Raw genomic sequence first — 115,343 nt, 5'->3', positions numbered from 1 at the left:
GCGGGAGAAGGCCAGGTCGAGGCGGGTGAGGAAGCCGGAGCGGAACATGTCCTCGAGCTCGGAGCGGTAGTAGAAGTTCTGGGCGGCGTGCTGGTCGCCGAAGAACAGCCAGTTGCGCCCGGTCGCGCCGGTGGCCCGGCGTTCGTGCAGGAACCCACGGAAAGGAGCGATACCGGTGCCAGGCCCCACCATGATCATCGGGGCGTTCGGGTCCAGCGGCGGGCGGAAATGCGGTGCCCGCTGCAGGAAGATCGGGACCTCGGCGCCAGCCCGGTCGGCGAGGAAGGTCGAGCACACGCCGCCGCGCCGGGCGGAGTCGCCGACCGGATCGCCGTAGCGGACGACGCCAACGGTCAGCTGCACTTCGTCGGGGGTGGTCAGCGGGCTCGACGAGATCGAATACTGGCGTGGTTGCAGCTTTTTCAGTGCGCCGAGCCAGTCGACCAGGTCGGTGCGCACCGGGAAGTCGCGCAACACGTCCACGGCCTGGCGGTCCCACAGGTAGTTGGCGAGCTCGTTGCGGTTGTCGCGGCGCAGCAGCTTGGCCAGCTGCGGGTGCGGGTTGCGCTCGGCGATGAAGCCGAGCAGATCCTGGCTCACCTTGGTGATGTCGTAGTGCGTGCGCAGCGCCTCGGTGAGGGTGAGCTCGCGATCGTCCAGCTCGATCACCCGGCGGCCGTCCAGGCCGGTGGCGGTGAGCCATTCCTCGACCAGCTCGGTGCCGTTGGCGGGCAGCACACCCAGCGAATCGCCGACCTCATAGCTGGCGTCCAGGTCGTGCAGGTCGAAGCCGAAGCGCCGCACCTCTTTCGGCGAGCCGGGCGCGCTGAGCGTTTCATTGCGCATCAGGGTCGCCCGGACCGGCGACTGGCGGGTGAAAGGGGCCGGGGCGGCGCGCTGGACGCGGCTCGGCGCGGCGGTGAGCGGACGGTCGAGCACGATCGCTCCACCGCGACCCGATGGCATGGCCAGGGAGGGGCCGGAACCCTGGTCCGGCGCAGCACCGTTCGGGACCGGGGCCGCGCCACCTCCGATCGGGTCCGACGGCCCGGCGTCGCCTGCGGGCGAGCCGCCCAGTGCGGCGAGCACGTCGTCGAGCCACTGCTCGGCGGCATCGGTGAAGTCGGGTTCGCTGTCGACCCGCGGCACCAGCTGCTTGGCGCCGCGCTCGGCGAACAGGCGGTCGAGTTTGCGGCCGTGTCCGCAGAAGTCGTCGTAGGAGGAGTCGCCGAGGGCGAAGACCGCGTAGCGGACGCCGTTGAGGCGCACGATGCTGTCTTCGAGCCTGGTCCAGAAGTCGGCGCCGTTGTCGGGCGGGCCGCCGTCGCCGAAGGTGCTGGTGACGATGAGGATGTCGCCGGTGAGCGCCGACAGCTCACAGGAGTCCATGTCGAGCAGCGACGGCAGGAAGCCTGCCGCGGACAGTCGCGCGGCGACGGTGGCAGCGAGCTCCTCGGCGTTGCCGGTCTGGGAGGCCCACAGCACCGTCACCGGGACGGCGGCCTGGGCATCGACGCCCGCGACCTCGGTCGGGGCACCGGCGGTGCGCGAGTACATGCCTGCCAGCAGCCCGTCGACCCACAGTCGTGACTGCGCCGACAGCGGCGCGCTCGCGGGCAGCACCGGCTGCCCGGTCACCGGCAGTGATTGCAGCGCGGCGAGGTACCCGCCGAGGTAGATGCGCTCGGTCTCGCTGAGTGTCGGCGAGGTGCCGGCGTCGAGGCCCAGAATCCCGGCCAGGGGGTGGGCGGCGGGTTGCGCAGGCTGCCGCACCGGTTGCGCGGGTGCCTGCTCGGGTGCGGCGGCGGGGCCGACCCGGCGCAGCGCCACCGCGCACGCCTTGAACTCCGGCTGCAGTGAGGCGGGATCCACCGCGTCGTTGGTGACCGCGTTGATAGTCAGATATTCGCCCTGTTCGTCGTTCCAGTGGAAAGGAGCAAAGCAATCACCGGGCCGCACCCGATCGCTGATCTGCACCGGCAGCACGGCACGGCCACGACGCGAGGCGATTTCGAGCTGGTCGCCGGGCTTCAGGTCGAGCCGTCGCGCGTCCTCGGGGTGCACCTCGACGAACGGCGCGCCGTTGAGCTTGGTCAGCTTGGCGACCTTGCCGGTCTTGGTCATCGTGTGCCACTGGTGCTGCAGGCGGCCGGTATTGAGCAGGAACGGGTAGTCGTCGTCGGGCAGTTCGGCGGCGGGCAGGTGCGGGCGGGCGAAGAACACCGCGCGCCTGCTCGGGGTGGCGAACGCGAGTCGAGGGGTGGTGCCGTCGGCCTCGACGTGCAGCGGCTGGTTGGTGCCGTCGTTGACGTAGCGGATCGGGTTGCGCGGGGAATCGCTGTCGCGGCACGGCCACTGCATCGGGCCCTCGCGCAGCCGCTCGTAGCTCATGCCGCTCAGGTCGTAGCCGGTCGCCGGGTTGGTGAACTGCCGCAGTTCGGCGAACACCTCGGCGCTCGAGGCGAAGTCGAAACCGGGGAAGCCCATGGCCGTGGCGACCTGCGCGATCAGCAACCAGTCCGGCCGCGCGTCGCCGATCGGATCGACCGACTGCTGCAGCAGGGTGACATTGCGTTCCGAATTCACCATCACCGCGTCGGCTTCGGCCCACAGCGTGGCGGGCAGCAGCAGATCGGCGTAGGCGTTGGTGGCGGTCTCGGTGTAGGCGTCCTGCACCACGACCAGCTCGGCCGCCTCCAGTCCCGCGATCACCGTCTTGCGATTGGCCACGGTGGCGACGGGATTGGTGCAGATGATCCAGGCGGCCTTGATCTCGCCGTCGGCGAGTCCGCGGAACATGTCGATGGTGCCGGGGCCCGCCTCGGTCCGCAGGGAACCCGCGGGCAGGTCCCACGCGGTTTCGACGAAGGTCCGGTCGGCGGGGGAGAGGAGGCTGCGCTGGCCGGGCAGGCCAGGTCCCATGTAGCCCATCTCGCGCCCGCCCATGGCGTTGGGCTGGCCGGTCAGCGAGAACGGGCCGCTGCCGGGGCGGCAGATCGCGCCGGTCGCCAGGTGCAGGTTCACCAGCGCGTTGGTATTCCAGGTGCCGTGGGTGGACTGGTTGAGTCCCATCGTCCACAGCGACATCCACTCGCCCGCCTCGGCGATCATCATCGCCGCGGTGCGGATGTCGGCCTCGGCCAGGCCGGTGAGCTCGGCGACCCTGGCGGGCGGGTAGTCGGCGAGGAATTCGGGCATCGCCTCCCAGCCCTCGGTGTGCTCGGCGATGAAGGCGGTGTCGATCGCGCCGTCGGCGACGAGCAGGTGCAGCAGGCCGTTGAGCAGCGCGAGGTCGGTGCCCGGCGCGATCTGCAGGAACAGGTCGGCGCGGGCCGCGGTCTCGGTGCGGCGCGGGTCGACCACGATCAGCTTGGCGCCCGCCTTGAGCCGGTCGGCCATCCGCAGGTAGAGGATCGGGTGGCAGTCGGCCATGTTCGCGCCGGAGACGAAGAACAGGTCGGCGTGCTCGAAGTCGTCGTAGGAGCCGGGCGGGCCGTCGGCGCCGAGCGACTGCTTGTAGCCGGTACCCGCGCTGGCCATGCACAGCCGCGAATTGGCCTCGATGTGCTTGGTCCGCAGGTAGCCCTTGGCCAGTTTGGTCGCCAGGTACTGGGCTTCGAGGGACATCTGCCCGGAGACGTAGAGGGCGATCGCGTCGGGCCCGTGCTCGTCGAGGATCGCGCGCAGCCGCGTCGCCGTCTCGTGGACGGCCTCGTCGACCGGCAGCGGAACGGGGACCTGACCGCGCTCGGGGCGGTGGTAGGCGGACTCCATCCGGCCGGGGGCCGCCATCATCTCGGCGTGCGTCGCGCCCTTGGTGCACAGCCTGCCCACGTTCGCCGGATGCAGCTTGTCGCCGCTGACCTTCGCGATCAACCGCGCGCCCGACTGATCAGTCTTGGTCTGAACGGTGATGCCGCAGCCGACGCCGCAGTACGAGCACTGTGTACGCACAGCGCCCGTGTCGCGGATGTCAGCTTCCCCTGTCATGTCTCCGATCATCCGCATCTGTCGTTGCGCTCGATTTACCGAACGTTATCTCCAGATGACAATCGACCTCACACGCCAAAATTTTCACTGTGAGGTCGAGTCCGGAATATCGGCCCTGATCAGGGCATGTGCCGACGGGAAAGGGCCTGCCGCGCGCTGTCCCGGAGTGACCGGTTTCACCCCGGGATCGAGGGGATCTCAGCCCAGTTTGTAGCCGCGATGCAGCGCCACCACACCACCGGTGAGGTCACGCCACTGCACCGAGTCCCAGCCTGCGTCGGCGATGCGCCGGGCCAGCCTGCGCTGGTTCGGCCACGCGCGGATCGATTCGGCGAGGTATACGTACGCGTCGGGGTTGGAGCTGACTGCTCGCGCCACCCGCGGCAGCGCCTTCATCAGGTACTCCATGTAGACGGTGCGGAACGGCCCGAACACCGGGGTGGAGAACTCGCAGACCACCACACGCCCGCCGGGCTTGGTCACTCGCAGCATCTCGCGCAGCGCCAGATCGATGTCGGCGACATTGCGCAGGCCGAAGGAGATGGTCACCGCGTCGAAGGAATTGTCGGCGAACGGCAGCGCCATCGCGTCACCGGCCACCATCGGCACCTGCCGGAACCGGCCCGCGGCGAGCATGCCCTGGGAGAAGTCGGTGGCCACGCACCAGGCGCCCGACTTGCCGAGCTCCACGGTCGAGACCCCGGTGCCCGCCGCCAGGTCGAGCACCCGCTCACCCGGACGCAGCCCGAGCGCGCGCCGCGTCGCCCACCGCCAGTATCGATCCTGGCCAGCGGAGATGACCGTGTTGGTGAGGTCGTAGCGCTTCGCCACACCGTCGAACATCGACGCGACCTCGTGGGGTTGCTTGTCCAGCGAAGCCCGAATCGGTTCCCGCTGCTCTGTTGTCGCCACGAATCGAGCTTATCGGCCGCGGCCTGCTATGCCGAGCGCGGCAAGCGGTCGCGCATGCCGGTGACATCGGCGTAGTGCGTCATCAGCTCGGTGCAGATGGCGGGCCAGGTGCGGTGCAGCACCGACTTGCGCGCCGCCGTCGCGAACCGGGCGCGCTGGCTCGGATCGCGCAGCGCCGACACCGCGCTGGGCAGCAGTTCGGCGAACCGGTCGACCGGCAGCAGATACCCGTTACGGCAGTGCGCGATCAGATCGCGCGGTCCGCCCGCATCGGGACCGATCACCGGCACACCGGAGGACAACGCCTCCTGCACACCCTGGCAGAACGTCTCGTGCTCGCCCGGGTGCACCATCACATCCAGGCTCGCGTAATGCGTGGCCAGCTCGCTGCCGCCGAGTTCACCGGTGAACACCGCGTCCGGCATCAGTCGGCCCAGCCGTGCCCGCTCCGGCCCGTCGCCCACCACGACCAGCTGGATCGAGGGGTCACCGGCCAGCGCGGCCAGTCGTTCGACGTGCTTCTCCGGCGCGAGCCTGCCGACGAAACCGACAACGAGCCGGTCCCGCGAGCCCAGCCAGCTCGCCCGCAGTTCGGCGCTGCGCGCGGCCGGGTTGAACCGGTCGATGTCGACGCCGCGGCCCCAGCGATGCACCCGCGGAATACAGTGGTCGGCCAGGTCCTGCGCGGCCGCGGAGGAGGGCGCCAGTGTGCGCGTCGCGCCTTCGTGGATCCGGCGCGTCCACGCCCAGGCCGCCCGCGCTGCCAGCCCGAGACCGTAGCTCTTGGCGAAGCCGGCCACATCGGTCTGATACACCGCGATCGAGGGCAGATCGAGCCGGGTCGCGGCAGCCAGCCCACCGGCGCCGAGCAGGAACGGCGAGGCCAGGTGCACCACGTCCGGATCGAAGGCGGCGATCGCGGCGGTGATCCCCGGCTGCGGCAGGCCGACCGGCAGCGAACTGACCCTCGGCACCATCATCGCGGGGACCCGGTGCACCGGGAAACGGCCGTGGAAGCGCGGGGCGGGCGGCACGCCACGCAGGGTGTCGGGCGCCACGATCATCGCGTCGTGCCCGTGCTGGTCCAGGTGGTCCAGCACCCGCAACACGGAGTTGACGACGCCGTTCATGTTCGGCAGGAAAGACTCCGAGACGATGGCTACGCGCACTCTCTCAGGGTGACCGCCACACCGCGCGGCACACCCACACCGACGTGAAGCCGGGACGAACAGCAGGCGAAGTTACGCCTCGCGCTGCTTCCGCCGAACCAGCCACAGCGCGGGCAACGCCAGTGCCCAGACCACCACGATCACCGACGCCGCCGGAATGATCGCCACCCGCGCATCGCGCCCGGCGACCCGGACCAGATCGGGGTCGCGCGTGCTGTACTCCACATTGATCCGCTGACCCGCGGTCAGATTGGTCGGATATAGGATGCCGACCTTCGGATTGTGGGTCACGCTGTCGGGCGTCACGTACATCACCGCCGAGCGCAACCGGCCCGCCGAGAGGACCTCGCCCGAGGTGACGCCACGATGATTCTCGATCTCGTAATCGTTGCGCCAGGCCGCGAGAACCAGCAGCACCATCAGCACGCTGATCACCGTCGCGGTACCGAGCACCCCGGTTGTCACCCGTCGCAGGCGCTTCGTCCGCCTCTCCGACTGGCTGGTTTCCGACACGCCGCCACCCTATAGGGCACAGGGCGCGTAGCGCTCCGTAGCCTGCGCATGGCCGCAGCGAATGCGGAGGTTACGCCTAGTCGTCTGCTGCGCTAGCGTGTGCGCCCATGTCCCGAAAATTCAGCTTCACCGTGCCCTACACCGTCCCGGTCGAAGAGCTTCACCGGGCACTCGTCGACGATGCGGTCTGGCAGGAGCGCTTCTCCGCCGCCGACACCGCGACCGTCGAACTGTCCCATCCCGACGGGCCGGGTTCGATTCGCCTGCAGATGACGGAAACCCCCGGTCGGGACAAGGTCCCCGGTCTGGTGCGCAAGGTTCTCAAGAGCGATCTGGTGCTCTCACGCACCGACAACTGGCAGCCGCTGCAGGGTGAGGTCGCCAAGGGCAGCTTCACCGGCAACACCGGCGGAATCACCACCGAGATGTCGGGCACCTACGAACTGCGCCCCACCGCCGAGGGCAGCGAGATCGAGGTCGTCGGCACCGTCACCGTGAAGGTGCCGCTGGTCGGCGGCGCGATCGAGCCGCTCGCCGAGCAGCTGCACCAGCGCGTCCTCAACAGCGAACGCAAGTTCCTCGAGGGCTGGTTCGCCAAGAACTGACACCCGCGGCGGTGCCGTCGACCGGGCGGCACCGCACCCGACGGGTGCTCAGCTGAATGGTTGTAGGTCGTCGGCGCGTAGCGATGCGCGTCCCGCTGCCCGCCAGGCGCGGGCGGTGATGTCGAGATCCTCGTCGGTCACCAGATTGCCCATCACCCGGACGGCCGTGCGCTGCAAATACTTCGAGCGCATCACCGGCGGCCCGCCGAGCGGGACCATCTTCGGGTGGGTGGCCAGGCCCGCGAGCCTGCGCGCCACCGAGAACGTGCGGCCGTACCGGTCACGCAGCAGCTGCGGCCACACCCGGCTCAGATCGGCCTCGTCAAGCAGCCCGGCGAGCAGGTGCCCGCCTTCCAGCCCGTAGTCGATGCCTTCACCGTTGAGCGGATTCACACAACCCGCGGCGTCGCCGACGAGCACCCAGTTCGGTCCGGCCACCCCCGACACCGCACCGCCCATCGGCAGCAGCGCCGACGCGACGGCACGCAGCTCGCCCTCGAGCTCCCATTCCTCGCGGCGCAGCCGGGTGTAGTGCTCGATCAGCGGCTTGAGCGCGATGTGCGAAGGCCGCTGTTCGGTCGCCAGCGAACCGACGCCGATGTTCACCTCGCCGTTGCCGAGCGGGAAGATCCAGCCGTAGCCGGGTACCAGCTCGTCGGCCGCGTTGCGCAGCTCCAGGTGCGAGGAGATCCACTGGTCGTCGCTGCGTCCCGACTTGATGTAGGCGCGCGCCGCGGTCCCGTAGGCGAAGCGCCGATGCCAGGTGCGGCCCAACTGTTTTCCGATGGGGGAGCGCACGCCGTCGGCCACGACGAGCACCCGGCAGCGCACCGAGTGGGTGGCATCGCCGATCCGGACCGTCACGCCGGTGACCCGCTCGCCTTCGCGCAGCACCTCGGTGACCTTCGCGCCGTCGACCATCGCGGCACCGGACTTGATCGCGGTCTCGCGCAGCTTGTCGTCGAGTTCGGTTCGGGGAACGGCGCTTCCGTACGTCGGGAACGACCCGCCCGGCCACGGCAGCAACGCCTCCCTGCCGAAACCGGCCATCCGCAGGCCGTGGTTCACCGTGTGCGCGCGCAGCCACTCGCCGAGGCCGAGGTGCTCGAGCTCGGCGGTCGCGCGCGGTGTCAGCCCGTCGCCACAGGTTTTGTCCCGCGGGAAGACAGCGGAATCGAGCAGCAGCACATCGCGTCCGGCGCGGGCGGCCCAGGCCGCCGACGCCGAACCGGCGGGCCCTGCACCGACGACCAGCACCTCGACGGCGGCAGGAAGGGCAGCGCGGTCGGCGGGGGTGAGATCCGGTGAACCCATGGCTCAATACTGGCACCCCAGGGCGCTGTGCGAGAGTGTCGGGTACACCGGGAATAGTCACTGTGTGACGGTGTTCATCGGCGTGGGCGCCGGAACACGCTAGGTTGCTACCCGTCGGGGTCGGACGCATCGCTGGGAGAAGATAATGAGCACATCGGCTGTGAGCGACGAGAGCACCGTGGTTGCCGGGGTAGATCTCGTCGATCCCGAACTCGCCGCCACCGTGCGCGACGGCCTGGCCGCGGTCGAGAAACTGCTCGTCGACGAACTCTCCGACGGCGAGGAATTCCTCCAGGAAGCCGCACTGCACCTGGCCAGGGCCGGCGGCAAGCGGTTCCGTCCGCTGTTCACCGTGCTGACCGGTCAGCTCGGCCCCAATCCCACCGACCCGGCGCTGGTCACCGCGGGCACCGTCGTGGAGCTGGTGCACCTGGCGACGCTGTACCACGACGACGTGATGGACGAGGCAACGCAGCGCCGCGGCGCGGTCAGCGTCAACGCGCGCTGGGGCAACAACATCGCGATCCTGGCAGGCGACTACCTGTTCGCGCACGCCTCCCGGCTCACCTCGACGCTCGGCCCCGACGCGGTCCGGATCATCGCCGAGACCTTCGCCGAGCTGGTCACCGGCCAGATGCGGGAAACCATGGGCGCCAAGCAGTCCCAGGATCCGGTCGAGCACTACCTACGCGTGGTCTGGGAAAAGACCGGCTCGCTCATCGCCGCAGCGGGCCGTTTCGGCGGCACCTTCTCCGGTGCGGGGACCGAGCATGTCGAGCGGCTGGCCCGCCTCGGTGATGCCGTCGGCACCGCCTTCCAGATCTCCGACGACATCATCGACATCTCCTCCTCGGCCGAACAGTCCGGCAAGACGCCAGGCACCGACCTGCGCGAGGGCGTGCACACCCTGCCCGTCCTCTACGCCCTGCGCGAGTCCGGCGCCGACGGCGACCGCCTGCGCACCCTGCTGGCACGCCCCCTGGAAACCGACGCCGAGGTCGACGAGGCACTCGAACTCCTGCGCCGCTCGCCCGGCATGGCCAAGGCCAAGGTCAAGCTCGGGGAGTACGCCGACCTTGCCGACGCCGAACTGGCCGCCCTCCCCGCTGGCCCGGCCAACGACGCCCTCAGCCGTCTGGTCCGCTACACCATCGAACGCGTCGGCTGACCAGGAACTATCCCGGCACCACACACGTTTTTCGATCATGCCCAATGGGATCAAAACATTCGGTTTGATGGTCGGGCTGTCGGCGTTGATCGTCGCCATCGGGGCGATGTTCCGCAGCCCGACGATCCTGATCATCTCGATCGTGCTGGCCGTCGGCATGAACGCCTACGCGTACTTCAACAGCGACAAACTGGCGCTGAAGGCGATGCACGCGCAACCGGTCAGCGAACTGGAAGCGCCGGTCATGTACCGGATCGTGCGCGAGCTCGCGACCACGGCCCGCCAGCCGATGCCGCGGCTCTACATCAGCCCGACCAACGCGCCCAACGCGTTCGCGACCGGTCGCAATCCCCGGCACGCGGCGGTGTGCTGCACCAGCGGCATCCTGCAGCTGCTCGACGCGCGGGAGTTACGCGCGGTTCTCGGCCACGAGCTGTCGCACGTCTACAACCGCGACATCCTGATCTCGTCGGTGGCAGGCGCGATGGCCTCGATCATCACCGGACTGGCGAACATGGCCTTCTTCGCCAGCTCGTTCGGTAGCAGGGACGGTCAGGGACCGAACGTCATCGCGGTGCTGCTCGTCTCGCTGCTCGGCCCGATCGCCGCGGGCCTGATCAAGATGGCGGTCTCGCGATCGCGCGAATTCCAGGCCGATCAGTCCGGCGCCGAACTCACCGGTGACCCGCTGGCCCTGGCCTCTGCCCTGCGCAAGATCGAACGCGGCGTCCAGGTGGCCCCGCTGCCGCCCGATCCCAAGCTCACCAGCGAATCGCACCTGATGATCGCCAACCCGTTCCGCGCTGGCGACCGCATCGCCCGCTGGTACTCGACGCACCCGCCGATGGACGAGCGCATCAAGCGGCTGGAGGAAATGGCAGGCGGAGACCACCGCTTCTGACGTCACCACCACGTTTTCGGCCGCCTCGCCGCCGAGCAGCGAGACGGAACGCCGAAGGCGCAGTATCGCTGCTCGGCGGCGAAGTCACGAGGCCGATAACCGCTGCGCCAGCCGCTAGCGATAATTGACGAACTGCAGGGCGATGCCGAAGTCCTCGCCCTTGAGCAGGGAGATCACGGCCTGCAGGTCGTCGCGCTTCTTGCTGCTGACCCGCAGCTCCTCGCCCTGGATCTGCGCCTTCACGCCCTTGGGGCCCTCGTCGCGGATCTTCTTGGAGATCTTCTTCGCCTTCTCGGTATCGATGCCCTGCACCAGCGTGCCGGTGATCTTGAACACCTTGCCCGAAGCCTGCGGCTCGCCCGCGTCGAACGCCTTCAGCGAGATGTCACGGCGGATCAGCTTCTCCTTGAACACGTCGAGCGCGGCCTTGACCCGCTCCTCGGCGTTCGCGGTCAGCACGATGGCTTCCTCGCCCGACCACGCGATCGACGCGTCGGTGCCCTTGAAGTCGTAGCGGGAGTTCAGCTCCTTCTCCGCCTGGTGCAGCGCGTTGTCGACCTCCTGGCGATCGACCTTGCTCACCACGTCGAATGACGAATCAGCCACACTGCGCTCCTGTCCCTCACGGTCTGACAATGGGTGCGCCGACAGGTGTGCCGGCCACCGAGACAGTTGTACCCGCATGCCTGGTCCGACCGCGCTCGCAGGGTCGTTGTGCAGGCGGTTTGCATTGGGGGTGTGGGTTCGTTGTAAGCTCTCAGCGCACCGGAAACGGCGCACAAGGCAGATTGCCCGAGCGGCCAATGGGAGCAGACTGTAAATCTGTCGGTGAAAGCCTACGTAGGTTCGAATCCTACATCTGCCACATCGAACCCCGTCGATCATCAGATCGGCGGGGTTCTTTGGTTTGGTGAAGCAACCCGCTGATCACCCGAGAACATGGGTAACTCCCGCGCCACCTCCGGCCCGAGCGGCCACGTGGTGAGCCCGAGAACAAGCAGCTGACCTACCGGACGACCCGCTGAAGTCGCGGGGAGGCGGGGGAGTTGGGGAGTTACCCATGTTCTCGGGCGATCAGTGGGTTGACTAGCGAAAAACCAGGTCCTAGCTGGCGATTTGGTAGTGCTGGCGGGTAGTGTGTAATCTCGTTCAGGACGCCGGAGCACGGGGTCGCGCTGATCGGCCCGCCGATACAGACTCTGTGCCACGTAGTCATGCCCCCTTAGCTCAGTCGGCAGAGCGTTTCCATGGTAAGGAAAAGGTCAACGGTTCGATTCCGTTAGGGGGCTCGCCGGATTGCCGGTGGTGACCGACTTTCCCGCCGGCCCACCGTAAAAGGTCCGCCGTGGCGGTGTAGCTCAGTCGGTAGAGCAAACGACTCATAATCGTTGTGTCGCCGGTTCAAGTCCGGCCATCGCTACCAATAACGACTCAGCCCAGACCGGAAAGAAGGCATATCGTGGCCGCGAAGTCCACCGATGTCCGGCCAAAGATCACCTTGGCCTGCGAAGAGTGCAAGCACCGCAACTACATCACCAAAAAGAACCGGCGCAACGACCCGGACCGCCTCGAGCTGAAGAAGTTCTGCCCGAACTGCGGAACCCACCGGGCGCACCGCGAGTCGCGCTGATTCACCAGAACATTTGCCGAAGGCCGGACGAAAGTCCGGCCTTTGTGCTTTTCCGGGGTCGATACAGTACCCCTCGGGGGTGGTGTCTACACCCCCGGACGGCTTGTGAGCGGTCTACGTGTGAGTAAGGTCCACGTGGTGACACTGAACACCGGAACTGACGAAGCGGTCACCGCCGCAGCCGCCGAACCGTTCGATCCCGCCGCACACGCGGCCGCGATGGTCGGCCACCACTACCGTGTCGACGACTTCTACGAGGTCGGCCGCGAGAAGGTGCGCGAATACGCCCGTGCCGTGCAGGACTACCACCCGGTGCACTGGGAGGAAGACATCGCGCGCGAGTACGGCCACCAGAGCCTGCTCGCCCCGCTCACCTTCATCTCGCTGGTCGGCATCCTGGCCCAGCGCAAGCTGTTCGAGCGGATCGTCACCGGCTACGACCTGAGCCAGATCATGCAGACCGACCAGATCCTGGAGTTCCACCGCCCGATCCGGGTTGGCGACCAGCTGACCTGTGATGTGTACCTGCATTCCTTCCGGCAGGCCTTCGGCGGCGACATCATCGTCACCAAGAACATCGTCACCGCCCAGGACGACGAGCTGGTGCTCACCACCTACACCACGCTGATCGGCCGCAGCGGCGCCGATATCGATCCGGCGATGTCGGACGCGGTCCGCAACATCCTCATGCACGGCCTCGAGGAGCCCGACCATCACGCGCCGGCCGAGCTCCCCGCCGAGCTCACCCCCGATCCGGTCACCAGGCAGCCGGAGCCTGCCGTCCCCACGCACGCCCTGTCCTTCGGCAGCGTGGCCGCCGGCGATGAACTGCCGCCGCGCACCGTCCGGCTCACCCGTGGCGATCTGGTGAACTACGCGGGCGTGTCCGGCGACGCCAACCCGATCCACTGGAGCGACGAGATCGTGAAGATGGTCGGCCTGGACGACGTGGTCGCGCACGGCATGCTCACGATGGGCCTCGGCGGCGGTTTCGTCACCTCGTGGCTCGGTGATCCCGGTGCGGTGAAGGAGTACAACGTCCGGTTCACCAGCCCGGTCTTCGTCGGGGCCGAGTCCCCGGCCGAGGTCGAGTTCACCGGTAAGGTGAAGTCGGTCGATCCGGAGGCAAGGACCGCGGTCGTCGCCATCACGGCGAAGTCGGCGGGCAAGAAGATCTTCGGGCGGGCCACGGCAACCGTTCAGCTGTCCTGACCTGGTCGGCTGTACCGGATTGGCGAATACCGCACGCGGTAACGTACACTCGGGACTCTGGGGTCACCGGCTGCTGCGCGCTGATCTTCCCGGGGAGTAGATCCCCATGGAAGCGGCGCGCATGTTGTGTGACACCAGAACTCGATAATCGAATATCGACTGTGGTTGGACAACACAGCTCAGGCTGGTCCAACCGAAGGGGCGTAGCTCAATTGGCAGAGCAGCGGTCTCCAAAACCGCAGGTTGCAGGTTCAAGTCCTGTCGCCCCTGCCCTGAATGCCAGCGACGAGGAAGGATCGACGTGAGCGACGAGCGGGAAACTCGCGCCGAAGACGGCGACGACACCGCCGCTGCCACTCGGCCGAGCGGCAAGCGGACAGCTCGCCGTGCGCGCACGTCGGATGCTCCGGCGGACACCGGTTCGGTGGCCACGCTGGACCGGCCTTCCTTGCGCAAGGCAGACAAGACTGCCGGGAAGGCCAAATCGGGCAACCCGTTCAAGCGGCTGCTCAAGTTCCTGCGAGAGGTCGTCGCGGAACTGCGCAAGGTGATCTGGCCGAACCGGAAGCAGATGGTCACCTATACGGCCGTCGTTCTGGTGTTCGTGGTCTTCATGGTCGCGTTCATCTACGGGATCGATATTGCGTTCATCACGGGTGTCGACTGGCTGTTCGGCTGATCGCCGACACCCCACGCCGGTAGCCGATCGCGGGCCGGAACGGCGGAGTGTGCCTCCGCGCACCTGACCCGGCCCAGACGATGTACGTGACGACACAGGAAGCGAGTGCCGAAGTGAGCACCCCGGAGAACGAAACAAACGCCGAGTTCCCGGTTGACGACACTGTCGAGGCGGAGACCGCCGCCGACGAGGTCGAGGCCACCACCGAGCTCGCAGACGCCGACGCGGCCGAGGAGGCCGTCGTCGAGGCCGTCGCCACCGAGGAAGACCCCGAAGCCGACCCCGTCGAGTCGATGAAGGCCAAGCTGCGCCGCGTCCCCGGCGACTGGTACGTCGTGCACTCCTACGCCGGCTACGAGAACAAGGTCAAGACCAACCTCGAGACCCGCGTGCAGAACCTCGGCCTCGAGGACTACATCTTCCAGGTCGAGGTGCCGACCGAAGAGGTCACCGAGATCAAGAACGGGCAGAAGAAGAACGTCAACCGCAAGGTGCTGCCCGGCTACATCCTGGTCCGGATGGAACTGAACAACGAGTCGTGGGGCGCGGTGCGCAACACCCCCGGCGTCACCGGTTTCGTCGGTATGACCGGCGGTGGCCCCGGCGCCAAGCCGACCCCGCTGACCATCAACGAGGTCGTGAAGTTCCTGGTCCCGGCCGGTGCGCAGGCTCAGAAGAAGGCGGCGGCCGCCGCTGCCGCGTCCGGTGCGGACACCGGTGCCGCTGCCGCGGGCAAGCCGGTCATCGAGGTCGACTTCGAGGTCGGCGAGTCGGTCACCGTCATGGACGGCCCGTTCGCGACGCTGCCCGCCAGCATCAGCGAGGTCAACGCCGAGCAGCAGAAGCTCAAGGTGCTCGTCTCGATCTTCGGTCGCGAGACCCCGGTCGAGCTGAACTTCACCCAGGTCTCCAAGATCTAGCTCGAACCAGCTTCGCAACGGCACCGCCTCGGCGGTGCCGTTGTCGTTGGTCGACCCTCCCGGCTGTGGCCGCCGCGGCGCGGTTCGGTAGAGTGTGACAGTTCGTGTGTAGACCCGCGCCAGGCGTTTCTCGTCCGGTGTGACAGTCGTGCGCGAATGCCGGGCTTGGACCCGGCGTGGGAGCGATCCCGCAACAGGCTTACGGCAACCGTAAGGAACCGAAACCCAAGGAAGAAAGATGCCCCCCAAGAAGAAGAAGCTCGCCGGGATCATCAAGCTGCAGATCCAGGCCGGTGCCGCGAACCCGGCTCCTCCGGTCGGCCCCGCGCTCGGTCAGCACGGCGTCAACATCATGGAGTTCTGCAAGGCGTACAACGCCGCGACCGAGTCGCAGCGTGGCAACGTCATCCCGGTCGAGATCTCGGTGTACGAGGACCGGACGTTCGACTTCAAGCTGAAGACCCCGCCCGCCGCGCGTCTGCTGCTCAAGGCCGCCGGTGTGCAGAAGGGCTCGGCCGAGCCGCACAAGACCAAGGTCGCCAAGGTCACCATGGACCAGGTCCGGGAGATCGCCAAGACCAAGGCCGAGGATCTCAACGCCACCGATCTCGATCAGGCCGTGAAGATCATCGCCGGTACCGCCCGCTCGATGGGTATCACCGTCGAAGGCTGAGCGAATCTCGCTCTCTGTGGGAGGGCCGGCCAGGCCCGGAAACCACACCTGAACTCGCAACTTTAAGGACAGAGAAACATGGCAAAGCGAAGCAAGGCGTATCTCGCCGCTGCTGAGAAGGTCGATCGCGACAAGCTGTACTCCCCGCTGAGCGCCGCGCGCCTGGCGAAGGAGACCGCCACCACCAAGACCGACGCGACCGTCGAGGTCGCCGTCCGTCTCGGCGTGGATCCCCGTAAGGCCGACCAGATGGTCCGCGGCACCGTCAACCTGCCGCACGGCACCGGTAAGACCGCCCGCGTCATCGTGTTCGCCGCAGGCGAGAAGGCCGCCGAGGCCGAGGCCGCCGGTGCCGACGCCGTTGGCGCCGAGGACCTGATCGAGCGGATCCAGGGCGGCTGGCTGGACTTCGACGCCGCGATCGCCACCCCGGACCAGATGGCCAAGGTCGGCCGCATCGCGCGTGTCCTCGGCCCGCGTGGTCTGATGCCGAACCCGAAGACGGGCACCGTCACCAACGATGTGACCAAGGCCGTCAACGACATCAAGGGCGGCAAGATCAACTTCCGCGTCGACAAGCAGGCCAACCTGCACTTCGTCATCGGCAAGGCGTCCTTCGACGACGCCAAGCTGGTGGAGAACTACGGCGCCGCGCTGGACGAGATCCTGCGTGTGAAGCCGTCGACCGCCAAGGGCCGCTACGTCAAGAAGATCACGGTTTCGACCAACACCGGACCGGGCATCCCGGTGGACCCGAACCGTACCCGCAACCTCCTCGACGAGGATGCGTGAGCTTCTCCTGACAGGTAGCTCCTGATCGACCACGAGGGTGGGAACGCACTGCGTTCCCACCCTCGCGGTTTTTCGAGCGCCTACTTCGGGTCGGCGTGCTCGGTGTCGCGCCAGCCGAGCAGCACGGACTCGCCGCGCTGGGGTTTCCACGGCAGGAATATCGCCACGATCACCGCGCACACCAGTACCGCGCCGGCGGCGACGAGGGAGGCGGCGTGCGCACCCTGCAGAGTCGCCGACTTCATCGCGACGATCAGGTTCTCGCGCTGGGTCTCCAAGAACGGGGCGAGTTCGCGTTTGCGCAGCTCGAGCACGCTGAGCGGACTCGCCTTGACCAGTTCCTTCTCCCGGTCGTTCATGATGCCGACCGGAATCGCGTCGATCCTGGCGCCGATCCTGCTGGTGTAGTACGAGGCCACGATCGACCCGAGGACGGCGACGCCGAGGGTGCCGCCGATCTCCCTGGTGGTGTCGTTGACCGCCGATCCGGCACCCGCCTCGTCCAGCGGCAGCGAGGACATGATCGATTCCGTCGCTGGCCCTTGCACGATGCCGAGGCCGAGGGCCATGAACACCATCGACGGCAGCACCCCGATCAGATAGCTGCTGTCGACCGTGACCTGCCCACCCAGATAGAGCCCGAGTCCGGTGAGCAGCAGGCCGATCACCAGCACGGCGGTGGTGCCGACGCGCTGTGCCAGCAGCGTGGCGACCGGCGCGCCGATCGCGACCGAGAACGCGAACGGCAGAGACGCGATACCGAATTCGAGTGGCGTGTATTCCCGCACGCCCTGGAAATACTGGGTGATCAGGAACAGGAATCCGAACATCGAGAAATACCCGATCGCAATTGCCAAGGCGGGCAACGAGAATCGGCGATTGCGGAATAGGCGCATGTCGAGAATCGGTGCGGCGGTACGCAATTCCCAGACCACGAAGGCGGCGAGCAAGACGGCGCCGAGTGTCGCGGTGCACAGCGTGGTGAGCGAGAGCCACCCGTTGTGCGGTGCCTCGATGATCGCCCACACCACCAGCGTGATGCCCGCGATCGACAGGAAGATGCCGGGCAGATCCAGCTTGCCGACCTGGTCGGCGCGCGATTCCGGTACCCAGATCAGCGTCGCGACCAGCGCGGCCAGCGCCACCGGCACATTGATCCAGAACACCGAGTGCCAGCTGAAGTGCTCGAGCAGCCAGCCACCCGAGATCGGGCCGATGGCGATGGCGAAACCGGCCATCGCGGTCCAGGCGGCGATGGCGAGCGCGCGTTCGCGCTTGTCGGTGAAGATGTTGATGATCAGGGCCAGGGTGGCGGGGAAGACGGCGGCGGCGAAGACGCCCATCGCCGCGCGGGCCGCGATGACCTGGGTCATAGATTCGGCCAGCGCGCCGCCGACCGACATCACGGCGATGCCGATGAGGCCGACGATCATGATCCGCCTGCGGCCGTAGCGGTCGCCGAGATTGCCCGCCGCGAGCAGCAGGCCGGCGAAGGTGAGGGTGTAGGCGTCGACGACCCATTGCAGGCCGGAGACGCCGGTCTGTAGCTGGACGCCGATGGAGGGGAGTGCGACGTTGACGATGGTGTTGTCGAGGACGACCAGCAGTTCGGCCAGGCAGATCACGACGAGTGCGAGGAATCGTTGTGAACGCCGGTCCAGCAGCGGTGGTGGAGCGACTATGGAGGTTGCCATAGCTGAGGAGTGAACCAGGTTACTGTCACCTTGCGTAACACCTTCTCGGTGCGATTGCTCCCACATTGCAGAACCGAAGTGACCTGCACCACAGAGGATTCGGTCGAATCGGGCGGGCGTCGACCCGTTTTGGCAGATGGGGGTAGGTGCCGGTACAGTGGACTCCGGTCATCGACATGTTCGATGGCTACCCATTCGTTCTACCGAAGACCGTTGGTCGTCGATGCCGCTTGCGTGGTGTCGATCGAAGGTCCGGCGACATTGCCGGCGGCCCACGCAGGGAGAGCTGAGGCCGATACTTTCGCGCCCCGGTACGCCTTGCGTCCGGGGCGTTAGTTTTGTCGCCGGCCCCTGAATTCGGTAGTGCGCGTTCACGAACCGACATCAGAGAGGAGGCGAAGTATGGCGAAGCCTGAAAAGGTCACCGCTGTCGCGGAGATCGCGGAGCAGTTCAAGAACTCCACGGCCACTGTTGTCACGGAATACCGTGGTCTTTCGGTCGGCAAGCTCACCGAGCTGCGTCGTGCGCTCGGCGCCGAGGCCACGTACTCCGTCGCCAAGAACACCCTGGTCAAGCTCGCGGCCGCGGAAGCGGGCGTCGAGGGCCTGGACGACTTGTTCGTCGGACCGACCGCCATCACCTTCATCCAGGGTGAGCCGGTCAACGCCGCGAAGGCGCTCAAGACCTTCGCCAAGGACAACAAGGCGCTCGTCATCAAGGGCGGCTACATGGACGGCGCTGCGCTGTCCGTGTCCGAGGTCGAGAAGATCGCCGACCTGGAGACCCGCGAGGTCCTGCTGGCCAAGCTGGCCGGTGCGATGAAGGGCAACATGTCCAAGGCTGCCGGGCTGTTCTCGGCTCCCGCAGGTCAGGTGGCCCGTCTGGCCGCAGCGCTGCAGGAGAAGAAGCAGGCCGAAGGCGCTGCCGAGTAATACCCCCGCACGGGTATTACGCCCGCGCGCACAAGACATTCACCACCGAAAGGAACAATCATGGCCAAGCTGTCCACCGAAGAGCTGCTCGAGGTTTTCTCGGAGATGACCCTCCTGGAGCTGTCCGGCTTCGTGAAGGCGTTCGAGGAGAAGTTCGAGGTCACCGCCGCTGCCCCCGTCGCCGTTGCCGCTGTCGGTGGCGCCGCTGCTCCGGCCGAGGCCGCTGAGGAGCAGGACGAGTTCGACGTCATCCTCGAGGGTGCGGGCGACAAGAAGATCCAGGTCATCAAGGTGGTCCGTGAGATCGTCTCGGGCCTGGGCCTGAAGGAAGCCAAGGACCTGGTCGAGGGTGCCCCGAAGCCGATCCTGGAGAAGGTCTCGAAGGAGGCTGCCGAGGCTGCCAAGGCCAAGCTGGAAGAGGCCGGCGCCAAGGTTGCCGTCAAGTAATTCGGCGCTTCGCGTTCGCGAACGGGCGGTCCCTTCCGGGGGCCGCCCGTTTGTTATTTGTCTGGACATGGGATGGTGATACGCGCTGTATCAACCGCGTGGGTTACTCTTCAGTCATATGAGGGTGTGCCCTGTCTCACTGATGGGATACAGTGACCGGACCCACAGTGTCGTGACGCACCGCCGTGATATGAGCGCGCGGTCAGCGGGGTGGGCTGCTCGCAGGCAACAATGGAGGTAGGCGTGGGCGTCGAGGTCAGGACCGAGGGTGTTACCAAATCCTTCGGTTCACAGCGAATTTGGCAGGACGTGTCGATCACGCTCCCTTCGGGTGAGGTGAGCGCCCTGCTCGGCCCTTCGGGTACGGGTAAGTCGGTGTTCCTGAAGTCGCTCATCGGTCTGTTGCGGCCGGAGCGCGGGTCCATCTTCATCGATGGCACCGATATCACCACCTGCTCCAACAAGGAGCTCTACGAGATCCGCAAACTGTTCGGCGTCCTTTTCCAGGACGGCGCGCTGTTCGGCTCGATGAACCTGTTCGACAACATCGCTTTCCCGCTTCGTGAGCACACGAAGAAGTCGGAATCCGAGATTCGGCAGATCGTCATGGAGAAGCTCGAGCTGACCGGTCTGCTCGGCGCCGAGAACAAGCTCCCCGGCGAGATCTCCGGCGGTATGCGCAAGCGCGCAGGCCTGGCCCGCGCGCTGGTCCTCGACCCGCAGATCATCCTGGTCGACGAGCCCGACTCCGGTCTCGACCCCGTGCGTACCTCGTACCTGGCGCAGCTGCTGCTCAACATCAACGCCCAGATCGACGCCACGATCCTCATCGTGACGCACAACATCAACCTGGCCCGTACCGTGCCGGACAACATCGGCATGCTCTTCCGCCGCCAGCTGGTCATGTTCGGCCCCCGTGAGGTGCTGCTGACCAGCGAGGAGCCGGTCGTCAAGCAGTTCCTCAACGGCCGCATGATCGGCCCGATCGGTATGTCGGAGGAGAAGGACGAGGCGCAGATGGCGCGCGAGCAGGCGCTCGTCGACGCCGGTCACCACCACGGTGGCGCCGAGGAGATCGAGGGCATCATCCCGCAGATGAAGGCCGAGCCGGGCATGCCCGCTCGCCAGGCCGTCTTCCGCCGCCAGGCGCGGGTGCGTGAGATCATGCACACCCTGCCGCACGCGGCCCAGGTGGCGATCCGCGAGTCGCTCGACGAGTCCGCCGACGACACCCAGGTGATGGCCGCCTACGGCAGCGAGCACCCCACCGCCCAGTTCGACACCAAGACGATTCCGCACGGCCAGATCAACGGCTGAGCGACTTTCACTCCCACTACGAGCCCCCGGCCATCCGGCCGGGGCTCGTAGTGCGTTCAGGGGCGGTGGCGGCTCGGCGTGGCCGGAAAACGGGCGCTGAGCGGCGGTTACGCGAGTTGGCGCACACGGCGTGTCGCGAGTAAAATGACCGCGGTTCCGGACGGGGATGCGCAGCGCGCCAGTCGATCTCACTTCTCGGACAGACCGCGCCGCGCCACTTGACGAGGCGGGCGCGAACCGTCACCCTATTCACAGCAGCGTCAGCTGTTACAGGGGCTTCAGCGCCCAGAACACCCGACGCGGCCAGCGTCACGGGAGTTCGGCGCGTTTGCCGTGTGAGCGGTCGCACGGATGGTATGTTGACACCCCCGTGTATGTGGGTGTAAGTTTGGACGTTGCGCTGGCTGCCTCCTGTCCACACCTTGATTCGCACTCGTAAGTTCCACCCTTCCGGTGTTACTTCCGCTGCTGCCTGTTCGGGTTTCGTTCGGGTTGTAACCAGCGGAATTCGTAGCAGACAAGCGACGGTCGCGGACCACCACGCGACGCGCGTGAGGTGCTGGAAGGACGCATCTTGGCAGTCTCCACCCAGACCAAGGCTGGAATCCCCGGAGCCCCGTTGAGGGTTTCGTTCGCGAAGATCCGTGAGCCCTTGGAGGTGCCCGGACTTCTCGACCTACAAACGGACTCGTTCGCCTGGTTGGTCGGTACCCCCGACTGGCGTGAGAAGGCGGCCGCACGCGGCGACGTCGGTCTCGCAGGCGGCTTGGAGGAGGTGCTCGAGGAGCTCTCGCCGATCGAGGACTTCTCCGGTTCGATGTCCCTGTCGTTCTCCGATCCGCGCTTCGAAGAGGTCAAGGCCTCTATCGATGAGTGCAAAGAGAAGGACATGACCTACGCGGCGCCGTTGTTCGTCACCGCGGAGTTCATCAACAACAACACCGGCGAGATCAAGAGCCAGACGGTCTTCATGGGCGATTTCCCCATGATGACCAACAAGGGCACCTTCATCATCAACGGCACCGAGCGCGTCGTCGTCTCGCAGCTGGTCCGCTCCCCGGGCGTCTACTTCGATCACAGCATCGACAAGGGCACCGAGAAGGACCTGCACAGCGTGCGCGTGATCCCGTCGCGCGGCGCGTGGCTGGAGTTCGACGTCGACAAGCGCGACACCGTCGGTGTCCGCATCGACCGCAAGCGCCGTCAGCCGGTCACCGTGCTGCTCAAGGCGCTGGGCTGGACCACCGAGGAGATCGTCGAGCGTTTCGGCTTCTCCGAGATCATGATGTCCACCCTGGAGAAGGACAGCACCCCCGGCCAGGACGAGGCGCTGCTCGACATCTACCGCAAGCTGCGTCCGGGCGAGCCGCCGACCAAGGAGTCCGCGCAGACCCTGCTGGAGAACCTGTTCTTCAAGGAGAAGCGCTACGACCTGGCGCGCGTCGGTCGCTACAAGATCAACAAGAAGCTCGGCATCCACGTGCACGAGCCGGTGACCTCCTCGGTGCTGACCAAGGAAGACATCGTCACCACCATCGAGTACCTGGTGCGTCTGCACGCCGGTGACCGCTCGATGACCGCCCCCGGTGGCGAAGAGGTCCCCGTCGAGATCGACGACATCGACCACTTCGGCAACCGTCGTCTGCGCACCGTCGGCGAGCTGATCCAGAACCAGATCCGCGTCGGCCTGTCCCGCATGGAGCGCGTGGTCCGCGAGCGGATGACGACTCAGGACGTCGAGGCGATCACGCCGCAGACCCTGATCAACATCCGCCCGGTCGTCGCCGCGATCAAGGAGTTCTTCGGAACCTCCCAGCTGTCGCAGTTCATGGACCAGAACAACCCGCTGTCGGGTCTGACCCACAAGCGCCGCCTGTCGGCGCTCGGCCCCGGTGGTCTGTCCCGTGAGCGTGCAGGCCTGGAAGTCCGTGACGTCCACCCGTCGCACTACGGCCGCATGTGCCCGATCGAGACCCCGGAAGGCCCGAACATCGGCCTGATCGGTTCGCTGTCGGTGTACGCGCGGGTCAACCCGTTCGGCTTCATCGAGACCCCGTACCAGAAGGTCGTCGACGGCAAGGTCACCGACGAGGTCAAGTACCTGACCGCCGACGAGGAAGACCGCTACGTTCGCGCGCAGGCCAACTCTCCGGTCGACGCCGAGGGCCGCTTCCTCGAGGAGAAGGTCCTCGTCCGCCGTGCGGGCGAAGAGGTCGAGTTCGTGACGCCGGCTCAGGTCGACTACATGGACATCTCGCCGCGCCAGATGGTGTCGGTCGCGACGGCCATGATCCCGTTCCTCGAGCACGACGACGCCAACCGTGCCCTCATGGGCGCGAACATGCAGCGTCAGGCCGTGCCGCTGATCCGTTCCGAGTCCCCGATCGTGGGCACCGGCATGGAGCTGCGCGCCGCGGTGGACGCGGGCGATGTCGTGGTGAACGAGAAGCCGGGTGTGGTCGAGGAGGTCTCGGCCGACTACGTCACCGTGATGGCCGACGACGGCAGCCGCAAGTCCTACCGGATGCGCAAGTTCAACCGCTCGAACCAGGGCACCTGCTCCAACCAGCGTCCGATCGTGGACGAGGGTCAGCGGGTGGAGAAGGGCCAGGTTCTGGCCGACGGCCCCTGCACCGAGAACGGTGAGATGGCGCTGGGCAAGAACCTGCTCGTCGCCGTCATGCCGTGGGAAGGCCACAACTACGAGGACGCGATCATCCTGTCGCAGCGCCTCGTGGAAGAGGACGTTCTCACCTCGATCCACATCGAAGAGCACGAGATCGACGCCCGCGACACCAAGCTGGGCGCCGAGGAGATCACCAGGGACATCCCGAACGTCTCCGACGAGGTGCTGGCCGACCTGGACGAGCGCGGCATCATCCGCATCGGTGCCGAGGTCCGCGACGGCGACATCCTGGTCGGCAAGGTCACCCCGAAGGGCGAGACCGAGCTGACCCCCGAGGAGCGCCTGCTCCGCGCGATCTTCGGTGAGAAGGCGCGCGAGGTGCGCGACACCTCGCTGAAGGTGCCCCACGGTGAGTCCGGCAAGGTCATCGGCATCCGCGTGTTCTCGCGCGAGGACGACGACGATCTGCCTCCCGGTGTCAACGAGCTGGTCCGCGTCTACGTGGCCCAGAAGCGCAAGATCCAGGACGGCGACAAGCTGGCCGGCCGCCACGGCAACAAGGGCGTCATCGGCAAGATCCTCCCCGTCGAGGACATGCCGTTCATGCCCGACGGCACCCCGATCGACATCATCCTGAACACCCACGGTGTTCCGCGTCGTATGAACATCGGCCAGATCCTGGAAACCCACCTCGGGTGGATCGGTAAGGCCGGCTGGAATATCGACGTGGCCACGGACGGTACTCGTCCCGAGTGGGCGGCCACGCTGCCCGAGGAGATGCTGGCCGCGCCGGCCGACTCCAACATCGCGACGCCCGTCTTCGACGGTGCCAAGGATGACGAGCTGACCGGCCTGCTTGCTTCGACCCTGCCGAACCGTGACGGTGAGCGCATGGTCGACGAGAACGGCAAGGCGACCCTGTTCGACGGCCGCTCCGGCGAGCCGTTCCCGTACCCGGTCGCGGTCGGTTACATGTACATCCTGAAGCTGCACCACCTGGTCGACGACAAGATCCACGCCCGTTCGACCGGTCCGTACTCGATGATCACGCAGCAGCCGCTGGGTGGTAAGGCGCAGTTCGGTGGTCAGCGTTTCGGTGAGATGGAGTGCTGGGCCATGCAGGCCTACGGCGCGGCGTACACGCTGCAGGAACTCCTGACCATCAAGTCCGACGACGTGGTGGGCCGTGTGAAGGTCTACGAGGCGATCGTCAAGGGCGAGAACATTCCGGAGCCGGGCATTCCGGAGTCGTTCAAGGTGCTCCTCAAGGAACTCCAGTCGCTGTGCCTCAACGTGGAAGTGCTGTCCTCGGACGGCGCCGCGATCGAGATGCGCGACGGCGACGACGAGGATCTGGAGCGCGCCGCGGCGAACCTGGGCATCAACCTGTCCAGGAACGAAGCGGCCACCGTCGACGATTTGGCGAACTAGGTGGTGACGCGGGTGGCTGTTTCGGCAGCCGCCCGCGAACCCGCGATCGATAACTAGTGAACTTTTTGCTCGAATTCGACCCGAACAGGGGAAAGGAAGTTACGTGCTAGACGTCAACTTCTTCGATGAACTCCGGATCGGCCTGGCCACCGCCGAAGACATCCGCCAGTGGAGCTATGGCGAGGTCAAGAAGCCGGAGACCATCAACTACCGCACGCTCAAGCCGGAGAAGGACGGGCTCTTCTGCGAGAAGATCTTCGGCCCCACCCGGGACTGGGAGTGCTACTGCGGCAAGTACAAGCGCGTCCGCTTCAAGGGCATCATCTGTGAGCGCTGTGGCGTCGAGGTGACTCGCGCCAAGGTGCGTCGTGAGCGGATGGGCCACATCGAGCTGGCCGCACCGGTCACCCACATCTGGTACTTCAAGGGCGTTCCGTCGCGCCTCGGTTACCTGCTCGACCTGGCGCCGAAGGATCTCGAGAAGATCATCTACTTCGCCGCCTACGTCATCGTCGGTGTCGACGAGGAGCTGCGCCACAACGAGCTCAGCACCCTCGAGGCCGAGATGGAGGTCGAGAAGAAGGCTGTCGCCGATCAGCGCGACGCCGATCTCGAGGCCCGCGCGCAGAAGCTCGAGGCCGACCTGGCCGAGCTGGAGGCCGAGGGCGCCAAGTCCGACGTGCGTCGCAAGGTCAAGGACGGCGGCGAGCGCGAAATGCGTCAGCTGCGCGACCGGTCCCAGCGTGAGCTGGACCGCCTCGACGAGATCTGGACGACCTTCACCAAGCTGTCGGTCAAGCAGCTCATCGTCGACGAGGTGCTCTACCGCGAGCTCGTCGACCGCTACGGCGAGTACTTCACCGGCGCCATGGGTGCGGAGTCCATCCAGAAGCTGATGGAGAACTTCGACATCGACGCCGAGGCCGAGAACCTGCGCGAGACCATTCGCTCGGGCAAGGGCCAGAAGAAGCTGCGCGCGCTCAAGCGGCTCAAGGTCGTCGCGGCCTTCCAGGCCAACGGCAACTCGCCCATGGGCATGGTGCTCGACGCTGTTCCGGTGATCCCGCCGGAGCTGCGCCCGATGGTTCAGCTCGACGGTGGCCGCTTCGCCACCTCCGACCTGAACGACCTGTACCGCCGCGTGATCAACCGCAACAACCGCCTCAAGCGACTGATCGATCTGGGTGCGCCCGAGATCATCGTCAACAACGAGAAGCGGATGCTGCAGGAGTCCGTCGACGCGCTGTTCGACAACGGCCGTCGTGGTCGCCCGGTCACCGGTCCGGGTAACCGCCCGCTGAAGTCGCTGAGCGATCTGCTCAAGGGCAAGCAGGGTCGTTTCCGTCAGAACCTGCTCGGCAAGCGTGTCGACTACTCGGGCCGTTCGGTCATCGTGGTCGGTCCGCAGCTCAAGCTGCACCAGTGCGGTCTGCCGAAGCTGATGGCGCTCGAGCTGTTCAAGCCGTTCGTCATGAAGCGTCTGGTCGATCTCAACCACGCACAGAACATCAAGTCCGCCAAGCGGATGGTCGAGCGTCAGCGTCCCCAGGTGTGGGATGTCCTCGAAGAGGTCATCGCCGAGCACCCGGTGCTGCTGAACCGCGCGCCCACCCTGCACCGCCTGGGTATCCAGGCCTTCGAGCCCCAGCTGGTCGAAGGTAAGGCCATCCAGCTGCACCCGCTCGTGTGTGAGGCGTTCAACGCCGACTTCGACGGTGACCAGATGGCCGTGCACCTGCCGCTGTCGGCGGAGGCGCAGGCCGAGGCGCGCATCCTGATGCTGTCGTCGAACAACATCCTGTCCCCGGCGTCGGGTCGCCCGCTGGCGATGCCGCGTCTGGACATGGTGACCGGCCTGTTCTACCTGACTCGTCTCGACGAGAAGGGTGTCGGCACCTACCAGGCCGCAGGCAAGGACGAGCCGGAGACCGGCGTCTACTCCTCGCCCGCCGAGGCCCAGATGGCCGTCGACCGCGGTGAGCTGACCGTGCGTTCGATGATCAAGGTGCGCCTCACCGAGCAGCGCCCGCCGCGCGAGATCGAGGCGGAGCTCTTCCCGGAGGGCTGGCACCGCGGTGACGCGTGGCTGGCCGAGACCACCCTGGGTCGCGTGCTGTTCAACGATCTGCTCCCGGCGGACTACGCGTTCATCAACGAGCCGATGCCGAAGAAGCGGCAGGCCACGATCATCAACGATCTGGCCGAGCGCTACCCGATGATCGTCGTCGCGCAGACCGTCGACAAGCTCAAGGACGCCGGCTTCTACTGGGCCACGCGTTCGGGTGTCACCGTCTCCATGTCGGACGTGCTCGTTCCGCCGGAGAAGGCCGACATCATGGAGCGGTACGAGGCCATGGCGGATCAGATCGAGAAGAAGTACCAGCGTGGTGCGCTCGATCACCAGGAGCGCAACAACGCCCTGGTCAAGATCTGGCAGGAAGCGACCGAAGAGGTCGGTACGGCGCTGCGTTCGCACTACCCGGCCGACAACCCGATCATCACGATCGTCGACTCGGGTGCGACCGGTAACTTCACCCAGACTCGTACCCTCGCCGGTATGAAGGGTCTGGTGACGAACCCCAAGGGTGAGTTCATCCCGCGCCCGATCAAGTCCTCCTTCCGTGAGGGCCTGACCGTGCTCGAGTACTTCATCAACACCCACGGTGCTCGTAAGGGTCTGGCCGACACCGCGCTGCGTACCGCCGACTCGGGTTACCTGACCCGTCGTCTGGTTGACGTCTCGCAGGACGTCATCGTGCGCGAGCACGACTGTGGCACCGAGCGCGGCATCGTCGTGCCGATCGCGGAGAAGCAGGCCGACGGCTCGCTCATCCGGGACGCGCACGTCGAGACCTCGACCTACGCTCGCACCCTGGCGACCGACGCGGTCGACGCCAGCGGCAACGTCGTCGTGGCCAAGGGCGCCGATCTCGGCGACCCGGCCCTGGAGGCGCTGCTCGAGGCCGGTATCACCGAGGTGAAGGTCCGCTCCGTGCTGACCTGCACCACCGGCACCGGCGTCTGCGCCACCTGCTACGGCCGCTCGATGGCCACCGGCAAGCTGGTCGACATCGGCGAGGCCGTCGGCATCGTCGCCGCCCAGTCCATCGGTGAGCCGGGTACCCAGCTGACCATGCGTACCTTCCACCAGGGTGGTGTCGCTGGTGACGACATCACCGGTGGTCTGCCCCGCGTGCAGGAGCTCTTCGAAGCTCGTGTGCCCAAGGGCAAGGCGCCCATCGCCGAGGTCTCGGGTCGCGTGCGGCTCGAGGACGACGACCGCTTCTACAAGATCACGATCATCCCTGATGACGGGTCGGAAGAAGTCGTCTACGACAAGCTCTCGAAGCGTCAGCGTCTGCGTGTGTTCAAGCACGACGACGGCACCGAGCGCCTGCTGGCCGACGGTGACCACGTTGAGGTGGGTCAGCAGCTGCTCGAGGGCGCTGCCGATCCGCACGAGGTGCTGCGCGTGATGGGTCCCCGTCAGGTGCAGGTCCACCTGGTCCACGAGGTCCAGGAGGTCTACCGCTCGCAGGGTGTGTCGATCCACGACAAGCACATCGAGGTCATCGTGCGCCAGATGCTGCGTCGCGTGACGATCATCGATTCGGGTGCGACCGAGTTCCTGCCCGGTTCGCTCACCGAGCGCGCCGAGTTCGAGAACTCGAACCGTCGCGTGGTGGCCGAGGGTGGCGAGCCCGCCTCCGGCCGTCCGGTGCTGATGGGTATCACCAAGGCGTCGCTGGCCACCGATTCGTGGCTGTCGGCGGCCTCCTTCCAGGAGACCACCCGAGTGCTGACGGACGCGGCCATCAACTGCCGCTCCGACAAGCTGATCGGCCTGAAGGAGAACGTGATCATCGGTAAGCTCATCCCGGCCGGTACCGGTATCAACCGCTACCGCAACATCCAGGTGCAGCCGACCGAAGAAGCCCGCGCCGCCGCGTACGCGGTGCCGTCCTACGACGACACCTACTACTCGCCGGACAGCTTCGGCACCTCCACCGGTGCCGCAGTGCCGCTGGACGACTACGGCTTCAGCGACTACCGCTAAGTTGTAGGTAGGCAAAACAATTCGGCCCCGCTCCTTTTCGGAGCGGGGCCGGACTGTTCTCCGAGGCAGATCCGGGTGTGGTAGTTGTTGCGGGTGTCGACTCCTTCGCGTACATCCCTGGTAGTCCTGTGCGGCTTGCTCTTTGCGGCAGGCTGCTCGACGGGAGGCGGCAGGGTGACGGGAAGCGGTGTCCCCGAGGCGCGGTCGTACGCGTCAGTGCCCTCGTCCTGTGCGGACGTGGACGCGGCGGCGCGAGAGTCGCTGGTTCAGTTCGCCGGTGATCTCGAAAATCCGGACACCCGTTTGCATGTCGCGGATACGGGCTCTTCGAATGGGCCGAATGAGATCTTCTGCGGGGTGAGCTTCGATGCGAACCCCGTCCCAGACGGTGATGTCATGCCTGAAGCCGGGCCGCTGCTGCGCACGGTGACCATCGAACTCGACCGTGGGCCGGTAGTGCCGGAGGGGCTTCGGACCACGAGGACTCCGATGGCTTCGAATGCCGCGCAGCGTACGAACTTCAGCACGCCGCGACAGCTCGACGGCATCGGCGACGACGCGATGATCACGATCGAAGACAGCGATGGAACGATCCGAAGCTGGGCGACTTCGGTGATCGGCAACGTCAGGATCCAGGTGGTGACGGCCGGGATGGACTGGAGTGGCGGCACATCCCCGCCGGTCTGGGGGTCGCCGACGATGCGTGCGGACCTGAGCGAGGGCGCCGAAGCTATTCTCACCGAGCTGGCCCGCGAGCTGCCCTCGGCCATGCCGACAGCGACGAGTGAGCCTCCGACCCCGCCCGCTGTCGCGACGAGCACGGTTCCGCCGACAGCGGATCCGCCTGTGTGGGATCCCTGTTCGATACCGGAATCCGCGATCGCGAAAGCGCGGCTGCGCCCGGCACCGAAACAGCCGGCTGCCAGTGGCAGCCGATGTGAATGGAAAGGTGACGGCTACACCCTGGCGATAGCCTCGACCGCCGACGCCTTCCATCAGATCTACTACAGCCACTACGGCTGGTACCCGCACCCACGCCCGGTGAGGGTCGGCGACCGGCAGGCGCTACAAGTGGCCAAATCCTTCGGCGGCGCTGACGCCGAGGTCGATGACGGCTACTGCGAGCTCGGCTTCGATACACCTTTCGGCACGAAGAACGGCCTCCCGATCGGCGCGGTCGGTATCGAAATGTGGGACGACGATAACGATCGCAAGCCGGCTGCTGTCTGCAAAGACCTAGTCCGCATCGCGGAACCGCTCGTCGCGCATATCCCGCCGAGCCGGTAGCGATTGCAGCATTGGCGCTAGGTTGGATCAGGCGACCTTGATCGTGTGCGGCCCGACGCTGACGCTGATGTCGACATGTCCGCCGAGCGCGCGGGCGTAGGCGCGGAGTGTGTCGAGTTCCATGGCGGCGAGGTCGCCGTTCTCGATCTGCGAGATCCGTGCCTGACTGACACCGAGGGCGGCGGCGAGCTCGGCCTGCGTCTTGCCGATCGTTTGGCGGAGCTCCTTGAGATGGTGGCCGGCGATTCGGCCATCCAGCTGTGCCGCGGCTGCCGCCTGAACCTCTGGGTCGGCCAGTTCCGGATGCAACCGGTGGGCTTCTTCCTTCACCTCACGCCAATTACGTGCGCCAGTCATCGTTCCTCCTTCGCCTTCTCGACGCGGTAGTCGGCATGGCGATTTTCCGCCAACGGGATCGCGTCGTCGTACCAGTGGGACCACCGCCCGGCTTTGTCCCCGCTGACCAGGATGATCGCCTGACGATCCGGATCGAATACGAACAGCATCCGGATCTCCGAGCGTCCACGTGACCCTGGGCGCAGTTCCTTCGGATTCTTCAGCCGACTGTGTTCGAGCGTATCGACCAGAGGTCTGCCCAGTGCGGGACCGACCGCGGCGAGTCCAACGCCTGCTCGATCAAGGCTGCTGAGGCCGGGTCGGACTCGCACAGCTTCATGAACCAGCGATCAACCGGTTCCAGTAGCACGATCTCCCATTCCACCCAGCAAGTATAAGTCAAGACTTATGTCGCGCGAGTGGTATTCGTGGTCAGTTGGAGGTGGCGGCCGCCGCCTCGGGATCGCTGACTGTGACTGTTCCGGGTTCGCCGAGGCGGACGGTGATAACGCCGATGAGAATCAGTGCCCCGCCGAGTAATTGGATCGGGCGGGGGGCTTCGCCGAGTAGGGCCCAGGCGAACAGGAGGGCGGCGAGGACCTCGGTGAGGGCTACGAAGGAGGCCAGGCGGGAGCCGAGGCGGCGGGTGGCGGCGATGCCGGTGACGTAGGCAATCGCCGCGGTGACGATGCCGATCAGCAGGATCGGGACCCACCACGGCGTGCTGAAATCGTCGAACACGACAGTCGCGGTGGTGGCGCGCAGTGGCACGATGCCGACCATTCCGGCCAGCAGCAGCGCGACCCCGCCGATCAGCAGTCCGCCCGCGGCCAGGACCGTGCCGGGCAGCTCGCCACCCTGGGCGGAGAGCACGAAATACGCGGCGGCGCCGATCATCGCGGCCAGCGCCCAAGTGATGCCGATCGGGTCGGTCGACACCCCGGCGAGGATGTCGAGCACGAGCAGCAGTCCGGTAATGCCGAGTGCGGCGCCGGCGAGGGTGGCCGAGCCGGGCCGCTGGCGGTGCCGTGCCCACATCCAGCCGACGACGGCGATCGGTGCGGTGTACTCGATCAGCAGCGCGGCGCCGACCTCCATGTGCGCGACGGCGTTGAAATAGGCCAGCTGGGTGCCCGCGATGGCGAGCAATCCGTACAGCACGATCAGGTTCGCGTTGGCGCGCACCAGGTTCCAGTTCCCGCGTATCTGGGGAAGGGCGACGGGGAGCAGGACGACCCCGGCAAGCAGAACGCGCGCTGCGACCACTGCGGCCGCGCTCCAGCCCGCGTTCATCAGCCCGCGCGCGAGCGGACCGGACAGGCCGAACGAGGTGGCGGAGGCCAGCGCGAGCAGCAGTCCGGATCGCATCCGGGTCACGCTGTCATGGGTCAAAGTCGCCATGACTAATGACGGTAAGGAGCCTGCGGTAATATGTCAACGTGGTTTTTGCTCATGACACCGAGGCGGCGCTGCTGGCGGCGGTCGAGCTGGTCAACTCCGCCGAAGACCCCGACACGCTGACCGAGACCGCGCAGCTCGACGAGTTCTTCGACCGGCACGTCTACACCGGCGTGCATACCGGCGATGCCGCGGAACTGGCCGCCGTGCGGGAGTTGCGCGCGCCGCTGCGGCGCATGCTGATGAGCGACCGCGACACCGCGGTCACCCTGGTGAACGAGACCCTGGCCGAGCATCGCGCGGTCCCGCAATTGGTCCGTCACGGCGACGTCGACTACCACGTCCACGCCGTGCCGCCCGAGGCCCCGCTGCCGGTCCGCATCGCCGTCGAGACAGCCATGGCGATGATCGACCTGATCCGCGCCGACGATCTGAGCCGCCTGTCGATCTGCGCCGACGACACCTGCGAAGGCCTGGTTCTCGACCTGTCCCGCAATCGTTCCCGCCGCTACTGCAGCACCGCCTGCGGCAATCGCAATGCCGTCGCGGCCTACCGGGCGCGGCAACGTTAGAGCCTGCGCACCTTCGGGCACTTCTTGCCAGCCAGGTGACACTTGTCCTCGAAGCCGGCGGGCAGCCACGCCCCGGTCCGCAGCAGCGGATGATGCGGAAAGTGCTGTAGCGCCGCGGTGACGAAGATCAGCGGCGCCCACGCGCTGCGGATCTGTAGTTGCTGCATGGTGCCGTTGCGGTCCGGGAACCGGCAGCCGACCAGGTCGGGTGCGGTGAGGTCGGCACTTTCCAGCGCCGACCAGTACAGCGAGAACGACCGCTCCGGATTCGCCAGGTGAATCCGCCGGTTCGAGATCATCGCCGATCCTGGCCGTTCGGCGATCCATCGCGGTTGCGCCGCCGCCTCGGCCCGCGACCGCCTGGTCTCGTTGCGCACCCCATTACCCAGGTGCGCGACAGCGCCCAGCGGCGTCTGCCCGTCGGCGCGTACTCTGCCCCGCACCCAGCGACCGTCCCCGACACCACGCCAGGTGAACCACTGGACTCCGCCGTCGGCGAAGCAGATCTCGCCGGGCTCCAGCCGGACCCGCGTCGCGGCGGACGGGATCTGCGCGACCCGCCCGCTCGCGATCAGCTCGGCCACTCCGCACGTGTACAGCAGGTAGTCGTCGAACCACGTCCATCCGGCCTGCTCGGCCAGGGCCCGATCGATATCGGCCAGCGGGTCGAACACGTCTCTCACCACCCACTCACAACGTGCGGAGTTTCCTCCTGACCACGGTAGCTGGTGCTCAGGGCGCCCCGGTGACGTAGGCGAGCGCGGTATCGATCGCAGGCTGCCCACCCGCCATCGCGTACCCGGCCATCGCGCCGATCGCGGCGCCCGCCACGGTCGCGACCGGGACGGTGATGAAGTCGAGGACGAACAGTCCGAGCGGGAAGCCGAGAACGAAGCCGATGGCGGCCCCGATCGCCGCGCCCTGGATGATCTGCGGCTGCAGGCGCTGCGTCTCGGCGTAGAACTGTTCCTGGGCGCTGATCTCGCGCACCGGCGCATCGGCCTCGCCGACCGGGGTGAGCGTGAGACGGGTGCCCGACTCGTCGACCGCGGGGGTGAGCGGCACGGCGTGCTCACCGAGGCGCACGACCATCGGCAGCGCGGCGATCACCGCGCCGGAGGCATCGGTGACCGTGACGACCTTCGCGTCGTGCACGAGCTGGAACTGGCCCGCGTCGAGCGTCGTGACCGCGGCACGCCGATCCTCGGACACGCCGACCTGGTAGTTCACGCCCCGGTCGACACTGCGCAGGGCGGGCAGCGGCGTGCTGCCGGACTGCGTGCCGACGGGTCCCGGCTCGGCGGCGCCGATTCCCGTGGCGGACAGGGTGACTCCCACCGCCAGCAGCGCCGCGCCAACCACAGTGCCGATCCTCATCCCGCAAGCCTCCCGCTGAATTCACCCGGGACCGATTCGTCCCGTTCGTCGCGGCAAACCTAACCGCTGGAAGGGTTTTCGGGAAGTTGTCGCGAGGCCGTTCGGCGTCGGCGTCACGCGGATCACAAGGGCGCGGTCGGTCTTCGGGTCCGATCGCCGAGATGGTTCCGCACGGTCAGCGGGCCGCAGCGGGGCGGTCTGCCCCGCTCGGTGGGCGGCGGGCGAAATCCGGTGCGTGTTCCGGGCGGATCCCGATCCCGCCGAGGTAGGCGACGAGTCCGGCGAGTATCGGCACAGCGTCGACGGCCCGCAGCGGCAGCGGGGCGGTGCGCAGCTCACCGCGGAGCGCGGGGGCGATGAGCATGTCGTGCTCGCCGCGCTGGGAGCGCTGGGTGAAGCTGGCGGGCAGCATCCGCCTGCGCTGCACCTTCTCCAGGTCGGCGGTCCGCACCGTGCCGTCGAGCAGCGGCTTGGCGAGGATGCGCGCGGCCGCGACGGCATCCTGCACGGCGAGGTTGACGCCGACACCGCCGACCGGCGACATCGTGTGCGCGGCATCGCCGATGCACAGCAGGCCGGGCACGTACCAGCGTTCGAGCATGCCGACGGTCACCTCGAGCAGCTTGACGTCGTCCCACGACTCGATCGCCGCGGTCGCCTCGGCGGGCCAGCCGAACAGTTCGGTGACTCGGTCCCGCAGCCACCGCACATCGTGGGCGGCGCGCAGTGTCGCGTCGCGACCCTTCTCGATGATGTAGCCGGTCTGGTAGTAGTCGCCCCGATCGATCGCGACCGCCGAGTTTCCGCTGGTGAAGCGGGCCTGGCTGGCGTCGCCCTCGGTGTCGTCCGTGGCCTTCGGGATGCGGAAGAACCACATGTCCATGGGCACGTCCTCCATCCGCTGCCGCAGGCCCGCCGCCTCGCGAGCCACGGAATCACGTCCGTCGCAGGCGATTACGAGATCGGCGCGCAGTTCGTGGTCGGCGCCGTCGGCATCGCGGTAGCGCACGCCGGTGACCGCGTCGGACTCGTGGAGCAGCCCGGTGACGGTCGACCGCATCCGCAGGGTGAACGTGGGTTCCACGGCGGCGGCGCTCACCAGCAGATCGAGGAAGTCCCACTGCGGCACCATCGCGATGTGGCGGTACCGGCCCGGGATCCGGGTGAGGTCGGCGGCGACGACCATGCGATCGCCGGCGTACATGCACATCCTGGTGAGCGCGGACTGTGGCAGCCGGGCGAACTCGTCGCCGAGCCCGAGCTCGTCGAGCAGCCGTACGGTCGACGGGTGGACCGTGTCGCCGCGGAAATCGCGTAGGAAGTCGGGGTGCTTCTCCAGCACGGTGACCTCGACGCCCGCCCTGGCCAGCAGCAGGCCCGCCATCGTTCCGGCCGGCCCGCCGCCGACGACGCAGCACGTGGTCTTGTCCATGAAATCCCCCTCGAACGTCATTGTCTACGACGAAGCGTAGTAGCAAATCCCGGGGCGGGTCCAGGGTTTTCGGAAATGCCAGGCGACCCTTGACGCCCGCCGCGGCGCGCGCAATACTGAACTAGATGGTTCAGTATGAATTCCTGAATGCCTCGTTCGGGGCGCTCGCGGACCCCACTCGGCGGGGGATACTCGAGCACCTCGGTCGTGGGCCCGCGAGTATCAGCGAGTTGGCCGAGCGGTTCGAGATGACCCTGACCGGCATCAAGAAGCACGTCGGGTTGCTCGAGGACGCGGGCATGGTGGTCACCGAGAAGCGTGGGCGGGTCCGGTACTGCCGGATCGGCGAGCACGTCTTCGATCGGGAGGTGGCCTGGATGCAGGGTTATCGGCAGATGCTCGAAGCCCGGATGGACCGTCTCGGTGAATTCCTGCAACGATCGGAGCCAGAGCAATGAGCACAACCACCAACGACGCGGTCATCACCTCGACCTCGGACCGCGAACTGCACATCGAACGCGATTTCGACGCACCGCTGGACCGGGTGTGGAACGCCTACAGCCGCGTCGAGCAGGTCTCGCGCTGGTGGGGCCGCGGTCACGAGCTCGACATCGAGCGCTGGGAATTCCGCAAGGGCGGGCACTGGCGCTTCGTCGAGCACGAGGGCGACGAGTCCTACGGTTTCGAGGGCCGCTTCCGGGAGATCACCCCGAAGGAGAAGATCGTGCAGTCCTTCGAATGGGACGGCATGCCCGCGCACATCTCGATCGACTCGACGACCTTCGTCGACCTCGGCAACGGCCGCACCCGCGTGGTCACCGACAGCATCTTCCACACCGCCGACGAATGCGCCGGCATGCTCGCCTCCGGGATGGAAGTCGGCCTCAACGACAGCTACCGCGCCCTCGACGCACTGCTCGCCGAAGGTCGCTGAGTACCGGTCGATCCGGCGCCGCGGGGAAGGCGGTGCCGGATCAGCGGTGGGTGCAGCCGGTGGCCCGCTTGCGTGGCTTCAAGCGCAGCGGCGGTAGCGGCGGCGCGGGAATCCGCTCCTCGGGCGAGTGCCCGATCACCTCGGCGAAACGGCTGGTGTCGTTGGCTTCCCACGCCTCGCGGGCCGCGACGATCTCGTCGTGACTGCGGCCGACGAAGTTCCACCACATCACCAGCTCTTCGGCGAACGGTTCGCCGCCGATCAGCGCGAAGTGCGCGCCGGCGGTGCTCTCCAGAAGCAACTCGGCGCGGTCCGTGCCCAGGTACAGCAGCGGGCCCGCGGTGAGCTCGGCGCCGTCCACCCGCACCGTGCCCTCGATCACCAGCACCGCGTGCTCGAAGGCCCGTTCCAGCGGCAATCGCGCCTCGGCACCGGGATCGAGCACGATGTCGGCCCCCACGATCGGGGTGTAGGCCTTCGCCGGTGAGGTGACCCCGCCGAGCGAGCCGATCAGGACGGTGGCCCGCAGCCCCGGCTCCTCGTACACGGGCAGCTCGCGATGCTGCTCGAAATGCGGTTCGACCCCGGTCGCGGTGCCGGGCAAGGCGATCCACAGTTGCAGGCCGTTGCCCGCGTGCGCGCCGGGAACGCCGAACTCCGAATGCGCGATGCCGCGACCCGAGGTCATCAGGTTCAGCTGACCCGGTTCGATCTCGACATTGGAGCCCACCGAATCGCGGTGCCGGATCCGGCCGTCGAACGGCCAGGTCACCGTCTGCAACCCGATATGCGGGTGGGGCAGGATATCGGGGGAGGCCCCGGTCCGCGTGACGGTCGGCGAGCCGAATCGGTCGAGAAAACACCACGCGCCGACGGTCGGCAGATCACGTTGCGGCAGTGTGCGTTCCACGTACACGCCGCGGACGCCGCCGAGCGGTACCTCCCTGGCGGGGTACAGCTCGGTGATCGGTCCCGGACTCGGCGACGGCTCACACAGCGCCTCGGCGGGATCGGCCTCCAGATCGCTCACGGCAAGAGACCCTTGCCCACCACGTGCGCGTCGTACTGGGGGTGCTTGTCGAGCCAGCCGCGGATGAACGGGCAGTGCGCGGTGATGGTGCGGCCGCGCTCGATCACGTCCTCGACGGCGTACTTGGCGAGCACGCTGCCCAGGCCCTTGCCCGCGTAGGCGTCGTCGATTTCGGTGTGGACGAAATCGGTGTCGTTGTCGCGCTCGACGTACTCGGCGAAACCGGCGAGCTCGCCGTCGTAGAACACGTCGTAGCGGTCCTTGTCCGCATTGCGCACGACCTGCGGCTCGGTCGAACCAGACTGCGCTGCCGGGGTGGTCTCAGGCATCTCCTTGCGCTCCTTCCGCACCCGAACAGGGTGCGCTCAGGATCGACACGCAGTGGACGCGCCGATCGCGTCGGCGATCGGAGACGATCACCGAGATCTGTGCATCGGACCAACTGCTCGCGCGCGATCGGGTATTCCCGGTCGGCGCGATCTTCCTCGGGCGGGGATGACCGCCTCGGCCAGGCCGAGCACGGCGCCTTCGGTCACCCTAGCGCGATGCGAGCCCGGTGCGCCGCGGCCCGTCGGAGCCGCGGCGCGGCGGACGCTACTCCCGGCCGGCCGAGGTGAAGGACATGTCGGCGTACCGGTTGCCCGCCACTTGTCCGGCGATCGGCTCCAGAGTCGCGAGTTCGTCGGCGGTGAGGCGCACGGTGGCCGCCGCGACGTTCTCGGCCAGCCTGCTGCGCTTGCGCGTGCCGGGGATCGGCACCACCGCGAGACCGTGCACCTCGGCGCGGGCGTGCACCCAGGCCAGGGCGGCCTGGGCCTGGGTGATCCCGTGTGCCGTGGCGATCGCGGCCAGCGGGGCGAGCAGTTCGGCGTTGTGCTCGGCGTTGTCGCCGGTGAACCGTGGCTGGAACTGGCGGAAATCCTTGTCGCTCAAATCGTTCGCGGTGCGGAACGCGCCGGTGAGGAAGCCGCGGCCGAGCGGCGAGTACGGCACGAAGGCCACGCCGAGTTCGGCGGCGGCGGGGACCGCGGTGCGCTCCACATCGCGGGAGAACAGCGACCACTCCGACTGCAGCGCCGCGATCGGGTGCACCGCGTGCGCGGCGCGCAGTTCGTCGCCGGTCACCTCGGACAGACCGAGCGCGCGCACCTTGCCCGCCGCGACCAGTTCGGCCAGCGTGCCAACGGTGTCCTCGATCGGCACGGCCGGGTCGCGCCGGTGCATGTAGTACAGGTCGATGGTGTCGATGCCGAGCCTGCGCAGGCTGGCGTCGACCGAGGCGCGGATGTAGGCGGGGGAGTTGTCGAAGCCGCGGAAGGCCGGGTCGTCGGCCTTGCGGACGATGCCGAACTTGGTGGCGATCACCAGGTTCTCCCGGTTGGCCCGGACGAAGTCGGCGAGGAATTCCTCGTTGTGGCCCGAGCCGTAGACATCGGCGGTGTCGAACAGGGTGACGCCGAGTTCGAGCGCGTGGTCGAGGGTGGCGCGCGATTCGGCCAGGTCGGAGTCGCCGTAGAACTCGCTGATGCCCATGCAGCCGAGGCCCTGCGTGCCGACCACGGGGCCGTCGGCGCCGAGGGTGACGGTGGGCAGTGTCGCGGTGGTGCTCATGTGTCGGTTCCTTCGCTCGTGTGCGCGGTGAGCGTGGCCGGCGGGTCGACTTCGGATCGGCCTTCGTAGATGGCGATCTTGTAGTCGAGGACGGCCACGGTCTGCTGTAGTTCCGCGATCTTGTCGAGCACGTCGGACCTGGTCTGCCGGAACATCGCCAGCCGCTCGGGGAAGGTCTGTTCGCCTGCCCGCACCAGTTCGGCGTAGCGGATCATGTCGGCGACCGGCATGCCGGTCAGCCGCAACCGGCCGATCAGCACCAGCCACTCCAGGTCGCGATCGCTGAAGCGGCGGTTGCCGGAGTGGTCGCGGCCGATGTAGCTCATCAGCCCGATCCGCTCGTACCAGCGCAGGGTGTCGCGACTGAGGCCCGATCGCCCGGCGGCCTCGCCGATCGAGTATTTCGGGCGCTCCCGCTCGTCGTCCCCGCTGTTGGTGCGCAGGGCCACGTCCTGATCCATCGTGCTCGTCCCTTCCCGTGGAACCCCACCGACGCTATCCACCTGGAGTGCACTCCAAGCAAGACTTATTCTCGCGGGACGAACGAACTCAGGTGTACTTCGGCAGCTCCTGGACGGCCCACCGGTTGCCGTCGGGATCGGCGAAGAAGGTGAACAGGCCCCAGCCCATGTCCTGCACCGGGCTGGCCTCCACACCAGCGGCGACGAGCTGGTCGTAGGCCTGCTGCGCGCTTGGCACGACCATCTGCATGCCTTCGACGCTGCCGGGGGCGGCGCTGGTCAAGCCGCGGCCGATGCAGATCGAGCAGCCGGAGCCAGGCGGGGTGAGCTGGACGAAGCGGATGTCCGGGCTCGGCGTGTGGTCGTGATCGGCGTTGAAGCCGATACTGGTGTAGAAGTCCTTGGCCCGATCGACGTCGGTGACCGGGATGGCAACGAGTTCGATTTTCCAATCCATGCCGTTCAGCATGGCACCGAAGACCGACAGAAACGTAGTGTGGATCACATGGCTGGTAAGGACATCGACCGGATCAGGGCTCGCTCGGCCTGGGAGACGGTCAAAGAGAGCCCCGTGATCACCGCGATCGCGGTGGCCCCGGTGGTGTTGGTACTCGGCGTGGTGTGGGCGCTGACGAACGGCTTCGTCGCCCTCGTGCTGCTCGCACTACTGGCTGTCGGAATCGTCGTCGGCGGCAAGCTGCTCAAGTAGCCCGCCAGGACTCAGCGTGGGACATGGAAATGCGTCAGTTCGCCCGAACCGGGATCCAGCTGCGCCCACGGGCGGTCGAACTCGAGCACGGCCAGCGCCGAGGTCGGGAACTTGCGGCTGAGCTCGGTCGCCTGATCGGACTCGCGGTTGGCCGCCAGTTCCCAAGCGGTCCACGGGATTCCGGGCACGTGCCCGACGACGAGCAGGGTCTCGATCGCGTCGTCGGTGAGCTGGATCAGCTCGATCAGGGTGTGCGGACTGGCCTCGTAGATGTCGTCGGTGTACTCCACCGGCGCGGCGATGCCGGTGGCGGCCAGGGTCTGCCTGGTGCGCGTGGCGGTCGAGCAGCGGACCGCATCGATGGGCGGCTGGGTGGTGCGCAGCCACTCGCCCGCCAGCGCCGCTTCCCGCTGTCCGCGCGGGGCGAGCGGGCGGGCGTGGTCGCCCACGCCCTCGGGGTAGGCCGATTTTCCGTGCCGCATCAGGATGAGGGTCGCCGCCATGGAACAACCGTAATCCCGACCGCGGGTGAGGTCGCGGTCACACTCGAGGCACACTGAAAGCTACGTCACCGTAGACGTGTTCGTGGCACACCCGCCGCGGGCCCGCCGCGGAGGGCGTCTCGAGCCACCGACCACATATTTCGAGGATCTGCACCTATGGCCTACGTCATCACGCAGCGTTGTTGCAACGACGCCAGCTGCGTCACCGAGTGCCCGGTCGACTGCATTCGCCCGACTCCGGATCAGCCGGAGTTCGCCACGGCGGAGATGCTGTACATCGACCCCGACACCTGCATCGACTGCGGCGCCTGTGTCGACGCCTGCCCGGTGGACGCCATCTTCTCCGAGGACGACCTGCTCGCCTCGCTGGCCAGGTATCGCGAGATCAACGCCGCCTACTTCCAGCGCCACCCGCTGGAGTCGAACTTCGATCCGCTGGCGACGCCGACACGTCCGCCCAAGGAGCTGGGAACCCTGCGCGTCGCGATCGTCGGCGCGGGCCCGGCCGCGTGCTACGCCGCCGACGAACTGCTCCGGCGCAGCGATGTCGAGGTCGAGATGTTCGACCGCCTGCCGACCCCGTGGGGTCTGGTGCGCGCGGGCGTCGCACCCGACCACGCCGGCACCAAGGGCGTGGCGAACATGTTCGACTCGGCTTTCCGCCGCGAGACGCTGCAGTACTACCTCAACGTCGAGGTGGGTGAGCACATCGATCACCAGGAGCTGCTCGACCACCACCACGCGGTGATCTACGCCGTCGGCGCGTCCAGTGATCGCAAGCTCGGCGTGCCCGGCGAGGATCTGCCCGGCAGCCATTCGGCCACCGAGTTCGTCGCCTGGTACAACGGCCACCCCGACTTCGCCGATCGCGAGTTCGACCTGTCCGGCGAGCGCGCGGTCATCGTCGGCAACGGCAATGTCGCGCTCGATGTCGCCCGCGTGCTCACCGTCGACCCGGACGAGCTCGCCAAGACCGACATCGCCGACCACGCGCTGGACGCTTTGCGCCGCAGCAATATCCGCGAGGTGGTGATCCTCGGCAGGCGCGGCCCGCTGCAGGCGGCCTACAGCACGCCGGAGTTCCTGGCGCTGACGCACCTGAAGGGTGTCGACGTCGTGGTCGACCCGGCCGACATGGAGCTGGACCCGCACAGTCGCGCCATCCTCGACGACCCGAACATCGAGCCGTCGCTGCGGCTGAAGTATCAGCTCGCCCAGGAGTACTCGACCGTGCAGCACGACCCGTCGCACAAGCGGATCGCCTTCCGCTACCTGACGACCCCGACGGCGGTGCACGGCGACGACCAGGTCACCTCGATCGAATTCGCGCACAACGAATTGACCGAGGAGAACGGGCAATTGGTGGCCACCGCCACCGACCGCACCGAGACGCTCGGCACCGGACTGGTGCTGCGCTCGATCGGCTACCGCGGTGTGCCCGTCGCGGGCCTGCCGTTCGACGAGCGGCGCGGCATCGTGCCCAGCGAGCACGGCCGGGTCATCGAAGCGACCGAGCCGGTGCCTGGTGTGTACGTGTCCGGCTGGATCAAGCGCGGGCCGCGCGGCGTGATCGGCTCCAACCGGGTCGACGCCGAGGAGACCGTGGAAGCCGTGATCGCCGACTTCATCGCGGGCAAGCTCACCGCGCCGACCGGTGACCGGGCCGCGCTGCAGGCGCTGCTCGCCGAGCGGCAGCCGGAGCTGGTCGACCGCAAGGGCTGGAAGACCATCGACCAGGCCGAGAAGTCCGCGGGCAAGGCCGCGGGCAGGCCGCGCGTCAAGTTCACCACTCGCGCCGACCTGCTCAAAGCGGCGAAGGGTTAGCGGATGGCCCCGGCTCGGAAACGGGCCGGGGCTATTCCGGCAGCGGCATGATCCGCACGACGGTGGTGGTCGTGCCGCCGACGACGAACCACAGCCGCAGCACCTGCTGACCGGTCCGGTCGCCCGGCTCGTACCGCCCGCGCACGGTGATGTGCTCGCGGGCCAGCACCGGCGCCACGTACTCGATCACCGCGCGATGCGGTCCGGCGACCAGCTTCGGGTAGTCGACCAGGAACTGCTCGACGGCCTGCCAGTAGCAGGTGTGGTTGACGTGGTTGTACTGGTCGATATCGGTCGCGCGCACCGGGAAGGGCAGATCGGTGTCGGACTCGCGCGGCGCCGGATCGGTGAGGTAGGGCCGCCAGCGCAGCCGGTGCTCGTCGGTGGACCGGGCCAGGTAGGCAAGGCCTTCGTCGCTGATCCGGGCGGGCAGGTTGCTCGATTCGCTGAGGTTGATCCAGAAACCCTCGGTCTCGATCAGACCGCCGCCGTCGCTGGTGATCCTGGTGCGCATGTTCGTCCAGCGGGTCGACATGCTCGAGCACCAGCGGGTCAGGCGCACCTGATCGGGCCAGGTGACCGGCCGGATGACATCGATGACGGTGCGGCGCACGATCCAGGTCGGGTCGGTGCGATGCAGTGCCGTCTGCTGGAGCTCGTCCCAGGAGATGTCCTGCAGATAGCGCGCCACCGCGTCGAGGCGCAGCCGCTGATAGGGATCCACATCGCCAGCCCGGACGGGCCACGCCGCGGCGAAACCCATGCCCTCCTGGGGAAGCGGGGCCAGTGGCTGATCGAGTGACACGTGTGCTCCTTGCACGGCGCACCGGGGTATGCCGCGACTTCTTGCGTAGTTCTGCAGACGACTTTACGGGTCGCAGATCACACCCTCACGCTGAGCCGGGACTATCGGTACCAGGTGGCGGTCACAGCGCCGGCGCCGACCCCGTTGTCGTACATGACAGGAGCGACCCGCGCCCGGTAGCCTGCTTGGATGGCCGGCGGGGCAATGGCGGGCTCGATGTTCGGGCGCTATGAAATGCGCAGGCTCCTCGGAGTCGGCGGTATGGGGGAGGTCTACGAGGCCTACGACACCTCCAAGAATCGCACTGTCGCCGTCAAGGTGCTCAACCGCGAACTGGCCAGGGATCCCGTCTACGTGCAGCGGTTCCGGCGGGAATCGCACGCGATGGCGAGCGTGCAGGAACCGCACGTCATCCCGGTGCACGACTGGGGCGAGGTCGACGGTGTCCTCTATATCGACATGCGCCTGGTCAAGGGCAGCGATCTCAAGGATCGCCTGCAGCAGCACGGCAGGCTGACGCCCGGTGAGGCGGTGCAGGTGGTGGAGCAGATCGCCGCCGCACTCGACGCCGCGCACGAGATCGGCCTCGTCCACCGTGACGTGAAGCCCGCCAACATCCTGCTCACCAGCAACATGTTCGCCTACCTGGTGGATTTCGGTATCGCGCACGCCGACTCGGACCCGCAGCTCACCAGCACCGGCAGCGCCGTCGGCTCGATGGCGTACATGGCCCCGGAGCGGTTCGAGGACCAGCCGATGACGGCGGCGGTGGACACCTACGCCCTCACCTGCGTGCTCTACGAATCCCTGGTCGGCCGGGTTCCGTACCCGGTCAACAGCCTCGCCGGCGCGATCGGCTCACATCAGATGGCGCCGCCGCCGCGGCCGAGCGCCGTCGACCCCGGACTGTCCTTCTTCGACCCTGTGATCGATCGCGGCATGGCGAAGCGGCCGCAGCAGCGCTATGCCACCCCCGGCGACCTGGCTCGCGCCGCCCGCGCGGCACTCGTGCAGGCCGAGCGATCGGCGCCGAGCACGGCGCCGGGACCGCAGGTGGCGGCCGCGACCGTGGTTCCCGCGCCGCGGTCGTGGGACACCGGTGAGCCGCCCCCGCCCACGGTGTCCGGGCCGCAGGTCGTGGTCACGCCCGCCGCCCCCGCGCACCAGGAGTGGACGCCGCCGCCTGGCTATCCGACGCCAAGCCCGCAGCCCGCCCGCGTCGGTGGCCACACCCACCCCTCCGCGCCGTTACCGCTACCACCGCAACGCAATTCGTCGACGCCGATCCTGGCCGGTGCGCTGGGCGCGCTGATCGTGCTCGTCGCGGTCGGCGCCACGGTATGGGTGATGCTGGGCGTCGGCGACGAGAAGAAGTCCGTCGCCGATCCGCCGAACACGACGACCGGCGCCGTCGTCCCGCCGCCGCCGCAGATCGAGACGGTCAGCCAGACCGTGCCGACCACCCGGGTCGTCACCTCACCGCCCTCGCCGACCAGGACGACCGTGCCGCCGCTGCAGTCGAGCGTCTCGGGCGCCGACGGCCAAGGCTTCCTCAACGGCAGCCCGCGCTGCAACGACAACGACGCCGCGATGACCATCGCGCGCACCACCGGTTCGCGCGTGATCATCTGCCACACCGGCGACAACCGCTACTACTACAAGGGCGCACGGGCAAGCAACGGTCTCGGCATCGAACTCGACGACCCGGTGCCCACCGGCAGCGGCGGTTTCACCGCGACCAACCCGACCGACGGCACCCGATATCAGCTCACTCCCGCGGGCCTGACGATCATCAAGGACGGGTCGGTGCTGGCGAGCGAGCAGGTCACGGAATTCGCCCATCGCTGACCGGTTCGCCGGGATATTGTTCGATCATGCGCGCAGCCCAGGTCGGCAAGTTGGACGGTCCGTCGGCGATCGAGATCGTCGACCTGCCCGAGCCGGTGGCCTATCCCGGCGGGGTACTGATCGACGTGCACGCGGCGGGCATCGCCTTCCCCGATGTGCTGATGACGCGCGGGCTCTACCAGATGAAACCGGGCCTGCCGTTCGTCGTCGGCGGTGAGGTGGCCGGTGTCGTGCGCGCGGCGCCGGAGGGTTCGTCGCTGCGTCCCGGCGACCGCGTCGCCGCGCTGACCATGCTGGGCAACGGTGTCGCCGAGGTGGCCGTCTCGCCCGAGCACGCCGTATTCAAGCTGCCCGGCAACGTCTCGCTCGAGGCGGGCGCCGGCATCCTGTTCAACGACCTCACCGTCCACTTCTGCCTGACCAAGCGCGGCCGGATCACCGAGGGTGAGACCGTGCTGGTGCACGGCGCCGCGGGCGGCATCGGCACCTCCACCCTGCGGATGGCGAGGGCGCTCGGCGCGGGCCGGGTGATCGCGGTGGTCAGCACCGAGGCGAAGGCCCAGGTGGCCAAGGCCAACGGCGCGACCGATGTGGTGCTGACCGAAGGCTGGCTCGCCGCGGTGAAGGAGCTCACCGACGGTCGCGGCGTCGACATCGTGCTCGACCCCGTCGGCGGCGATCGCTTCACCGACAGCATCCGCTGCCTGGCCGGTGGCGGCAGGCTGCTGGTCGTCGGTTTCACCGCGGGCGAGATCCCGACCGTGAAGGTGAACCGCCTGCTGCTCAAGAACGTCGAGGTCGTCGGCGCGGCCTGGGGCGAATGGGTGATGAGCCACCCCACCTACCTCGCCGAACAGTGGGCCGAGGTCGAACCCCTGCTCGCCTCCGGCGCCATCCCCGCACCAGAGCCGGTCCTGTACCCGCTGGAAAAGACCGCCGAAGCCGTTGCGGCGCTGGACAACCGGACCGCCACCGGCAAGGTGGTCGTGCAGCTGCGCTGAGTGGGTGTGCGGGGTCCGGCTCAGCGCGGCTCGCGGTAGGCGGGGGCCTTCGCGGTGCCCGCCGGGGTCAGGGTGCGCAGCAGCGGCATGGTGCGCCGCGCGATCACCGTCGACAGCACGATCACGCTGTGGGAGCGCACCACCGAAGTGGTCCGATCGATGCTGAGCAGCACCGCCTGCAGCCCGGCGTGTGAGTCGGCGCCGATCCGGCACAGCACGTCACCGGTGCCGGTCGTCGCGTAGGCCTCCAGCACGCCGGGGATGGCTTCGAGCTCGGCGCTGACGGTGTCCAGCGCGCCCTGCGCGATCTCCAGCGTCACGAAGGCCTGCACGTCGAATCCGGCGGCGGTCACGTCGATCTGCGGATCGTAGGAGGCGATCACCCCCGACTCCTCCATCCGGTTGATCCTGGCCTGCACGGTCGCCCGCGCGACCTTCGTGCGCCGCGACAGCTCGAGGATCCCGGCCTTCTGGAACTGGTGCATCGCGGTGAGGATCGCGAGATCGAGTTCGTCCAGTTTCGCCGGCGTACGCATCGAAAGACCTCCGTGTCTGCGCGGTCAGGTGCTATTCAAATTGTCCACCATCGGGCCGCGATCGGTGGCTTCTTGTGTCAGCCTGTTCAGCCTCCGATGGAGTAGTTGCCCAGCTCGCCCGGAACGGGATTTCCTAGGTCATGACCATTGAGCAGCAGCTCGTCGGGCTGATCGAGCACGACGACAGCGTCGATCCGTTTCCGGTGATCGGGTGGGACGCGCTGGTGTGGGTCGTCGGCAACGCGACCCAGAGCGCGCACTTCCTGCAGTCGGCCTTCGGGATGCGGCTGGATGCGTACTCCGGTCCCGAGACCGGCAATCGCGACCGCAAGTCGTTCGTGCTGCGCAGCGGGGGAGCGCGGTTCGTCGTGCAGGGGGCGGTCGATCCGGACAGTCCGCTGGTCGCCCACCACGACCGGCACGGCGACGGCGTCGTCGACATCGCGCTGGAGGTGCCCGATGTCGACCGCTGTATCGCGTGGGCGCGCGACCACGGCGCGCAGATCCTGGTCGAACCCCACGACGAGAGCGACGAATTCGGCATCGTCCGCTCCGCGGCGCTGGCCACCTACGGCGAGACCAGGCACACGCTGGTCGACCGGTCCGGGTACTACGGGCCGTACCTGCCCGGCTATGTCTCCCGCACATCCACCCATCAGCGGCGCACCGCCCGGCTCTTCCAGGCGATCGACCACGTGGTCGGCAATGTGGAGCTCGGCATGATGGACCGCTGGGTCGACTTCTACCGCAGCGTCATGGGATTCACGAACATGGCCGAGTTCGTCGGCGACGACATCGCCACCGAGTACTCCGCGCTGATGAGCAAGGTCGTCGCCAACGGCAACCACCGGGTCAAGTTCCCGCTCAACGAACCGGCGGTGGGCCGCAAGCGTTCTCAGATCGACGAGTACCTCGAGTTCTATCGCGGCCCCGGCGTCCAGCACATCGCCCTGGCCACCGGCGACATCCTCGCCACGGTCGACGCGTTGCGCGCCGAAGGCGTCGAATTCCTGCAGACCCCCGACACCTACTACGAGGACCCCGAACTACGCGCGAGGATCGGCCACGTGCGAGTCCCGGTGGGGGAGTTGCAGCGTCGCGGCATCCTGGTCGACCGCGACGAGGACGGCTACCTCCTGCAGATCTTCACCCGTCCGCTCGCCGACCGCCCGACCGTCTTCTTCGAACTCATCGAGCGACACGGCTCACTCGGCTTCGGAAAAGGCAACTTCAAGGCCCTCTTCCAGGCCATCGAACGCGAGCAGGAGGCTCGCGGCAATCTGTGAGCCGGGCGGCGCAGCCATTAGAGTTCATGGCATGCGGATCCCTTCGGCGATCATCACCGGCATGGCCCTGGTCGTCATGCTGACGTCGTGCGGATCGGGGGGCGACTCCGATACGCCGACCGGCCCGAACCGGCCACCACCGAAGGTCGCCTCGCTGGGGCCTTTCGTCGGTGAATGCGGACACGTCACCGACGACGAAGTCCGCAATCTCGCGGGCCTCGGCCAGATCTCGCGCGTGTTCAAGAACGCGACCGGCTGCAACTGGCAGGCCGCCGGCTTGAGTTCGCCGAGCGTCACCTTCGCCTCGTATCGGGGCAGCCCGATCGAACGCGAGAAGGCGTGGGTGTCCAACGTCGGCCGCAATCCGCAGACTATCGATGTGGGCGGTCGCCCTGGTTTCCAGGCTGTCGACCCCGATGGCGTCGTCTGCGATCTCGCGGTCCAGCTCGACGACGACTTCTTCGAATGGTCCATGTCCACCGGCCTGTTCGCGACCGGCGGCAACCCGTGCGACCGGACCAGGAAACTGGCCGAGCTGACCGTGGGACGGCTGAAGTGAGCGCGCGCCGGGTCGCGCTCGCCGCGACGGCCGCGCTGCTGCTCACCGCCGCGCTGGCCGGCTGTGCGGAGAAGGTCGAGGGCAACGCGCAGCCGCTGGGTGGCGGTGGCGGCGGTGAAACGATCAATACCGACTTCGACAAACTGCTGCGCGAGTGCGATGTGGTTGCCGTCGACAAGATCGGCGAGATCGTCGGCAACGCCACCTACGTGGATGACTCGTTCACCGGCGCCGTCTGCATGTGGGAGATCGAGGACGCCCCCGGCGGCGCGGCCATGGCCACTCTGAACTGGTACGAGATGGGTACGCTGAACAACGAGAAGACCACCAACGACAAGTTGGGCTATCTCACCGGCGACATCACCGTGCAGGGCCGCAGGGCGCTGCAGGTGCGCAGGCCGGGCGACAACGACTCCTGCGGGGTCACCGCCCCGGCCGCCGATGTCGGGGTCGTCGGCTGGTGGATCAACTACAAGCCGGGTTCGTCCCATCCGGATCCGTGCGTCGCCGCCCAGAAATTGGTGGAGCTGACCTTGGATCTGGCCCGGTAGAAGCCTTGACGGTCCACCCCGCTTTGACCCGGATTCGGGCACGCGGGTATCGTGGATCCCTGTGCCCGGATTGCTACGGGCAAGTTCGTGCGTGAACGTAGGCCAGCGAAAGCGGCCGGAACGTTCCAGCGTGCCCAGAAAAAGGGCCCTGAGCTGCGCGCGACACGCCCGACCGCGGGTAAACGGAAACACGGTCGGACGTGCGAGTGAAAGCTCGATGAACTGAAGACACGTGTTCCGACAGCCGCAATTACCAATAAGGAAAGCCGGTCTATGCCAACCATCAACCAGCTGGTCCGCAAGGGTCGCCGCGACAAGGTCTCCAAGACCAAGACTGCGGCCCTGAAGGGGAGCCCGCAGCGTCGTGGCGTGTGCACTCGCGTGTACACCACCACCCCCAAGAAGCCGAACTCCGCGCTCCGTAAGGTCGCGCGTGTTCGCCTGACCAGCGCAGTCGAGGTCACGGCGTACATCCCCGGCGAGGGCCACAACCTGCAGGAGCACTCGATGGTGCTCGTCCGTGGCGGTCGTGTGAAGGACCTCCCCGGTGTCCGCTACAAGATCATCCGTGGCTCGCTGGACACCCAGGGTGTGAAGAACCGCAAGCAGGCCCGCAGCCGCTACGGCGCCAAGAAGGAGAAGAGCTGATATGCCACGCAAGGGCCCCGCACCCAAGCGTCCGCTGATCAACGACCCGGTCTACGGGTCGCCGCTGGTCACTCAGCTGGTCAACAAGATCCTGCTGGACGGTAAGAAGTCCACCGCCGAGCGCATCGTCTACGGTGCTCTCGAGCAGGCGCGTGAGAAGACCGGCACCGATCCGGTCGTCACCCTCAAGCGTGCGCTGGACAACGTCAAGCCCGCCCTCGAGGTGAAGCCCCGCCGCGTCGGTGGCGCCACCTACCAGGTGCCGGTCGAGGTCCGTCCGGGCCGCGCCAACACCCTGGCCCTGCGCTGGCTGGTCAGCTACTCCCGCGCCCGTCGCGAGAAGACCATGGTCGAGCGTCTCGCCAACGAGCTCCTCGACGCCAGCAACGGCCTCGGCGCTTCGGTGAAGCGTCGCGAGGACACCCACAAGATGGCCGAGTCGAACCGGGCCTTCGCGCACTACCGCTGGTGATTGCCGCCCGGCCCGTCGCTAGTGTCGGCGCCGGAAGGCTTTCAGTCGGGACGCGGCACTTCGGTGCCGCCCCCGGCGTTGACATTGTGACGACCCGAACCAGGGTCGTTCCCGAGAATTCCAACTAGCTAACGAGCGGGGAAGATTTCCGTGGCACAGGACGTGCTCACCGACCTGAACAAGGTCCGCAACATCGGCATCATGGCCCACATCGATGCGGGCAAGACCACCACTACCGAACGCATCCTCTTCTACACCGGTATCACGTACAAGATCGGTGAGGTCCACGACGGCGCTGCCACGATGGACTGGATGGAGCAGGAGCAGGAGCGTGGTATCACCATCACCTCCGCCGCTACCACCTGTTTCTGGAAAGACAACCAGATCAACATCATCGACACCCCCGGGCACGTCGACTTCACCGTCGAGGTGGAGCGTTCGCTGCGCGTGCTCGATGGTGCTGTCGCCGTGTTCGACGGCAAAGAGGGTGTCGAGCCGCAGTCCGAGCAGGTGTGGCGTCAGGCCGACAAGTACGACGTGCCGCGTATCTGCTTCGTGAACAAGATGGACAAGCTCGGCGCGGACTTCTACTTCACCGTGCAGACCATCAAGGACCGTCTCGGTGCCAAGCCGCTGGTCATCCAGCTGCCGATCGGCGCGGAGAACGACTTCGAGGGCATCGTCGACCTGGTCGAGAACAACGCCAAGGTCTGGAAGGGCGAGACCAAGCTCGGCGAAGAGTACGAGGTCATCGAGATCCCGGCCGATCTCAAGGACAAGGCCGAGGAGTACCGCCAGGAACTGCTCGAGACCGTCGCCGAGTCGGACGAGGCGCTGCTCGAGAAGTTCTTCGGCGGCGAGGAGCTCTCGATCGAGGAGATCAAGGGCGCCATCCGCAAGATGACGGTCAACTCCGAGCTGTACCCGGTGCTGTGTGGTTCCGCGTTCAAGAACAAGGGCGTGCAGCCCATGCTCGACGCGGTCATCGACTACCTGCCGTCCCCGCTGGATGTCGAGGCCACCACCGGCCACATCCCGGGCAAGGAAGAAGAGCTCGTCACCCGCAAGCCGAACGTCGACGAGCCGTTCGCGGCCCTGGCGTTCAAGATCGCGGTGCACCCGTTCTTCGGTGAGCTCACCTACGTCCGCGTGTACTCGGGCAAGGTCGACTCCGGCTCGCAGGTCGTCAACTCGACCAAGGGCAAGAAGGAGCGCCTGGGCAAGCTGTTCCAGATGCACTCCAACAAGGAGAACCCGGTCACCACCGCCTCCGCCGGTCACATCTACGCCGTGATCGGTCTGAAGGACACCACCACCGGTGACACCCTCTCGGACCCGCAGAACCAGGTCGTCCTCGAGTCGATGACGTTCCCGGACCCGGTCATCGAGGTCTCGATCGAGCCCAAGACCAAGTCCGACCAGGAGAAGCTCGGCACCGCGATCCAGAAGCTGGCGCGCGAAGACCCGACGTTCTCGGTCAAGCTGGACGCCGAGACCGGCCAGACCGTCATCGGCGGCATGGGCGAGCTCCACCTCGACATCCTCGTCGACCGCATGAAGCGCGAGTTCAAGGTCGAGGCGAACGTCGGTAAGCCGCAGGTGGCCTACCGCGAGACGATCACCAAGGCCGTCGAGAAGCTCGAGTTCACGCACAAGAAGCAGACGGGTGGCTCCGGCCAGTTCGCGAAGGTCATCATCGCGGTCGAGCCCTTCGTCGGCGAAGACGGTGCGCACTACGAGTTCGAGAACAAGGTCTCCGGCGGTCGCGTGCCCCGTGAGTACATCCCGTCGGTCGACGCGGGTGCCCAGGACGCCATGCAGTACGGCGTGCTCGCCGGCTACCCGCTGGTGAACCTGAAGGTCACCCTGCTCGACGGCGCGTACCACGACGTCGACTCGTCGGAAATGGCGTTCAAGATCGCGGGCTCGCAGGCCCTCAAGGAAGCGGCCCGCAAGGCCGGTCCGGTGATCCTCGAGCCGCTCATGGCGGTCGAGGTCATCACGCCCGAGGATTACATGGGCGACGTGATCGGCGACCTCAACTCCCGCCGTGGCCAGATTCAGGCTATGGAGGAACGCAGTGGTGCCCGTGTCGTCAAGGCGCTGGTTCCGCTCTCGGAGATGTTCGGCTACATCGGTGACCTGCGGTCGAAGACCCAGGGTCGCGCGAACTACTCCATGGTGTTCGCCCAGTACGCGGAGGTTCCGGCCAACGTGTCCAAGGAGATCATCGCCAAGGCGACCGGCGAGTAATTCGCTTGCCGGGGCCAAGTACGCTTGGCCCCGGCAACCGGGCGTCAGCACGACCCCCCTTAATAACCGCACTGCTGCAAAAAAGCACGCACTAACTAGTCCAGGAGGACAACAGTGGCGAAGGCGAAGTTCGAGCGGACGAAGCCCCACGTCAACATCGGCACCATCGGTCACGTCGACCACGGCAAGACCACGCTGACTGCGGCGATCACCAAGGTGCTGGCTGACAAGTTCCCGGATCTGAACGACGCGTTCGCGTTCGATCAGATCGACAAGGCGCCGGAGGAGAAGGCTCGTGGTATCACGATCAACATCTCCCACGTCGAGTACCAGACCGAGAAGCGCCACTACGCGCACGTCGACGCCCCCGGTCACGCCGACTACATCAAGAACATGATCACCGGTGCCGCCCAGATGGACGGCGCGATCCTGGTCGTGGCCGCCACCGACGGCCCGATGCCGCAGACCCGCGAGCACGTGCTGCTCGCCCGTCAGGTCGGCGTGCCCTACATCCTGGTCGCGCTGAACAAGTCGGACATGGTCGACGACGAGGAAATCCTCGAGCTCGTCGAGATGGAGGTCCGCGAGCTGCTGGCTTCGCAGGAGTTCGACGAGGACGCGCCGGTCGTGCGTGTCTCCGGTCTGAAGGCGCTCGAGGGCGACGAGAAGTGGGCTGAGGCCATCGTCGAGCTCATGGCTGCCGTCGACGAGTCGATCCCGGACCCGGTCCGCGAGACCGAGCTCCCGTTCCTGATGCCGGTCGAGGACGTCTTCACGATCACCGGTCGTGGCACCGTCGTCACCGGTCGTGTCGAGCGCGGCATCGTCAACGTGAACGAGGAAGTCGAGATCGTCGGCATCCGCGAGAAGAGCACCAAGACCACCGTCACCGGTATCGAGATGTTCCGCAAGCTGCTCGACCAGGGCCAGGCGGGCGACAACGTCGGTCTGCTGGTTCGTGGCATCAAGCGCGAAGATGTCGAGCGTGGCCAGGTCGTCGTGAAGCCGGGCACCACCACTCCCCACACGGAGTTCGAGGGCCAGGCGTACATCCTGTCGAAGGACGAGGGCGGCCGCCACACCCCGTTCTTCAACAACTACCGTCCGCAGTTCTACTTCCGTACGACTGACGTGACGGGCGTTGTGACCCTCCCCGAGGGCACCGAGATGGTCATGCCCGGTGACAACACCGAGATGTCCGTCAAGCTGATCCAGCCGGTCGCCATGGACGAGGGCCTGCGCTTCGCGATCCGCGAGGGTGGCCGCACCGTCGGCGCCGGTCGCGTCACGAAGATCATCAAGTGAGTCTGTAGACTCACTGACTCCGCAACGGCGTCGCTCCCCCGGGAGCGGCGCCGTTCGGCGTTTCCGGGGCAGCTGTCCCTCTCCGTCATCGTGGTTTGTCGGTGGGGCTCGGTAGCTTTGGGGCGGTAGCGCATTCGAAGGGATCGGAGACGTCGTGGGTAGAGCTGCGCTCGAACAGGAGTTGGACGTCACGGAGGGGACCCTCGAACACGGGATGCCGTATCTGGCGTTCGGTTCGGGGCGGCCGCTGGTGTTCTTGCGGTGGTTCACGCCCGATCATGCCAATCCGCGGGGGTGGATGCGGGGCTCCGAGGTCAAGACGATGGCGCCGCTGGCCAGGCATTTCCGGGTGTATGCGGTGAATCGCGCGCCGGGGATGGCTGTCGGGACGACGATGGGCGATATCGCGCGCGAGCATGCGGAGGCGTTGCGGGCCGAATTCGGTGAACCGGTCGATGTACTGGGGATCTCGTCCGGTGGATCGCTGGCGTTGCAGCTGGCCGCCGATCATCCGGCGGTGGTGCGCAGGCTGGTGGTCGCCTCGTCGGGGTATCGGCTCGAGGATGCGGCGCGGGAGTCGCAGATGAAGTACGCGACGGCCGCGGCCGCGCGGAAGCGGGCCCTGCAACATCTGGTGACCCAGGGGATCGAGTCACCGGTCAAGGCGCGGCTGGTCGGTGCCGTCGGGTGGCTGGCCGATCCGCTGGTGCGGCCGAAGAATCCGGCCGACACGCTCGCGTTCGTGCGCGCCGAGGACGCGTTCGATCTGGACGGCAGGCTCGCCGACATCACGGCCCCGACCCTGGTCGTCGGCGGTGACCGGGACGAGTACTACTCCGTCGACACCTTCCGCCACACCGCCGACGGCATCCCCGGCGCTCGCCTCGTGATCTATCCCGACACCACGCACCTCGGCGCGATCAAGCACCGGCGTTTCGCGCCCGATGTCACCGCGTTCCTGGAGGGGGCCTGATCAGGCAGGCCGGACGCGAACCGTGACGCGACCACGGTCATCGCGATGGCTCACCGCGTGGCCCGGCCGGTCCACCCCACCGATGCGCAGGGTGACCGGCGCGCCCTCGCCGAGGAAATTGCGCCACCACTTCTTCTTGTCCGGCATGGCCACCCCGATGACATACTCGTCACCGGAACGGCGGTAGTTGACCGGCGTGCTGAAGGTGCGCCCCGAGCGGCGGCCGACGTAGCTGACCTGAGCGAAGGACCCACCGAGGAGCTTCCCGACGACCGGCGCCTCGGTCAACGCGACCACTCCGGCGTTGAACCCGCTCAAGCCCCGACGCAACAACGATTCCTGACTCAACGGCCTCTCCCGCCTGGTGGTGAAGAACGAGTACGTGCCGCCCACGGTAGCGAGCGTTCTTGACGAAACTCTGAGAGTCTGTGGCGCCGCGGCGATTCCGCGCGATCAGCGAATCTTGGCGCCATAGACGTGTTCGACGCTCAACGCCATCAGCACCCGGCGGTCCGAAACCATGACCTCCCGGTACTCGTTCCAATCCGGGTGCTCACCGGCGGCGGCACGGTAGTAGGCGACCAGAGCCTCCACCTCGGGACCGTTCGGGTCGGTGCCGGGACCGGTGAGGGTGACGCTGCCCTCGGCCGTGGCCCAGGACCAGCCGTCGGGCGCGGTCACCTCGAAGGCGGCCCGCGGATCCCGCCGGAGGTTGGCCGTCTTGGCCCGGCCCTCGGTCATCGAGACATAGATGATCCCGGCGTCACGGTCGTAATACGGGGTCACAGGGGACAGTTGTGGCCGTCCGTCCGCTTTGATCGTGGCCAGTACGCCGAGCTTGGCCGTCGCGAGCAGTTCTTGCGGGTCGAACTCTGCTGTCATCGGTGGGTCTCCTCGGGGTGCACAGTGCCTGACTCGCCGGACCACGGGCGGGCCCTCGTTGTGACGAACCGTGGTCGTGCCGCATTTATGCCCGGCTCGCATCCCGGAACACCCGCAGGCGGAAAACCCGTCGACAGCCGGGCGGCCGACCGCGTAGAACTGGTCCCATGGTTACGGCACGTCCGCATTCGCGGCACTAGTTCGCATCGGGTCTTCGGGCGCCGGTGTGGCGCCGCGTGATCCGACGCCCGTGCCGTCCGGTGGAACGCACAACTGGCGAGCGTCGACTCTTCGACCGAACTAGCTGACCCACTGGGGGATTCCCATGACCAGACCACGCGCCGACCTCGCCCGCATGCGCAATATCGGTATCGCCGCCCACATCGACGCGGGCAAGACCACCACCACCGAGCGGGTGCTGTTCTACACCGGCGTCACCCGCACCCTCGGCGAGGTCCACGACGGGACCGCCGCCATGGACCGGATGATCCAGGAGCGCGAGCACGGCATCACCATCGCCGCCGCGGCCACCACCTGCTGGTGGAACGAGCACGAGATCACCATCCTCGACACCCCGGGCCACGTCGACTTCACCGTCGAGGTGGAGCGATCGCTGCGGGTACTCGACGGCGCTGTCGCCGTGTTCGATGCCAAGGAGGGCGTCGAGCCGCAGTCGGAGCAGGTGTGGCGCCAAGCCGACAGGTACGGCGTGCCACGGATCTGCTTCGTCAACAAGATGGACAAGCTCGGCGCGGATTTCGCCTTCACCGTGCGGACCATCGCGGAGCGACTCGGCGTGCGGCCGTTGGTGATTCAGCTGCCGATCGGCGCGGAGGGTGAATTCGAAGGCATCGTCGACCTGGTCGAGATGACGGCGAAGGTGTGGCGTGGCGATACCGACCGCGGTGCGCGTTTCGAGGTCGTCGAGATCCCGGACGACCTGCGCGTCAAGGCCGAACAGCACCGCGAGGCACTGGTGGCCGCGGTCGCCGAGGCCGACGAGGCGGTGCTGGAGCGCTACCTCGCCGGCGCGGCGATCCCGGTCGACGAGCTCAAGGCCGCCATCCGCACGATGACGGTCGACGCGCGCGCCTACCCGGTCCTGTGCGGTTCGGCGCTGGCCAACATCGGCGTGCAGCCGCTGCTGGACGCGGTGGTCGACTACCTGCCGTCGCCGCTGGATGTCGTCGCTGTGCACGGTTTCTCACCGGAAGGGGAGAACATCGAGCGCGCACCTGATATCGCCGAGCCGTTCGCGGCCCTGGCGTTCAAGGTCGCGCTGCACCCGTTCTTCGGCAAGCTCGTGTACCTGCGGGTCTACTCGGGCCGCATCGAACCCGGTGCGGCCGTCCTGAATTCGACGAACGGACGAAAGGAGCGCATCGGCAAGCTGTTCCAGATGCATTCGAGCACCGAGATCGCCGTCGATCGGGTGCAGGCCGGTCAGATCTGTGCCGTGATCGGGCTGAAGGAGACGGGCACCGGCGACACCCTGTGCGATCGGAACGCCCCGATCGTGCTGGAGTCGATGACCTTCCCCGACCCCGTCCTCGCCGTCTCGATCGCACCGCGGACCCGCGCGGATCAGGACAAGCTCGGCGTCGCCCTGGCTCGCCTGGCCGAGGAGGATCCGACGTTCACCGTGCACGTCGACACCGAGACCGGCCAGACGGTCGTCGGCGGCATGGGCGAACTGCATCTGGAGATCCTGGTCGACCGGATGAAGCGGGAGTTCCGGGTCGAGGCCGAGATCGGCGCACCACGGGTGGCCTATCGCGAAACCGTCACCGCCGCGGTGGATCTGTTCGAGTACACCCATCGCAAGCAGGTGGGTGGGCGCGGGCAGTTCGCCAAGGTGGTGATCGCGCTGGAGCCGCACGTGGCCGAAGACGGCGCGGTCTACGAATTCGAGAGCCGGGTCGCGGGTGGGCGCGTACCGCGGGAGTACATCCCCGCGGTCGACGCGGGCGCGCAGGACGCGCTGCGCGTCGGCGCGCTGGCCGGCTTCTCCCTGGTGAACGTGAAGGTGACGTTGCTCGACGGCGCCGCCCACGTGCAGGATTCGTCGGACCTGGCGTTCCGGATGGCAGGCGCGGCAGCGGTGCGAGCCGCTGTCGCGAAGGCGAAACCGGTGCTCCTCGAACCGGTGATGGCCGTCGAGGTCGTCACTCCCGAGGAGTACGTCGGCGAGGTGATCGGTGACCTGAACGCCCGCCGCGGTCGCGTCACCGACCTCACCCAGCGGGGCGGCGCCCACGTCGTGCGCGCGCTGACCCCACTCCAGGAGATGTTCGGCTACATCGGGGATCTTCGCTCGAAGACCCGCGGCCGAGCGACCTACTCCATGGTGTTCGACTCCTACGCCCCGGTCCCACCGGGCGTCGCGGAGTCGATCATCGCCCGCTGACCGGTCCCGGTGGCGTCGTATCCAGTGGAGGCGACGTCACCGGGTCACTCGCACTCACTGCCGCACGGCCGAGCAACCGCAGCGCGTCGGCCGTGCCCGCGTCGCGCGGGGTGTAGACCTCGAGCCGATGGTCGGGGCTGTCCGGCTGCAGCCACACCTGGTAGTCGACGTCGACGGTCCCGACGGTGGGGTGATGCAGGTGCATGGCACCGACCGTGCAGTCGGCGACTTCGCCCTCGGCCCACAGGGCGGCGAACTCGGTACTGCGCATGGACAATTCGCCGATCAGTTCGGCCAGATGGCCGTCAGCGGGATAGCGGCCCGCGGTGAGGCGCAGATAGGCCACGTGGATGCGCGCCAGCTCGGACCAGTTGCGGTGCAGGTCCCTGGTGAGCGGGTCAAGGAAGAACATGCGCGGGATCGACGGACGCAGCTCGGGGTCGGCGGGGGCGGCGAAGTCCAGATGCTCGGCGAACAGGGCTTGCCCGCTGCGGTTCCAGGCGAGTACGTCACCGCGGCGGCCGAGGACGACGGCGGGCATGGTGTCGCCGAGCGCGTCGAGCAGCGCGAGGACCCTGGGGTGCGCGCGTTCGGGCTCGGCACGGGTCAGGCGCGGCGCCGCGGACAGCCCGGCCAGGTTGTGCAGGTGCGCGGTCTCGGCGGCGTCGAGTCGCAGTACCCGCGCGATGGCCTCGATGACCTGCGCGGATGCCGTTCCCGCCTGATCCTGCTCGAGGCGCGTGTAGTACCCCGCGCTGACACCGGCCAGCTGCGCGAGCTCCTCGCGGCGCAGCCCGGACACCCGGCGGGTGGCGCCGTAGGTCCGCAGCCCGATGCGCTCGGGCGTGATCCGGTCGCGGCGGGTCTTGAGGAACGCGCCCAGGCTTTCCAGTTCCATGCCTTCCGATCGTAGGCACGGCGGCCGACCGGCGGGTATCCCTGCGAGGTGTACCCATCACCGGGTCTGGTTGCCGGTGGCGGGCTGCCGCAGATTCGGGAACATGACTCGACTCGACACACCTCCTTCGACGCTACGGGCCTGGCTGGGCCTGCTGGTGATCCTCGGCCCTGTCCTGCTGGTCGCCATGGACGGCTCGGTGCTGTTCCTCGCGATGCCCGCGATCACGGATGCGCTCACCCCGACCGCGGACCAATCCCTGTGGATCCTGGACAGTTACGGTTTCGCGGTCGGCTCGCTGCTGATCGCGTTCGGCAGTATCGGCGACCGGTACGGCAGGCTCCGGCTGCTGATGATCGGCGCCGCGGTGTTCGGAGCAGCCTCGGCGGCAGCGGCTTTCGCGCCGAGCGCCGAGATCCTGATCGGCCTGCGGGTACTGATGGGCGTGGCGGGAGCGACGCTGCTGCCGTCGGCGCTGGCGATCCTGAGCACCCTGTTCGCAGACCCGCGCAGGCGCGCACAGGCCATCGGGATCTTCGCCGCCACCTTCGCCGCGGGGTTCGCGGTGGGTCCGATCGTGGCGGGGCAGCTGCTCACCAGGTTCTGGTGGGGATCGGTGCTGTTGATCAATCTGCCTGTGCTGCTGGTGTTCCTGGTGTTCGCGCCGGTACTGCTGCGTGAGGTGCGCGAGTCCAGGGTCGGCCGGGTCGATGTGGCGAGTGTGCTCGCCTCGGCCGCCGGGCTGCTGCTCACCATGTACGCGGTCAAGCACGCGGCGGCCGACGGTGCGTCCGCGCCCGGGTCGGTCGCCGGGCTCGCCGGGCTCGCGCTGCTGATCTGGTTCGTGCGCAGGCAGTTCCGGATCACGCACCCGCTCATCGACTTCGGGTTGTTCCGCAGTCCGGTGTTCACGATCGCGATCGTCACCGGATTCCTGCCGCTGGCAGCCTGGTCGGCGACCGCCTACCTCGCGAGCACCTATCTGCAGTCGGTGCTCGGGCTGACGGTCGCCCGCGCGGCCTTGCTCGCGGTCCCCGGTGCCGTCGTGCTCACCGTGGCTGCGGTCGTGACGCCCGCGGTCGTCGCCCGGATCGGGCAGTCGTCGGCGCTGATCGGCGCGCACTTCGCCATCGCCGCCGGACTGTTCCTGCTGCTGTTCGCCGGTGATACGGGCGGCGCGGGCTGGTACATCGCCTCGACCGCCGTCGCTGGCATCGGCTACGGCATCTCGTTCAGCGTGGTCGCCGATATCGCCGTCGCCGCGGTCCCGCCCGAACGGGCCGGTTCGGCCGCCGCGCTCGCCGAGACCGGCAACGAACTAGGCAACGCCTTCGGGATCGCGGTCTTCGGCTCACTGGCCGCGCTGCTGTTCCGGCTGCACGGCCCCGACCTCGCGCCGACCCTCGGCGAGACCCTGCACCTGCCCGCTCTCGCGCCGGTCGTGCTGGCAGACGCGCGCGCCGCGTTCGTGGACGGCCTGCATGTCGTCGCCGTGATCGCGGGGCTGCTGCACGCCGCGCTCGGCCTGCTGGCCGTGCGTGTGACCTGAGCGCCCGCTCAGCCGAGGTCCTCCGGCAGGCCTGTGTCGGAGATCGCGAGGACATCGGTCGTCCGCTGGAGGACGTCCACCACTACTTGCGCCGGTCGCACACGGAGATCCGGGTAGTCGATCTCGCCTGCCCGCGGGTCGGCAGTCCAGGCCAGCCGTTCCGCGCCGAGGGAGAACTCCGCGGCGATGTCCTCTCGATTGCCGCGTGGATCTTGCCGGTGCCAGGCGCCGTCGAGGTGCACGGCCACCAGACCGTGCAGGACATGACCATCGCCGTTGCCGAGTCGCTGATAGCAGAGCGCGGTCGGGATCCCCTGCCCGCGCAGGAGCGCGGCGAGCAGGTGTGACTTCGCGTAGCAGAGGCCGACGCGCTGCTCGAGAACGTCCGAGGCCTTCAGCGTCACCCGCGGATCCTGCGCATCGTAGGAATGCGCGACCTCGTCCCGCACCCACTCGAACATCCGCCTGGCACAGTCGATATCACCGTCTGACTGTGCTCGAAGCTCGCTGCCGAGCGCCCGAACGGCTGGATGGTCGACTTCCACGATGTCGTCGCCGCTCAGATAAGCCGAGGGATCGGGCGTCGACATGACCGTATTAGACATGTTCCGACCATAGCTTCAGCGAGTCACCGCTCGTCGAGCATCGCCTCAGCCGAGGTGGGTCATTCCCGCGGCGACCACCTGGGCGACGGAGAGCAGGTCGTCGGTGGTGGGGACCGGGATGTCGTCGAGGGCGTGGAGGCGGTCGGTGCCCGCGATGGCGAACATGGCCGAGACCCAGGCGGCGGCGCAGGCGCGCAGGGTGCTGGGGCGGATGGGGGTTGGGACGCTTTCCTGGAGGACGCGGGCGGTGACGTCGAGGAGCTGGTCGCGGAGCTGGCGCAGGCGGCGGCGGACGTCGGGGTGGGTGTCGGCCTCGCGCCACATGATGACGCGCAGGACCGAGGAGTGGTGGTCGCGCAGGTTGATGGCGGTGTCGAGGTTGATCAGGCTGGTGGCCGGGTCACCGGGGGCGACGACGGCGTTCAGGTCGTCGATCGGGTGTTCCGGGACGCGTTCGCGCATGAGCGCGGACAGGATCGCGTTCTTGGTGGGGAAGTAGTAGAAGACCAGGCCCTTGGGCACACCGGCGGCCGCGGCGAGGGCCGCGGTCGGGGTGGCATCGAAACCTTGTGCGGCGAACAGGTTTTCGGCGGCATCCAGAATGAGTTGCCGGGCGTCGCCATCGCGTTTCGCGTTGCGGCGCCCGACGTGTCGGCCCGGCATCAGTGATGCGGAGCCATGTCGTGCAAGCGGGCATTCATCGCGGGCAGCGCGGCGACCGCCACCACCACCGTCACTACCCCGACCACCCATGCGGTCATGGATGCGCCGCGGAAGGCGGTGAAGTCCATCGCCCACGGCGAGATGAACAGCAGGACGCCGAACAGGCCCATGGCGTAGTCGGCGGCGGCCATTTCCGCCCTGACCATCTGGATCAGCCCGGTCGCCGCGATGAGCACGCCGAGCACGATCAACGTCCAGCGGGCGTTGTCGTTGGTGCTGACCCACAGGGGCGACAGTGCGGTGAATGCGCCGAGCACGACGGCGAGAAAGTCCTGTGCACGGCTGTCGGTGAACATGGGGACATGCCTCCTCGATGAGACGAAAAATCCTTCTGACCTCGGTCTACTCCTGATTGACCGCCCGGTCGATACCGGAACCGGCACGGTTGTGTTGCGACGTGGGTGTCACTGGTGACCGCGCGCACTGGTACAAACATCTGGGGGCCGTAGTGGCCCGCGACACAAGGACATGGGCGGTCAGCTCCCGGCGGCGGTGGCTCGCGCGAGCACGTAGGGCGCCGCTCATGGCGAGAGGACACAGGTATGAGCGCGCCCATCGTGATCGTCGGAGCGGGTCTGGCAGGCATGCGCACGGCGGAGGAACTGCGCAGGGCCGGTTACGAGGGTGGTGTGCTGCTGCTCGGCGACGAGTCGCGCCCGCCCTACGACCGCCCGCCGCTGTCGAAGCAGTTCGTCCGCGGCGAGACCGACGACACCACCCTGCGTCCGCCGGAGTTCTTCGCGGAGAAGAACATCGAGCTGCGTCTCGGTACCGCGGTCACCGGGGTGGATACCGCCGCGCGCACCGTCACCCTCGCCGACGGCACCGGCATCGGCTACGACCAGCTGATCATCGCGACCGGTCTGCGCCCGCGCAGGCTGCCAGGCCTGTCCGAGGTGGCCGGTGTGCACGTGCTGCGCGCCCACGAGGACGCGCAGACCCTGCGCGCGGAACTGGACGGGGCGAACCGGGCGCTGATCATCGGCGCCGGTTTCATCGGCTGCGAACTGGCGGCCAGTTTCCGCGCGGCCGGTATCGACGTGAGCCTCGTCGAGCCGCAACCGACTCCGCTCGCCTCGGTGCTCGGCGAGCAGATCGGCGGCTTGGTGGCTCGCATGCATCGCGAGGAGGGTGTGGACCTGCGCTGCGGCGTCGGCGTCGACACGCTGCGCGCCGACGATTCCGGCCGGGTGCGCGGCGCGGTGCTCACCGACGGCACGGAGATCGACGCCGACCTCGTCGTGATCGGTGTCGGCTCGGTCCCGGTCACCGACTGGCTGGCCGATTCCGGCATCGAACTCGCCGAGAAGGCGGCCGGGGGCGGGGTGCTCGCCGACGAGGTCGGCCGCACCTCCGCCGACGGTGTCTGGGCGGTCGGCGATGTCGCCGCCTGGCAGCACGACACCGGCGTCCGCAAGCGTGTCGAACACTGGACCAGCGCGGGCGAACAGGCGAAACTCCTGGTCACCGCGCTGCTCGGCGGGGCTGCCCCGACCGCGGCCAGGGTGCCGTACTTCTGGAGCGACCAGTACGACGTCAAGATCCAGGCTCTCGGCACCCCGTCACCCACCGACGACGTCACCGTGGTCACCGACGACGGCCGCAAGTTCCTCGCCTACTACTCCCGCGACGGCATCCTCACCGCCGTCCTCGGCGCGGGCCTGACCGGCCAGGTGATGAAGCTGCGCGCCAAACTGGCCACCCAGACCCCGGTGGCCGACCTGCTCGCCGCGGCGGGCTGACCCGAAGGCTCTGTCCGTCGCCACGGAACTGGATTACTGTGGCGGCGTGGGGTTTACCGAGTACTCGGCCGGTGATGTCGTCTATTTCCCTGCGGGCCCGTTCAGCGGTATCTGCGGCGTCGTCCAGGAGGTCGATGTCCGTCGTTCCACACTGCGGCTCGAGTTCGCCGAAGGGGTGGCCCATCGTGAGGGCGGTGTCCTGCGGGAGCGGCGGCACAACCTGACGGTGGGATTCGACGAGATCGAGTTGGTCTGACCTGCCCGGCAGGACATGGTGGCGACCGGCCGATTCGGGTGCCTGTAATACGGTGGACCCCGTGATCGTCGCGCTTATCGATTCCGGCCTAGGCCTGCTGCCGACGGCTGCGTGGTTGCGCAAGTTGCGGCCCGATGTGGATCTGCTGCTCCTGCTCGACCCCGAGGGCGCGCCGTGGGGGCCCAAGCCGGAGGACTGGGTGGTCGAGCGGGTGCTGGGGGCTGCCCGGCAGGCGCTGGAGCTCGGGGCCGAGGTGATCGTGCTGCCGTGCAATACCGCGAGTGTGACGGCGCTGGATCATGTGCGGGCCGAGGTGGGGGAATCGGTGCCGGTGATCGGGACCGTGCCCGCCATCAAGCCCGCGGCGGCGCAGTGCCGGTCGGTGGCGGTGTGGGCGACAGCGGCGACCACCGCGAGCCGCTACCAGGCCGACCTGATCGCCCGCTTCGCCGGTGACGCGAAGGTCGTCGGCGTTGCCTGCCACGGCCTGGCCGACGCGATCGACCGCGGCGACCTGCCCGCCATCCGCGATTCCATCGCCGACGCCGCCGCGCGCACGCCGGCCGACGTCGAGGGCGTTGTCCTCGGCTGCACGCACTATCCGCTGGTCATCGATGCCATCGTCGCCGCGCTGCCCGACGGTGTGCGCTTGTTCGACAGCGCCCAGGCCGTCGCCGCGCAAACGATCCGCAAGATGGACGAACTCGGCCGGCCGTCCACCGGTAACGGCACCGTCGCGGTCCGCGCCAGCGGCAGACCGGGCGAATTGCCTGCCAGCGCGGCCGCTTTCGAGTCCGGCCGCGTGGTCGGCGCCGTCCCGAGCTGAAGTCGGGGCGCACCTGAGCTGGTGCGGGTGGCCCGACCATGATCGGCGCCTTGGTGACAGGCGAACCATGGCATCGCGCGACCTGCCGAATATCTGCGCGGACTTGTCGGTCCATCGGTGTTGAATGCGAAGGAATTCTCCTCGACGCCGGAGGTACCCGTGTCCGAGTTCCCCACCGCTACGCAGGTGCGCGCCGCGCTCGCCGCGCAGGCCGATCCCGCCGACGCGCAGCACCTGCAACGCTTCTTCAAAACGGGCGCGGGCGAATACGGCGAGGGTGACGTCTTCCTCGGCGTCCGTGTTCCCGCCACCAGGAAGGTCGCGAAGCAGTTCGCCACCCTGCCGCTGAAGCAGATCGGCGAACTGCTCGACAGCCCGGTCCACGAGGAGCGCCTGGCCGCCCTGTTCATCCTGAACGCCCGCTTCGCCGCCGCGTCGAAACCGCGCACCCGCGACGACGCGGCCCGCGCGGAGATGGTCGAGTTCTACCTCGACGCCGTGCGCCGGGGCCGGGTGAACAACTGGGATCTGGTCGACGCCTCCGCCGAGCACATCGTCGGCCCCTGGCTGCTCGACGAAGACCGCACCCTGTTGTTCCAGCTGGCACAGCAGGATTCGCTGTGGGAGCGGCGGGTGGCGCTGCTGTCGACCTTCGCCTTCATCAAGGCGGGCGACGCGAGCACGACGCTGGAACTGGCCGCGAAGCTGCTCGACGACCGCCGCGACCTCATCCAGAAGGCGCTCGGCTGGATGCTGCGCGAGGTCGGCAAACGCGTCGACCCCGCGGTGCTCACCGGCTTCCTCGACGTCTACGCGCCGAGCATGGGTCGCACCGCGTTGAGCTACGCCGTCGAGCACCTGGCCCCGGAGCAACGCGCCGCCTACCGCGCGATGCGGTGACAGGGTCGAGCTGGTCCGGTACCCGGCTCAGAACTGGATCTTGAGGTGGTCGGTCACCGGTCGCGCCTGGCAACCGAGGATGTACCCGTTCTCGATGTCCTCGGGGTCGAGGATCTCGGCGTTCCCCATCTCCACCTTGCCCTCGAGCACGGTGCACGCGCAGGACCCGCACTCGCCCTCCTGACAGGAGTAGGGCACGTCGAGGCCCTTGTCGAGCATGATGTCGACGAGGGTCTGCTTGCGCGGCCAGGACAGCTCGTGCACCTGCCCGTCGAGCTCGACCTCGACCGTCGCGGCGTCGGCGGCCTCTTCGTCGCTGACCTCGGCCGGAGCGTGGTCGGCGAACGGGTCACCGGCGAGGGAGTTGAACACCTCGGCGTGGGTGCGGGCGCGCGGCACTTCGAGCGTGGCCAGCGCGTCGTGCACCAGGTCCATGAACGGCTTCGGCCCGCACATGAACGCCTCGTAGGCGGTGTAGGGCGCGACCAGCGTCGAGAGCATGTCGGCGGTCGGCAGCCCGAGCAGCGGTTCGAGCCAGTGGATGACGGTGAGCCGCTGCGGATGCTTGCCGACGAGCTCGCGCAGCTCGTCGGCGAAGATCACCGAGTTCGCGTCGCGGTTGGCGTAGACCAGCACCACCTTGCCGGTGCCCTGCGACAGCGCCGACTTCAGGATCGACATCACCGGGGTGATGCCGCTGCCCGCGCCGAACAGCAGCAGGTCCTCGTCGAGGTTCTTGGGCGTGAAGACGCCGGAGGGCGGCAGTACTTCGAGCTGGTCGCCCGCGGAGATGTTGTCGCACAGCCAGTTCGAGCCGTACCCGCCCTCGGTGCGCTTGACCGTCACCTTGGGCAGATCGTCGGTGAACGGCGAGCTGGCCAGCGAGTAGCAGCGCGCGACCGAGCCGGTCTGGTCGCTGGGGATGCGCAGGGTCAGGAACTGGCCCGGCGAGTAGGTCATGCGTTCGCGGAGGTCGGCGGGCACCTCGAAGACCACGGAGTTGGTGTCGGCCGTTTCGGCGATCACCGCGGCCACCCGCAGCACCACCGAGCGCGAACCGTGCGGAACCTCGACTGTGGTCATGTCGTCCTCTCGAACAAAACTAGAACGTGTTTCAGTTTCATGCTAGGTCGGGACGCGCCTGCAGGGCAAGCTGTGCCTCGAGACCGGCGACCAGCACCTCCATCCCGAAGTCGTAGGAGTACTTGCCGCGCAGGTCCGCCATGTACTTCGTGGCTCGTGCCACCGCCTCGGGCAACAGCACGTCCGCCGGGGCGGAGCGGTCACGCGGATTCACCCGGCTGCGGCCGAACAGGTAGGTGTGGATGGTCGCATACGCGGCCAGCACGTTGCGGTCGCTGAAGCCCGCGTCGAACAGGATCTCCATCACCGCGTCGATCAGGTCGAGCTGCTTGCCGAGCATCTGCTCGAGCAGGATGTCGCCCAGGCCGGGATGCCTGCGCAGTTTATCGTCTATCTGATCGATCAGATCGCGCAGGCGCTCCTGCCACGGTCCCGACTCGCGTGCGGGCTTACGCACCCCGAGCAGCGCGGCGCTGGCCACCAGGTCGAGCAGTTCCCGTTTGTCGGCGACGTAGTAGTACGGCGCCATCGGCGAGACGCCGAGCTCGCGGGAGAGTCTGCGCATCGACAGCTTCTCCACGCCGTCCTCGCGCACGACTCGTAGCGCGGCCTCGACGATCTCCGACTCCGAGAGTGTGGAATGCGCGCCGCTCCCTGCCCCTCCGTGGTTACGCAAACTTCCGCCTCACCTCTGCTGCCACCGGGCTCACCGGCCCGTACCCGTCCGCTCCCGGAAGTCTAGAGGGGCGCCCCAGAGTGCTCGCGGCCATCGAGATTTTCGAATTCCGCCCCTTTATGGCAGTGACTGACGTTAAAGTCGGCGGTGACCGGCAACACAATGGAGGTAGTCATGCCCGAGAACGCAACGCCTGCGACCGTCGAATCCGACGAAGACCTGGTTACCGAGACGCTGATCGAAGAGGTCAGCATCGACGGCATGTGCGGCGTGTACTGACCATGGAGGCAGGCGTGCTCGATCTCGACACCCGCTGGGCGCTGCATCCGCGCGTCTCGCTGCGACCGGAATCCTTCGGTGCGCTGCTGTATCACTTCGGCACTCGCAAGCTCTCGTTCCTCAAGAGCCGCGACCTGGTCGACGTGGTGCAGTCGCTGCCTGCCCATGCCTCGGTGCGGGACGCACTGCGGGCCAAGGGCGTCGGTGCGTCCGATATGCACATCAAGGCGCTCGCGCAGCTGGCCGACACCGACATGATCGTGCCCGCGCCGGGCCCGGTCACCGCGGTGCCACCGGTGAGCATGCCTGCCTCCACGGAGACCACCCAGGGTGGCAGGCTGATCGACCGGTTCGAATCCGGTCTGGCCGCCCCGATCTGCCTGACCTGGGAACTCACCTACGCGTGCAACCTGTCGTGCGTGCACTGCCTGTCCTCGTCGGGTCGCCGCGATCCGAACGAGTTGACGACCGAGCAGTGCAAGGCGCTGATCGACGAGTTCGAGCGCATGCAGATCTTCTACGTCAACATCGGCGGCGGCGAACCGACGGTGCGCCCGGACTTCTGGGAACTGGTCGACTACGCCACCGCCCACCACGTGGGGGTCAAGTTCTCCACCAACGGCGTTCGCATCAACGAGGAGGTCGCCGCGCGGCTGGCCGCCAGTGACTACGTCGACGTGCAGATCTCCCTCGACGGCGCCGACGCCGCGGTCAACGACGCCGTGCGTGGCCCCGGCTCCTACGACACCGCGATCCGCGCCCTGGAGAATCTGCACAACGCGGGTTTCAAGGACGCCAAGCTCTCGGTCGTCGCGACCCGCCACAACATCGCCCAGCTCGACGAATTCAAGGCCATCGCCGACCGTTACGGCGCGACCCTGCGCCTGACCCGCCTGCGCCCGTCGGGCCGCGGTGCCGACGTCTGGGACGAACTGCACCCACTGCCCGAACAGCAGCGCGAGCTCTACGACTGGCTGGTCGCCAACGGCGAGGGCGTGCTCACCGGCGACTCGTTCTTCCACCTGTCCGCTTTCGGTTCCGCGCTGCCCGGCCTGAACATGTGCGGCGCGGGCCGGGTGGTGTGCCTGGTCGATCCGGTGGGCGACGTCTACGCCTGCCCGTTCGCCATCCACGACCGGTTCAAGGCCGGAAACATCGTCGCCGACGGCGGTTTCGACGCGGTGTGGACCACTTCGGAGCTGTTCGCCGAACTGCGCGAGCCGGTCGACGGTGGCGCCTGCACCAAGTGCTCGCACTACGACGCCTGCCGCGGCGGCTGCATGGCGGCGAAGTTCTTCACCGGCCTGCCCGCCAACGGTCCCGACCCGGAATGTGTTCAGGGTTATGGCGAAGCGGCCCTGTCGATGCCTGGACGCACGATTCCCCGACCCGCGGTCGACCATTCGCGCCCGGTTCGTACCCGAGGCCGGGTGTCGCTGCCGTTGACCGTGAAGCGCGCTCCTGCCAAGGCGTGCAACGAGAGTCCGCTCGGCTAGGCGGGTCAGTTGCCGGAAGTGCGCTGCCGATCTTGTTGACGCGTCTGGTTACCGGTCACAGCGGCATTTCTGGCGGACTTTCCTCCTTTTTTGTGGGGTGATGATGTCTGCGGGCTCGAGTGCGAATAGCATGCGAGGAATGCGCCATGATCGTCTGCCCGACGGCTTCGGGGTACGGATCGATCCACGGGTACGCGCATTTTCCGGGGGTCGGATCCTGATCGGTGGATCGCCCGCGCGGATCATGCGCCTGGCCCCGGAGGCCGCCGAGCTGATCGGCGACGGGTACCTGGAGGTGACCGATACCAAGTCCGCGATCGTGGCGCGCCGGCTGCTCGATTCCGGTGTGGCGAACCCGCGGCCGCGGCTGCTGCCCTCGCTCGACGACGTCACCGTCGTCATCCCGCTCTACAACAACGCCGACGGCCTGCTGCGCCTGCTGGCCACGCTGCGCGGGCACAACGTGATCGTCGTCGACGACGGCTCCGACGAACCGGTGCGCATCCCGCCGCGTCAGGGCCGCGGTCAGGTGACGGTGCTGCGCCACGAGATCCCGCTGGGTCCGGCGGCCGCGCGCAACGCCGGATTACAGGCGGCGACAACGGGCTTCGTCGCGTTCCTCGACTCCGATGTCGTACCGCGCAGCGGCTGGCTGGAAGTCATGCTCGGGCACTTCAGCGATCCGCAGGTCGCGCTGGTCGCGCCGCGCATCGTCGCGCTGGACAAGGAGTCCAACGCGCTGGCCCGTTACGAGCACACCCGGTCCTCGCTCGACCTCGGCAGGCGCGAGTCCGCTGTCCATGCGCGCGGTGTCGTGTCCTATGTGCCGAGCGCGGCGCTGCTCGCCCGGCGCGCGGCGCTGCTCGGTGAGGGCGGTTTCGACGAGTCGATGCAGGTGGCCGAGGATGTCGACCTGTGCTGGCGGCTGGAACGGGCGGGCTGGCGGCTGCGCTACGAGCCCGCCGCGCACGTCGCCCACGATCACCGGGTCGCCTTCCGCGCCTGGTTCGGCCGAAAGCTGTTCTACGGCACCGGCGCAGCACCGCTGGGCAAACGGCACGCGGGGATGGTCTCGCCGCTGTCGGTGCCGACCTGGACCGTGCTGGCGAGCATTCTGTTCGCGACGCTGTCCAAGTGGGGCCTGCTCGGCGGGCTGGTCACGCTGGCCACCGCGCTGGTGCGGATGCGGCGGGTGTTCACCGAACTGGACAATCCGACCCGCATCGCGGCGGTCTATCTCGCGCGCGGCTATTTCGCCGGAATGTGGCGGCTGGCTTCGGCGATGTGCCGCGACTACTGGCCGGTGACGCTGGTCGCGGTGCTCGCCTCGCGGCGGATCCGCAAGATCGCGATCACCATGGCGCTGGCAGACGGGCTGGCCGACTGGTTCACCCATCGCGATTCCGGTGGACTCGACCCGGTGCGCTATGTCGCCTACAAGCGTCTCGACGACGTCGCCTACGGCAGCGGCCTGTGGCTCGGCGTCATCAGGGCGCGCAGCTTCGAGGCGCTCAAGCCGAGCGTGCCGCCCCGCTGAGTTTCGCCGCGTGACCAGCACTCTCGTCGTCGGGGCCGGGTCGGCCGGGTGCGTGGTCGCGGCCCGGCTCAGCGCCGACCCGGCGCACACGGTCACGGTGCTGGAGGCTGGACCGGTCTGGGCATCGGCCGCTGGGCTGCCTGCCCACCTGCTCGATCCGGGGCATCTTCCGGTCGGCCCGGACTCCGGGGTTGTGTGGCGGTATCCGGGAAACATCGTGCGGGGCAAGCTGATCGGCGGGTCGGGCGCGATCAACGGCAGCTACTTCGTCCGCCCGACCGCCGCCGACTTCGCGGCGTGGAGCGCGGCGGCAGGCAGCGCGCTGTGGTCGTTCGACGCGGTCCTGCCGATATTCGCCGACCTGGAAGCCGACCAAGATTTCGGTACCGCGCCCGGGCATGGTGCAAGCGGCCCGATCCCGGTCCAGCGCAGCACTGATCCGGCGCCGGTCAGCGCGGAGTTCGCCGCCCGCTGCGCGGCACTCGGCCTCGCCGAAATCGCCGATCTCAATGCCGTCCCCTCGGGGCGCGCCGGAGGTTTCGGGCGAGTTCCGCTGGCGGTGGCCGACGGCCGCCGGGCCGGACCCGCGCTCACCCATCTCTATCCCGCACTCGCCCGGCCGAACCTGAACGTCATCGGCGGGACCACGGTGACCCGGCTGCTGCTGCGCGGCGCACGGGTCATCGGCGTGGAGTGGGCTCGGGGGCGCGAGCGCGGCGCGACCTTCGCCGACCGGGTGATCGTCTGCGCGGGCGCGGTGGAATCAGCGGCGCTGCTGATCCGCTCCGGGATCGGCCCCGAGCCGCAGCTGCGCTCGCTCGGTGTTCCGGTCGTGCTGCCCGCGCCGGTCGGCGCGTGGTGCACCGATCATCCGGAGATCGGCATCGAGTACCCGGGACCGGCGCCGGAGTCGGCGACGGTCGCGCTCGAATACGTCCTGGAACTCGACGACCTCGAACTGCGCCCGTATACCCCCATGTTCACGCCGGGCCTGCGCAGGCTCGGCGTCGCCCTGATGTCTCCGGAGTCGACCGGTGAACTGACGCTCGGCTCGGCCGACCCGGATGTACCGGCCCATATCGACCAGGGTTATCTGCGCGGCGCCCGCGATCGTGACCGGCTCCGCGCCGGGGTCGAGGTCGCGGCGCGAGTGCTCGGCCTGCCGCTCGGCACCGTCGACGACACCTGGCTGCGCGCGCATCTGGGGACGTCCCAGCATCTTTCGGGTACCTGCCGGATGGGCCCCGCCGGTGACCCGCGCGCCGTTGTCGACGAGTGCGGCCGGGTGCACGGCATCGAGGGCCTCACGGTCGCCGATCTGTCCGTCGTCCCGGTGCCGTTGCACCGTGGTCCGCAGGCCGCGGTAGTGCTGCTGGCGGCATTGATAGCCGATCTACATGCGGTGTGACGAAGTGACATTTGCTACCACAATGTGACCTGCGGGACAAACCCACACTTCTGGCGAAGCGGCTGATAACTGACCGGTACAGTTTGTAGCGGGAAAGAAAGGCAAATGGTCAGCAATCTCGCAGGTGGGCGGCCCCCACGGCAGGCGGCGGAGACGGGCGCACAGCTCGGTGCTCTGGAAGCCTATGCCGCACAGGCCCATGGTTTTCTCAGTGCCGGTGGTGAACAGCTGACCCAGCTGGCCGGCCTGCTGCGTCCGCTCGTACTCGAATCCTGGCTACGCAGTGTGCGTGGCGGAATCGATCCGGCGGACGTTCTCGACGGTCGCGGTCTTCGTGGTGCCGATCTGGCGCGTTACCGGGATGCCCATCCCATCGCCGCGCTGATGCCACTGATCGACAAACTGCTGGTCCAGGACGCGGCGCGCGCCGGACTGATCGTGACGGTCGCCGACCAGTTCGGCCGGGTGCTGTCGGTGCACGGCCATCCGGAGCAGGTCGCCGCCGCCGCCGAGATCGGCGTGCGCGAGGGCGACGATCTCAGCGAACGCCGGATCGGCACGAACGCGGTCGGCCTCGTCGTGCGCACCGGCCGCGCGACCTGGATCCACGGACCCGAACATTTCCTCCATCGCATGCACCAGATCACCGGCGCGGCGGCGCCGGTACACGAGCCGGACGGCCGGTTGATCGGCGTGCTGATGATTGCCGGCGGTATGCGGGTGGCCAAGCCTGAGATCCTCGCTCTGGTGAAAGCGGCGGCCACGGCGGCCGAGATGGATCTCGTCATGCGGGCGATGCGCGCGGGCCGCGGTGGCGCGGCCGCGGAGCCGCAACGCACCGGCGAGGCGGGCGCCGACGCGGGACCGGCCCGGCTCGGGCTCGATGTGCTCGGCCTCGGACAGCCACAGCTGAGTGTGGCGGGGGAGCGGGTGCCGCTCTCCCAACGCCATGCCGAGATCCTGCTCCTGCTCACCGAGCATCCCGAAGGGCTGGGCGCCGATCATCTGGCGCTGCTGCTCGACGACACCGATCTGGACAACGGCACGATCCGCGCGGCGATGTCGCGCTTGCGGTCGGTGGTCGGCGCCACGGTCGTCGGATCGCGTCCATACCGTCTCCGGGTGCATGTCGCAACCGATGTGGAGGCGCTGCGGGCCGCGCTCGACTCCGGTGATATCGAATCCGCATTGCGCTTGTACGCCGGTCCGGTGCTCCCGCGATCCTCGGCTCCCGGCATTTGCGACATCAGGGACGAGCTTCGCGTGCGGCTGCGCACCGCGGTGCTCGCTTCGGCCGATCCCGGCGTGCTGCGCCGGTGGACGGCCGGTCCGGAAGGCCGTGACGACGCCGCCGCATGGGCCGCGTACCGGGCCACCGTCGACCGCGATTCGCCACTGTATGCGCAGATCGAGGCCAAGATCCGGGTGCTCGACCGGCGCCTCGGTGCCGATGCAACGCAGATGCAACGTTTCGGCTCATAGTCTCCGGTTCTGAAAGTGTGACAGCTCACACATCCGGCACGGATGTGGCGTGGCACACACTGATGCCCAGGTCGCGGGCTACCCTCCAAACCGACTGGACGCTTGTTCGGTTTTTTTATCGGAAAAAGTTCCTTTTTATTAACCGACCGCCTAGTGTCTGCAATGCATGGACAGGCAGCCATGTGATGTAAGTGACAACGCCGAGGTGCGAGGTTCGAGCCGCGGCCGCGATGTTGGAGGAACGATCAACAGCTAGGCACCCGCGACGGACACGAACCGTCTGTCGCGCCGACGGCCGACCAGGTCGTCGATCTCGTCCACATGATCTGTCGGGGATCCTGCGCGAGTGTGGCGTCACGCCCACTGCGCTCATGCCGAATTTCTCGGTCTCACGGAGTACTCAGGTGTCTTCGTGCTGCCCGAAAAACGTTCGGTCTGCTGTTTTTTCGCGATTCGAGGAGGCTCTGGTGCACGGTACGGAGTTGGGTGGGTTCAGCGCGCGACCACAGGAAGCGGAGACCGCGTCGGCGCCGTTCCCGCTGACCCCCGCCCAGCTGGGTGTCTGGTACGCGCAGCTGCTCGATCCCGATGTCCCGATCACCATCGCCCAGTACGTCGACATCACCGGTGAGCTGGATGCCGCTGTGCTGCAACAGGTCACGGCCGAGGCGGCGCACGCCTACGGTTCCCCGCTGGTGCGCATCGGCGAATCCGACGGCGTCCCGTACCAGGTCGTCGACCACGCCATCCCGGTCGAGACCGAGCTGCCGCTGATCGATCTGCGCCACCACGACGACCCGGTCGCCGCCGCGCACGAGTGGATGCGCGCGGAATTCGGCGCCCCGATCGACCTGCTCACCGACCGGCTGGTGGCGGGCGCGGTGCTGCGGGTCGGCGAGGCGCGCTGGTTCTGGTACCTGCGCGGACACCACATCGTGCTCGACGGCTACGGCGCCTTCACCAACTCCCAGCGCATCGCCGAGCTCTACACCGCGCGCATGCTCGGCACCCCGGCACGCGAGGTCGTGCCGGGTGACCTGGCCGAACTCGTCGAGGGTGAACAGCGCTACCGCGAGAGCACCCGGTTCGCGGGCGATCGCGAACACTGGGCCGAGCGCATCGCGGGCCTGGACAGCCCGACCGGGCTCGACACCCGCACCGCCCCGCGCGCCGCGATCAACCTGGTGACCGGCGGCCGGCTGTCGGAAAAGCTCGTCGACCGGCTGGAAACCATTGCCGCCAGCGATGATTCGACCATCTCGGCCGTGCTGCTCGCCGCCTTCGCCGCCTACCTCGGCCGGCTCACCGACCGCCCGGACGCGGTGCTGAGCCTGCCCGTCACCGCCCGCACCACCGCGGTGATGCGCCGCTCGGCGGGCATGCTGTCCAATATCGTGCCGCTGCGCCTGCCCACCGGCGCCGCGGGCGCCGGCACCACCTGGGGTGAGCTGCTGCGCGCGGCGCGGGTGGAAGTGGCCGGTGCGCTGCGTCATCAGCGCTACCGCGCCGAGGACATCCGCCGCGACGCCGAGGACGACGGCCGCCCCGCCCGGCGCGCGCTGTTCGGCCCGCTCGCCAACTTCATGCTCTTCCGCAGCGACCTCACCCTCGGCACCACCACCGGCCGCTACCGGGTGCTGTCCACCGGCCCGATCGAGGACCTGAGCCTCAACGTCTACTACGGCGACCGCGATCGCGTGCACGTCGACTTCGAGGCCAACCCCAACCTCTACGACGCCGACACGCTGGCCCGCCACCACAGCCGGTTCCTCGGTTTCCTCGAGCGCCTCTCGGCCGCCGACCTGGACACCTCGATCGCCGCCGTCGAAGTGGCGACCGAGCTGGAACTGGAGGTCAGCACCAAGATCTGGAACGCGACCACCTTCGACGTCGAAGCCGCGCTGGCCGAGCGCGCGGTGGCCGCGACGACGTTGCCCGCGCTGTTCGAGGCCCAGGTCGCCCGCACGCCCGACGCCGTCGCGGTCCGGATGGCCGGCGACGACGCGACCATGACCTACCGCGAGCTGGCCCAGCGGGTCAACCGGCTGGCCCGGCGGCTGCGCGCCGACGGTATCGGCCCGGAATCGCTGGTGGCGCTGAGCATTCGGCGTTCGCCCGACCTGGTCGTCGCGATGTACGCGGTACTCGCCGCCGGCGCGGCCTACGTGCCGATCGACCCGGATCATCCGGCCGAGCGCATCGCGCACATCCTCGGCACCGCCGCACCGGCCGCCGTCCTCACCACCACCCGCGACGGTGCGCCCGGCGCCGACGCGCTACCGGTGCTCGCCGTCGACGCCCTCGATCTCACCGGCTACGCCGACACCCCGCTGACCGATGCCGAGCGCACAGCGCCGCTGCGCCCCGGTCACCCGGCCTACGTCATCTTCACCTCCGGCTCCACCGGTCTGCCCAAGGGTGTGGCGGTCGAGCACGCCGCGATCGTCAACCGGCTGGTGTGGATGCAGCACACCTACCGGCTGCACGGCATCGACGTGGTGCTGCAGAAGACCCCGACGACATTCGACGTCTCGGTGTGGGAGTTCTGCTGGCCCTTGCAGATCGGCGCGACCCTGCTGCTCGCCGAACCGGACGGTCACCGCGATCCCGGTTACCTGCGTAAGGTGATCGCCGAACACGGCGTCACGGTCGCGCATTTCGTACCATCGATGCTGGAAGCCTTTCTCGCCCAGCAGGAAATCGCCGAGCGCACGTCGCTGCGACTGGTCTTCGCCTCGGGCGAGGCACTGCCCGCTGCACTGGCGCAGCGGCTGCGGCTGCTCACCGGAGCGCGGCTGCACAATCTCTACGGCCCGACCGAAGCCGCCGTCGATGTCACCTTCCACGAGGTGAACGACGCCGACCGGGTCACGGTGCCGATCGGCGCGCCGGTGTTCAACACCCGGCTCCATGTTCTCGACTCGCGGCTGCGGCCGGTACCGGTCGGGGCTCCGGGTGAGCTGTATCTGTCGGGGGTACAGCTCGCCCGGGGCTATGTCGGACGTCCCGAGCTCACCTCGGGGCGCTTCGTCGCCGACCTGACCGCGCCGGGCGCGCGCATGTACCGCACCGGTGACCTGGTGCGATGGACGACCAACGGTGAACTGGAATACCTGGGCCGCACCGATTTCCAGGTGAAGCTGCGCGGTCTGCGGATCGAGCTCGGCGAGATCGAGGCCGTGCTCGAAGGCGTCGATGGCGCGGTGCGCGCGGTGGTCGTGGTCCGCAGCGATGCGGGCGTCGGCGAACAGCTCGTCGCCTATGTCGTGGAAGCCGAGCCGGGCACGGTCGCGGTCGAGCAGCTGCGGGAGGCGGCGCTGCGCGCGCTGCCCGGGTACATGGTGCCCGCCGCGTTCGTGCTGCTCGACGCGCTGCCGGTGAACGCCTCCGGCAAGCTGGACCGCAAGGCCCTGCCCGCGCCAGCCCGCATCGTCGTCGCCTACGCCGAGCCGGTCGGTCCGGTGGAGCAGACGGTGGCCAGGGTGTTCGGCGAGGTCCTCGGGCTCGACCGGATCGGCCGCGACGACGACTTCTTCGCGCTGGGTGGCAACAGCCTGGTCGCGACCCAGGTGGCCGCCCGGCTCGGCGCCGACCTCGGCTGCCGGCTCGGCGTGCGCGATCTGTTCGGCGCGACCACTCCCGCCCGGCTGGCCGCCGCGATCGCCGAGCGCGCCGACGCCGGGATCTCTGCCCAGCTGCCGGTGCTCGCGGCGCGTCCGCGTCCCGCGATGATCCCGCTCTCGCCCGCGCAGCAGCGGATCTGGTTCCTCAATCGATTCGATCCGTCGGCGCCCGGCTACAACATGCCGTTCGTGGTCCGGCTGCGTGGCACCGCGAATCTGTCCGCGCTCGTCGACGCGCTGACCGCCGTCGTCGGACGGCACGAGGCGCTGCGCACCGTGTTCCCCCCGGTGGCTGCGCCCGGCGGCGAGGTCGCCGAGCAGGTCGTGCGCGACGCCGGGATCGTGCGGATCGGTGAGCCGACCACGGTCGCCGCCGCCGACCTGGACGCCGAACTCGCCCGATTCGCCTGCGCCGGTTTCGATCTCGAACGCGAAGCGCCGTTCCGCGCGCACATCTTCGTCGTCGCGGACGAACCGTACGAGTGCGCGCTGGCGGTCGTCCTGCATCACATCGCGGCCGACGGTGTTTCGCTGCAGGTACTCGTGCGCGATGTGCTCACCGCCTACCAGGCCGCCGCCGCGGGCATCGAGCCCGGCTGGGCGCCGCTGAGCGTGCAGTACGCCGACTACGCCTTGTGGCAGCGCGAACTGCTCGGTGCCGAGGCCGATCCACAGTCGCTGGCCGCGCGCGAAATCGCTTTCTGGGAACGGACTCTGGCGGGTTTGCCTGATCAGCTGGAACTCCCGTCGGCGCGGTCGCGTCCGGTCGAGCCGAGCATGCGCGGCGCCCGGACCGGCTTCACCATCGGCGCCGGCCTGCACCGGCAGCTGTCCGAGCTGGCCAACCAGGCGGGCGCGTCGCTGTTCATGGTGCTGCACACGGCGCTGGCCGTGCTGCTGGCCAGGCTCGGCGGCACCACCGACATCGCGATCGGTACCGGCGTCGCGGGCCGCGGCGACCGGGCGATCGACGATCTGATCGGCATGTTCGTCAACACCCTCGTGCTGCGCACCGAGGTCGACCCGGCCGCGAGCTTCACCGCGGCACTGGAACACACCCGCGAGACCGACCTGGCCGCGTTCGCGCACGCCACGGTCCCGTTCGACCGGCTGGTCGACGTGGTGAATCCGGCCCGTTCGCAGGCCCGTCACCCGCTGTTCCAGGTGGCGCTGAACTTCCAGGCCGTACTCGACACCAGCTTCGAGCTCGGCGGAACCCCGGTGGCGGTGCACGAGATCGAGCTCGACATCACCAAGTTCGACCTGCAGATCACCCTCGCCGAACGCCGCGGTGCCGCAGGCGAACCCGCGGGTATCGAGGCCGTCGCCCTCTACGCCACCGACCTGTTCGACGACGCCGAGATCATCGACCTCGGGGCGCGTTTCGTGCGCCTGCTCGGCGCGGCCGTGTCCGCGCCCGAGACGCCGGTCGGCGATCTGCCGCTGCTGTCGGCGGCCGAACAGGCCCGTCTCACCGGCATGCGCGGCGCACCCGTCACCGCCACCGGTCTGCTCCCCGACCTCCTCGCCGCCGCCGTCGCGGCGGACCAGGATCGGGTCGCGGTCACCGACGGGGACCGCAGCCTCACCTACCGGGAACTCGATCGGACGTCCTCGCGTCTGGCGCGGGTGCTTATCGATGGGGGCGTCGGCCCCGATGACATTGTCGCGGTCGGGATTCCGCGTTCGGTCGAATCGGTGCTGGCCGTGTGGGCGATCGCCAAGGCCGGCGCCGCCTGGCTGCCGGTCGACCCGAGCTACCCGCTCGACCGGATCACCCATATGGTCACCGATTCCGGTGCGCGCGTGGGTCTTACAGTGTCCGCGGCGCAGTCAGCGCTGCCCGGCCCCACCGACTGGCTGGTCCTCGACGAGCTGAAGCTGATGGCCGACTGCGCCGCCCGCTCCAGCGCTCCGGTCACCGACGCCGACCGGGTGCGCCCGCTGCGCGCCCAGCATCTGGCCTACGTCATCTACACCTCCGGTTCCACCGGTCTGCCCAAGGGCGTGCTGGTGACCCATGCCGGTATCGCCGGATTCGCCGCCGAGGAGACCGACCGCATGTTCGGCACCCCCGACGCGCGGGTGCTGCAGGTGGGTTCGCCGTCGTTCGACATCTCCGTGATGGAGCTGCTGCTCGCGGTGAACTCCGCCGCCACCCTGGTGATCGCGCCGATGGGCCGCCACGTGGGCGCCGACCTTGCGCAACTGCTGGCCGAGGAGCAGGTCACCCACGCCCTGATGACCCCGTCGGGTCTGGCGGTGCTCGACCCCGCACAGCTCGACGACCTGCGCATGGTGATGGTCGGTGGCGAGGCCTGCCCGCCCGGCCTGGTCGCCCGCTGGACCGAGGGCACCGTGCCCCGCGCGTTCGTCAACGCCTACGGCCCCTCCGAGACGACGGTCGCCACCAATATCAGCGCCCCGCTGTCCGCGCACGCGCCGCTGACCCTCGGCACCCCGCTGCGCGGCATCGCCCAGTGGGTCCTCGACGACCGGCTGCGGCCGGTCCCCGCCGGTGTACCAGGCGAGCTATACGTCGCGGGCGCGCAGGTGGCCCGCGGCTACCGCAGCCGCGCAGCCCTCACCGCGGGCCGCTTCGTCGCCTGCCCGTGGGAGCCGGGCGCACGCATGTACCGCACCGGTGACCTGGTCCGCTGGACCGCCGAAGGCACCCTGGAGTACCTGGGCCGCAACGACGACCAGGTGAAGCTCCGCGGCTTCCGCATCGAACTGGGCGAGATCGAAGCCGCCCTGCTCGCGCATCCGTCGGTGCGCCAGGCGGTCGTGGTGGTGCGCGCCGACGCGCACCGTGGTGACCAGCTGGTCGCCTACCTGGTGCCTGCCAACGCTGACGCCGTCTGGCGGGGTGCCTCCGATGCGCGAGAAGTACTGAGGGGCAATGGAATCGGGGACGTCGTGAACGCGGTTTCGTCGCACGAGGCCGTGGCGCCGGACGTGGTCGGCGCCGAGGCGGGCGCTATTGCGTCGCACGACCGCGGGTCGGCCGGAGTCGATGCCGAAGTGGACTCTGTCGTGTCGCGTGAGGGTGTGGAGCCGCCCGGCATTGGTATCGAGGCGGTCGCGCCACGCGAGATTGTGGAGACGATCGAGGTCGATGTAGTGGTGATCGAGGCCGCACTGCGTGGCTTGCTCGCCGCGCACATGGTGCCGTCCGCGTTCGTGGTGATCGATGCCCTGCCGCTCACCCCGGGCGGAAAGCTCGACCGCCGTGCGCTGCCCGAGCCGGTGTTCGCCGCTCGTGCGTTCCGTGCGCCCGCGACGGGTGCGGAGACCGTGGTGGCGCGGGTGTTCGGCGAGGTGCTCGGTGTGGAGCAGGTCGGCGCCGATGACGACTTCTTCGCCCTCGGCGGCAACTCGCTGGTCGCCACTCAGGTGGTCGCGCGCCTCGGCGCCGCGCTCGGTGTGACGGTGTCGCTCAAGGTGCTGTTCGAGGCGCCGACGGTCACCGCGCTCGCCGCCGGCCTCGGTGCGGGCGAGTCGGCACAGGCCGGCCTGCCGCTGGTGGCGGGGGAACGGCCGCAACGGATTCCGCTGTCCTACGCGCAGCAGCGCATGTGGTTCCTCAACCAGTTCGACGCGGATTCGGTGGCCGACAATATCGCCGCCGCCATCCGCCTGACCGGTGCGCTCGACCACGCCGCCATGACCGCCGCGGTCGCCGCGGTGTTCGCCCGCCACGAGGCGCTGCGCACCCGCTACCCGTCCGTCGACGGCATCCCCTTCCAGCAGGTGCTCGCCGCCGGGCAGCTGACGATCACGCTCGAGCCCGAAACCATCGACCCGGCCACGCTCGATGACCGGATTCGCGCCGTCGCCGCGGTGCCCTTCGCGGTCGACCAGGAACCGCCGGTGCGCCTGCATCTGCTGCGCACCGCCGCCGACGAGCACGTCCTGGTCCTGGTGCTGCACCACATCGCCGCCGACGGCTGGTCGGTCGCCCCGCTCACCCGCGACGTGATGGTGGCCTACGCCGCCCACCTCGCGGGCACCGCGCCGCGATGGACCCCGCTGCCGGTGCAGTACGCCGACTTCGCCCTCTGGCAGCGCGCCGCACTCGGCGCCGAGGACGATCCCGATTCACCCATGGCGCGCCAGATCGATTTCTGGACAACCGAACTCGCCGAGCTGCCCGACCTGCTCGCCCTGCCCGCCGATCGTCCGCGCCCCGCGGTCGCCTCGGGCCGCGGCGCCCGCCACACCTTCGCCGTGCCCGCCACGATCACCGACCGGCTGCGCGCGCTCGCCGCCGACACCAAGGCCTCGCTGTTCATGGTGCTGCATGCCGCCTTCGCCACCACGCTGGCGAAACTGTCCGGGCAGCATGATATTTCGATCGGTACACCGGTGGCGGGCCGTGGCGATCAGGCACTCGACGAGCTCGTCGGTATGTTCGTCAACACCCTCGTGCTGCGTACCCAGGTCAGCCCCGGCGCCACCTTCGCCGAGCTCGTCGGCACCGTCCGCGACGGTGACCTGCGCGCCCTGGCCAACACCGACGTCACCTTCGACCGGCTCGTCGAGGCGCTCAACCCCGAGCGCTCCACCGCCAGGCACCCGCTGTTCCAGGTGATGCTCGACTTCCAGAACAACACCAAGACCGAACTCGAACTGGCGGGCCTCACCGCCGCCGAGATCGAGATCGACACCTACACAGCCAAATTCGACCTCCAGCTGACTTTGCGCGAGACAACCGACGGCCTGCTCGCCCGCTTCGAGTACGCCACCGACCTCTTCGACGCGCAAACCATCACAGATTTCGGTACCCGCCTGCTGCGGGTGCTGGACACGGTGACCGCCGATCCCAGCGTCGTGATCGGCGACATCGACCTCCTCGCCGCCGCGGAGCGCACCCGCATCCTCGACACCTGGAACGCCACCGAGTACCCGGTCGACGAGTCCATGACGCTGGTCTCGCTGTTCGCGGCCCAGGCAGCGCGCACGCCGGGCGCGATCGCGGTGACCTGCGAGGACGAATCGCTCAGCTACGCCGACTTCACCGCGCGGGTCAACCGCCTCGCGCGCCTGCTGATCTCGATCGGCGTCCGGCCGGACCGTACCGTGGCCATCGGCATGTACCGCTCCACGGACCTGGTCGTCGCCATGTACGCGGTGCTCGCCGCGGGCGGCGCCTACGTGCCGCTGGACCCGGAGCACCCGGCCGAACGCCTCGCGAACGTCATCGACGCGGCGGACCCGGTCTGCGTGCTCACCCGCTCGATCGACGAACTCGACCTGCCCGCGACGGCTTCGATTCCCGTGCTCGAGTTCGAGCAGCTCGACACCGCCGGCTACCCGGCCGAGCCGGTCACCGACGCCGACCGCCTCGCCACCCTGACACCGGCGAACGCCGCCTACCTGATCTTCACCTCCGGCTCGACCGGCAAGCCCAAGGGTGTCGTCGTCTCGCACGCCGCGATCGTCAACCGCCTGGTGTGGATGCAGGACGCCTACCGCCTCACCGCCGCCGACACCGTGCTGCAGAAGACCCCGGCGACCTTCGACGTCTCGGTGTGGGAGTTCTTCTGGCCCTTGCAGATCGGCGCCCGGCTGGTGCTGGCCCGGCCCGACGGTCATCGCGACCCGGCCTACCTGGCCGACCTGATCGACGCCGAGTCGGTCACTGTCGCCCACTTCGTGCCGTCGATGCTGTCGGTGTTCGTCGCCGCTCTCGGCGCGTCCTCGACCGCACTCGCCGACGACGCGAGCGCTGGCGGCGCCTCGGCGAGTGCGCTCCCCGGGGACGTGACCGGGACGGCGACCGGACGGTGCGCGTCGCTGCGGATGGTGTTCGCCTCGGGTGAGGCGCTAGCGCCCGCACCCGCCCAGCTGTTGCGCCGCCTCACCGGTGCGGCTGTGCACAACCTGTACGGCCCCACCGAGGCCGCGGTCGACGTCACCTTCCACGAGGTCGTCGATGCCGATGTCGTCACGGTGCCGATCGGTGAGCCCGTCCACAACACCCGCGTCTACGTGCTCGACGAGCGGCTGCGGCCGGTCCCGGTGGGCGTCCCCGGTGAGCTCTACCTCGCCGGCGCCCAGCTCGCCCGTGGGTACGCGGGTCGCGCGGACCTGACCGCCGACCGTTTCGTCGCCGACCCGTTCGCGGTGTCTGGTGCGGGGACTCCCGAGAGCCCCGCGGTCGGCTCGTCCGAACCCGTCGGTCGCCCCGCGGCGGGCTCGCGCATGTACCGCACCGGTGACCTGGTCGCCTGGACCGCCGATGGCGAGCTGGAGTACTTGGGCCGCACCGACTTCCAGGTGAAACTGCGCGGTCTGCGGATCGAGCTCGGCGAGATCGAGGCCGCGCTGGCAGACCTGGCAGAGGTCGCGCAGGCGGCGGTTCTCGTCCGCGACGACCTGCTGGTGGCCTATCTGGTCGCGGCGACGGACATCGACACCGATGCGGTGAAGGCCGCTCTCACCCGCACGCTGCCCACCTACATGGTCCCCGCGGCGTTCGTCGAACTCGACGCCTTCCCGCTCAACGCCTCCGGCAAGCTCGCCCGCTCGGCACTGCCAGAGCCGGTTTTCGAGGCCGCCGTGTTCCGCGCCCCCGTCACCGAGGTGGAGCGGATCGTGGCGACCACATTCGCCACCGTGCTAGGTTTCCCCGCCGACCGGGAAGTCGGCCTCGACGACGACTTCTTCGCCCTCGGCGGCAACTCGCTCAATGCCACCCAGGTGGCGGCCCGCCTCGGCGCCGTCCTCGACACCCAGGTGCCCGTGCGACTGCTGTTCGACGCACCGACCGTGGCAGCCATGGCCGAACGGTGCGTCGCGCTGCGCGGCACCGGTCGACGCCTCCCGCTCACCACTCGCGAACGCCCACAGCGGATTCCGCTGTCGGCGGCACAGCGCCGGATGTGGTTCCTGAACCGCTACCTCGCCGATGCCGACGGCCCCGGCGACGCCGTCGACAACATCCCGGTCGCCCTGCGCCTGTCCGGTGAGCTCGACATCCCGGCGCTCGAAGCGGCCATCGCCGACGTGGTCGACCGGCACGAAACCCTGCGCACCAGCTACCCGGACGGCCCGGACGGCGCCGAGCAGCTGATCGCCGGCACCGCACGCCTCGTCCTGCGGCCGGAGCCGATCACCGAGGCCGAGCTGCCCGAGCGCCTGTTGTCCTGCGCCGCGATCAGATTCGACCTCGCCACCGAAATCCCTTTCCGCGCAGCTCTGTTCGCCGTGGCTGACGAGCACGTCCTCGTGCTGGTGGTCCACCACATCGCCGCCGACGGCTTCTCACTCGGCCCACTGGCCGCCGACCTGATGACCGCCTACGCCGCCCGCCGCGAGGGCACCGCCCCCGCGTGGTCGCCGCTGCCGATCCACTACGCCGACTACGCGCTCTGGCAGGACGAGAACCTCGGCGAGGCAACCGATCCCACCTCCCTCGCACACACCCAGCTGGCGTTCTGGCGCCGCGGCCTGGCCGGTCTCCCGGAGCAGCTGGAACTGCCGACCGACCGCCCCCGCCCCGCCGAGTCCAGCTTCCGTGGCGGCGTGCACCGGTTCCAGATCGACTCCGATCTGCACAGCGAACTGCGTGAACTGGCCCGCAAGCACGAGGCCACCCTGTTCAGCACCGTGCACGCGGCGCTGGCGGTGCTGCTGGCCAGGCTCTCCGGCGGCAGCGACATCGCCATCGGCACCCCCGTCGCCGGTCGTGGTGAGGCGGCGCTCGACGGGCTGATCGGCATGTTCGTCAACACCCTCGTGCTGCGCAGCCAGATCGACCAGCGCGCCGAATTCGAGACCACCCTCGACGCCGTGCGCGCAGGCGACCTCGACGCGATCTCCCACGCCGACATCCCCTTCGAACAGATCGTCGACGCGGTGGACCCGGCCCGCTCCCGCAACCGGCACCCGCTGTTCCAGGTGGCGCTGGTCCTGCAGAACTTCACCGTGCCCGCGCTCGAGGCGGCCGGGCTGAAGGTCGCGCCCGTCGACTTCGACGCCGCGGTCGCCAAGTTCGACCTGCAGTTCACCGTCCGCGAATCCGACGACGTCGACGGCCGTGCCGACGGCATGGCCATCGAAATCGCCTACGCCGCCGACCTGTTCGACGCGGGCAGCATCGCGGTGCTGGCCCGCCGGTTCACCCAGGTGCTGGCCGCCGTCGTCGCCGACCCGACCGTCGTCGTCGGTGACATCCAGCTGCTCAGCGCCGAGGAACAGCAGCGCACCCTGCACGACTGGGCCACCACCGGCAGCTCGGTGGCCTCGGACACCGAGACCATGCTGGACCGGTTCGCGCACGTCGCCGCGGCCGACCCGCATGCCGTCGCGGTGAAGGCGGGTCGCGACACCCTCACCTACGGTGAGCTCGACGCCTGGTCCAACCGTCTGGCCCGGCGGCTCGCCGGAGCAGGCGTCGGTCCGGAAACACTGGTGGCCGTTGCCCTTCCGCGTTCGGTGGAACTGGCCGTCGCGCTGCTCGCCGTGCTCAAGGCGGGCGGCGGCTACCTGCCGATCGACCCGAACTACCCGGCCGACCGCATCGAGTACGTCCTCGACGACGCCCGTCCGCTGTGCGCGATCGCCACCGTCGGCACCGGACTGGCCCGCGATTGGTTCGGCGGCCCGGTACTCGACCCCGCCGCCGACACCCTGAGCGGCCACTCGGCCGCACCGCTGACCGACGCGGATCGCCGCGCGCCGCTGACCTCGGCGAACACCGCTTACGTCATCTACACTTCCGGCTCAACCGGCCGCCCCAAGGGCGTGGTGATTCCGCACGCGAACGTGCTCGCACTGCTGGACAACAGCGCCAGGCACTTCGGCTTCGGCCCGTCGGACGTGTGGACGATGTTCCACTCCTACGCCTTCGACTTCTCGGTCTGGGAACTGTGGGGCGCGCTGCTGACCGGCGGCTCGGTGGTCCTGGTCGACTACTTCACCTCGCGCTCGCCCGAGCAGTTCCGTGAGCTGCTGCTCGCCGAGCGGGTGACCGTGCTCAACCAGACCCCGTCGGCGTTCTACCAGCTCATCGGCGCCGAGCTGGCCGCCCAGCCCGCCGACTACGCGCTGCGCACGGTGATCTTCGGTGGCGAGGCGCTGGAACCGCAGCGGTTGGCGGGCTGGTTCGCCCGCTACCAGCGCTCGCCGCGTCTGGTGAACATGTACGGCATCACCGAGACCACGGTGCACGCCTCCTATCGGGAGATCACCCCGGACACCGGTTCGGCCAGCGTGATCGGCAGTGCTCTCGCGGGACTGACCGTGCGCCTGCTGGATTCGCGCCTGCGTCCCGTTCCGGTCGGGGTGCCCGGCGAAATCTATGTCTCCGGAGCGCAATTGGCGCGCGGCTACCTGGCTCGTCCCGCGCTGACCGCGAGCCGGTTCGTCGCCGACGCGTACGGCGCGCCGGGCAGCCTGGCCTACCGCTCCGGTGATCTGGCGCGCTGGACCGCCTTCGGCGATCTCGAGTACCTGGGCCGGGCGGACCAGCAGGTCAACCTGCGCGGTTTCCGCGTCGAGCTCGGTGAGATCGAAGCCGCGCTGCTGCACAGCTCGGTGGCTCCGCGTGAGGTCGCGGTGCTGGTGCGCACCGACCTGGTCGACGAGCCCCGGATCGTGGCCTACCTGGTCGCCGGCCCGGGCACCGGGCGTATCGACGCCGCCGCCATCCGCCAGGAACTGGCCCGCACGCTGCCCGAGCACATGCTCCCGGCCGCCGTCGTGCCCGTCGAGCGCATTCCGCTGACCGTCAACGGCAAGCTGGACCGGGCCGCGCTGCCCGCACCGGTCTTCGAGACCACCGTCTACCGCAAGCCGGCCACGGTGACCGAGGAGATCATCGCCGCGGTCTACGCCGAGGTACTCGGCCGCACCGCCGCCGACGACCAGCCCATCGGCGCCGACGACGACTTCTTCGCCCTCGGCGGCAGCTCGCTGCTCGCGGCGAAGGCGGTCGCCAGGATCGGCGCCGCGCTGGACCGCCGGGTCGGCGTGCGAACCCTGTTCGAGACGCCGCGCGTCGCTGAGCTGGCCGCGTCCGTGGACGCGCAGGCGAAGGTCGACCGCCCCGCACTGGTCGGCCGGGCCCGCCCCGAGCTGCTGCCGCTCTCGCCCGCGCAGCAGCGCATGTGGTTCCTGAACCGCTTCGACCGCGCCTCGGTGGCCTATAACATCCCGTTCGCGCTGCGCCTTTCCGGTGATCTCGATGTCGCCGCGCTGCAAGCCGCAGTGGGCGATCTGGTCGCCCGCCACGAATCACTGCGGACCGTCTACCCGGAATTCGACGGCGCGCCGGTGCAGTCGATCATGACTGCCGCACAGGCGGTTCCGTCACTCGCGCCGATCACGGTCACCGCGGCCGAGCTGTCCGGCGCGATCGGCGACCTGGCGGCGACCACCTTCGACGTCACCGCCGAGATCCCGGTCCGGATGTGCTTGTTCCAGGTGGGCGCTGTATCCGGTGATGCGGGGTCACGCTCCGCCACTGCCACCTCCGGACCTGGTGGGACCATCGCGGGCGAATTCGTGCTCGCCGCCGTCCTGCACCACATCGCCGCTGACGGCTCTTCGATTGCCCCGTTCGTCGCCGATTTGATGCGCGCCTACACCGCGCGCCTCGCCGACACCGCCCCCTGCTGGGCGCCCCCGGCGGTGCAGTTCGCCGACTACGCGCTGTGGCAGCGCGAGCTGCTCGGTGACGAATCCGACCCGGAATCCGTTGCCGCCCAGCAGGTCGGCTACTGGAAGAACCAGCTGGTCGGGCTGCCCGATCAGCTGACCCTGCCGACCGACCGGCCCCGCCCGGCCCGGCAGAGCCTGCGCGGCGACAAGGTGAATTTCACCGTCGACGCCGATCTGCACGCCGCGCTCGTCGCCCTCGGCCGTAGCGCGGGTGCCACGCTGTTCATGGTGGTGCACGCGGCCTTCGCCGCCCTGCTGGCACGCCTTTCGGGTACGGCGGACATCGCCGTCGGCACCCCCAACGCCGGCCGTGGCGAAGCCGAGCTCGACGAGGTCATCGGCATGTTCGTCAACACCTTGGTGCTGCGCACCCAGGTCGCGGCCGACGCGCCTTTCACCGACCTGCTCGGCGCCGCCCGCGCCGCCGACATCGCCGCCTTCTCCCACGCGGATGTGCCGTTCGAGCGACTGGTCGAACTCCTCAACCCGGCCCGCTCCACCGCCCGGCACCCGCTGTTCCAGGTCGGCTACTCGTTCCAGAACCACGAGCGCGGTCAGCTCGAGCTGCCGGGGCTGACCGTCTCGGACATCGAATTCGATTCCGGCGTAGCCCAATTCGACCTGCACCTGTTCGCGCTCGATCACTACACCGCCGACGGCGCACCCGCCGGTATCGAGATGGCGCTGGGCTACGCGTCTGATCTCTTCGACGCCGGCACCGCCGAACGGTTCGCCGATCAGCTGCGCCGGGTGCTCGAATCCGTCACCGCCGCACCGGAAACCGTCGTCGGCGATCTCGATCTGCTCGGCGCCGACCGCACCTTGGTGCTCGGCACCTGGAACGCCACCGCGCACCCGGTCGAGCGGACCACCCTGGCCGACCTCGGCGCCCGCCAGGCCGCCGCCACCCCCGATGCGCTCGCGCTGGTGGACGGCGAAACCGGCGAATCGCTCGACTACGCCGCCTTCGACGCGCGCGTCAACCGGATCGCCCGGCTGCTGATCGCCGAGGGCGTCGGCCCGGAACGCACCGTCGTGCTGGCCATGCGGCGCGGGCTCGACCTCGTGATCGCCATGCACGCCGTCGTGCGGGCGGGCGGCGCCTACGTGCCGATCGACCCCGATCACCCGGTCGACCGTATCGCCTACATCGTGTCCACCGCGGCCCCGCTGTGCGTCCTCACCACCGCGGCCGACGGTCTGCCACTCGTCGTCGATGTGCCGGTCTTCGAACTGGACCACCGGGCGCTGCAAGCACTCTCGGACCACCCGGTCACCGATGCCGAACGCACCGCGTCCCTGCGCCCCGAGCACCCCGCGTATGTGATCTTCACGTCCGGTTCGACCGGCCTGCCCAAGGGCGTCACCGTGCCGCACGCCGCGATCGTCAACCAGCTGGCCTGGCTACACGACCGCTTCACCATGACCGGCACCGACCGCGTCCTGCTGAAGACCCCCGCCACCTTCGACCTGTCGGTATGGGAATTCTGGTCCCCGCTGACCTCCGGCGGCGCCCTGATCGTCACCCGTCCCGGCGACGAACGCGACCCGGATCGCCTCCGCGCCACCATGACCCGCCACGGCGTCACGGTCCTGCACGCGGTGCCGTCGCTGGTCGGCATGCTGCTGGCCACCGAAGCCGGACTTCCGGACTCCCTACGTGCCGTCCTCGCTATCGGCGAAGCACTGCCCGCCACCACCGCCGCCCAGTTCCGCGCCACCGGCACCGCGGCCAGCCTGCACAACCTGTACGGGCCGACCGAGGCGGCAGTGTCCATCACCGAATACGAAGTGGCACAGGACCCCACGCACGCGATTCCGATCGGCACCCCGGCCTGGAACAGCGACCTCTACGTCCTCGACGCCCGCCTTCGCCCGGTACCCATCGGCGTCGCGGGTGAGCTCTACCTGGCCGGTGACCAGCTGGCGCGCGGCTATCACGGCCGCCAGGCCCTCACCGCCGATCGCTTCGTCGCCAACCCGTTCGGGGCTCCTGCACCTGGCGCCGTATCTGCCGATGCCGAGCCTGCCCACGGTTCGCGGATGTATCGCACCGGCGACATCGTCCGCTGGCGTGCCGATGGCACCCTCGAGTACCTGGAGCGTGCCGACTTCCAGGTGAAGATCGGTGGGTTCCGGATCGAGCTGGGCGAGGTCGAGACTGCCTTGCTGCGCTGCGCCGACGTTCGCGCCGCGGTCGCGATCGCCAAGACCGACGAACGGGCCGGTTCGCGCCTGATCGCCTACGCCGCTGTCACCGATCTGACGCCCGGTGACGAGCCGGCGATCGCGGCCCGGCTGCGGGGCGAACTCGCCGCCGAGCTCCCCGCGTACATGGTGCCCGCCGTGCTGGTCGTGCTCGACGCGTTGCCGCTCAATGCCAATGGCAAGGTGGACCGGGCTCGGCTGCCCGAACCGGAGTTCACCGAGGCGGCCTTCCGTGCGCCGGTCACCGCGACCGAACAGCTGGTCGCGCAGACCTTCGCCGAGGTGATCGGCTGCGCGAGCGCAGGGCTGGACGACGACTTCTTCGCCCTCGGCGGCAACTCGCTGATGGCGACCCGCCTTGCGGCGCGGCTCGGCGTAGCGCTGGGTGCGCAGGTGCCGGTGGCCGCGGTGTTCGACGCACCGACCGTGGCCGCGCTGGCCGAACGGCTCGGCAGCATCGACCGCTCGGTCGCCCGTCCGCCGCTGACCCGGCGCACCGGTGACGGTCCCGCGGTGCTCTCGCCCGCGCAACAGCGCATGTGGGTGCTGCACCAGCTCTCGCCCCAGTCGGCGGCCTACCACATCCCGGCCGCCATCCGGCTCACCGGCGACCTCGACCTGCCCGCCCTGCAATCGGCGGTCGGCGACCTGCTTGCCCGCCACGACACCCTGCGCACCCGCTACCCCGACACCGCTGCGGGCCCGGTCCAGCAGGTGATGCCCGCCTGGTCCGCAGCGGTCGAACTGACCCCGATCCCGGTCTCGCCCGCCGATGTCGAGGCCAGGATCGCCGCCCTGGTCGCGCAGCCGTTCGACATCACCGCCGCACCGCCGGTCCGGGTAGCGCTCTATGGCCTCGGCGCAGCGTCCGAGGGCGCCACTCCCGAGGACTCTGCGTGGTCACGCTCCGCTGCGACCGGTCGTGGTGCGGGCGACTACGTCCTCGTCGTCGTGGTGCACCACATCAGCGCCGACGGCTATTCCATCGCCCCGCTCACCCGGGACCTGGTGCGCGCCTACGTCGACCGCACCGAAGGACGCGAACCCGGCTGGGCGCCACTGGAAATCCAGTACAGCGACTTCAGCGCCTGGCAGCACGAGCTGCTCGGCGCCGACAGCGACCCGGACAGCGTGCTCGCCCAGCAGCTGACCTACTGGACCCGCGAACTGGCCGGTGCGCCCGAACTCCTCACGCTGCCCACCGACCGGCCCCGGGCCACCCGGCGCGAGATGCGCGGCGCCGCAGAGCGGTTCGAGGTCGATGCCGAGCTCACCCGCCGACTCGACGAGGTCGCCCGCGCCAACGGCACCACCCTGTTCACGCTGGTGCACAGCGCCCTTGCGGTGCTGCTGGCCAAACAGTCCGGCAGCGCCGACATCACCATCGGCGCGCCGGTGGCAGGCCGCGGCGCCCGCGAACTCGACGACCTGGTCGGCATGTTCGTCAACACCGTCGTCCTGCGCACGGAAGTGGACACGCGAGCGCCGTTCACCGACCTGCTCGCCCAGGCCAGGCGGCGTGACCTCGCCGCCATCGCGCACGCCGACGTCCCGTTCGAACAGGTCGTCGATGCCATGGGCCGGACCCGCTCGGGCGCCTACACCCCGCTGTTCCAGGTGATGCTCACCTTCCAGAACATGCCACCGGGCGGCATCGAACTACCCGGCCTGCACGTCCAGACCCTGGACCCAGGACTAGGCGAAGCCAAGTTCGACCTGCACCTGACCGCCCTGCAGCGCTACGACGCCGACGGTGCGCTGAACGGTCTCGACGTGCACTTCGGCTACGCCACAGATCTTTTCGACGCATCCACCATCCGGGTACTGGCCGAACGGTTCCGCAAGGTCCTCGCGGCCGTCGCGGCCGACCCGGCCGTGGTGGTGCGGGCGATCGACGTGCGCACCGACGCGGAGCAGACACCGCGTCCCCGCACCTACACCGTTGCCGATCTGCCGGGCCTCGTCGGCTCGGCGGCCCGGCTCGCGCCGGCGACCGTGGCATTCGCCCACGGCGAGCACGCCATCTCGTTCGCAGCGCTCGACGCCAAGCTCACCGCGGTGAGCAAGGCGATGGGCGCCGCGATGAAACCCGAAGCGCTGGTGAACGTCGCGCTGGCCGGGCTGGTGCCCGGCGTGCTCGCCGCACTCGGCGCGTCCGGACTCACCACCACTTTGCAAACACTGGTGACCGATGCCGCCGCGGTGATCGCCGGGTCGGGGTCGGCTGACGACACGGAAGGACAACTCTGATGTCGCACACGGATTCGGTCACGGCCGCTGTCTCGATCGACGCGCTGCTGCGTGACCCCGAGGACGAGCGCAGGCGTGACCCGGCGACGCTGCTCGCCGCTTTCACCACCCAGCTCCGCCACGATCCCGACGCTGTCGCGGTGCGTGACGGGCAGACCGAGCTCAGTTACGGCGAGCTCGGCGAGCGGGTCGACGCGCTGGCGGCCTGCCTGGCCGCACGCGGCGTCGGACCGGAGACCACCGTCGCGGTGTCGCTGCCGCGCTCGGCCGAGCTGGTCGTCGCCGTGCACGCGGTGATCGCAGCGGGCGGCGCGTTCGTCCTGCTCGACCCGGGTGCCCCCGCCGACGAGCGGCAGCGCACGGTGTCGCTGGCGGCGCCCGTTCTGATGATCACCGCGCCGGGCACACCCCCGTCGAACGGTGTCCCGGCGCTGGCGATCGATACCGAACCCGTCGGTGACATCGCGGCCGACGAGCTGCCGGGGCCGGGGGCCGACAATTCGGCCTACCTCGTTGTCGATGTGGCGGCGGCGAGCGCGGTCGTCGTCGGACACCGCGCCGCACAGGCCAATTCGGTGTGGCGGCAACGGCTCTGCGGTGTCGGCCCCGGTGACACCGTGCTCTGGCACGCGCCACTGACCGGTCAGGCGTCCGTGGGGGAGATGCTGCTCGCCCTGCAGACCGGCGCCACCCTCGTCCTCCCGACGAGCGGCTCCCTTGCCCGGTCGATCTCCGAGACCGGAGCCACCGCGGCCTGTTTCGATCCCGATCAGCTCGCCGCACTCGCCGCACTGCCCGATGCCGAAGAGCGCCTCGATTCCCTGCGCGTCGTGCTCAGTTGCGGCGCACCACTGCCCGCCAAGACCGCCGCCGCCCTACGCGCCGTGAGCGGCGCGACGCTGTGGCACGTCTACGGCAGGCCCGAGACCGCGGGCGAGGTCGTGGCACACGAGGTCACCGGCGCCGACCTCGAGGTGGTGCCGCTCGGCTCGGCCGCCGACGATGTCGAACTGCTGATCCTCGACGAGCACCTGTGCCCGGTCCCCGACGGCGAGGTCGGCGAACTCTACGTCTCCGGTGTGCAATTGGCGCGCGGCTACCTCGGCAGGCAGGCCACCGCGGCCACTTTCCTCGCCAATCCGATCGGCCCGGTCGACGACCGGATGTTCGCCACCGGCGACCTCGTGCGCCGCAGGCCGCCGGGTGACGGCTGGACCGCGGAACTCGAGTTCGTCGGCCGCGTCGACGACCGTGACCAGCTCGGCTCCGAGGCGCCGCGCCTTGGCGGGCTCCCCGGCGAGCTGCTGCTCGACGAATTCGAAGCGCAGGCCGCCGCGACCCCTTTCGACCCGGCGGTCGTGTACACCCCGAGCACGGGTGACCCGGCCTCGATCATCACCTACGGCGACCTGGACCGGCGCACCAACCAGCTGGCCCGGCACCTGACCGCGCTCGGCATCGGCCCGGAAGCGCCGGTGCTCGTGGATGTTCCGCGCTCGGTGGAGTTGATCGTCGCGATGTACGCCGTCCTCAAAGCGGGCGGCGCCGTCGTGCCCGTCGACACCACGACGGCTGTCTTACCACCGGTCGCCAACCCCGCACTCGTGCTGACCGTGCGCGACCGCGATCACAGTGCGCTGTACGACATTCCGGCCGTCGTCGTCGACGAGGTGCCGCTCGCCGACTACTCCGACGAACCGATCACCCGCGCCGAACGCCGCGCGCCGGTGTTGCCGGAGCATCCCGCGTTCATGCTGTATCCGCACGGCGCGACCCAGGGCATCACGATCAGTCACATCGCCGCGGTGCACCGGCTGACCGGCGTCCAGGGTCGTCACGCCTTCACCAACCGCGACGTCTACCTGCATCAGGCGGCCATCGGCGAGGTCACCGAATGGCACGGCTCTGTGCTGCCGTTGCGGGTCGGCGCGACCGTCGTCCTCACCGAACCACCCGATCCGGTCCGGTTAGCCGGCCTGGTCGCCGACTACGGCGTGACCGCGGCCGACTTCACCCCGCAGCGCCTGGCCGCCTTCACCGAGCACGTCCACCGGGCGGGCCTGCGCGCCGAGATCGCCTCGCTGCGCAGCGTCGTCGTCCTCGGTGCGCCGCTCACCGCGGCCGAGGTCCGTGCCTTCGGCGCGGTGGCGGGCGCCCGGCTGCACCACGACTACGGCCGGGCCGAGGCCACCGTCACCCTCACCTATCCGGCCGCACCGCGCACCGACATCCCCGAGCCGCCCGCCGTGCGGGTCCGCGAATGGAACCGCCGCGTCTACGTGCTGGACCCGCGCCTGCGGCCGACGAGCCCCGGCGTCGCGGGCGAGCTGTACCTGTCCGGCGCGCAACTGGCCCGCGGATATCGCGACGACCCGGTGGCGACCGCCGATCGGTTCGTGTCCAACCCGTTCGGTATCCCCGGGGAACGCATGTTCCGCACCGGCGAGCTGGCGCGCTGGGAAATCGACGGCACCACAGCGGCATTGGTCCGCCTCGGGACTGTGGGTTCGGTGCGAACCGGTGCACTGGAATCGTTCCCGGTTCGCGGCGCGAGCATGCGAGCCCGGATCGGTGCCGGGATCGGCGCGCGGATCGCCGAATTGTCCCGCAGGCACGCGGTCCCGCCGTTCGCGGTGGTCCGGGCCGCGATGACGGTCATGCTCGCCTGGCAGGCAGGCTCCGCCGTCGCGGGCGCCACCACCCTCTCCGAAATACTCTGTGCCGAACCCGATCCCATGGTCGCCTCGGCCACCGCAGCCACCAGTGAGTCGTGTGCCGCCACCGGCCCGCTGGGCGAGGTGACACTGAGCTACCTCGACACCGGCACCTTCGGCGTCCCCGGCCTCGAACTCACCGCGCTGCGCTTCGACGGTTCGACCGTCGCCGACGGCGTGCACTTCATCGTCGCGGCCAACCCCGACCCCGACGGCAATCTCGGCCTCGAAATCGAATACAGCACAGACCGTTTCGACGACCGCACCGCCGCAACCCTGCTTCGCCGCTTCTCCCGCGCACTCGGCCTGCTCACCGCCGCCCCCGACACCCCGAGCGACTCCTTCGACCTCAGCACCCCCGCCGAAAGGAAGATCCCATGAGCAACCCCTTCGACGACGAGAACGCCCAGTTCTACGTCCTGGTCAACGCCGAAGGCGAACACTCCCTCTGGCCCACCTTCGCCGCCGTCCCCGGCGGCTGGACCGTAGCCTTCGGCGCCGCCACCCGCACCTCCTGCCTCCAGTACGTCGAATCCCACTGGCTCGACATGCGCCCCAACTCCCTCATCGCCGCCATGGCCAACGAAGGCTGATCCGCGCTTCAGTCCGCGCGGGTCATCGGCGGTGGCTGCCAGGTGCCGTCGATGGCTGCTTCTTTCGGGGCGTAGAGGCGCAGGGTGAGGGAGAAGTCGCCGGTGGGTGGGATGGGGAGCCAGTTTCCGGTGGGGACGCGGGGTCGTGGGTCCTCGTATTGGATGGCGATGTCGATCGAGCCGTCGGGTGCGGCCACGGGTGGGGGGACGTGGCCTACGGCGTAGATCGCGTTCGGGTTGGGGACCAGGAAGCCCTGGGGGTCGTAGGCGGTGAGGGAGGCGAAGGCCGCTACCGGTGGCCATTGGTCGCGGGCGAAGCGGATGCGATAGCGCAGGGGACGGCCCTGGTCGTCGGTGGCGGGGGCGGACCAGAGCGTGGCGTAGAGGACGTTGCGGATCGGGGCGACGCCAGGGGAGCGCATCGCGACCGCCGCGCGGCGCAGGTAGTCGATGCCGTAGGCGCCCAGGTCGATCGGGATTTCCCAGCCGTTGACGTGCCGGGCGGTGGGGTCGCGCCAGTCGACGATCCGGCGATTCGCCTGGCGCACGGCCTCGTCGAGCACGTCGACGGGCTGACCGTCGACGGTGCCACCCGGCCGTACCCCGATCGCGGCGATCTCCCCCATCAGTGGGGCGTCGGCGGGTGCGGGCGGTGTGGTCAGCAGGAGCCGGCACAGGCGATTGAGGTAGGTGCGGCCGTCCATTGCCGCGATCCGCTTCACCGGCGGTTCCGGCCCGCGATAGATCGGCTGGAAGCGGCTCACGGTGCTGTCGAATTCGCCGCGTTGCCAGGCACTCAACGGGATCAGCTTGATCTGCTGCTGAAGGCCGTTCACCCGGGGCGCGTCTCCCGGCCCGTTGATCTGGATGCGGCCCACGATCGTCGACATCACCGCGGGCATGGACAAACGGGTGGTGTTCGCGGGCACCGTTCCCGACCACCCCGGTCCGGTGATGACATAGGTGTAGGGCGGCCCTTTGCTGTCGGCGGAGGTGCGTGGATCTTGGCTGGTCAGATCGTGCACGGTGTTGGCCCACCCGTCGAGCACCTGGAACAGCCAGAACCGGCCGGGTTCCATCTCCGGTATCTGCAGCACCAGCGGCTCGTCGGCGAGGTTGAGCCAGGCCTGCGAATAGACCATGTCGTGGCTGAGCCGGGCGATGCGCGTGTCCGGATCGGGCAGCCCGCTGTGATCGACGGTGTTCGTCGGCCCGCTCGCCGCCCGCAACATGTCCAGCATGATCATCGGATAGCCGAAGATGTAGGCGTCGATGGCGAGCGCGAGAACGTCCGGCGGCCCGGTGGTCCGCCTCGGACCCCGCTCCGGCTCGTCACCGCCGCAACCGGGCAGCGCCGCGGCCATCACACCCGCAGCGCCGAGCCCGAGCAGCCCACGCCTGCTCAGTCCGCCGTATTCACCCGCGAGACCATCCATCCACTCTCCGTTCGAGCGTATCGACAGCCACCATAAATCGCTTCCGCCCCGTTCCACCTCACCCGCAGCGGGTGAAATGCGCAGGTCAGCCGAGTAGGACTCGGCGCATGAGGTAGGCGACTCTGGCGCGGCAGGCGATCGGGTCGCCCGCGAAGGCCTGGCCTAGGTCGATGACCATGGCGAAAGCCGCGTGGACGAGGAAGCGGGACTCGGCGGCGGAGAGTTCGGGACGCTCCTCGCGGACCAGGCGGGCCCATTCCTGGACGCTCAGGCGCTGGATATTGCGCAGGACCGCGCGTTCCTCGGCGGGGACGTGCCCGAATTCGGCGTAGTAGACGACGGCGAGTGCGCGTTCGTCGAAGGTGTCGGTCACGAACTGGTCGATCAGGACACCGAGCGCCGCGCCGCTGTCGGGGGTGTTCGCGACGGCGGGGCCGATCGCGCCGGAGACGCGGTCCGCCGCGCGGCGGAAGGCGGCGGCGAGGATGTCGCTCTTGCCGCGGTAGAAGCGGTAGACCGCCGAGGCGGCCGACAGACCCGCGGCCGAGGCGATGTCTTCGACACTGACGTTCGGGTAGCCGCGTTCGTGGAAGAGCTCGACCGCTTTGCGCAGCAGTAGTTCGTGTTTGAACGAGTCCGGGATCTCGACCTGGGCCGGCTGCTCCGAAATCGTTGCCGCGGGCGGCAATCCGCTCTCGGCCAGGGCGAGGCAGGCCGCGCCGAGCAGCCGGTTCAGTGTGCGGGCCGGCAGGGCGGCGTGATGGTCGGCGATGCTGGTGATCACGCCGAACATCGCGGTCGACAGCATCCGTAGATCCGGTGCGGTCAGCTCGGGGCGCAGCACGGCCAGTTGCTCGTCGAGCGCGACCTGCACGCAGGCGCGCTGCTCGTCGAGCACCAGCCGATCGGCCGGTTCCAGATAGCGGCCCTCCCAGCGCACCAGCGTGACCGTCGCCCGGTTCTCCATCGTCGCGCCGATGAGCCCGGTCAGCATGTGCCGCAACCGTTCCGCCGCGGTCGGTGTCGCGTCGACGGATGCGGCGATCGAGGCAGTGAAGGCCTGCCCGACCCGCAGCAGCTCCTCCCGGAACAGCGCGTACTTGCTCGGGTAGTGCCGGTACAGCGCGGCCGAGCTGATGCCTAACCCGGCCGCGATGTCCTCCATGCTCACCCCGTGGTATCCGGCCGCGCCGAATGCCATCGCCGAGCTGGCCGCGATCTGCGCACGCCGATTCTTCGGCCGCCGCCGCACACCATCCTTCGCCCCGCCGACTACCGATCCACGTGCTCCACGAGACTCGCCGACATTCATACGCGAAGTGTATTGCAGCGTGTCCGAGCGCTTTGCGGGTGATCAGGCACCGCCCTTCGCGGGCGTCCGTAGCGAGCTCTCAGAGCTTGTGGGGTGGGGTGATTTGTGCGAACCAGTCCAGCAGCGCCGGGTCGTCGACGGCGCTGCGTTCGACGACGCGGCTCGCGTCAGCACCCTGGAAGAGTTTCTTGATCGGGACTTCCAGTTTCTTGCCGGTTCTGGTGTGCGGAATGCCGGGGGCCTCGCGGATCTCGTCGGGGACGTGGCGGGGGGAGACCTCGGTGCGGATCGCGGTGGCGAGGCGGGTTTTCAGGTCGTCGGTGAGTTCGGCGCCGGGGGCGAGGACGACGAACAGGGGCATCCAGTAGCCGCCGTCGGGTTGTTCGGCGCCGATCACCAAGGCCTCGGCGATCTCCGGGAACTGTTCGACGACCTGGTAGATGTCGGCGCTGCCCATGCGGATGCCGTGCCGGTTGAGGGTGGAGTCGGAGCGGCCGTGCACGACGACGCTGCCGTGCTCGGTCAGGGTGATCCAGTCGCCGTGCCGCCACACGCCGGGATAGGTGTCGAAATAGGCGTCGTGGTAGCGCTTTCCGTCCTCGTCGCGCCAGAAACTGACCGGCATCGACGGCATCGGCTCGGTCACCACCAGCTCGCCGACCTCGCCGTGCACCGGTTTACCCTGCTCGTCGAAGGCGTCGAGGGAGACACCGAGATACGGCGCCGACAGCTCGCCGGGCCAGACCGGCACGGTGGGCACGCCGCCGATGAAGGCCGACACCACGTCGGTGCCGCCGCTGATCGAGTTCACCTGCACATGCTCGCCCGCGTTCTCGTTCAGCCACAGCGCGCTCGACACCGGCAGCGCCGACCCGGTGATGCCGACGGTGCGCAGGGCCGACAGATCGTGGTCGGTGCGCGGAACGGAGCCCGCCTTGATACAGCCGAGGACATAGCCGGGACTGGTTCCGAGGACGGTGGCGCGCACCTGAGCGGCGAGGCGCCACAGCGCATCCGGCGCACCCGCGGCCGGGCTGCCGTCGTAGGTGACGATGGTCGCCCCGGCCAGTAGCCCGGCGACCTGGAAGTTCCACATCATCCAGCTGGGGCTGGTGTACCAGAAGAACGTGTCATCGGGCCCGATATCAGATTGCAGCGCCACGGCTTTCAGGTGCTCGAGCAGCACACCGCCGTGCCCGTGCACGATGCCCTTGGGCAGGCCGGTGGTGCCGGAGGAGAAGACGATCCACAGCGGATGATCGAAATCGACCGCGGTGGTGTCGATGACGCCGAGGCCGACCTCGGCGACAGCGTCGGACCACGCCACGCTGTCCGGCACGTCGAGGCCGAGCTGCGACACCGCGACGGTGGCGCGCAAGCTGGGCAGTCCGTCCCGCAGCGCGGCGATGTCGGCGCGCTTGTCGTGCTGCTTACCGCCGAACCGGTAGCCGTCGGCGGTCACCAGCACGGTCGGCTCGAGCTGGCCGAGCCGGTCCAGCGCCGCCTTGGCCGAGTAGTCCTGCCCGCACGCGCTCCACACCGCGCCGATGCTCGCGGTGGCGAGGAAGGCGACGATCGTCTCCGGGATATTCGGCAGGTAGCCGATCACCCGGTCGCCCGCCTCGACGCCCTGCTCACGCAGCGTTCGCGCGAAAACCGTGACCTGCTCGATCAACTCGGACCAGGCGATCTCCCGCGGCTCGGCGTCCTCGTGCAGGGCGATGATCGCGGGGCGGCCGAACTGGGCCATGCGGATGATCTGGTCGACATAGTTCAGCCGCGTGCCGGGGAACCACCGCGCGCCGGGCATCTCCCGCGAGCCGAGCACCTCGCCGGCGGTCTCACCGAGTTCGAAGTAGTCCCACAGTGCCTGCCAGAACCCGTCGATGTCGTCGACCGACCATTGCCACAGTGCCTGGTAGTCGGGGTACGCCTTGCCGGTCCTCGCGCTGACGAAGGCGGCGAAGCCGGTGATCCGTGCCGACGCGATGTCCTGGGCGTTGGGCTCCCATTGCGGTTGCACCGGATGTCCTCCTCTGGATTGCACGTGAACCGGGGTCTCCGGCGAATGGTTACCCGGCGCGCCGGGATGTACTCAGCGGGCCCGGCGGACGATCTGCTCGGCGTGCCGCAGAACCGGGGCGTCGACCATACGGCCTTCGAACGCGAAGACGCCGCGGTGATTGGGTACCTCAGCGAGAACCCTGCGTGCCCAACCGATCTCGTCCGGATCCGGCGCGTAGCCCTCGCGGATCACCGCCACCTGACTCGGATGAATGGCCACCTTCGCATCGAAGCCGACGGCCACCGCGTCGAGCGTCTCCACCGCCAGCCCCTCCAGATCCTTGATGTTCAGGAACACCGAATCCAGGGCGAACCGGCCGAAGGCCTTGGCTGCCAGCAGACTCGCCGAGCGCACGTGCCGCGCGACATCGCGGTAGCTGCCGTCGGCATGCCTGCTGGAATTGCCGCCAAGACCGGCGACCAGGTCCTCGGCGCCCCACATCACGCCGATCGCGTTCTCGGCCGCGACCGATTCCGCCACGCGAACCGCACCGAGCGGCGACTCGATCAGCACGATGACCTCGTACCCAGCCAGGCTTCGAACCTGTTCGGCCGATTCGCATTTGGGCAGCATGATGCGCCGGTAGGCGGTCTGCGCGAGGGCGGCCAGGTCGGCCGCGTACTCGTCGGTGCCGGCCGCGTTGACGCGAATCACGGTGTGCTGCGGGTCGAGTGGGGTCTCGATGAGCGCTTTCCTGGCCGTGGCCTTGTCGCCCGCGGCGACTCCGTCCTCGAGATCGAGGATCACCACATCGGCCGCTGCGGCGGCCTTGGCGAAGCGCTCGGGCCGGTCGGCCGGGCAGAACAACCACGCCGGTCCGCTCGGCTCCCAGGCACTCACGCTGTCTCCCGTCATCGTCATGCTGTGTCCTTTCGGCGGGCCGGGGCGCCCGGGGATGGTGCGGCACGCCAGTTCCTCCGGGCGTTGCCCGCTCATGCCGGAGGCGCCTTCCTGACCAGCGTCTGCCGCACGGCTTTCGCCACGATCACGCCGTCCTGGTTGCGCGCGGTGTGGGTGAGGCTGACGATGCCCTCACCCGGACGGCTCTTCGACTCCCGCTTGTCGGTGACCAGCGTTTCGGCGTACATCGTGTCGCCGTGGAACAGCGGCGCGGGCAGCGACATCTCGGAGAAGCCGAGATTGGCCACCAGGGTGCCCTGGGTGAGCTGGGCGACCGAGAGGCCGATCAGCGTCGACAGCGTGAACATCGAGTTCACCAGCCGCTGGTTGAACGGCGGCTGCGCGTCGGCGAAGGCCGCGTCCAGGTGCAGGGCCTGGGTGTTCATGGTCAGCGTGGTGAACAGGACATTGTCGGCCTCGGTGATGGTGCGGCCAGGCCGGTGCTCGTAGATCGTCCCGATCTCGAACTCCTCGAACCACAACCCACGCTGGACGACCCGCCGTGCTTCGCTCACAGCCCGAGCTCCCTTGCGATCAGCATCAGCTGCACCTCCGTCGTGCCCTCACCGATTTCCAGGATCTTGCTGTCACGGTAGTGCCTCGACACGGGGTATTCGTTCATGAATCCGTTGCCGCCGAAGATCTGCGTGGCATCGCGCGCGTTGTCCATCGCCGCCTCGCTGGCGACCATCTTGGCGATCGAGGCGGCCTTCTTGAACGGCTTGCCCGCCAGCATCAGCGCGGCCGCGTCGTAGTAGGCGGTCCGCGCGACGTGGGCGCGCGCCTCCATCCGGGCGATCTTGAACGCGATGGCCTGATTGCGGCCGATGGCCTGCCCGAACGCCTGACGCTCGCCCGCGTAGCGCACGCTCTCGTCGACGCAGCCCTGGGCTGCGCCCACCGCGAGCGCGGCGATGGCGATGCGGCCCTCGTCGAGGATGCGCAGGAAGTTGGCGTAGCCACGGCCGCGCTCGCCGAGCAGGTTCTCCTTCGGCACCCGCACATCGGTGAAGCTCAGTGGATGGGTGTCGGAGGCGTTCCAGCCGACCTTGTTGTAGGCCGGTTCGGCGACGAAACCGGGCGTGGTGGTCGGCACCAGGATGGTGGAGATCTCCTTCTTGCCGCCGGTCTGCCCGGTGACCGCGGTGACCGTGACCAGGCGGGTGATATCGGTGCCGGAGTTGGTGATGAACTGCTTTGCGCCGTTGATCACCCAGCTCTCGCCGTCCTCGATCGCGGTGGTGCGGGTGCCGCCGGCGTCGCTGCCCGCGTCGGGTTCGGTGAGGCCGAAACCGGCCAGCGCCCGTCCGCTGGTGAGCTGGGGCAGCCATTCGGTCTTCTGCTTGTCGTTGCCGAAGCGGTAGATCGGCATCGCGCCGAGCGAGACACCCGCCTCGAGGGTGATGGCCACGCTCTGGTCGACCTTGCCGAGTTCCTCGAGCGCCAGGCACAGGGCGAAGTAGTCGCCGCCCATACCGCCGAACTCCTCGGGGAACGGCAGGCCGAACAGTCCCATATCGGCCATCCCGGCGACGACTTCGTACGGGAAGCTGTGCTCGGCATCGTGTTTCGCCGAGACCGGCGCGACGACCTGCTGGGCGAAGTCGCGCACCGTGAGGGCGAGCTGGCGGTATTCGTCCGGCAGCGATCCGGTGGACAGGTAGTCGGTCATGCGTTGGTTCCTTCCGCGGCGGCGGTGTCGGTGGGATGGGCGATGACGCGGACCAGCACCTGGTCGAGCTTCACCTGGGCGCCCGGCTGTGCCAGGAGTTCGACGGTGCCCGCGACGGGGGCGGTGAGCGCGTGCTCCATCTTCATGGCCTCGATGACGATCACCGGGTCGCCGACCTCGACGGTCGCGCCGTCGGCGACCGGTGTCGCGATCACCGAACCCGGCATGGGGCTGCGTATTTCGGCGTCGCCGACGTGTGCCGCGTCGCCACGCACGCTCGCCTCGGCGACCTCGCGCAGCACGGCGACACCGCCGTCGCCGCTCACCCACAGCTGGCCGTCGGCCTCGGCGACGCGATGCACGCGGCGGAGTCCGTCGACGGTGAGGGTGAGACGGCCGTCGAGCAGCGCGGCCGCGAGTGAGCGGCTGTCGGATTCGTCGGCGTGCGCACCCGGCCGCGCGGTGTCATCGGCTTCCAGCCGGACGATCGCGGATTCCGGTGTGCCCGAGATGAAGACGTGGCGGATCTGATCACCCCCCGCGAGCCGGATCACGGTCGGTGCCGGTGCGCCGAGTCGCCAGCCCGACGGCACCGACCACGGGTCACCGCCCGTGCTCGGCCACCGGCGCAGCCAGTGATAGGCCGCGGCGGCGATGAATTCGTCGTCGGTGACGGCGGCGGGCTGGAAGTCTGCCACCCGGCGGTCCAGCAGCGCGGTGTCGAGGCGGCCTGCCTGGACGTCGTCGTCGGCGAGCAGGAAACGCAGGAACTCGATATTGCTCGTGACACCGAGCAGGACGGTCTGCTCGAGCGCGCGGTCCAGTGCGGCGAGCGCGTCGGCGCGCGTGGTGCCGCGCGCGATCACCTTCGACAGCATCGGGTCGTAGTCGCTGCCGACCACGGTCCCCTCGGACAGGCCCGAATCCACCCGAACGCCAGGGCCGTTCGGCTCGGCGAGGGCGAGCACGGTGCCACCGGTCGGCAGGAAGCCGCGACCCGGGTCCTCGGCGTAGACGCGCGCCTCGATCGCATGCCCGACCAGGTGGATCTCGTCCTGGGTGCGGGCCAGTTTCTGCCCGGCGGCGACGCGCACCTGGCATTCCACCAGGTCGACGCCGGTGACCATCTCGGTCACCGGATGCTCCACCTGCAGCCGGGTGTTCATCTCCATGAAGAAGAACTCGTCGGGCCGGTCGGCGGAGACGATGAACTCCACGGTGCCGGCGCCGACGTAGTCGACGCTGCGCGCGGTATTGCAGGCGGCGGTGCCGATGCGGGCCCTGGTCGCGGCGTCGAGCAGCGGCGAGGGCGCTTCCTCGATCACCTTCTGATGCCTGCGCTGCAAGCTGCATTCGCGTTCGCCCAGGTGCACGACATTGCCGTACTTGTCGGCCAGGACCTGCACCTCGATGTGGCGGGGCCGGGTGACGAACCGTTCCAGGAACAGGGTGTCGTCGCCGAAGGACGCGCCGGCCTCCCGTCGCGCGCTGACCAGCGCGGCGGGCAGGTCCTCGGCCCGGTCGACCCGGCGCATGCCCTTGCCGCCACCACCGGCCGACGGCTTCACCAGCACGGGATAGCCGACTTCGGCGGCGGCGGTGATCAATTGCTCGTCGCTGAGGCCGGGTTCGGCGAGGCCGGGAACGACCGGAACGCCGAACGCGGTGACGGTCTTCTTGGCGGTGATCTTGTCGCCCATCACCTCGATCGCCTTGGCAGGCGGCCCGAGGAAGACGATGTCGGCGTCGGCCAGCGCGGCCGCGAACGCCGAATTCTCCGACAGGAAGCCATAACCGGGGTGCACGGCCTGGGCGCCGGAGCGCAGGGCGGCGTCGACGACCTTCTCGATCGACAGGTAGCTCTCGCGAGCCGGCGCGGGCCCGAGGCGCACCGCCACATCGGCCTCACGCACGTGGCGGGCGTCGGCGTCGGCGTCGCTGTACACCGCGACCGAGCGAATGCCCATGGCGCGCAAGGTCTTGATGACGCGCACCGCGATCTCGCCGCGGTTGGCGACAAGGACGGTGTCGAATTCGACGGGGAGGGATTTGTTCAGCATGTCTCTCACATCCGGAAGACGCCGTAGGAAACGGGCTCGAGCGGCGCTTGCGCGCACACCGAGAGGGCAAGTCCGAGCGCGGTTCTGGTGTCGGTGGGCGCGATGACGCCGTCGTCCCAGATCCGCGCTGTCGCGTAGTAGGGGTTGCCCTGGGTCTCGTACTGCTCCCGGATCGGCGCCTTGAAAGCTTCCTGATCCTCGTCGGACCACGGCTTGCCCGCGCTGTCGAGCTGGTCGCCGCGCACGGTCGACAGCACCGAGGCGGCCTGCTCGCCGCCCATCACCGAAATCCGCGCGTTCGGCCACATCCACAGGAAGCGCGGCGAATACGCGCGCCCGCACATGGAGTAGTTGCCCGCGCCGTAGGAGCCGCCGATCACCACGGTCAGCTTCGGCACCCGCGCGCACGCCACCGCGGTGACCATCTTCGCGCCGTGCTTGGCGATGCCGCCCGCCTCGTAGTCGCGCCCGACCATGAAGCCGGTGATGTTCTGCAGGAACAGCAGCGGGATCTTGCGCTTGTCGCACAGTTCGATGAAATGCGCGCCCTTCATGGCGGATTCGGCGAACAGCACGCCGTTGTTGGCGACGATGCCGACCGGGTGGCCGTGGATGCGGGCGAACCCGGTGACCAGGGTCTTGCCGTATTCGGCCTTGAACTCGTGGAATCCGGCCTCGCCGTCGACGATCCGGTCGATCACCTCGCGCACGTCGTACGGCGTGCGCGGGTCGACCGGGACCACGTCGTAGAGCTCGTCCTCCGGTTTGGCGGGCGGGGTGCTCGGCAGCACCTCCCACGGCGCCTCGGGGCGCGGGCCGAGGGTGCCGACGATATCGCGGACGATGCGCAGCGCGTCGCGGTCGTCCTCGGCGAGGTGGTCGGTGACGCCGGAGGTCCGCGAGTGCAGCAGGCCGCCGCCGAGCTCCTCGGCCGTGACGACTTCACCGGTCGCGGCCTTCACCAGCGGCGGGCCGCCGAGGAAGATGGTGCCCTGGTCGCGCACGATGACGGCCTCGTCGGCCATGGCGGGCACGTAGGCGCCACCGGCGGTGCACGAACCCATCACCGCCGCGATCTGGGCGATGCCCTTGGCGCTCATGTTCGCCTGGTTGTAGAAGATGCGGCCGAAGTGCTCGCGGTCGGGGAACACCTCGTCCTGGTGCGGCAGGAAGGCGCCGCCGGAGTCCACCAGATACACGCACGGCAGGTTGTTCTGCGCGGCCACCTCCTGCGCGCGCAGATGCTTCTTCACCGAGATCGGGTAGTACGTGCCGCCCTTGACCGTCGCGTCGTTGGCCAGGACCAGGCACTCGCGGCCCGCGATCCGGCCGATGCCCGCGATCACGCCGGCGCCGGGGCACTCGTCGCCGTACATGCCGTTGCCCGCCAGCGGGGACAGCTCGAGGAACGGGCTGCCTGGGTCGAGCAGCTGGTCGACCCGCTCGCGGGGGAGCAGTTTGCCCCTGGCCGTGTGCCGCTCGCGCGACTTCTGCGGACCGCCGAGCGCTGTCTCGGCCAGCCGCTGCCGCAGCTCGTCGGCCAGCGCGTGGTGCGCGGCCCGGTTGCTCGTCGCGGCCGCGGTGCCGTTGTCGAGGTCGTGCGTAACGGTCATCACGCCATCCTGCCATCCGGTTAATCGCCAATAACTGAAATTCAGGTTAATCTTGACTAACCAAGTTGTCCAGACCCGGTGGAAGGGAGTCGAGGTTGGCCACGCTCGAGCCCGCCCCGGTGACCCGGCGCGAATTGATGAAAGCCCAGCGTCGGGAGCAGTTGCTCGACGCCGGCGCCCGGCTGATCGCCGATCGCGGATTCTTCGGTGTCCGCCTCGACGACCTCGGCGCGGCGGTCGGCATCAGCGGTCCGGCCGTCTACCGGCACTTCGCGAACAAAGAGGCCCTGCTGGTCGAACTCCTCGTCGGCGTCAGTGAGCGGCTGCTCGACGGCGGCCGCGCGGTCGTCGCGGCGGCGCAGTCACCGGCCGAGGCGCTGGAAGGCCTGGTCGATTTCCACCTCGACTTCGCCTTCGACGACCCCGAGCTCATCCGCATCCAGGACCGCGACCTCGACAACGTCCCCGCCGCCGACCGCCGCACCCTGCGCCGCACCCAGCGTCAGTACGTCGAGGTGTGGGTGCAGGTGCTGCGCGAGGTGCACCCCGGCCTCGCCGAGGAAACCGCCCGCGTCCAGGCCCACGCCGCCTTCGGTCTGATCAACTCCACCCCGCACAGCGCGACCCCGGCCATCGCGACGCGGGCCCGTCCAGTACTGCGGCAGATGGCGCTCGCGGCATTGTCGGAGGCGCCGCAGGCGGCGTCGCGCATTCAGCCTGCTCGCAAGCGCAAACAGCCGGCGCCGGAACCGGTTCGTGGCAGCGGGATCGTCTCCGACCTGATCGACGACCAGCGCCGTTGATCGGGTGACCGGATCTGGCGACCACCGGTCGGCTCTCAGTGCAGTTGGCTCACAAGCCAGCCGGGGCCGACGGTTTCGGCGCCGAGCGCCTGGACTCGGGAACGGAGTTCGCGGTCGGCGGTGACGACGGTGATGTGGCCGGTGGCCTCGGACACCACGTCGACGATCTTGTCGTCGCCTGCGCGTTCGGCCAGGACGACGGTCAGCCGCGGTGCCGTGGGTTCGTCGGCGGCGGCTTTGGCCGCGCCTTCGAGGACGACGGTTACGTCGGTCGATTCCGGTAGCCGGGTGGTCAGGTCGGCGATCTCCGACAGCAGGCGCCGGGCGGCGCCCGCGCGGTCACGCCACCAGCCGTCGGCCCGGGAACCGACGACATTGGCCGCGTCGACCACGATCAGCTGTCTCGGATCGCTCATCGGTTCAGTCTGCCTCCGGTGCGCCATCGGCGCGCGGCGGGCGCGCTGAATCAGGCTCGGGCGGGGGCGGCGGTCTCGACGGTGCTCAGGCGACCGTCGGTCATCCGGTAGACCGCGTCCATGCGGTGCAGGTGGGTGGGGTCGTGGGTGACCAGGATCGTCGCCGCCCTGTGTTCGCGGGCGATGGTGGTGATCAGGTCGAGGACGGCCGAGCCGCGTTCGGAGTCCAGGGCGCTGGTCGGTTCGTCGACGACGAGCAGTGCCGGGTCGTTCATCAGTGCGCGGGCGATATTGACGCGCTGGCGCTGGCCGCCGGAAAGCTGAGCCGGGCGCTTGCCCGCGTGCTCGGACAAGCCGACGGCATCGAGCAATTCCCTTGCGCGGGACTTGGTCTCGCTGCGTCTGGTGCGTGGCTTGCCGCCGAGGTGGGCGGTGACCTCCAGCTGTTCGAGTGCCGTCAGCGCCGGAATGAGGTTCGGCTGCTGGAAGACGATGCCCATCGCGGTGCGTCGGATCTCGGACGCGGCGCGCCTGCTCAGCCGCGCGAGATCGGTTCGGCCCGTGTCGGTGTCGAGGACGACGGCGCCCGAGTCCGGCCGGATCAGCGTCGCCGCCACGGCGAGCAGACTCGACTTGCCCGACCCGGACGGCCCGGTGACCGCGGCGATCGTGCCACCGGGGACGTGCATGGACACCCGGTCGAGGGCGGTGAGCCTGTCCGCGCCGTCGGGGTAGGTCAGGGTGACGTCGGTGAGGGTCAGTGCCATGGGGAGTCCTTCAGCGGGTCGCGCCGAGCGCGGTCAGCGGATCGGTGGTGAACAGGAAGCGCAGCGCGACCGCGGCGCCGACGAGGCCGAGCAGGATCAGGGCCAGGGCGGGCACCAGCGTGGTCGACAGTGACAGCACGAACGGCATGGCGTCACCGAGGAACAGCGAGGCCACCGCGGTGATGCCGAGACCGATCGTGACGCCGGCGACCAGCACGATCGCGGCCTGCGCCAGCGCGTCCACGACCAGCGAACCGGTGGTCGCGCCGAGTGCCTTCAACGTGGCGATATCGGGCTGGCGCTGCACGGTCCACACCGTGAAGAAGGCGCCGATGACCAGCGCTGAGATCGCGAACAGCAAGACCGTCATCAGGGTGAGTGAACTGTTCTCGGCCTGGAAGGAGCCGATCGCCTGGACGGCGTCCCGCGCGGGCACGGTGTGGGTTCCGGACTCGGTGTCGAGGTCGCCGCGCGGTGCGTCGCCGGTCACCGCGAGCACCGTCGCCGCGCCCGAGCGCGGGCTCGCGGCCTGCCAATCCTGCATGCTGGTCCAGATCACCGGGGTGTGGCTGTACCACTCGTCGCCCGCGACGTCGGCCACGGTGAACTCGTGGCCCGCGAGCAGGATGGTGTCGCCGGTGCTCGCGGCGAGCTCCCTGGCCGCGGCCGAGCTCAGCACCACCGCGCCCGGTGCGGTAGCAGGGTGATTGCTGAACGCCGACGGGTCGCCGCCGAACAACGCGACCTGTTCCGGGCTGGCCCCCGCATGCTCGGCGCGGGCGCGGGAGATGCCGATCGGGGTGGCGGTGATCCCACCGGCCGACTGCCACCGCGCCACCTGCTGCTCGGCGAGCACCGACGAGTCGAAGGACGGATCGGCGCCCGTCTCGGCGAAAACCACCTGGTCGGCGCGAATGCCCTGGACGGCCGAGATGTTCTGATGCGCCAGCCCGGCGGTGAGGCCGCTGAGAAAACTGACCAGCACCGCCACCAGCAGGACGACGGTCGTAATCAACAGAAAGCGGCCGCGGGCGGCCCGCAGATCTCGGAGTGCGACGAACATGGCTCCACTCTCGCCGCGCCCGGCTGCCGTGCCATCGCACCGGCGCACGAAACGCCTTCCTCCCAAGGTCTGCCCGCGTTTACACCTTTCGATGGATGCCGGGCCGGTTGCCGCACATAAGCTGGTCGGGTGCGCTCGTCCCCGCTGACCCCGGTGGTCACCACGCTGCGGCTAGGCCTGCATGTGCTGGTGACGGTGCTGGCCGTGGTGGTCGCGGTGCGGGCGCTGTTGCCCGGCGGCGGTGGACACGGAGTGTGGGTGGTCGTCCTGACGGTGGTGTGGCTGGCCGTCTACTTCGCGGGCACCGAGCTGCCTCGGCGCTCGGGAGACCGGGTTGTCTCGGGTGCTCCGGTATCTGTCGGTGCTGCGCGCGTGACGAGTCCTCGGGGCGAGGCGACACCTCCGTCGGCAGGCCCCGATACGCCGGTGCCGGTGTGGAATTCGTGGGTGGTCTCGGTGTGGCTGGCCACTCTTACCGTACTGTGGCTGGCGCTGCTCGGGCTCACTCCGGACGCGGTGTATCTCGCCTTCGGGTTGTTCTTCGTCTACCTGCATCTGCTGCCGCGACCGTGGAATCTGGTCGCGGTGGTGCTGGCCACGGCCGTCGGGGTGGTCGGCTTCGCGGCGCACCGCGGCTGGTCGGTGGGGGCGGTGGTTGGGCCGGTGCTCGGCGCGCTGGTCGCCATCGGCATCGGACTCGGCTACCAGGCGCTGTATCGCGAAGCGGTGGAACGGGAGCGGTTGATCCATGAATTGCTCGACACCAGAGCGGTTCTCGCCGAACAGGAGCGCACGGCGGGCAAGCTCGCCGAACGCGAGCGACTGGCCAAGGAAATCCACGACACCGTCGCTCAGGGGCTGAGCAGTATCCAGCTGTTGCTGCACGCCGCCGAGCAGGCGGCACCGGATCATCCAGCGCTGGACCGGATTCGGCTCGCCCGCGAGACCGCCGCCGAGGATCTGGCCGAAACCCGCAGGCTCATCGACGAATTGTCGCCCGCCGCGCTGGACGGGCAGTCGCTGGCCGAAGCGCTGGAACGGGTCCGCGAGCGCGCGCAGTCGCCGTCGCTGTCGGCCCAGCTGCTGGTCGAAGGGGACCCGGAGCGGTTGCCGATGCCGGTGGAGGCTGCGCTGGTACGGATCGCGCAGAGCGCGGTCGCCAATGTCGTCCAGCACGCCGAGGCCGCGCGGATGCGGGTCACGCTGACCTACGACGACACCGACGTGCACCTCGACATCGTCGACGACGGCATCGGCATCGCGCCGGACATCCTGCGCGGGCCGCGATCCGGTGCGTTCGGGCTGGCCGCCATGCGCAGTCGCGTCGAACAGCAGGGTGGTGCGATGACGATCGAATCCGAGCCGGGCCACACCGCCGTCACCGTGTCCTTCCCGCTGGGAGCGGTCTCGTGATCCGGCTGCTGCTCGCCGACGACCACGCCATCGTCCGGGCCGGTCTGCGGGCTTTGCTGGAGGCTGCCGACGACATCAGCGTCGTCGGCGATGTCGCCGATGCCGATGCGGCCGTTGCCTTCTGCGCCGCCAACCCGGTCGACCTGGTGCTGATGGACCTGCGCTTCGGCGACGGCCGCTCCGGCGCCTCCGCCACCGCGGGCCTGCGCGCGCTGCCCGCTCCGCCGAACGTCCTTGTGGTCACCAACTACGACACCGACGCCGACATCCTCGGCGCGATCGAAGCGGGCGCCGTCGGCTACCTCCTCAAGGACACCCCACCCACCGAGCTCCTCGCGGCCGTCCGCGCCGCCGCGGTGGGGGAGAGCGTCCTCTCGCCCACCGTCGCCTCCCGTCTGATGACCCGCGTCCGCCGCGCGGACACCACTCTCAGCCCACGCGAAGTCGAGGTACTGCGCCTGGTCGCCGCGGGTCTGTCGAACCGCGACATCGCCAAACAACTGTTCCTCAGCGAGACCACCGTGAAGTCGCACCTGGTGCACATCTACGCCAAGCTCGGCGTGAAGTCGCGGACCTCCGCCGTCGCGACCGCGCGAGCACAGGGCGCGATCTGACCGCCGACCCGCGATTCGGCCCCGTTCGCCGAGCGCGGCGGCGCGGTGCGCGAAAGTACGGCCGTATGCCGGCTCGTTCGGTGTGGGTCGCGCGCGGTGCGTCCGGTCCGGCCTACCCTGACCGCATGTCCTCACTCGCTGATCCTCAGGTGCGCGAATTCCTCTCCCACGGAACACGAACGGGCAAGGTGGCTTTCACCGGCGCCGACGGTCGTCCGCTGGTCACCCCGGTATGGTTCATCGTCGAAGGGGACGAGCTGGTCTTCAATACCGGCAAGAACACCGCCAAGGGGCGGGCGTTCGCGCGGGATCCCCGGGTCGCCCTGTGTGTGGATCTCGAGGAGCCGCCGTACGCGCTGGTGGAGGTGCAGGGGACGGTGACGTTGTCCGAGGATCTCGACGAGCTCGTCCGGACCGCTACCGAGATCGCCGCTCGCTACATGGGGCCGGACAAGGCCGAGGAATTCGGCAAGCGCAACGGGGTCGCGGGTGAGCTCGTCGTGCGGGTGCGGCCGACCAAGGTCATCGCCCACTTCCAGGTGACGGCGTAGGAACGTCGGGCGTCGCGGCCCCGTCGCTGTTCGGGTCGACGGCGCCGGGGCCGGGCTCGGTGGGATCGAACGGCGGTGGATTGGTGCGGTCGAACAGCGGTGACGAGCAGGTCGCGCCGGGTTCCGGTGTGGTGTAGGGATTTTCGCGCAGGGCCACGATGAACTGGTCGATCCGCGGGTCGTCGGCGCTGTCGAGTTTCAGCTGATGGCCCCACGATTGCAGGGAGATCGGGTGGTCCATGCCGGGAATGGGTGACATCACGGTGTACGGCCTGTCCTTGACCCGCGCGGCGAGCGCGGCGCGATCGTCGGCATCCACCTTGTCCGGGTTGTAGGCGATCCAGACGGCGCCGTGTTCCAGGGAGTGCACCATGTTCTCGGTGCGGACGCCTTTGTCGTAGACGATGCCGTCGCAGGCCGCCCACCTGCTGTCGTGTGGTCCGCCCAGCGGCGGGATCGTGGGGTAGGCGACCCGCTGGGTGCTGGTCACGTGCAGGCCGGGCGGGAACTCGGTGATCACGATGCCGGGGATCTCGCCGGAGGGATCCTGGTTGTCCGCGGACGGCACGAAGGAGTCCATCGAGGCGGTGGCGGTGCCGTCCAGCTTGTCGCCCGTCGAGCAGCCTGCGGCGAAGAGCGCGGCGACCGCGATGCCCGCCACGGCGGCGCGTGCGTACCTCGTACCGATCGTCGTGTTCGAATTCCGCACCGCGCTCCCCTGTCGTCGTGCCGGCTTCCGCCGACGGGTCAGAACTTACTTGCCAGCTCGCCGCGGCACCCGCCGACGCCAGTTCTCGCGGTCGACAACCGGCGATGAGCAGCAGAACGCGCATCGTTGTCGGCTGGGTGACCTCGGTCGCTGCTCGGATCGACTGGCCCGCAATCCTTGTCCTACCCGTCTGGTATTCATCCGGTATGGCTATGGCTGATCAAGGGGGTAGTCCGCACGACGCGCTGTGCCGCCGGATCCTCGGTCGTCCGGAGAACGCTGCTTCCGAGCTGCGGTCGCAGTTGCCGGAAGCGTTTGTCGCGCAGGCGGACTGGTCGACGTTGCGGCTGTTGCCGTCCGGGTATGTCTCGGCGCATCTGCGGTCGCGGTATGGAGATCTGTTGTTCTCGGTGGAGGTCGAGGAGCAGCCGACGTTTGTCTACTGTCTGGTCGAGCACCAGAGTCGCCCGGACAAGTTGATGGCGTTGCGGTTGGCCGAGTACATGGTCAATATCTGGACGCGATATGTGGGTGACCATCCGGGGACCGAGCTGTTGCCCATGATCGTTCCGCTGGTTGTCCATGCTCATCCCAAGGGGCGGCGGTGGCGTGCGGCGACGGAGCTGTCGCAGTTGTTCGCGATGTCGGCGACGGCGCGGGAGTCGCTGGGGGAGTTGGTTCCGCGACTTCGGTATGTCATCGACGATGTCGGTGCCGTGGATCTGGCCGAGTTGCGCAAGCGTCCGTTGACACCGGCGGGTTGGTGATGTTGTACGCATTGCAGGTGGCGAGCCGTGACGACGTCGTGGAACGGTTGTTTTCGCTGGTCGACGATATATCGGAGATGTTCTGCGGCGCGAACGGTACCGATGATCTCAGTGCGGTTGTGACGTACATTGGTCGTGTCAGCGACGTTGAACCGGATAAATTCGAACCGCTACTCGACCGGCTGGAACCGCGCGTAAGGGAGGCCATTGTGACTACCGCTGAAATGCTGGAAGCACGAGGCGAGGCACGTGGCGAGGCACGTGGCGAGGTTTGCGGAAAAGTTGACATGTTGCTTCAGCAGCTGGGTCTCAAGTTCGGTGCGGTGTCTGAGGCGGTGACCGCGCGGGTGCGGGCGGCGACGCTGGCAGAGCTGGATCGGTGGGCACTCCAGTTCGTGACGGCGACGACGATCGAGGAAGCGCTCAGCTGACTGCCGATGGCCAGCGGGCCGGTCCTGGGGCGCGGCATCCAGGCGATCGCAGTCGCGGCCGACCCGCACACAGTGCGGGATCGGGCGAGCCGACGGCCGTAGACTCGCGTTCCATGGCTGTTCATTTCATCGGGGCGGGCCCCGGCGCGGCCGACCTGCTCACGGTGCGCGCGGTGAACCTGCTGCGCGAGAGCCCGGTCTGCCTCTACGCGGGCACCTACCTCGACCCCGAGGTCCTCGCCCACTGCGCACCGGACACCGAACTGATCGACACCCAGCACCTCGACCTGGACCAGATCACCGACCACCTGGTCCGCGCCCACCAGGCAGGCCGTGACGTGGCCCGCCTGTGCTCGGGCGACCCGTCCCTCTATTCGGCCCTCACCGAACAGACCCGCCGCCTCGACGCGCACGGCGTCCCCTGGGACATCACCCCCGGCGTCCCCGCCTACGCGGCAGCCGCGGCCGCCCTCGGCACCGAACTGACCGTCCCCGAAGTCGTCCAGTCGGTCGTCCTCACCCGCACCCAGGCCCGCTCCACCGCGATGCCCGCGGGCGAGGCCCTCGCCAACTTCGCCGCCACCGGCGCCACCCTCGCCCTGCACCTCGCGATCACCCGCATCAGGGTCATCGCCGAGGAACTCGTCACCGAGTACGGCGCCGACTGCCCGGTCGCCGTCGTCTACCGCGCCAGCCAGCCCGAACAACGTGTGCTCCGCGGCACCCTCACCGACATCGCCGACCAGGTCGAAGCCGCAGGCCTCCGCCAAGCCGCCGTCATCCTGGTCGGCCGCGCGATGACCCCGTCGATCGACTGCGCCCAGTCTCATCTCTACGACCCGGCCAGGGTCAGAGGCCTCAGTCCGTAGTCACAACAGACCAATTGGTGTGATCCACGCCTCACTCGCTGCGGTGTGGCGGCTCTCCCGCGACGATGTGGGCGCGCAGACAAGCGTCAGCTAACGGGCCGCTTGCGGTCTACCTGGGCCGATGTCGCGTCGCTATGGAGGTGGTTGGTTGCCGGGCGAGCGCACCGGTAGATTGGTGCGATGGTTTGCGAAGAGCACACCGGCGCTGCCGGGTCCTCGATCATGAGCATGGTCTCGGCCATGTAACAAGATCGGACGGGCCGACAGATAGTGCCAATGGACATTTTTGCCTGATTGATTTCGAGAAGTGAACCCGAGACGCAGGCGCCAAGCTAGTTCTGGCTGAGGCGCCTGCGTTCCGGTGTCGTCGGGGGAGCGCCTGC

92 protein-coding genes, 4 tRNA genes and 1 pseudogene (1 of these 97 only partly in view) are annotated in these 115,343 nt (G+C 68.7%); 55 read left to right on the top strand and 42 right to left on the bottom strand.

Going from position 1 to position 115,343, the window contains the following annotated elements; all coding sequences use genetic code 11:
- The 4 genes from ACWF82_RS11200 to ACWF82_RS11185 form a co-directional block, all read right to left on the bottom strand.
- On the bottom strand, positions 1-4,002 hold the 5' portion of the coding sequence (locus tag ACWF82_RS11200) for a molybdopterin-dependent oxidoreductase (protein ID WP_452500228.1). Its footprint begins 240 nt before the window's first position; the window shows 4,002 of its 4,242 coding nt (coding positions 1-4,002); the start codon lies at positions 4,000-4,002; the stop codon falls past the left edge of the window.
- 186 nt (positions 4,003-4,188) lie between these two features.
- A complete protein-coding gene (locus ACWF82_RS11195) occupies positions 4,189-4,902 on the bottom strand; it encodes a demethylmenaquinone methyltransferase (RefSeq protein ID WP_218719600.1) in 714 nt (237 codons plus the stop codon).
- A 26-nt stretch (positions 4,903-4,928) separates the two neighbouring features.
- Positions 4,929-6,071: a glycosyltransferase family 4 protein gene (locus tag ACWF82_RS11190; protein WP_452500226.1), complete on the bottom strand. Its 1,143-nt coding sequence runs from the start codon at positions 6,069-6,071 to the stop codon at positions 4,929-4,931.
- A gap of 72 nt (positions 6,072-6,143) precedes the next feature.
- Positions 6,144-6,584 (bottom strand): DUF3592 domain-containing protein, encoded by a 441-nt coding sequence (locus ACWF82_RS11185; RefSeq protein WP_452500224.1) that lies wholly within the window; start codon positions 6,582-6,584, stop codon positions 6,144-6,146.
- Positions 6,585-6,691: 107 nt separating this feature from the next.
- On the opposite strand from ACWF82_RS11185, the gene ACWF82_RS11180 reads away from it, so the two are divergent.
- Positions 6,692-7,189 carry a DUF2505 domain-containing protein gene (locus ACWF82_RS11180; RefSeq protein WP_452500222.1) on the top strand — a complete coding sequence of 166 codons (498 nt, stop codon included), beginning with the start codon at positions 6,692-6,694 and terminating at the stop codon, positions 7,187-7,189.
- Between the two features lie 48 nt (positions 7,190-7,237).
- Here the strand turns inward: ACWF82_RS11180 and ACWF82_RS11175 are convergent, their stop codons facing one another.
- On the bottom strand, positions 7,238-8,503 hold the full coding sequence (locus tag ACWF82_RS11175) for a geranylgeranyl reductase family protein (RefSeq protein ID WP_452500220.1): 1,266 nt from the start codon (positions 8,501-8,503) through the stop codon (positions 7,238-7,240).
- 145 nt (positions 8,504-8,648) lie between these two features.
- On the opposite strand from ACWF82_RS11175, the gene ACWF82_RS11170 reads away from it, so the two are divergent.
- Together ACWF82_RS11170 and htpX are read left to right on the top strand one after the other, a co-directional pair.
- On the top strand, positions 8,649-9,671 hold the full coding sequence (locus ACWF82_RS11170) for a polyprenyl synthetase family protein (protein ID WP_452500218.1): 1,023 nt from the start codon (positions 8,649-8,651) through the stop codon (positions 9,669-9,671).
- A gap of 37 nt (positions 9,672-9,708) precedes the next feature.
- A complete protein-coding gene (htpX, locus tag ACWF82_RS11165; protein ID WP_452500216.1) occupies positions 9,709-10,572 on the top strand; it encodes a zinc metalloprotease HtpX in 864 nt (287 codons plus the stop codon).
- Positions 10,573-10,686: 114 nt separating this feature from the next.
- On the opposite strand, the gene ACWF82_RS11160 is transcribed toward htpX, so the two are convergent.
- Positions 10,687-11,178: a YajQ family cyclic di-GMP-binding protein gene (locus ACWF82_RS11160; protein ID WP_189025598.1), complete on the bottom strand. Its 492-nt coding sequence runs from the start codon at positions 11,176-11,178 to the stop codon at positions 10,687-10,689.
- A gap of 176 nt (positions 11,179-11,354) precedes the next feature.
- On the opposite strand from ACWF82_RS11160, the gene ACWF82_RS11155 reads away from it, so the two are divergent.
- The 10 genes from ACWF82_RS11155 to rplA all read left to right on the top strand — a co-directional run bounded on the left by ACWF82_RS11155 (position 11,355) and on the right by rplA (position 16,478).
- Positions 11,355-11,437 (top strand) — tRNA-Tyr (locus ACWF82_RS11155).
- 351 nt (positions 11,438-11,788) lie between these two features.
- Positions 11,789-11,861, top strand: a tRNA-Thr gene (locus tag ACWF82_RS11150).
- 58 nt (positions 11,862-11,919) lie between these two features.
- A tRNA-Met gene (locus ACWF82_RS11145) sits at positions 11,920-11,995 on the top strand.
- 36 nt (positions 11,996-12,031) lie between these two features.
- On the top strand, positions 12,032-12,202 hold the full coding sequence (rpmG, locus tag ACWF82_RS11140; RefSeq protein WP_019049401.1) for a 50S ribosomal protein L33: 171 nt from the start codon (positions 12,032-12,034) through the stop codon (positions 12,200-12,202).
- A gap of 144 nt (positions 12,203-12,346) precedes the next feature.
- Complete coding sequence (locus ACWF82_RS11135; protein ID WP_452500381.1) at positions 12,347-13,414, top strand: fused (3R)-hydroxyacyl-ACP dehydratase subunits HadA/HadB; 1,068 nt, start codon at positions 12,347-12,349, stop codon at positions 13,412-13,414.
- Positions 13,415-13,611: 197 nt separating this feature from the next.
- Positions 13,612-13,684: transfer RNA gene (locus tag ACWF82_RS11130), tRNA-Trp, on the top strand.
- A 31-nt stretch (positions 13,685-13,715) separates the two neighbouring features.
- Positions 13,716-14,093: a preprotein translocase subunit SecE gene (secE, locus tag ACWF82_RS11125; protein WP_452500214.1), complete on the top strand. Its 378-nt coding sequence runs from the start codon at positions 13,716-13,718 to the stop codon at positions 14,091-14,093.
- A 113-nt stretch (positions 14,094-14,206) separates the two neighbouring features.
- Positions 14,207-15,013 carry a transcription termination/antitermination protein NusG gene (nusG, locus tag ACWF82_RS11120; protein ID WP_452500379.1) on the top strand — a complete coding sequence of 269 codons (807 nt, stop codon included), beginning with the start codon at positions 14,207-14,209 and terminating at the stop codon, positions 15,011-15,013.
- Between the two features lie 238 nt (positions 15,014-15,251).
- On the top strand, positions 15,252-15,686 hold the full coding sequence (gene rplK, locus ACWF82_RS11115; RefSeq protein ID WP_452500212.1) for a 50S ribosomal protein L11: 435 nt from the start codon (positions 15,252-15,254) through the stop codon (positions 15,684-15,686).
- A 78-nt stretch (positions 15,687-15,764) separates the two neighbouring features.
- Positions 15,765-16,478: a 50S ribosomal protein L1 gene (rplA, locus tag ACWF82_RS11110; protein ID WP_019049396.1), complete on the top strand. Its 714-nt coding sequence runs from the start codon at positions 15,765-15,767 to the stop codon at positions 16,476-16,478.
- A gap of 80 nt (positions 16,479-16,558) precedes the next feature.
- Here the strand turns inward: rplA and ACWF82_RS11105 are convergent, their stop codons facing one another.
- The gene (locus ACWF82_RS11105; RefSeq protein ID WP_452500210.1) at positions 16,559-18,172 is read right to left on the bottom strand and encodes an MFS transporter; all 1,614 of its coding nucleotides are present in this window, start codon (positions 18,170-18,172) and stop codon (positions 16,559-16,561) included.
- Between the two features lie 402 nt (positions 18,173-18,574).
- Here ACWF82_RS11105 and rplJ point away from each other — a divergent pair, with 402 nt between their 5' ends.
- From rplJ to ACWF82_RS11075, 6 genes are all read left to right on the top strand, one after another.
- Complete coding sequence (gene rplJ, locus ACWF82_RS11100) at positions 18,575-19,105, top strand: 50S ribosomal protein L10 (protein ID WP_189025604.1); 531 nt, start codon at positions 18,575-18,577, stop codon at positions 19,103-19,105.
- A 60-nt stretch (positions 19,106-19,165) separates the two neighbouring features.
- A complete protein-coding gene (rplL, locus tag ACWF82_RS11095) occupies positions 19,166-19,552 on the top strand; it encodes a 50S ribosomal protein L7/L12 (protein WP_452500208.1) in 387 nt (128 codons plus the stop codon).
- Between the two features lie 231 nt (positions 19,553-19,783).
- Entirely contained in the window at positions 19,784-20,869 is a 1,086-nt protein-coding gene (locus tag ACWF82_RS11090; protein ID WP_452500206.1) for an ABC transporter ATP-binding protein, read from the top strand.
- A 556-nt stretch (positions 20,870-21,425) separates the two neighbouring features.
- Positions 21,426-24,926: a DNA-directed RNA polymerase subunit beta gene (rpoB, locus tag ACWF82_RS11085; RefSeq protein WP_452500205.1), complete on the top strand. Its 3,501-nt coding sequence runs from the start codon at positions 21,426-21,428 to the stop codon at positions 24,924-24,926.
- Positions 24,927-25,029: 103 nt separating this feature from the next.
- Positions 25,030-28,983, top strand: coding sequence for a DNA-directed RNA polymerase subunit beta' (locus ACWF82_RS11080; RefSeq protein WP_452500203.1), 3,954 nt, complete (start codon positions 25,030-25,032; stop codon positions 28,981-28,983).
- Positions 28,984-29,220: 237 nt separating this feature from the next.
- Positions 29,221-30,270: a DUF3558 family protein gene (locus ACWF82_RS11075; protein ID WP_452500201.1), complete on the top strand. Its 1,050-nt coding sequence runs from the start codon at positions 29,221-29,223 to the stop codon at positions 30,268-30,270.
- Positions 30,271-30,297: 27 nt separating this feature from the next.
- Here ACWF82_RS11075 and ACWF82_RS11070 read toward each other — a convergent pair whose 3' ends face one another.
- From ACWF82_RS11070 to ACWF82_RS11055, 4 genes are read right to left on the bottom strand one after another with little or no spacing between them, the layout of a single operon-like run.
- Entirely contained in the window at positions 30,298-30,627 is a 330-nt protein-coding gene (locus ACWF82_RS11070) for a helix-turn-helix domain-containing protein (protein WP_452500199.1), read from the bottom strand.
- On the bottom strand, positions 30,624-30,830 hold the full coding sequence (locus ACWF82_RS11065; protein WP_452500377.1) for a type II toxin-antitoxin system RelE/ParE family toxin: 207 nt from the start codon (positions 30,828-30,830) through the stop codon (positions 30,624-30,626). Before ACWF82_RS11065 ends, ACWF82_RS11070 begins: the two co-directional genes overlap by 4 nt.
- Positions 30,827-30,991 (bottom strand): hypothetical protein, encoded by a 165-nt coding sequence (locus ACWF82_RS11060; RefSeq protein WP_452500388.1) that lies wholly within the window; start codon positions 30,989-30,991, stop codon positions 30,827-30,829. Before ACWF82_RS11060 ends, ACWF82_RS11065 begins: the two co-directional genes overlap by 4 nt.
- A 47-nt stretch (positions 30,992-31,038) precedes the next feature.
- Positions 31,039-32,007 carry an EamA family transporter gene (locus ACWF82_RS11055; protein ID WP_452500197.1) on the bottom strand — a complete coding sequence of 323 codons (969 nt, stop codon included), beginning with the start codon at positions 32,005-32,007 and terminating at the stop codon, positions 31,039-31,041.
- Between the two features lie 38 nt (positions 32,008-32,045).
- Between ACWF82_RS11055 and ACWF82_RS11050 the strand changes: the two genes are divergently transcribed.
- A complete protein-coding gene (locus ACWF82_RS11050; protein WP_452500195.1) occupies positions 32,046-32,576 on the top strand; it encodes a CGNR zinc finger domain-containing protein in 531 nt (176 codons plus the stop codon).
- On the opposite strand, the gene ACWF82_RS11045 is transcribed toward ACWF82_RS11050, so the two are convergent.
- The 3 genes from ACWF82_RS11045 to ACWF82_RS11035 form a co-directional block, all read right to left on the bottom strand.
- Positions 32,573-33,259, bottom strand: coding sequence for a hypothetical protein (locus ACWF82_RS11045; protein WP_452500193.1), 687 nt, complete (start codon positions 33,257-33,259; stop codon positions 32,573-32,575). The genes ACWF82_RS11050 and ACWF82_RS11045 overlap by 4 nt on opposite strands.
- Before the next feature lie 49 nt (positions 33,260-33,308).
- Positions 33,309-33,953 carry a hypothetical protein gene (locus tag ACWF82_RS11040; protein WP_452500192.1) on the bottom strand — a complete coding sequence of 215 codons (645 nt, stop codon included), beginning with the start codon at positions 33,951-33,953 and terminating at the stop codon, positions 33,309-33,311.
- A gap of 175 nt (positions 33,954-34,128) precedes the next feature.
- Complete coding sequence (locus ACWF82_RS11035; protein ID WP_452500190.1) at positions 34,129-35,385, bottom strand: FAD-dependent oxidoreductase; 1,257 nt, start codon at positions 35,383-35,385, stop codon at positions 34,129-34,131.
- A 125-nt stretch (positions 35,386-35,510) separates the two neighbouring features.
- Between ACWF82_RS11035 and ACWF82_RS11030 the strand changes: the two genes are divergently transcribed.
- Together ACWF82_RS11030 and ACWF82_RS11025 are read left to right on the top strand one after the other, a co-directional pair.
- Complete coding sequence (locus tag ACWF82_RS11030) at positions 35,511-35,843, top strand: ArsR/SmtB family transcription factor (protein WP_452500188.1); 333 nt, start codon at positions 35,511-35,513, stop codon at positions 35,841-35,843.
- A complete protein-coding gene (locus ACWF82_RS11025; RefSeq protein WP_452500186.1) occupies positions 35,840-36,319 on the top strand; it encodes an SRPBCC family protein in 480 nt (159 codons plus the stop codon). Before ACWF82_RS11030 ends, ACWF82_RS11025 begins: the two co-directional genes overlap by 4 nt.
- 40 nt (positions 36,320-36,359) lie before the next feature.
- Here ACWF82_RS11025 and ACWF82_RS11020 read toward each other — a convergent pair whose 3' ends face one another.
- From ACWF82_RS11020 to ACWF82_RS11000, 5 genes are all read right to left on the bottom strand, one after another.
- Entirely contained in the window at positions 36,360-37,349 is a 990-nt protein-coding gene (locus ACWF82_RS11020; protein ID WP_452500184.1) for a pirin family protein, read from the bottom strand.
- A complete protein-coding gene (locus ACWF82_RS11015; RefSeq protein WP_452500182.1) occupies positions 37,346-37,678 on the bottom strand; it encodes a GNAT family N-acetyltransferase in 333 nt (110 codons plus the stop codon). The genes ACWF82_RS11020 and ACWF82_RS11015 overlap by 4 nt, the downstream gene beginning before the upstream one ends.
- 265 nt (positions 37,679-37,943) lie before the next feature.
- Positions 37,944-38,960 carry an aldo/keto reductase gene (locus tag ACWF82_RS11010; protein WP_452500179.1) on the bottom strand — a complete coding sequence of 339 codons (1,017 nt, stop codon included), beginning with the start codon at positions 38,958-38,960 and terminating at the stop codon, positions 37,944-37,946.
- The gene (locus tag ACWF82_RS11005; protein ID WP_452500178.1) at positions 38,957-39,421 is read right to left on the bottom strand and encodes a MerR family transcriptional regulator; all 465 of its coding nucleotides are present in this window, start codon (positions 39,419-39,421) and stop codon (positions 38,957-38,959) included. Before ACWF82_RS11005 ends, ACWF82_RS11010 begins: the two co-directional genes overlap by 4 nt.
- Before the next feature lie 88 nt (positions 39,422-39,509).
- Positions 39,510-39,878, bottom strand: a complete 369-nt coding sequence (locus tag ACWF82_RS11000; RefSeq protein ID WP_452500177.1) for a VOC family protein — start codon at positions 39,876-39,878, stop codon at positions 39,510-39,512.
- Between the two features lie 48 nt (positions 39,879-39,926).
- Here ACWF82_RS11000 and ACWF82_RS10995 point away from each other — a divergent pair, with 48 nt between their 5' ends.
- Positions 39,927-40,130 carry a hypothetical protein gene (locus tag ACWF82_RS10995; RefSeq protein ID WP_452500175.1) on the top strand — a complete coding sequence of 68 codons (204 nt, stop codon included), beginning with the start codon at positions 39,927-39,929 and terminating at the stop codon, positions 40,128-40,130.
- A gap of 11 nt (positions 40,131-40,141) precedes the next feature.
- Here the strand turns inward: ACWF82_RS10995 and ACWF82_RS10990 are convergent, their stop codons facing one another.
- A complete protein-coding gene (locus ACWF82_RS10990; RefSeq protein ID WP_452500173.1) occupies positions 40,142-40,633 on the bottom strand; it encodes a SixA phosphatase family protein in 492 nt (163 codons plus the stop codon).
- A 156-nt stretch (positions 40,634-40,789) separates the two neighbouring features.
- Between ACWF82_RS10990 and ACWF82_RS10985 the strand changes: the two genes are divergently transcribed.
- Positions 40,790-42,457 carry an FAD-dependent oxidoreductase gene (locus ACWF82_RS10985; RefSeq protein ID WP_452500171.1) on the top strand — a complete coding sequence of 556 codons (1,668 nt, stop codon included), beginning with the start codon at positions 40,790-40,792 and terminating at the stop codon, positions 42,455-42,457.
- Positions 42,458-42,488: 31 nt separating this feature from the next.
- Here ACWF82_RS10985 and ACWF82_RS10980 read toward each other — a convergent pair whose 3' ends face one another.
- Positions 42,489-43,262: an acyl-[acyl-carrier-protein] thioesterase gene (locus ACWF82_RS10980; protein ID WP_379310384.1), complete on the bottom strand. Its 774-nt coding sequence runs from the start codon at positions 43,260-43,262 to the stop codon at positions 42,489-42,491.
- Between the two features lie 189 nt (positions 43,263-43,451).
- Here ACWF82_RS10980 and ACWF82_RS10975 point away from each other — a divergent pair, with 189 nt between their 5' ends.
- On the top strand, positions 43,452-45,110 hold the full coding sequence (locus ACWF82_RS10975; protein WP_452500169.1) for a protein kinase domain-containing protein: 1,659 nt from the start codon (positions 43,452-43,454) through the stop codon (positions 45,108-45,110).
- A gap of 26 nt (positions 45,111-45,136) precedes the next feature.
- Positions 45,137-46,111, top strand: coding sequence for an NADPH:quinone oxidoreductase family protein (locus ACWF82_RS10970; RefSeq protein ID WP_379310386.1), 975 nt, complete (start codon positions 45,137-45,139; stop codon positions 46,109-46,111).
- A gap of 20 nt (positions 46,112-46,131) precedes the next feature.
- Here ACWF82_RS10970 and ACWF82_RS10965 read toward each other — a convergent pair whose 3' ends face one another.
- Positions 46,132-46,647: an Lrp/AsnC family transcriptional regulator gene (locus ACWF82_RS10965; protein WP_452500167.1), complete on the bottom strand. Its 516-nt coding sequence runs from the start codon at positions 46,645-46,647 to the stop codon at positions 46,132-46,134.
- A gap of 140 nt (positions 46,648-46,787) precedes the next feature.
- Between ACWF82_RS10965 and hppD the strand changes: the two genes are divergently transcribed.
- The 8 genes from hppD (at position 46,788) to ACWF82_RS10925 (ending at position 54,694) form a co-directional block, all read left to right on the top strand.
- Entirely contained in the window at positions 46,788-47,933 is a 1,146-nt protein-coding gene (hppD, locus tag ACWF82_RS10960) for a 4-hydroxyphenylpyruvate dioxygenase (protein WP_452500165.1), read from the top strand.
- 31 nt (positions 47,934-47,964) lie between these two features.
- Positions 47,965-48,492 carry a DUF3558 domain-containing protein gene (locus ACWF82_RS10955; protein ID WP_452500163.1) on the top strand — a complete coding sequence of 176 codons (528 nt, stop codon included), beginning with the start codon at positions 47,965-47,967 and terminating at the stop codon, positions 48,490-48,492.
- Positions 48,489-49,043 carry a DUF3558 domain-containing protein gene (locus ACWF82_RS10950; protein WP_452500161.1) on the top strand — a complete coding sequence of 185 codons (555 nt, stop codon included), beginning with the start codon at positions 48,489-48,491 and terminating at the stop codon, positions 49,041-49,043. The genes ACWF82_RS10955 and ACWF82_RS10950 overlap by 4 nt, the downstream gene beginning before the upstream one ends.
- A gap of 273 nt (positions 49,044-49,316) precedes the next feature.
- The gene (gene rpsL, locus ACWF82_RS10945; protein WP_019049359.1) at positions 49,317-49,691 is read left to right on the top strand and encodes a 30S ribosomal protein S12; all 375 of its coding nucleotides are present in this window, start codon (positions 49,317-49,319) and stop codon (positions 49,689-49,691) included.
- A 1-nt stretch (position 49,692) separates the two neighbouring features.
- Positions 49,693-50,163: a 30S ribosomal protein S7 gene (rpsG, locus tag ACWF82_RS10940; protein WP_019049358.1), complete on the top strand. Its 471-nt coding sequence runs from the start codon at positions 49,693-49,695 to the stop codon at positions 50,161-50,163.
- Positions 50,164-50,313: 150 nt separating this feature from the next.
- Positions 50,314-52,416: an elongation factor G gene (fusA, locus tag ACWF82_RS10935; protein WP_452500160.1), complete on the top strand. Its 2,103-nt coding sequence runs from the start codon at positions 50,314-50,316 to the stop codon at positions 52,414-52,416.
- Positions 52,417-52,530: 114 nt separating this feature from the next.
- Positions 52,531-53,721, top strand: a complete 1,191-nt coding sequence (tuf, locus tag ACWF82_RS10930; protein WP_452500158.1) for an elongation factor Tu — start codon at positions 52,531-52,533, stop codon at positions 53,719-53,721.
- 154 nt (positions 53,722-53,875) lie between these two features.
- Entirely contained in the window at positions 53,876-54,694 is an 819-nt protein-coding gene (locus ACWF82_RS10925) for an alpha/beta fold hydrolase (RefSeq protein ID WP_452500156.1), read from the top strand.
- Here the strand turns inward: ACWF82_RS10925 and ACWF82_RS10920 are convergent, their stop codons facing one another.
- Positions 54,695-55,012 (bottom strand): nitroreductase/quinone reductase family protein, encoded by a 318-nt coding sequence (locus tag ACWF82_RS10920; protein ID WP_452500155.1) that lies wholly within the window; start codon positions 55,010-55,012, stop codon positions 54,695-54,697.
- A gap of 135 nt (positions 55,013-55,147) precedes the next feature.
- Entirely contained in the window at positions 55,148-55,576 is a 429-nt protein-coding gene (locus ACWF82_RS10915) for a PPOX class F420-dependent oxidoreductase (RefSeq protein ID WP_452500153.1), read from the bottom strand.
- A 325-nt stretch (positions 55,577-55,901) separates the two neighbouring features.
- On the opposite strand from ACWF82_RS10915, the gene fusA (ACWF82_RS10910) reads away from it, so the two are divergent.
- Positions 55,902-57,983 carry an elongation factor G gene (gene fusA, locus ACWF82_RS10910; protein WP_452500151.1) on the top strand — a complete coding sequence of 694 codons (2,082 nt, stop codon included), beginning with the start codon at positions 55,902-55,904 and terminating at the stop codon, positions 57,981-57,983.
- On the opposite strand, the gene ACWF82_RS10905 is transcribed toward fusA (ACWF82_RS10910), so the two are convergent.
- Positions 57,970-58,881 carry a helix-turn-helix transcriptional regulator gene (locus ACWF82_RS10905; protein WP_452500150.1) on the bottom strand — a complete coding sequence of 304 codons (912 nt, stop codon included), beginning with the start codon at positions 58,879-58,881 and terminating at the stop codon, positions 57,970-57,972. The genes fusA (ACWF82_RS10910) and ACWF82_RS10905 overlap by 14 nt on opposite strands.
- Positions 58,882-58,984: 103 nt before the next feature.
- Between ACWF82_RS10905 and ACWF82_RS10900 the strand changes: the two genes are divergently transcribed.
- The gene (locus ACWF82_RS10900; RefSeq protein ID WP_452500148.1) at positions 58,985-60,430 is read left to right on the top strand and encodes an MFS transporter; all 1,446 of its coding nucleotides are present in this window, start codon (positions 58,985-58,987) and stop codon (positions 60,428-60,430) included.
- 8 nt (positions 60,431-60,438) lie between these two features.
- On the opposite strand, the gene ACWF82_RS10895 is transcribed toward ACWF82_RS10900, so the two are convergent.
- The 3 genes from ACWF82_RS10895 to ACWF82_RS10885 are packed head-to-tail and all read right to left on the bottom strand — an operon-like array spanning position 60,439 to position 62,054.
- Positions 60,439-61,035, bottom strand: coding sequence for a transglutaminase-like domain-containing protein (locus ACWF82_RS10895; protein WP_452500147.1), 597 nt, complete (start codon positions 61,033-61,035; stop codon positions 60,439-60,441).
- 45 nt (positions 61,036-61,080) lie between these two features.
- On the bottom strand, positions 61,081-61,698 hold the full coding sequence (locus ACWF82_RS10890) for a TetR/AcrR family transcriptional regulator (protein WP_452500145.1): 618 nt from the start codon (positions 61,696-61,698) through the stop codon (positions 61,081-61,083).
- Positions 61,698-62,054, bottom strand: a complete 357-nt coding sequence (locus tag ACWF82_RS10885; RefSeq protein ID WP_379085738.1) for an SPW repeat domain-containing protein — start codon at positions 62,052-62,054, stop codon at positions 61,698-61,700. The genes ACWF82_RS10890 and ACWF82_RS10885 overlap by 1 nt, the downstream gene beginning before the upstream one ends.
- Positions 62,055-62,300: 246 nt before the next feature.
- Between ACWF82_RS10885 and ACWF82_RS10880 the strand changes: the two genes are divergently transcribed.
- The 4 genes from ACWF82_RS10880 to ACWF82_RS10865 all read left to right on the top strand — a co-directional run bounded on the left by ACWF82_RS10880 (position 62,301) and on the right by ACWF82_RS10865 (position 65,482).
- Complete coding sequence (locus tag ACWF82_RS10880) at positions 62,301-63,500, top strand: NAD(P)/FAD-dependent oxidoreductase (RefSeq protein ID WP_452500144.1); 1,200 nt, start codon at positions 62,301-62,303, stop codon at positions 63,498-63,500.
- Positions 63,501-63,546: 46 nt separating this feature from the next.
- A complete protein-coding gene (locus ACWF82_RS10875) occupies positions 63,547-63,756 on the top strand; it encodes a hypothetical protein (protein ID WP_452500142.1) in 210 nt (69 codons plus the stop codon).
- Positions 63,757-63,817: 61 nt separating this feature from the next.
- A complete protein-coding gene (locus ACWF82_RS10870) occupies positions 63,818-64,582 on the top strand; it encodes a glutamate racemase (RefSeq protein ID WP_452500140.1) in 765 nt (254 codons plus the stop codon).
- 159 nt (positions 64,583-64,741) lie between these two features.
- Complete coding sequence (locus ACWF82_RS10865) at positions 64,742-65,482, top strand: DNA alkylation repair protein (RefSeq protein ID WP_452500138.1); 741 nt, start codon at positions 64,742-64,744, stop codon at positions 65,480-65,482.
- A gap of 27 nt (positions 65,483-65,509) precedes the next feature.
- Here the strand turns inward: ACWF82_RS10865 and ACWF82_RS10860 are convergent, their stop codons facing one another.
- Together ACWF82_RS10860 and mftR2 are read right to left on the bottom strand one after the other, a co-directional pair.
- A complete protein-coding gene (locus ACWF82_RS10860) occupies positions 65,510-66,565 on the bottom strand; it encodes a 2Fe-2S iron-sulfur cluster-binding protein (RefSeq protein ID WP_452500136.1) in 1,056 nt (351 codons plus the stop codon).
- A 37-nt stretch (positions 66,566-66,602) separates the two neighbouring features.
- Positions 66,603-67,241, bottom strand: coding sequence for a mycofactocin system transcriptional regulator MftR2 (mftR2, locus tag ACWF82_RS10855; RefSeq protein WP_452500134.1), 639 nt, complete (start codon positions 67,239-67,241; stop codon positions 66,603-66,605).
- 174 nt (positions 67,242-67,415) lie between these two features.
- Here mftR2 and mftA point away from each other — a divergent pair, with 174 nt between their 5' ends.
- The 8 genes from mftA to ACWF82_RS10815 all read left to right on the top strand — a co-directional run bounded on the left by mftA (position 67,416) and on the right by ACWF82_RS10815 (position 95,499).
- Complete coding sequence (mftA, locus tag ACWF82_RS10850) at positions 67,416-67,520, top strand: mycofactocin precursor MftA (RefSeq protein WP_218719663.1); 105 nt, start codon at positions 67,416-67,418, stop codon at positions 67,518-67,520.
- 2 nt (positions 67,521-67,522) lie between these two features.
- On the top strand, positions 67,523-69,016 hold the full coding sequence (gene mftC, locus ACWF82_RS10845; protein ID WP_452500375.1) for a mycofactocin radical SAM maturase: 1,494 nt from the start codon (positions 67,523-67,525) through the stop codon (positions 69,014-69,016).
- Between the two features lie 139 nt (positions 69,017-69,155).
- Positions 69,156-70,553 carry a mycofactocin biosynthesis glycosyltransferase MftF gene (mftF, locus tag ACWF82_RS10840; RefSeq protein WP_379305785.1) on the top strand — a complete coding sequence of 466 codons (1,398 nt, stop codon included), beginning with the start codon at positions 69,156-69,158 and terminating at the stop codon, positions 70,551-70,553.
- Between the two features lie 10 nt (positions 70,554-70,563).
- The gene (gene mftG / locus ACWF82_RS10835) at positions 70,564-71,961 is read left to right on the top strand and encodes a mycofactocin dehydrogenase MftG (RefSeq protein WP_452500131.1); all 1,398 of its coding nucleotides are present in this window, start codon (positions 70,564-70,566) and stop codon (positions 71,959-71,961) included.
- A 105-nt stretch (positions 71,962-72,066) separates the two neighbouring features.
- Complete coding sequence (locus tag ACWF82_RS10830) at positions 72,067-73,443, top strand: GAF domain-containing protein (RefSeq protein WP_452500129.1); 1,377 nt, start codon at positions 72,067-72,069, stop codon at positions 73,441-73,443.
- A gap of 467 nt (positions 73,444-73,910) precedes the next feature.
- Entirely contained in the window at positions 73,911-92,192 is an 18,282-nt protein-coding gene (locus ACWF82_RS10825; RefSeq protein ID WP_452500127.1) for a non-ribosomal peptide synthase/polyketide synthase, read from the top strand.
- The gene (locus tag ACWF82_RS10820) at positions 92,192-95,287 is read left to right on the top strand and encodes an AMP-binding protein (protein ID WP_452500125.1); all 3,096 of its coding nucleotides are present in this window, start codon (positions 92,192-92,194) and stop codon (positions 95,285-95,287) included. Before ACWF82_RS10825 ends, ACWF82_RS10820 begins: the two co-directional genes overlap by 1 nt.
- Positions 95,284-95,499, top strand: coding sequence for an MbtH family protein (locus ACWF82_RS10815; protein ID WP_218719668.1), 216 nt, complete (start codon positions 95,284-95,286; stop codon positions 95,497-95,499). Before ACWF82_RS10820 ends, ACWF82_RS10815 begins: the two co-directional genes overlap by 4 nt.
- An 8-nt stretch (positions 95,500-95,507) precedes the next feature.
- On the opposite strand, the gene ACWF82_RS10810 is transcribed toward ACWF82_RS10815, so the two are convergent.
- The 8 genes from ACWF82_RS10810 to ACWF82_RS10775 form a co-directional block, all read right to left on the bottom strand.
- Entirely contained in the window at positions 95,508-96,935 is a 1,428-nt protein-coding gene (locus ACWF82_RS10810; protein ID WP_452500123.1) for a DUF1254 domain-containing protein, read from the bottom strand.
- Positions 96,936-97,020: 85 nt separating this feature from the next.
- Positions 97,021-98,247 (bottom strand): TetR/AcrR family transcriptional regulator, encoded by a 1,227-nt coding sequence (locus ACWF82_RS10805; protein ID WP_452500121.1) that lies wholly within the window; start codon positions 98,245-98,247, stop codon positions 97,021-97,023.
- A gap of 79 nt (positions 98,248-98,326) precedes the next feature.
- On the bottom strand, positions 98,327-100,270 hold the full coding sequence (locus ACWF82_RS10800; protein WP_452500119.1) for an acetoacetate--CoA ligase: 1,944 nt from the start codon (positions 100,268-100,270) through the stop codon (positions 98,327-98,329).
- A gap of 72 nt (positions 100,271-100,342) precedes the next feature.
- Entirely contained in the window at positions 100,343-101,173 is an 831-nt protein-coding gene (locus tag ACWF82_RS10795) for an HpcH/HpaI aldolase/citrate lyase family protein (RefSeq protein ID WP_452500117.1), read from the bottom strand.
- Positions 101,174-101,244: 71 nt separating this feature from the next.
- Positions 101,245-101,727 (bottom strand): MaoC family dehydratase, encoded by a 483-nt coding sequence (locus ACWF82_RS10790; RefSeq protein WP_452500115.1) that lies wholly within the window; start codon positions 101,725-101,727, stop codon positions 101,245-101,247.
- The gene (locus tag ACWF82_RS10785; protein WP_452500113.1) at positions 101,724-102,884 is read right to left on the bottom strand and encodes an acyl-CoA dehydrogenase family protein; all 1,161 of its coding nucleotides are present in this window, start codon (positions 102,882-102,884) and stop codon (positions 101,724-101,726) included. The genes ACWF82_RS10790 and ACWF82_RS10785 overlap by 4 nt, the downstream gene beginning before the upstream one ends.
- Entirely contained in the window at positions 102,881-104,944 is a 2,064-nt protein-coding gene (locus tag ACWF82_RS10780) for an acetyl/propionyl/methylcrotonyl-CoA carboxylase subunit alpha (RefSeq protein WP_452500112.1), read from the bottom strand. Before ACWF82_RS10780 ends, ACWF82_RS10785 begins: the two co-directional genes overlap by 4 nt.
- 5 nt (positions 104,945-104,949) lie before the next feature.
- The gene (locus tag ACWF82_RS10775) at positions 104,950-106,557 is read right to left on the bottom strand and encodes a carboxyl transferase domain-containing protein (RefSeq protein WP_452500110.1); all 1,608 of its coding nucleotides are present in this window, start codon (positions 106,555-106,557) and stop codon (positions 104,950-104,952) included.
- A gap of 137 nt (positions 106,558-106,694) precedes the next feature.
- On the opposite strand from ACWF82_RS10775, the pseudogene ACWF82_RS10770 reads away from it, so the two are divergent.
- Positions 106,695-107,243: pseudogene (locus ACWF82_RS10770) on the top strand (SACE_7040 family transcriptional regulator); the annotation flags it as partial.
- A gap of 152 nt (positions 107,244-107,395) precedes the next feature.
- On the opposite strand, the gene ACWF82_RS10765 reads toward ACWF82_RS10770, so the two are convergent.
- From ACWF82_RS10765 to ACWF82_RS10755, 3 genes are read right to left on the bottom strand one after another with little or no spacing between them, the layout of a single operon-like run.
- On the bottom strand, positions 107,396-107,776 hold the full coding sequence (locus ACWF82_RS10765; protein ID WP_452500108.1) for a hypothetical protein: 381 nt from the start codon (positions 107,774-107,776) through the stop codon (positions 107,396-107,398).
- 50 nt (positions 107,777-107,826) lie between these two features.
- Positions 107,827-108,543 carry an ABC transporter ATP-binding protein gene (locus ACWF82_RS10760; RefSeq protein ID WP_452500106.1) on the bottom strand — a complete coding sequence of 239 codons (717 nt, stop codon included), beginning with the start codon at positions 108,541-108,543 and terminating at the stop codon, positions 107,827-107,829.
- Between the two features lie 10 nt (positions 108,544-108,553).
- Positions 108,554-109,606 (bottom strand): ABC transporter permease, encoded by a 1,053-nt coding sequence (locus tag ACWF82_RS10755; protein ID WP_452500105.1) that lies wholly within the window; start codon positions 109,604-109,606, stop codon positions 108,554-108,556.
- 129 nt (positions 109,607-109,735) lie between these two features.
- Between ACWF82_RS10755 and ACWF82_RS10750 the strand changes: the two genes are divergently transcribed.
- The 3 genes from ACWF82_RS10750 to ACWF82_RS10740 all read left to right on the top strand — a co-directional run bounded on the left by ACWF82_RS10750 (position 109,736) and on the right by ACWF82_RS10740 (position 112,184).
- A complete protein-coding gene (locus ACWF82_RS10750) occupies positions 109,736-111,019 on the top strand; it encodes a sensor histidine kinase (protein WP_452500103.1) in 1,284 nt (427 codons plus the stop codon).
- Entirely contained in the window at positions 111,016-111,633 is a 618-nt protein-coding gene (locus tag ACWF82_RS10745; protein WP_452500101.1) for a LuxR C-terminal-related transcriptional regulator, read from the top strand. Before ACWF82_RS10750 ends, ACWF82_RS10745 begins: the two co-directional genes overlap by 4 nt.
- Before the next feature lie 125 nt (positions 111,634-111,758).
- Positions 111,759-112,184, top strand: a complete 426-nt coding sequence (locus ACWF82_RS10740) for a PPOX class F420-dependent oxidoreductase (protein WP_452500100.1) — start codon at positions 111,759-111,761, stop codon at positions 112,182-112,184.
- Here the strand turns inward: ACWF82_RS10740 and ACWF82_RS10735 are convergent.
- On the bottom strand, positions 112,156-112,893 hold the full coding sequence (locus ACWF82_RS10735) for a DUF3105 domain-containing protein (RefSeq protein WP_452500098.1): 738 nt from the start codon (positions 112,891-112,893) through the stop codon (positions 112,156-112,158). The two genes, ACWF82_RS10740 and ACWF82_RS10735, sit on opposite strands and share 29 nt — an antisense overlap.
- Positions 112,894-113,030: 137 nt before the next feature.
- On the opposite strand from ACWF82_RS10735, the gene ACWF82_RS10730 reads away from it, so the two are divergent.
- From ACWF82_RS10730 to cobM, 3 genes are all read left to right on the top strand, one after another.
- Positions 113,031-113,660 (top strand): Rpn family recombination-promoting nuclease/putative transposase, encoded by a 630-nt coding sequence (locus ACWF82_RS10730; RefSeq protein ID WP_452500096.1) that lies wholly within the window; start codon positions 113,031-113,033, stop codon positions 113,658-113,660.
- Positions 113,660-114,091 (top strand): hypothetical protein, encoded by a 432-nt coding sequence (locus ACWF82_RS10725; protein WP_452500094.1) that lies wholly within the window; start codon positions 113,660-113,662, stop codon positions 114,089-114,091. Before ACWF82_RS10730 ends, ACWF82_RS10725 begins: the two co-directional genes overlap by 1 nt.
- 113 nt (positions 114,092-114,204) lie before the next feature.
- Positions 114,205-114,960: a precorrin-4 C(11)-methyltransferase gene (gene cobM / locus ACWF82_RS10720; protein WP_452500092.1), complete on the top strand. Its 756-nt coding sequence runs from the start codon at positions 114,205-114,207 to the stop codon at positions 114,958-114,960.
- Positions 114,961-115,343: the final 383 nt, after the last annotated feature.

Source organism: Nocardia sp. NPDC055053, assembly GCF_053608285.1.
This window is presented reverse-complemented; position numbering and strand designations above follow the sequence as displayed.

Bases quoted from the DNA above. Each gene is read 5' to 3' on its own strand.
- ACWF82_RS11055 (WP_452500197.1), bottom strand. From the start codon at position 32,007: ATGGCGACTTTGACCCATGACAGCGTGACCCGGATGCGATCCGGACTG.
- ACWF82_RS11030 (WP_452500188.1), top strand. From the start codon at position 35,511: ATGGTTCAGTATGAATTCCTGAATGCCTCGTTCGGGGCGCTCGCGGAC.
- cobM (WP_452500092.1), top strand. From the start codon at position 114,205: ATGGCTGTTCATTTCATCGGGGCGGGCCCCGGCGCGGCCGACCTGCTC.
- ACWF82_RS10965 (WP_452500167.1), bottom strand. From the start codon at position 46,647: ATGCGTACGCCGGCGAAACTGGACGAACTCGATCTCGCGATCCTCACC.
- ACWF82_RS10810 (WP_452500123.1), bottom strand. From the start codon at position 96,935: ATGGATGGTCTCGCGGGTGAATACGGCGGACTGAGCAGGCGTGGGCTG.
- ACWF82_RS10815 (WP_218719668.1), top strand. From the start codon at position 95,284: ATGAGCAACCCCTTCGACGACGAGAACGCCCAGTTCTACGTCCTGGTC.
- ACWF82_RS10890 (WP_452500145.1), bottom strand. From the start codon at position 61,698: ATGCCGGGCCGACACGTCGGGCGCCGCAACGCGAAACGCGATGGCGAC.
- ACWF82_RS11010 (WP_452500179.1), bottom strand. From the start codon at position 38,960: ATGAGCACCACCGCGACACTGCCCACCGTCACCCTCGGCGCCGACGGC.
- ACWF82_RS10760 (WP_452500106.1), bottom strand. From the start codon at position 108,543: ATGGCACTGACCCTCACCGACGTCACCCTGACCTACCCCGACGGCGCG.
- ACWF82_RS10775 (WP_452500110.1), bottom strand. From the start codon at position 106,557: ATGACCGTTACGCACGACCTCGACAACGGCACCGCGGCCGCGACGAGC.
- rpsG (WP_019049358.1), top strand. From the start codon at position 49,693: ATGCCACGCAAGGGCCCCGCACCCAAGCGTCCGCTGATCAACGACCCG.
- ACWF82_RS10915 (WP_452500153.1), bottom strand. From the start codon at position 55,576: ATGACAGCAGAGTTCGACCCGCAAGAACTGCTCGCGACGGCCAAGCTC.
- rplL (WP_452500208.1), top strand. From the start codon at position 19,166: ATGGCCAAGCTGTCCACCGAAGAGCTGCTCGAGGTTTTCTCGGAGATG.
- ACWF82_RS10740 (WP_452500100.1), top strand. From the start codon at position 111,759: ATGTCCTCACTCGCTGATCCTCAGGTGCGCGAATTCCTCTCCCACGGA.
- ACWF82_RS11035 (WP_452500190.1), bottom strand. From the start codon at position 35,385: ATGGACAAGACCACGTGCTGCGTCGTCGGCGGCGGGCCGGCCGGAACG.
- ACWF82_RS10795 (WP_452500117.1), bottom strand. From the start codon at position 101,173: ATGACGATGACGGGAGACAGCGTGAGTGCCTGGGAGCCGAGCGGACCG.
- mftF (WP_379305785.1), top strand. From the start codon at position 69,156: ATGCGCCATGATCGTCTGCCCGACGGCTTCGGGGTACGGATCGATCCA.
- ACWF82_RS10895 (WP_452500147.1), bottom strand. From the start codon at position 61,035: ATGTCTAATACGGTCATGTCGACGCCCGATCCCTCGGCTTATCTGAGC.
- fusA (WP_452500151.1), top strand. From the start codon at position 55,902: ATGACCAGACCACGCGCCGACCTCGCCCGCATGCGCAATATCGGTATC.
- ACWF82_RS10725 (WP_452500094.1), top strand. From the start codon at position 113,660: ATGTTGTACGCATTGCAGGTGGCGAGCCGTGACGACGTCGTGGAACGG.
- ACWF82_RS11175 (WP_452500220.1), bottom strand. From the start codon at position 8,503: ATGGGTTCACCGGATCTCACCCCCGCCGACCGCGCTGCCCTTCCTGCC.
- ACWF82_RS10765 (WP_452500108.1), bottom strand. From the start codon at position 107,776: ATGAGCGATCCGAGACAGCTGATCGTGGTCGACGCGGCCAATGTCGTC.
- ACWF82_RS11170 (WP_452500218.1), top strand. From the start codon at position 8,649: ATGAGCACATCGGCTGTGAGCGACGAGAGCACCGTGGTTGCCGGGGTA.
- hppD (WP_452500165.1), top strand. From the start codon at position 46,788: ATGACCATTGAGCAGCAGCTCGTCGGGCTGATCGAGCACGACGACAGC.
- ACWF82_RS11000 (WP_452500177.1), bottom strand. From the start codon at position 39,878: ATGGATTGGAAAATCGAACTCGTTGCCATCCCGGTCACCGACGTCGAT.
- ACWF82_RS10785 (WP_452500113.1), bottom strand. From the start codon at position 102,884: ATGACCGACTACCTGTCCACCGGATCGCTGCCGGACGAATACCGCCAG.
- ACWF82_RS11070 (WP_452500199.1), bottom strand. From the start codon at position 30,627: ATGACTGGCGCACGTAATTGGCGTGAGGTGAAGGAAGAAGCCCACCGG.
- ACWF82_RS10975 (WP_452500169.1), top strand. From the start codon at position 43,452: ATGGCCGGCGGGGCAATGGCGGGCTCGATGTTCGGGCGCTATGAAATG.
- ACWF82_RS10755 (WP_452500105.1), bottom strand. From the start codon at position 109,606: ATGTTCGTCGCACTCCGAGATCTGCGGGCCGCCCGCGGCCGCTTTCTG.
- ACWF82_RS10885 (WP_379085738.1), bottom strand. From the start codon at position 62,054: ATGTTCACCGACAGCCGTGCACAGGACTTTCTCGCCGTCGTGCTCGGC.
- ACWF82_RS10860 (WP_452500136.1), bottom strand. From the start codon at position 66,565: ATGACCACAGTCGAGGTTCCGCACGGTTCGCGCTCGGTGGTGCTGCGG.
- ACWF82_RS10990 (WP_452500173.1), bottom strand. From the start codon at position 40,633: ATGGCGGCGACCCTCATCCTGATGCGGCACGGAAAATCGGCCTACCCC.
- rplJ (WP_189025604.1), top strand. From the start codon at position 18,575: ATGGCGAAGCCTGAAAAGGTCACCGCTGTCGCGGAGATCGCGGAGCAG.
- ACWF82_RS10905 (WP_452500150.1), bottom strand. From the start codon at position 58,881: ATGGAACTGGAAAGCCTGGGCGCGTTCCTCAAGACCCGCCGCGACCGG.
- ACWF82_RS11040 (WP_452500192.1), bottom strand. From the start codon at position 33,953: ATGAGGATCGGCACTGTGGTTGGCGCGGCGCTGCTGGCGGTGGGAGTC.
- mftC (WP_452500375.1), top strand. From the start codon at position 67,523: ATGGAGGCAGGCGTGCTCGATCTCGACACCCGCTGGGCGCTGCATCCG.
- ACWF82_RS11025 (WP_452500186.1), top strand. From the start codon at position 35,840: ATGAGCACAACCACCAACGACGCGGTCATCACCTCGACCTCGGACCGC.
- ACWF82_RS10830 (WP_452500129.1), top strand. From the start codon at position 72,067: ATGGTCAGCAATCTCGCAGGTGGGCGGCCCCCACGGCAGGCGGCGGAG.
- ACWF82_RS11105 (WP_452500210.1), bottom strand. From the start codon at position 18,172: ATGGCAACCTCCATAGTCGCTCCACCACCGCTGCTGGACCGGCGTTCA.
- ACWF82_RS10995 (WP_452500175.1), top strand. From the start codon at position 39,927: ATGGCTGGTAAGGACATCGACCGGATCAGGGCTCGCTCGGCCTGGGAG.
- ACWF82_RS11090 (WP_452500206.1), top strand. From the start codon at position 19,784: ATGGAGGTAGGCGTGGGCGTCGAGGTCAGGACCGAGGGTGTTACCAAA.
- rplA (WP_019049396.1), top strand. From the start codon at position 15,765: ATGGCAAAGCGAAGCAAGGCGTATCTCGCCGCTGCTGAGAAGGTCGAT.
- rplK (WP_452500212.1), top strand. From the start codon at position 15,252: ATGCCCCCCAAGAAGAAGAAGCTCGCCGGGATCATCAAGCTGCAGATC.
- mftA (WP_218719663.1), top strand. From the start codon at position 67,416: ATGCCCGAGAACGCAACGCCTGCGACCGTCGAATCCGACGAAGACCTG.
- ACWF82_RS10985 (WP_452500171.1), top strand. From the start codon at position 40,790: ATGGCCTACGTCATCACGCAGCGTTGTTGCAACGACGCCAGCTGCGTC.
- ACWF82_RS11015 (WP_452500182.1), bottom strand. From the start codon at position 37,678: ATGCCTGAGACCACCCCGGCAGCGCAGTCTGGTTCGACCGAGCCGCAG.
- ACWF82_RS11005 (WP_452500178.1), bottom strand. From the start codon at position 39,421: ATGGATCAGGACGTGGCCCTGCGCACCAACAGCGGGGACGACGAGCGG.
- ACWF82_RS10900 (WP_452500148.1), top strand. From the start codon at position 58,985: ATGACTCGACTCGACACACCTCCTTCGACGCTACGGGCCTGGCTGGGC.
- htpX (WP_452500216.1), top strand. From the start codon at position 9,709: ATGCCCAATGGGATCAAAACATTCGGTTTGATGGTCGGGCTGTCGGCG.
- ACWF82_RS10880 (WP_452500144.1), top strand. From the start codon at position 62,301: ATGAGCGCGCCCATCGTGATCGTCGGAGCGGGTCTGGCAGGCATGCGC.
- ACWF82_RS10820 (WP_452500125.1), top strand. From the start codon at position 92,192: ATGTCGCACACGGATTCGGTCACGGCCGCTGTCTCGATCGACGCGCTG.
- ACWF82_RS10805 (WP_452500121.1), bottom strand. From the start codon at position 98,247: ATGAATGTCGGCGAGTCTCGTGGAGCACGTGGATCGGTAGTCGGCGGG.
- ACWF82_RS10970 (WP_379310386.1), top strand. From the start codon at position 45,137: ATGCGCGCAGCCCAGGTCGGCAAGTTGGACGGTCCGTCGGCGATCGAG.
- ACWF82_RS11180 (WP_452500222.1), top strand. From the start codon at position 6,692: ATGTCCCGAAAATTCAGCTTCACCGTGCCCTACACCGTCCCGGTCGAA.
- rpsL (WP_019049359.1), top strand. From the start codon at position 49,317: ATGCCAACCATCAACCAGCTGGTCCGCAAGGGTCGCCGCGACAAGGTC.
- ACWF82_RS10955 (WP_452500163.1), top strand. From the start codon at position 47,965: ATGCGGATCCCTTCGGCGATCATCACCGGCATGGCCCTGGTCGTCATG.
- ACWF82_RS10780 (WP_452500112.1), bottom strand. From the start codon at position 104,944: ATGCTGAACAAATCCCTCCCCGTCGAATTCGACACCGTCCTTGTCGCC.